This window comes from Labrenzia sp. 011, from assembly GCF_003075075.1.
GTDB lineage: Bacteria > Pseudomonadota > Alphaproteobacteria > Rhizobiales > Stappiaceae > Roseibium.
The window spans coordinates 1-90112 of the sequence record NZ_QCYM01000018.1; the positions used below are offsets into that span (position 1 = coordinate 1).

General features: G+C 57.4%; 90 protein-coding genes and 4 pseudogenes. 25 read left to right on the top strand and 69 right to left on the bottom strand.

Translation table 11 applies throughout. From position 1 onward, the window contains the following. Positions 1 to 822: IS3 family transposase (locus DCO57_RS17160; protein ID WP_116700142.1), on the top strand; the 822-nt coding region annotated here is incomplete at its 5' end. A 240-nt stretch (positions 823 to 1062) separates the two neighbouring features. Here the strand turns inward: DCO57_RS17160 and DCO57_RS17165 are convergent. Then, a complete protein-coding gene (locus tag DCO57_RS17165; RefSeq protein ID WP_116700143.1) occupies positions 1063 to 3057 on the bottom strand; it encodes a methyl-accepting chemotaxis protein in 1995 nt (664 codons plus the stop codon). Between the two features lie 530 nt (positions 3058 to 3587). Next, a pseudogene (locus DCO57_RS17170) lies at positions 3588 to 3721 on the bottom strand (IS3 family transposase); the annotation flags it as partial. A 161-nt stretch (positions 3722 to 3882) separates the two neighbouring features. Between DCO57_RS17170 and DCO57_RS17175 the strand changes: the two are divergent. After that, a complete protein-coding gene (locus DCO57_RS17175; RefSeq protein ID WP_116700144.1) occupies positions 3883 to 6792 on the top strand; it encodes a Tn3 family transposase in 2910 nt (969 codons plus the stop codon). Positions 6793 to 6904: 112 nt separating this feature from the next. Here DCO57_RS17175 and DCO57_RS23720 read toward each other — a convergent pair whose 3' ends face one another. Genes DCO57_RS23720 through DCO57_RS17190 form a run of 3 tightly spaced genes read right to left on the bottom strand, consistent with a single transcriptional unit; the run spans position 6905 to position 9220 of the window. Next, positions 6905 to 7591: a hypothetical protein gene (locus DCO57_RS23720; protein WP_205756195.1), complete on the bottom strand. Its 687-nt coding sequence runs from the start codon at positions 7589 to 7591 to the stop codon at positions 6905 to 6907. A gap of 14 nt (positions 7592 to 7605) precedes the next feature. Continuing rightward, positions 7606 to 8772 (bottom strand): MFS transporter, encoded by a 1167-nt coding sequence (locus DCO57_RS17185; RefSeq protein WP_116700145.1) that lies wholly within the window; start codon positions 8770 to 8772, stop codon positions 7606 to 7608. Between the two features lie 58 nt (positions 8773 to 8830). Beyond that, positions 8831 to 9220, bottom strand: coding sequence for a MerR family transcriptional regulator (locus DCO57_RS17190; protein ID WP_208978009.1), 390 nt, complete (start codon positions 9218 to 9220; stop codon positions 8831 to 8833). A gap of 314 nt (positions 9221 to 9534) precedes the next feature. On the opposite strand from DCO57_RS17190, the gene DCO57_RS17195 reads away from it, so the two are divergent. After that, positions 9535 to 10101, top strand: coding sequence for a recombinase family protein (locus DCO57_RS17195; RefSeq protein ID WP_116700146.1), 567 nt, complete (start codon positions 9535 to 9537; stop codon positions 10099 to 10101). Positions 10102 to 10165: 64 nt separating this feature from the next. Here the strand turns inward: DCO57_RS17195 and DCO57_RS17200 are convergent. The 6 genes and pseudogenes from DCO57_RS17200 to aztA all read right to left on the bottom strand — a co-directional run. Then, a pseudogene (locus tag DCO57_RS17200) lies at positions 10166 to 10381 on the bottom strand (GTP cyclohydrolase I); the annotation flags it as partial. Positions 10382 to 10567: 186 nt separating this feature from the next. Continuing rightward, positions 10568 to 11245, bottom strand: a complete 678-nt coding sequence (locus tag DCO57_RS17205) for a class I SAM-dependent methyltransferase (RefSeq protein ID WP_205756196.1) — start codon at positions 11243 to 11245, stop codon at positions 10568 to 10570. A gap of 119 nt (positions 11246 to 11364) precedes the next feature. Then, positions 11365 to 11949, bottom strand: a pseudogene (locus tag DCO57_RS24150) (metal-binding protein ZinT); the annotation flags it as partial. A 1317-nt stretch (positions 11950 to 13266) separates the two neighbouring features. Continuing rightward, entirely contained in the window at positions 13267 to 14301 is a 1035-nt protein-coding gene (gene aztC / locus DCO57_RS17215; RefSeq protein WP_116700148.1) for a zinc ABC transporter substrate-binding protein AztC, read from the bottom strand. Between the two features lie 18 nt (positions 14302 to 14319). Next, complete coding sequence (aztB, locus tag DCO57_RS17220) at positions 14320 to 15192, bottom strand: zinc ABC transporter permease AztB (protein ID WP_116700149.1); 873 nt, start codon at positions 15190 to 15192, stop codon at positions 14320 to 14322. Further along, positions 15192 to 15968, bottom strand: coding sequence for a zinc ABC transporter ATP-binding protein AztA (gene aztA / locus DCO57_RS17225; protein WP_116700150.1), 777 nt, complete (start codon positions 15966 to 15968; stop codon positions 15192 to 15194). The genes aztB and aztA overlap by 1 nt, the downstream gene beginning before the upstream one ends. A gap of 105 nt (positions 15969 to 16073) precedes the next feature. Between aztA and DCO57_RS17230 the strand changes: the two genes are divergently transcribed. The 4 genes from DCO57_RS17230 (at position 16074) to DCO57_RS17245 (ending at position 18990) form a co-directional block, all read left to right on the top strand. Continuing rightward, positions 16074 to 16493 carry a Fur family transcriptional regulator gene (locus tag DCO57_RS17230; RefSeq protein WP_244287964.1) on the top strand — a complete coding sequence of 140 codons (420 nt, stop codon included), beginning with the start codon at positions 16074 to 16076 and terminating at the stop codon, positions 16491 to 16493. Next, a complete protein-coding gene (locus DCO57_RS17235) occupies positions 16486 to 17673 on the top strand; it encodes a GTP-binding protein (RefSeq protein ID WP_116700151.1) in 1188 nt (395 codons plus the stop codon). The genes DCO57_RS17230 and DCO57_RS17235 overlap by 8 nt, the downstream gene beginning before the upstream one ends. Then, positions 17673 to 18683, top strand: coding sequence for a GTP-binding protein (locus DCO57_RS17240; protein ID WP_116700152.1), 1011 nt, complete (start codon positions 17673 to 17675; stop codon positions 18681 to 18683). The genes DCO57_RS17235 and DCO57_RS17240 overlap by 1 nt, the downstream gene beginning before the upstream one ends. A 67-nt stretch (positions 18684 to 18750) precedes the next feature. Next, positions 18751 to 18990: a nitrate reductase gene (locus DCO57_RS17245; RefSeq protein WP_244287965.1), complete on the top strand. Its 240-nt coding sequence runs from the start codon at positions 18751 to 18753 to the stop codon at positions 18988 to 18990. 222 nt (positions 18991 to 19212) lie between these two features. Here the strand turns inward: DCO57_RS17245 and DCO57_RS17250 are convergent, their stop codons facing one another. From DCO57_RS17250 to DCO57_RS17355, 23 genes are all read right to left on the bottom strand, one after another. Then, positions 19213 to 19713, bottom strand: coding sequence for an RES family NAD+ phosphorylase (locus tag DCO57_RS17250; protein ID WP_116700153.1), 501 nt, complete (start codon positions 19711 to 19713; stop codon positions 19213 to 19215). Positions 19714 to 19715: 2 nt separating this feature from the next. Beyond that, a complete protein-coding gene (locus DCO57_RS17255; RefSeq protein WP_116700154.1) occupies positions 19716 to 20066 on the bottom strand; it encodes an MbcA/ParS/Xre antitoxin family protein in 351 nt (116 codons plus the stop codon). A gap of 123 nt (positions 20067 to 20189) precedes the next feature. Next, a complete protein-coding gene (traI, locus tag DCO57_RS17260; RefSeq protein ID WP_165814776.1) occupies positions 20190 to 21248 on the bottom strand; it encodes a TraI/MobA(P) family conjugative relaxase in 1059 nt (352 codons plus the stop codon). A 17-nt stretch (positions 21249 to 21265) separates the two neighbouring features. Continuing rightward, the gene (locus DCO57_RS17265; protein WP_116700156.1) at positions 21266 to 21598 is read right to left on the bottom strand and encodes a hypothetical protein; all 333 of its coding nucleotides are present in this window, start codon (positions 21596 to 21598) and stop codon (positions 21266 to 21268) included. Next, positions 21595 to 22806 (bottom strand): DUF5710 domain-containing protein, encoded by a 1212-nt coding sequence (locus DCO57_RS17270; RefSeq protein WP_116700157.1) that lies wholly within the window; start codon positions 22804 to 22806, stop codon positions 21595 to 21597. The genes DCO57_RS17265 and DCO57_RS17270 overlap by 4 nt, the downstream gene beginning before the upstream one ends. 53 nt (positions 22807 to 22859) lie before the next feature. Further along, positions 22860 to 23060, bottom strand: a complete 201-nt coding sequence (locus DCO57_RS17275) for a hypothetical protein (RefSeq protein WP_116700158.1) — start codon at positions 23058 to 23060, stop codon at positions 22860 to 22862. Then, complete coding sequence (locus DCO57_RS17280; protein ID WP_116700159.1) at positions 23057 to 24922, bottom strand: type IV secretory system conjugative DNA transfer family protein; 1866 nt, start codon at positions 24920 to 24922, stop codon at positions 23057 to 23059. Before DCO57_RS17280 ends, DCO57_RS17275 begins: the two co-directional genes overlap by 4 nt. Before the next feature lie 6 nt (positions 24923 to 24928). Then, entirely contained in the window at positions 24929 to 25885 is a 957-nt protein-coding gene (locus tag DCO57_RS17285; RefSeq protein WP_116700160.1) for a CpaF/VirB11 family protein, read from the bottom strand. A gap of 80 nt (positions 25886 to 25965) precedes the next feature. Beyond that, positions 25966 to 28368, bottom strand: a complete 2403-nt coding sequence (locus DCO57_RS17290; RefSeq protein ID WP_116700161.1) for a hypothetical protein — start codon at positions 28366 to 28368, stop codon at positions 25966 to 25968. 91 nt (positions 28369 to 28459) lie between these two features. Next, positions 28460 to 29560 (bottom strand): TrbI/VirB10 family protein, encoded by a 1101-nt coding sequence (locus DCO57_RS17295; protein ID WP_116700162.1) that lies wholly within the window; start codon positions 29558 to 29560, stop codon positions 28460 to 28462. A gap of 2 nt (positions 29561 to 29562) precedes the next feature. After that, positions 29563 to 30546 carry a TrbG/VirB9 family P-type conjugative transfer protein gene (locus DCO57_RS17300; RefSeq protein ID WP_116700163.1) on the bottom strand — a complete coding sequence of 328 codons (984 nt, stop codon included), beginning with the start codon at positions 30544 to 30546 and terminating at the stop codon, positions 29563 to 29565. Beyond that, positions 30543 to 31262: a VirB8/TrbF family protein gene (locus DCO57_RS17305; RefSeq protein WP_116700164.1), complete on the bottom strand. Its 720-nt coding sequence runs from the start codon at positions 31260 to 31262 to the stop codon at positions 30543 to 30545. The genes DCO57_RS17300 and DCO57_RS17305 overlap by 4 nt, the downstream gene beginning before the upstream one ends. Then, positions 31262 to 31429, bottom strand: a complete 168-nt coding sequence (locus DCO57_RS23580; RefSeq protein WP_165814777.1) for a hypothetical protein — start codon at positions 31427 to 31429, stop codon at positions 31262 to 31264. The genes DCO57_RS17305 and DCO57_RS23580 overlap by 1 nt, the downstream gene beginning before the upstream one ends. A gap of 44 nt (positions 31430 to 31473) precedes the next feature. Beyond that, complete coding sequence (locus DCO57_RS17310; RefSeq protein ID WP_116700165.1) at positions 31474 to 32490, bottom strand: type IV secretion system protein; 1017 nt, start codon at positions 32488 to 32490, stop codon at positions 31474 to 31476. A 2-nt stretch (positions 32491 to 32492) separates the two neighbouring features. After that, entirely contained in the window at positions 32493 to 33314 is an 822-nt protein-coding gene (locus tag DCO57_RS17315; RefSeq protein WP_116700166.1) for a hypothetical protein, read from the bottom strand. Beyond that, the gene (locus tag DCO57_RS17320) at positions 33296 to 35647 is read right to left on the bottom strand and encodes a VirB4 family type IV secretion system protein (RefSeq protein ID WP_116700167.1); all 2352 of its coding nucleotides are present in this window, start codon (positions 35645 to 35647) and stop codon (positions 33296 to 33298) included. The genes DCO57_RS17315 and DCO57_RS17320 overlap by 19 nt, the downstream gene beginning before the upstream one ends. Further along, positions 35647 to 35970 (bottom strand): hypothetical protein, encoded by a 324-nt coding sequence (locus tag DCO57_RS17325; protein WP_103225583.1) that lies wholly within the window; start codon positions 35968 to 35970, stop codon positions 35647 to 35649. The genes DCO57_RS17320 and DCO57_RS17325 overlap by 1 nt, the downstream gene beginning before the upstream one ends. Positions 35971 to 35984: 14 nt before the next feature. After that, entirely contained in the window at positions 35985 to 36323 is a 339-nt protein-coding gene (locus DCO57_RS17330) for a TrbC/VirB2 family protein (RefSeq protein ID WP_116700169.1), read from the bottom strand. A 13-nt stretch (positions 36324 to 36336) separates the two neighbouring features. Next, the gene (locus DCO57_RS17335; protein WP_116700170.1) at positions 36337 to 36798 is read right to left on the bottom strand and encodes a hypothetical protein; all 462 of its coding nucleotides are present in this window, start codon (positions 36796 to 36798) and stop codon (positions 36337 to 36339) included. Further along, positions 36795 to 37553: a conjugal transfer protein TraL gene (locus DCO57_RS17340; protein ID WP_133192699.1), complete on the bottom strand. Its 759-nt coding sequence runs from the start codon at positions 37551 to 37553 to the stop codon at positions 36795 to 36797. The genes DCO57_RS17335 and DCO57_RS17340 overlap by 4 nt, the downstream gene beginning before the upstream one ends. Beyond that, positions 37547 to 37891 carry a hypothetical protein gene (locus DCO57_RS17345; RefSeq protein ID WP_116700172.1) on the bottom strand — a complete coding sequence of 115 codons (345 nt, stop codon included), beginning with the start codon at positions 37889 to 37891 and terminating at the stop codon, positions 37547 to 37549. Before DCO57_RS17345 ends, DCO57_RS17340 begins: the two co-directional genes overlap by 7 nt. 1578 nt (positions 37892 to 39469) lie before the next feature. Beyond that, positions 39470 to 39976 (bottom strand): type II toxin-antitoxin system VapC family toxin, encoded by a 507-nt coding sequence (locus DCO57_RS17350; RefSeq protein ID WP_116700173.1) that lies wholly within the window; start codon positions 39974 to 39976, stop codon positions 39470 to 39472. Next, positions 39973 to 41052, bottom strand: coding sequence for an XRE family transcriptional regulator (locus DCO57_RS17355; protein ID WP_116700174.1), 1080 nt, complete (start codon positions 41050 to 41052; stop codon positions 39973 to 39975). Before DCO57_RS17355 ends, DCO57_RS17350 begins: the two co-directional genes overlap by 4 nt. Before the next feature lie 107 nt (positions 41053 to 41159). On the opposite strand from DCO57_RS17355, the gene DCO57_RS17360 reads away from it, so the two are divergent. Together DCO57_RS17360 and DCO57_RS17365 are read left to right on the top strand one after the other, a co-directional pair. Next, the gene (locus tag DCO57_RS17360; RefSeq protein WP_116700225.1) at positions 41160 to 41384 is read left to right on the top strand and encodes a DUF2188 domain-containing protein; all 225 of its coding nucleotides are present in this window, start codon (positions 41160 to 41162) and stop codon (positions 41382 to 41384) included. A gap of 17 nt (positions 41385 to 41401) precedes the next feature. Next, positions 41402 to 41611 (top strand): hypothetical protein, encoded by a 210-nt coding sequence (locus DCO57_RS17365; protein ID WP_116700175.1) that lies wholly within the window; start codon positions 41402 to 41404, stop codon positions 41609 to 41611. A gap of 552 nt (positions 41612 to 42163) precedes the next feature. Here the strand turns inward: DCO57_RS17365 and DCO57_RS17370 are convergent. The 6 genes from DCO57_RS17370 to DCO57_RS17395 all read right to left on the bottom strand — a co-directional run bounded on the left by DCO57_RS17370 (position 42164) and on the right by DCO57_RS17395 (position 45173). Continuing rightward, complete coding sequence (locus tag DCO57_RS17370; protein WP_116700176.1) at positions 42164 to 42463, bottom strand: CcdB family protein; 300 nt, start codon at positions 42461 to 42463, stop codon at positions 42164 to 42166. Beyond that, the gene (locus DCO57_RS17375) at positions 42463 to 42696 is read right to left on the bottom strand and encodes a type II toxin-antitoxin system CcdA family antitoxin (protein ID WP_116700177.1); all 234 of its coding nucleotides are present in this window, start codon (positions 42694 to 42696) and stop codon (positions 42463 to 42465) included. The genes DCO57_RS17370 and DCO57_RS17375 overlap by 1 nt, the downstream gene beginning before the upstream one ends. Positions 42697 to 42837: 141 nt before the next feature. Beyond that, positions 42838 to 43263 (bottom strand): hypothetical protein, encoded by a 426-nt coding sequence (locus DCO57_RS17380; protein WP_116700178.1) that lies wholly within the window; start codon positions 43261 to 43263, stop codon positions 42838 to 42840. After that, positions 43256 to 43498: a type II toxin-antitoxin system Phd/YefM family antitoxin gene (locus DCO57_RS17385; RefSeq protein ID WP_116700179.1), complete on the bottom strand. Its 243-nt coding sequence runs from the start codon at positions 43496 to 43498 to the stop codon at positions 43256 to 43258. The genes DCO57_RS17380 and DCO57_RS17385 overlap by 8 nt, the downstream gene beginning before the upstream one ends. 440 nt (positions 43499 to 43938) lie before the next feature. After that, positions 43939 to 44823: an ImmA/IrrE family metallo-endopeptidase gene (locus tag DCO57_RS17390; RefSeq protein ID WP_116700180.1), complete on the bottom strand. Its 885-nt coding sequence runs from the start codon at positions 44821 to 44823 to the stop codon at positions 43939 to 43941. Then, the gene (locus tag DCO57_RS17395; RefSeq protein ID WP_116700181.1) at positions 44820 to 45173 is read right to left on the bottom strand and encodes a helix-turn-helix transcriptional regulator; all 354 of its coding nucleotides are present in this window, start codon (positions 45171 to 45173) and stop codon (positions 44820 to 44822) included. The genes DCO57_RS17390 and DCO57_RS17395 overlap by 4 nt, the downstream gene beginning before the upstream one ends. 132 nt (positions 45174 to 45305) lie before the next feature. Here DCO57_RS17395 and DCO57_RS17400 point away from each other — a divergent pair, with 132 nt between their 5' ends. The 4 genes from DCO57_RS17400 to DCO57_RS17415 all read left to right on the top strand — a co-directional run bounded on the left by DCO57_RS17400 (position 45306) and on the right by DCO57_RS17415 (position 49497). After that, positions 45306 to 46604: a nucleotidyltransferase gene (locus tag DCO57_RS17400; protein ID WP_116700182.1), complete on the top strand. Its 1299-nt coding sequence runs from the start codon at positions 45306 to 45308 to the stop codon at positions 46602 to 46604. After that, positions 46594 to 47088, top strand: coding sequence for a hypothetical protein (locus tag DCO57_RS17405; RefSeq protein WP_116700183.1), 495 nt, complete (start codon positions 46594 to 46596; stop codon positions 47086 to 47088). The genes DCO57_RS17400 and DCO57_RS17405 overlap by 11 nt, the downstream gene beginning before the upstream one ends. Then, positions 47078 to 48127, top strand: coding sequence for a CBASS cGAMP-activated phospholipase (locus tag DCO57_RS17410; protein ID WP_116700184.1), 1050 nt, complete (start codon positions 47078 to 47080; stop codon positions 48125 to 48127). Before DCO57_RS17405 ends, DCO57_RS17410 begins: the two co-directional genes overlap by 11 nt. A 413-nt stretch (positions 48128 to 48540) precedes the next feature. Next, a complete protein-coding gene (locus DCO57_RS17415; RefSeq protein ID WP_116700185.1) occupies positions 48541 to 49497 on the top strand; it encodes a helix-turn-helix transcriptional regulator in 957 nt (318 codons plus the stop codon). Positions 49498 to 49597: 100 nt separating this feature from the next. Here DCO57_RS17415 and DCO57_RS17420 read toward each other — a convergent pair whose 3' ends face one another. Beyond that, the gene (locus DCO57_RS17420; protein WP_116700186.1) at positions 49598 to 50038 is read right to left on the bottom strand and encodes a hypothetical protein; all 441 of its coding nucleotides are present in this window, start codon (positions 50036 to 50038) and stop codon (positions 49598 to 49600) included. A 197-nt stretch (positions 50039 to 50235) separates the two neighbouring features. Continuing rightward, positions 50236 to 51594, bottom strand: a complete 1359-nt coding sequence (gene repC / locus DCO57_RS17425; RefSeq protein WP_133192700.1) for a plasmid replication protein RepC — start codon at positions 51592 to 51594, stop codon at positions 50236 to 50238. Between the two features lie 536 nt (positions 51595 to 52130). On the opposite strand from repC (DCO57_RS17425), the gene DCO57_RS17430 reads away from it, so the two are divergent. Beyond that, on the top strand, positions 52131 to 53006 hold the full coding sequence (locus DCO57_RS17430; RefSeq protein WP_116700188.1) for a M48 family metalloprotease: 876 nt from the start codon (positions 52131 to 52133) through the stop codon (positions 53004 to 53006). 61 nt (positions 53007 to 53067) lie between these two features. Here DCO57_RS17430 and DCO57_RS17435 read toward each other — a convergent pair whose 3' ends face one another. The 6 genes and pseudogenes from DCO57_RS17435 to DCO57_RS17460 all read right to left on the bottom strand — a co-directional run bounded on the left by DCO57_RS17435 (position 53068) and on the right by DCO57_RS17460 (position 57397). Further along, positions 53068 to 53343, bottom strand: a complete 276-nt coding sequence (locus DCO57_RS17435) for a type II toxin-antitoxin system RelE/ParE family toxin (protein ID WP_116700189.1) — start codon at positions 53341 to 53343, stop codon at positions 53068 to 53070. Continuing rightward, the gene (locus DCO57_RS17440) at positions 53336 to 53629 is read right to left on the bottom strand and encodes a type II toxin-antitoxin system RelB/DinJ family antitoxin (protein ID WP_116700190.1); all 294 of its coding nucleotides are present in this window, start codon (positions 53627 to 53629) and stop codon (positions 53336 to 53338) included. The genes DCO57_RS17435 and DCO57_RS17440 overlap by 8 nt, the downstream gene beginning before the upstream one ends. A gap of 247 nt (positions 53630 to 53876) precedes the next feature. Then, a pseudogene (locus DCO57_RS17445) lies at positions 53877 to 54176 on the bottom strand (AAA family ATPase); the annotation flags it as partial. A 25-nt stretch (positions 54177 to 54201) separates the two neighbouring features. Next, positions 54202 to 54615, bottom strand: coding sequence for a response regulator (locus tag DCO57_RS17450; protein WP_116700191.1), 414 nt, complete (start codon positions 54613 to 54615; stop codon positions 54202 to 54204). Positions 54616 to 54782: 167 nt separating this feature from the next. Continuing rightward, positions 54783 to 55406: a response regulator gene (locus DCO57_RS17455; protein ID WP_205756197.1), complete on the bottom strand. Its 624-nt coding sequence runs from the start codon at positions 55404 to 55406 to the stop codon at positions 54783 to 54785. Further along, a complete protein-coding gene (locus DCO57_RS17460) occupies positions 55403 to 57397 on the bottom strand; it encodes an ATP-binding protein (RefSeq protein ID WP_133192701.1) in 1995 nt (664 codons plus the stop codon). The genes DCO57_RS17455 and DCO57_RS17460 overlap by 4 nt, the downstream gene beginning before the upstream one ends. Positions 57398 to 57681: 284 nt before the next feature. Here DCO57_RS17460 and DCO57_RS17465 point away from each other — a divergent pair, with 284 nt between their 5' ends. From DCO57_RS17465 to DCO57_RS17490, 5 genes are all read left to right on the top strand, one after another. After that, positions 57682 to 59247: an arylsulfatase gene (locus DCO57_RS17465; RefSeq protein WP_116700193.1), complete on the top strand. Its 1566-nt coding sequence runs from the start codon at positions 57682 to 57684 to the stop codon at positions 59245 to 59247. Between the two features lie 76 nt (positions 59248 to 59323). Continuing rightward, positions 59324 to 60310, top strand: coding sequence for an HAD family hydrolase (locus DCO57_RS17470; RefSeq protein ID WP_116700194.1), 987 nt, complete (start codon positions 59324 to 59326; stop codon positions 60308 to 60310). A 10-nt stretch (positions 60311 to 60320) separates the two neighbouring features. Beyond that, positions 60321 to 61307, top strand: coding sequence for a formylglycine-generating enzyme family protein (locus DCO57_RS17475; RefSeq protein WP_208978011.1), 987 nt, complete (start codon positions 60321 to 60323; stop codon positions 61305 to 61307). 642 nt (positions 61308 to 61949) lie between these two features. After that, a complete protein-coding gene (locus DCO57_RS17485) occupies positions 61950 to 62330 on the top strand; it encodes a DUF4158 domain-containing protein (protein ID WP_205756198.1) in 381 nt (126 codons plus the stop codon). A 149-nt stretch (positions 62331 to 62479) separates the two neighbouring features. Continuing rightward, on the top strand, positions 62480 to 62896 hold the full coding sequence (locus DCO57_RS17490) for a thermonuclease family protein (protein WP_116700195.1): 417 nt from the start codon (positions 62480 to 62482) through the stop codon (positions 62894 to 62896). A 26-nt stretch (positions 62897 to 62922) separates the two neighbouring features. On the opposite strand, the gene repC (DCO57_RS17495) is transcribed toward DCO57_RS17490, so the two are convergent. From repC (DCO57_RS17495) to DCO57_RS17540, 10 genes are all read right to left on the bottom strand, one after another. Then, positions 62923 to 64194: a plasmid replication protein RepC gene (gene repC / locus DCO57_RS17495; protein WP_208978012.1), complete on the bottom strand. Its 1272-nt coding sequence runs from the start codon at positions 64192 to 64194 to the stop codon at positions 62923 to 62925. Between the two features lie 268 nt (positions 64195 to 64462). Beyond that, complete coding sequence (gene repB / locus DCO57_RS17500; protein WP_116700197.1) at positions 64463 to 65458, bottom strand: plasmid partitioning protein RepB; 996 nt, start codon at positions 65456 to 65458, stop codon at positions 64463 to 64465. Positions 65459 to 65460: 2 nt separating this feature from the next. Then, entirely contained in the window at positions 65461 to 66699 is a 1239-nt protein-coding gene (repA, locus tag DCO57_RS17505) for a plasmid partitioning protein RepA (RefSeq protein WP_116700198.1), read from the bottom strand. 618 nt (positions 66700 to 67317) lie between these two features. Continuing rightward, positions 67318 to 68514: a mandelate racemase/muconate lactonizing enzyme family protein gene (locus DCO57_RS17510; RefSeq protein WP_116700199.1), complete on the bottom strand. Its 1197-nt coding sequence runs from the start codon at positions 68512 to 68514 to the stop codon at positions 67318 to 67320. Continuing rightward, positions 68514 to 69422, bottom strand: coding sequence for a D-2-hydroxyacid dehydrogenase (locus DCO57_RS17515; RefSeq protein WP_116700200.1), 909 nt, complete (start codon positions 69420 to 69422; stop codon positions 68514 to 68516). The genes DCO57_RS17510 and DCO57_RS17515 overlap by 1 nt, the downstream gene beginning before the upstream one ends. Beyond that, positions 69419 to 70915 carry an aldehyde dehydrogenase gene (locus DCO57_RS17520; protein WP_116700201.1) on the bottom strand — a complete coding sequence of 499 codons (1497 nt, stop codon included), beginning with the start codon at positions 70913 to 70915 and terminating at the stop codon, positions 69419 to 69421. The genes DCO57_RS17515 and DCO57_RS17520 overlap by 4 nt, the downstream gene beginning before the upstream one ends. A 22-nt stretch (positions 70916 to 70937) precedes the next feature. After that, positions 70938 to 71738 (bottom strand): ABC transporter permease, encoded by an 801-nt coding sequence (locus DCO57_RS17525; protein WP_116700202.1) that lies wholly within the window; start codon positions 71736 to 71738, stop codon positions 70938 to 70940. Then, positions 71725 to 72492, bottom strand: coding sequence for an ABC transporter ATP-binding protein (locus tag DCO57_RS17530; RefSeq protein ID WP_116700203.1), 768 nt, complete (start codon positions 72490 to 72492; stop codon positions 71725 to 71727). Before DCO57_RS17530 ends, DCO57_RS17525 begins: the two co-directional genes overlap by 14 nt. Before the next feature lie 58 nt (positions 72493 to 72550). Continuing rightward, positions 72551 to 73552, bottom strand: coding sequence for an ABC transporter substrate-binding protein (locus DCO57_RS17535; protein ID WP_116700204.1), 1002 nt, complete (start codon positions 73550 to 73552; stop codon positions 72551 to 72553). A gap of 48 nt (positions 73553 to 73600) precedes the next feature. Further along, positions 73601 to 74659: a dihydrodipicolinate synthase family protein gene (locus tag DCO57_RS17540; protein WP_205756199.1), complete on the bottom strand. Its 1059-nt coding sequence runs from the start codon at positions 74657 to 74659 to the stop codon at positions 73601 to 73603. Between the two features lie 131 nt (positions 74660 to 74790). Between DCO57_RS17540 and DCO57_RS17545 the strand changes: the two genes are divergently transcribed. Further along, the gene (locus DCO57_RS17545; RefSeq protein WP_116700205.1) at positions 74791 to 75810 is read left to right on the top strand and encodes a helix-turn-helix domain-containing protein; all 1020 of its coding nucleotides are present in this window, start codon (positions 74791 to 74793) and stop codon (positions 75808 to 75810) included. A gap of 150 nt (positions 75811 to 75960) precedes the next feature. Beyond that, positions 75961 to 76086: a WGR domain-containing protein gene (locus DCO57_RS23820; RefSeq protein ID WP_279629137.1), complete on the top strand. Its 126-nt coding sequence runs from the start codon at positions 75961 to 75963 to the stop codon at positions 76084 to 76086. A 1132-nt stretch (positions 76087 to 77218) separates the two neighbouring features. Here DCO57_RS23820 and DCO57_RS17555 read toward each other — a convergent pair. The 6 genes from DCO57_RS17555 to DCO57_RS17585 form a co-directional block, all read right to left on the bottom strand. Then, entirely contained in the window at positions 77219 to 77458 is a 240-nt protein-coding gene (locus DCO57_RS17555) for a hypothetical protein (RefSeq protein ID WP_133192702.1), read from the bottom strand. A 252-nt stretch (positions 77459 to 77710) separates the two neighbouring features. Beyond that, positions 77711 to 78577 (bottom strand): DUF932 domain-containing protein, encoded by an 867-nt coding sequence (locus DCO57_RS17560; protein WP_116700207.1) that lies wholly within the window; start codon positions 78575 to 78577, stop codon positions 77711 to 77713. A 791-nt stretch (positions 78578 to 79368) separates the two neighbouring features. Next, complete coding sequence (locus DCO57_RS17570) at positions 79369 to 79722, bottom strand: hypothetical protein (RefSeq protein WP_116700209.1); 354 nt, start codon at positions 79720 to 79722, stop codon at positions 79369 to 79371. A 24-nt stretch (positions 79723 to 79746) separates the two neighbouring features. Further along, on the bottom strand, positions 79747 to 80040 hold the full coding sequence (locus DCO57_RS17575) for a hypothetical protein (protein ID WP_116700210.1): 294 nt from the start codon (positions 80038 to 80040) through the stop codon (positions 79747 to 79749). Between the two features lie 365 nt (positions 80041 to 80405). Then, positions 80406 to 81059 (bottom strand): SOS response-associated peptidase, encoded by a 654-nt coding sequence (locus DCO57_RS17580; protein ID WP_116700211.1) that lies wholly within the window; start codon positions 81057 to 81059, stop codon positions 80406 to 80408. A 282-nt stretch (positions 81060 to 81341) separates the two neighbouring features. After that, a complete protein-coding gene (locus DCO57_RS17585; protein WP_165814778.1) occupies positions 81342 to 83222 on the bottom strand; it encodes a ParB/RepB/Spo0J family partition protein in 1881 nt (626 codons plus the stop codon). A gap of 622 nt (positions 83223 to 83844) precedes the next feature. Between DCO57_RS17585 and DCO57_RS17590 the strand changes: the two genes are divergently transcribed. The 3 genes from DCO57_RS17590 (at position 83845) to DCO57_RS17600 (ending at position 85027) form a co-directional block, all read left to right on the top strand. Further along, positions 83845 to 84294: a MucR family transcriptional regulator gene (locus tag DCO57_RS17590; RefSeq protein ID WP_116700213.1), complete on the top strand. Its 450-nt coding sequence runs from the start codon at positions 83845 to 83847 to the stop codon at positions 84292 to 84294. A 126-nt stretch (positions 84295 to 84420) separates the two neighbouring features. Continuing rightward, positions 84421 to 84696, top strand: coding sequence for a type II toxin-antitoxin system ParD family antitoxin (locus tag DCO57_RS17595; RefSeq protein WP_116700214.1), 276 nt, complete (start codon positions 84421 to 84423; stop codon positions 84694 to 84696). Continuing rightward, positions 84683 to 85027: a type II toxin-antitoxin system RelE/ParE family toxin gene (locus tag DCO57_RS17600; RefSeq protein WP_116700229.1), complete on the top strand. Its 345-nt coding sequence runs from the start codon at positions 84683 to 84685 to the stop codon at positions 85025 to 85027. The genes DCO57_RS17595 and DCO57_RS17600 overlap by 14 nt, the downstream gene beginning before the upstream one ends. A 138-nt stretch (positions 85028 to 85165) precedes the next feature. Here DCO57_RS17600 and DCO57_RS17605 read toward each other — a convergent pair whose 3' ends face one another. The 4 genes from DCO57_RS17605 to DCO57_RS17620 form a co-directional block, all read right to left on the bottom strand. Further along, entirely contained in the window at positions 85166 to 86188 is a 1023-nt protein-coding gene (locus DCO57_RS17605; protein WP_116700215.1) for a GSU2403 family nucleotidyltransferase fold protein, read from the bottom strand. Between the two features lie 113 nt (positions 86189 to 86301). Next, positions 86302 to 87534 (bottom strand): site-specific integrase, encoded by a 1233-nt coding sequence (locus tag DCO57_RS17610; protein WP_116700230.1) that lies wholly within the window; start codon positions 87532 to 87534, stop codon positions 86302 to 86304. 14 nt (positions 87535 to 87548) lie between these two features. Continuing rightward, entirely contained in the window at positions 87549 to 87962 is a 414-nt protein-coding gene (locus DCO57_RS17615; protein ID WP_116700216.1) for a type II toxin-antitoxin system VapC family toxin, read from the bottom strand. Continuing rightward, a complete protein-coding gene (locus DCO57_RS17620) occupies positions 87959 to 88216 on the bottom strand; it encodes a type II toxin-antitoxin system VapB family antitoxin (RefSeq protein WP_116700217.1) in 258 nt (85 codons plus the stop codon). The genes DCO57_RS17615 and DCO57_RS17620 overlap by 4 nt, the downstream gene beginning before the upstream one ends. Positions 88217 to 88557: 341 nt before the next feature. Here DCO57_RS17620 and DCO57_RS17625 point away from each other — a divergent pair, with 341 nt between their 5' ends. Further along, positions 88558 to 89679 carry an RHE_PE00001 family protein gene (locus DCO57_RS17625; RefSeq protein ID WP_208978014.1) on the top strand — a complete coding sequence of 374 codons (1122 nt, stop codon included), beginning with the start codon at positions 88558 to 88560 and terminating at the stop codon, positions 89677 to 89679. A 77-nt stretch (positions 89680 to 89756) separates the two neighbouring features. On the opposite strand, the gene DCO57_RS17630 is transcribed toward DCO57_RS17625, so the two are convergent. After that, on the bottom strand, positions 89757 to 90112 hold a 356-nt coding region (locus DCO57_RS17630; protein WP_347876556.1), incomplete at its 5' end, for a WGR domain-containing protein.

The following is a 90112-nucleotide window of genomic DNA, read 5'->3' on the forward strand; positions in this document are numbered from 1 at the left end:
TCGGTGCGGGCGATGTGCCGCTGTTTGCGCATCCATCCCAGCGGCTTCTACGCTTGGTCGAAGAGCCCGCTGAGCAAGCGGGCCCAGGAAGATATCCGTCAGACGCAATTGATCGAGGAAGCCTGGAAGCAAAGCGGCAAGGTCTATGGCTATCGCAAGCTCCATGATGACCTGTTGGACCAGGGCGAGACCAGCTGCGCAAACCGGGTTGCCCGTTTGGCCAGGCTGGCGGGGATCAGGGCTCAGATCGGCTATCGGCGTCGACCAGGCTCCTATGGCGGCAAACCGTCTGTCGTGATTGATAACACCCTGGCACGGCAGTTTGATGTCGATACGCAGGACACCGCCTGGGTGACCGACATCACCTACATCAAGACCATGGAGGGCTTTGCCTATCTGGCCGTGGTCATCGACCTGTTCTCGCGTCGTATTGTTGGCTGGTCACTGCAAAACCGGCAGACAACCGAGCTTGTCCTTCAGGCTTTGCACATGGCCGTGTGGCGCAGAAAGCCCCGGAACAAGGTGTTGGTCCACTCTGATCAAGGCTCCCAATTCACGAGCATGGATTGGGCGAGCTTCCTTCGGCACCACAATCTGGTTCACTCTATGAGCCGACGCGGCAACTGCCATGACAATGCTGTAGCGGAAAGTTTCTTCAACCTGCTCAAGCGCGAAAGAGTACGACGCCGGACCTATCGAACCCGGGACGAAGCACGTCAGGATGTGTTCGACTACATCGAGATGTTCTACAATCCAACGCGCAAGCACGCCCGGAACGGCATGCTGTCGCCCGTCGAATTCGAGAACAGACACCAATCATGAACTGAAAGGTGTCTACGAAACGCGGGGCTATTCATGCTGGTGCATTGGGCAAAGGCTTTGACGCGGCTCTTCGCAGCCGGATTGAAGTCCTTCGGATCGTTCAGAAAGCGACTGTCTCCAGCGTTGCAAAATCTTGAAAACCAGAAAGGTTTCCTGCGATCTTGCGCCTTGGCGCCAATCATTTTCTGAACGACCTGAAAGCATAATTTATGAGTCCACACCCTAGTGGTGGAAGGCAGCTTACGCTGCGTTCACTTCACCCAGAAACTGTTCAACTACCTGGCGCATGGTTTGTGCCTGGCTTGCGAGAAGCTCGGAGGCCTGAACCACACTCCCGGCCGCCTCTTCGGTTTCGGCAGCTCCCTTTGATACCACCACAATACTCCGGTTGACTTCATCGGTTCCCTGGGCTGCCTGATCCACATTCGAGGCGATCTCACTCGTAGCTGTCGACTGCTCCTCCACAGCAGAGGCAATGGAAGAAGCGACCGTGTTCATTTCCGCTATGATGGACGAAATCGCCTGAATGCCGTCAACCGCCTCACGGGTCTCATTCTGGATGGCGGAAATTTTCGCTGAAATTTCCTCGGTTGCCTTGCCCGTTTGGCTCGCCAGTTCCTTGACTTCCGCTGCGACAACCGCAAAGCCCTTGCCGGCTTCGCCAGCACGCGCCGCTTCGATCGTGGCATTGAGAGCCAGAAGGTTTGTCTGTTCCGCAATGCTGGAGATAAGAGCGATGACTTCTCCGATGTCTTCGGCAACGATTGCAAGACCCGAGATCTGCTCATTGGTCGTTTCCGCCTGTGACGCGGCACTGCTTGCAATATTCGCCGAGTGGGCAACCTGGCTGCTGACCTCGCTGATCGTGGCAGAAAGCTCCTCACTGGCCGCAGCTACGGTCTGAACGTTGGCACTTGCCTGCTCGGATGCACTTGCAACCGTCGTCGACTGCTGAGCCGTATCCTGGGCCGTTGCCGTCATCTGATCTGCAGTAACCTGCAAGTTCGCCGAAGCCTCGGAAATCGAAGTCAGCATACCACCCACTTCACTGTCAAAAGTTCCAACAGCGGCAGAAATCCGGGAATTGCGTTTTTCACGTTCAGATTGTGCCAGCTTGTGTTCAGCTTCCAAACGCTGCTGTTCCTTAACCGTTTCCAGGAAGCCGGAAATCGACTTTGCTACGGCGCCTATTTCATCCTTGCGCCGCGCTTCTTCGAAGGACACGTTTGTGTTACCTCCAGCAAGCTCATCGGCGTCATTGACAAGGCGGCTGATCGGTCTGGTTATCCCCATGGCGATTACATAAGCGAGGATAAGGGACGCAACAAACGATACCGCTGAGACAATCCCTACCTGAACCTCGGTAGAGGTCATCAAGTCGTTCGTCCTCTTGGCGAGCAAGACTGCGTCTTTTCCGGCGCTTTCCTTCATTAGGGTCGCATTTTTGCTGACCTTTACCCCGCTTGCCAACATGACTTCGTCACGAAGATGATTGCGTTCCAGAATGATATCGCGAACCCGAAGTGCGGCCGTTTCATATCTCTCCACCATGGGAATAGTCTCTGCAAGCAGCTTCTTGCGCGCAGGGTTTTCGATGCTTGCGTCCAGCTGCGTCAACCGGGCACTGGCCTGCTCGAACTCCTTGGAGAGACGGTTGATATCCGCCGGATCATTCGAAGCCAGGAATTTCAACATGTAAAGGCGGGCAAGCAGGAAATTCTCTTGAACTTGGCCGGCCAGATTTGCGGTCTCATAATCGCCATCGGCTGTCGCCGTCTCATTGATTTCCGTAAGGTTGATACGGGCGCGCGGGCCGACCTTATCGAGTGTGTTCACAACGAGGTCATCCCGCTCCGAATAGAGAGCGGCAACGTCGGCAAGGGTTGTTTCGAAGATGCCGATTCCGGCTTCGATCTCGTTGCGGAATTCGACGCGGACCGGATTGTTGATCTCGGTTTTGGCCAGTTCCACGCCCTCATTGACCTGTAGAACGAACTTTGTGGCCTCAGCGAGATCTTCCGATGAGCGCGTCAGCAAATACTCATTTGTGTTGAGGAGGACTTTCGCCATGTCCGCATTCAATTCGGAAGCGAGCAATGCGTCTGAACTCATATCTTCCAGCTGGGCCACATCATTTTTGACGTTATTGAAGTTGAAAAGCGACCACATGCCAACAAACGCAACCATTAATGCCACCAGGCCAAAGCCTAAACCAATGCGAAACTTAACGCTCATATGTATGACTCCTTCATTAATAGCTCCTCACACTGCGACGAAACCGAAGCGATGCTCTACTTCCTGATTTGCTCGAATTTTGCTTTAATTTAGTTAAAAAAATAAAAAAACAGGCATTTAAAACTAATAATAGCACAGTACATATATGAATATAAAAGGTTGTGCTGTTGATTTTTCGCTTAAGATTCCCTAAAGTAAGAGTGAGCGCGATAGCCGGTTAACGTCGCAAACGGCATTGCCAAATTGTTGACCGCGCTTGGCTTTGTTAGGGTGTGGACCCATAAAATTATGCTTTCAGGTCGTTCAGAAAATGATTGGCGCCAAGGCGCAAGATCGCAGGAAACCTTTCTGGTTTTCAAGATTTTGCAACGCTGGAGACTGTCGCTTTCTGAACGATCCGAAGGACATCAATCCGGCTGCGAAGAGCCGCGTCAAAGCCTTTGCCCCATGCACCAGCATGGCTCTTCAGGCTTTTCCTTGCTCTTCTTTGTCGGATTGATGCCTGAATGTACAATTTTATGGGTCCACACCCTAGAAAAGTCGAGCGTGACGTTATTTGCATAGGCCCACAGGCAAGATCACGGGAGATGAATTCGCTGCCGTTGTCCACCCGGATCGTCTTCGGATAACCGACGCCGTTGTCGGTCATGACGCGTTCCACGGTGATACCCCTGGCAGCGAACCATCTGGTCGCCCGTACAAGGCCCAGTCGGCCCGAAGCTGCGATTTTGGCCAACTCGCAGAACGTTGTGGGAACACGGCGTGGAGGATTGACCCGAGAAGTGCCCGGTCGTGACATTGCGCTCCAATTTGAGGAGCGCTTTAATGAGTACGGGTATTTCGAGTTCGGACATTGTCGGTCAATGTAGCCTGAGCTTCGCCGACATTGATTTCATCAATTCCAAACCGGCCGCGACGAGGCTCGGCTTGGCCTCGCAGTTGAAGTTTTTCAGCGCACGCGGTTTTTTCGCTGACGATGGCACATTGATCCCGAACGATGCTGCCGAATATCTGGCCGAGCAGATCGGCGTCCCAGCCGACGAACTGTCCAGCTATGATTTCGGCGGGAGAACAGCCCGTCGGCATTGCGCCGAGATTTTGCAGTATCTCGGCTTTGGCCGCATGACGCGACAAGACCGCGAAGCGCTTTCTTATTGGATTATCGGCGAGCTTTGCCCGTCCGGACAATCCGTCAGCGCCATGCTTGAGGCGGTGTTCCTCTGGTGCCGGGATCGCAATATCTATGGTCCGTCTGCCAAAGAGCTTGAACGGCTTGTTCGTTCGCAGCGGCAACAATATCTCGACGGCTGGCTTCATGAGGTGAGTGCCGTGCTTCCGCCTGAGACTGTGTTGGCGATGGAAAGCTCCCTGGCTGACGCGGAAGGGCCGACGGGCTTCAATGCGATGAAGGCCGACGCGGGGCGAGCAACGCTCGACAACATTCTGGAGGTGACCGCTCGGCTTGCGTTCATCCGGAGCCTGAAACTCCCACGGAATATGCTTTCAGCGATCAACCCGGCCTGGATCGAGCATGTTGCCCTCCGGGTTTCCGGCGAAAAGGCGTCGGAGATGCGCCGCCACACGCAGACGCGCCAGCTCGCGCTTTATGCGGTGTATCTGATGGCGCGGGAAACGGCGATGACCGATGCAATGGTCGAGCTGCTCGTGGAGACGGTACACAAGATCGGAACCCGGTCGAAACGGAAGGTGGTGGGTGACATCGCCAAGGATGTCGAACGGGTCTATGGCAAGGAACGGCTGCTCGTCGACATTGCAACCGCATCGATTGACGATCCGGACGGTCGCATCTGCGATGTCATCTTTCCGGTTGTCGGCAAGGAAAAGCTGGCGGCGATCATCAAGGAAAGCAGTGCCAAGGGTGCACTTGACCGCCGAATCTATGCAGTCATGCGCAATTCATGGGCCAATCATTATCGGCGGATGCTACCAAGCCTGCTTTCCGTGCTGGAGTTCCGGTCGAACAATGCGGTTTGGCGACCAGTTTTGTCCGCCCTCGACTGGATCAGGGCAAAGCTGGAGGACGGGTGCCGGTTCGTGCCGCAGAAGGATGTGCCGATAGACGGTGTGATCCCGGCAAAGTGGCGCAGTTCGGTCATCGATGGAAATGGCCGCGTCAACCGCATCAGCTATGAACTCTGCGTCCTGACCCAATTGCGGGAATGCATCCGGTCCAAGGAAATCTGGGTTGTCGGCGCGGACCGTTACCGCAATCCCGATGATGATCTGCCGAAGGATTTTGCGGCTCGGCGCGCCTCTTATTATTCCAAGCTGAACCTGACACAGGACGCATGCGAATTTGTGGCAATGGTTCGCCAGGAGCTGGAACACGAGTTGCTGCTTCTGAACGAAACAATGCCACAAAACGAGAAGGTGAGAATCCTCTGGCGCGGCGAAAACCGGATATCGATCACGCCGTTCAAACCAGCGCCGGAACCGAAAGGGCTGGCAGCCATCAAATCGGAGATTGGTCAGCGCTGGCCGATGACGGGCCTTCTCGATGTGCTGAAGGAAGCAGCCCTCGACACCGGATTTCTTGACGCATTCGAGACCTCGGCCTCCCGTGTCGCCCTGCCAAAGCCTGTTCTGGATCAACGACTGCTTCTTTGCCTCTATGGCCTCGGCACCAATGCCGGTTTGAAGAGGGTTGCCGGAGCCACCACCGATGCCAGCTATGAGGAACTTCTTCATGTGCATCGCCGCTTCATTCACGCGGGCGCTTTGCGGGAAGCCTGCGCTCGGGTTGCCAATGCAACGCTTGCAATTCGCAACGCAGCAGTCTGGGGTGACGCCGGGACGGCCTGCGCATCGGATTCCACGAAGTTCGGGGCCTGGGATCGCAACCTGATGACGGAGTGGCATGCTCGCTATGGCGGGCGCGGCGTCATGATCTACTGGCATGTCGAAAGGCGGGCCACCTGCGTCTATTCCCAGCTCAAGCGGTGCTCGTCGTCGGAAGTTGCATCGATGATCGAAGGTGTTCTTCGCCATTGCACTGATCTGGAAATCCAACGGCAATATGTCGATAGCCACGGCCAGAGCGCCGTTGGTTTTGCCTTCTGCCGCTTGCTCGGCTTTGAACTCGCCCCACGCCTGAAGGCGATTGCCCGGCAGAAGCTGGCGCTACCGGATGCGAACTTCCGGGCAAGATTGCCGAACCTGCTTCCGATCCTTTCCAACCCGATCAATTGGGAGGAAATCGAGCAGCAATATGACGAAATGGTCAAATATGCCGCTGCCATGCAGACGCGCACGGCCGATCCGGAGGCGATCCTGCGCCGCTTCGCGCGGGCGGAAGTGATGCACCCAACCTACAAGGCGTTGAGCGAACTCGGCCGTGCGGTCAAGACGATCTTTCTATGCCGCTATCTGCGGCAGGAAGCCTTCCGCAGGGAAATCCATGAAGGGCTGAACGTTGTCGAAAACTGGAATAGCGCCAACGGTTTCGTCTTCTTCGGTAAAGGTGGTGAAATGGCGACCAACCGCATTGATAAGCAGGAGGTTTCGGCATTGGCGCTACACCTTCTTCAGGCTTCGCTCGTCTATGTAAACACGCACATGCTACAAACGGTGCTTGCAGAACCAGCCTGGCACGGTCGTATGGCTCCGGAAGATTATCGCGGCCTTACCCCGCTGATCTACGCTCACGTCAATCCCTACGGCCGGTTCGATGTCGATCTGTACAGCCGGATAGATTTCGGCAAAATCGCTGCCTGAGCAGCGGCGCGAAAATGCACTTTGCAAAACTTAGGTGCTATTCAAACTTGTGTTCAGAGTTCTGCGGCGCTGCCGGGTGCGACAGCGCCCGCCGGTCCATGAGGAAACGGATTCAGGACGGGCGAACGCTATGTCCCTTCTCTGCAAGCCAGGCGTCGTGCAGCCATTTTTCAGTGCCACGCTTTCCGGGAAAGGTGATCCAGTGAATATCGCGCTCGAACACCATGACCTTACGGTCAGCGCTAACGATGACCCACATCCAAAGCCCGTCAGCAGTGTTGCGCATCTTCACCTTCATGCCCGTTAAGGTGAGGTTTTCCGTGTGCCCATTACGGATGACGCGCAGCGGCTCGTCGTGAGGATCGACCCAACTGATTTTCAGAACCGGCAGGAGATCGGGGGCGGCTTCGCGCAGGAAGCTCATGGCGATAGCCTGCGCTTGCTCACGGGACGGCAGTTCGCCGCCGACCAGATCGAGGTCCATGCGGGCAAAGCCCTTGAGGCGGCCGTTATTCGCAATGACGGTGCTGAAATGCTCGCCGCCGAGCGCAGCATTGCGGCCGTCCGTTCGCTCGTAGCGCACCAGTTCCGCCCCTTCCTTGTCTACGGTGACGGGGCGACGGGCGATTTCACGATATCCGGCCGGCATATAGGTCGCGATGGTGTCAGCAACGGGCTGGGCCAGAGCAGTTGTGGTCATGGGGTTTCCTTTCGGCGTATCAGCGAGCGAGATGGTGGCGGGGCTTCCGGCGATGAGACCGAGCGCGGCGAGTGCAATGGCGGGGCGTAATCGGGGCATGTCGAGGCCTCCTTTCATCGTGGGCTGGAGGGTGAGGGTCGGGAAATGCCGAACGTGAGTCCGAGGGCGGCCAACAGCAGCAGGACGGCCGACAGCAGCCAAAGCGGGGCGGCACCAAGGCCTCCGAGGGCTTGCGCGATGGGCGGCGCGGTGCTCGCGCCGACAAACAGGGCGAAACTGTAGATCGCCAGCGCCCGGCCACGATTAGCGTTCGTCGTCCGGCCAGCGACGGTGGCGATAAGCCCCGGCACGGCAAGGGCCACACCGCCAGAAAGAAGGGCGCTCGCCAGCAGCGCCGCAGATGGTGTGGCAATGGCGGCGATCCCGAGCGCAGCCGCCGCGAGGATCAGGCCGAGGCGCGCCGTGACCGTGGCACCATAGCGGCGCGTCAACGGGGCCGCTGCGAACGTGAAAAGCAGGGGCGGCAGGCCGACAAGCCGCAGGGTTTGAAGGTCAACCCCGATCGTCGCACCAAGGATTTGCGCCCCGCTGTAGAAGGAGACGAACCCGAGCAGCACGGTCACAGCCGCCAGCCACGCCGCGACAATGCCCGGATCGCGCAGCAATCCGGCCGGACGCGCAGCCTGCGCATCGTTTTGCGGGGCAGATGTCGTCCGTTTTGATGATGCGGTGAAAGCCAGACCGAGCGCGCCGACGGCATAGAGCGGCGCGAGCTGGAACATGATGGCGGGTAATTCCCCGTTCGACCCGGCCGCGAACAGTTGCGCCAGCGGGGCCGCACCGAGGAAGGCAAAGCTCATCAATGAGACCCCGAGCGGCCGGTGTTGCGCGGGCAGATCTTCCGTCACGAGCGAGAGGGCGGCCGGAGGGAAGATCGAGGCAGCCAGCCCTTGCACGGCCCGCGCCAATAGCAGAAATCCGAAACCGCTCGCCATTCCGACGAGGGCGGTCGCCAAGGTGGTGCCGGCCAGCCCGAAGAGGATCATGCGCTTGCGGCCGTAACGATCCGACAGGGGGCCGAAGATCAGGAAGCCCGCCGCATAGGCAAGACCGAAGGCTGTCCCGCTCAGGGAGGCTCGTGCGGGATCGACGGCAAAACGGGATGCTATTCCCCGAACGAGCGGGATGGTCACATAGAGCTGGCCGACGACAAGAAATCCGCAGGCCATGAGAAGCGCCAGCAATGCGACATGGCGGGCAGTGAGGCCGGTTCTATTCATTATGTAACCTGACGTTAGCTTGAGATTGTGGGTTCATGTTTTCCTGCCTTGCTTGCCTTCAGCCCCGCTGCGCTTGTGCGATCAGCTCTTCCATACGGGCGATGTTGCCTTCCAGATCCCGTTTGAACGCGGTCAGTTCATGAAGCTGGGTTTCAGCTTTGGCGAGCTGGACTTTCAGAATCTCGACCACCTTTTCCTTGCCCTTGATGCCGGTCGCATCCGCGAAATAGAGAGGGAGGACCGCAGCGATTTCATCGAGATTGAGGCCGAGCCGCTTCAAGGCGGCGATCTTCTCCAAACGCTTGAGCGCGGTATCATCGTAATAGCGGTAGCCTGCACCCTCGCGTTCAGCCGGCTGCACCAGCCCAAGCCGCTCATAATAATGGATCGTGCGGTGGCTGACACCTGCGCGCTCCGACAGCTCACCGATTTGAATAAGGGACGACAATGCAGCAGCTTCCTAAACCTGACGTTGGGTGTAGATTTAGATCACCGAATCTATGATGTCAACAGCGGCGGGCCGCTCGTAAATTCGGGAGCCCCGCATACCGCATGTTGGATGCGACGATATCGTGCCACAAAGGCGATCATAAAAGTGCGGCTAAAGCGGGTGACTTTGCGACAGGATTCCAACCTGTGGCGCATTTGGGTACGCCCTAGAGTGACACTTAAATGTGACGCGCGCAGAGTGTAACAAAAGGGTGGATTTTCGATCAAAGTGACGTTACACAATCGGACCCACCCTAATGTTACAGAATCGCCATGGCCCGCATCGGATACGCTCGCGTCAGCACCACAGATCAGGACCTCGATATTCAGAACGGGCGCCTGAAGGCTGCTGGTTGCGAAATCATTCGCTCAGAGACCGGATCGGGAGCATCCCGGAAGGGGCGATCCGAGCTGGAAACCATAATGCAATTTTTGCATGCGGGCGACGAACTGGTAGTTCTACGCCTTGACAGGCTCGGGCGATCCACCCGCGATGTTCTCAATCTCGTTCATGAGCTTGACGAAAAGGGGGCATCACTCCGTGTTCTCGAACCCGAAGTCACGACGGCCGGAAGCATGGGCCGAATGGTCATCACCATCCTCGGCATGGTCGCCGACATGGAACTTAAGTTCATCAAAGACAGGCAAAGAGCAGGCATTGACGCGGCAAAAGCTGACGGCATCTACACGGGCAGGAAGAAAAATGTCGATGACGCCGAAATCCGTAGGCGGATCGCTGCTGGCGCGACCAAAGCCGCCGTTGCTCGTGACCTGAACATTTCCAGGATGACGGTCTACCGCGCCTTGGAAGGCCAAGGTTCACCGTCAGACTCTATGTGATCACGTGTTCTCTACCTGTTCTTTGAGTTGGCCAAAATCGCAGCTTCGGGCCGACTGGGCCGGCAAGGAGTTCCGCCGGATCGATCTTGTATCCCTCGAAAAACTCCTCCCAGGCGCGCACGACTCGGGCGGGCGTGTCGACAAGCCCTTCACGGTCCGGATCATCTCCGCTCCATTCGAGGAGAACGCGAACGGCTGCTTCCGCATCAGCGCGCGAGGGACGCAGCCCCTGCGCCTTCCTCTCCTCTGCCATGGCCGCAACGGCCGCTGCATAATTCATGGTTCTTTGAACCTCCGTCAAAATCATTCCGGCAGGTGTGAAATGTCGTGACATCTCCGCCTACCCTTGCTTGCGGTGTCCTGCGCTTCCAGGCCCGGACTGTCGCCGGGTTGGTGTCAGCTCGCGGCATCCCGGCATTTCGCGAGGAGATCCGCTGGTTCCGCCAGAGACATTCATCTTCGCTGGTCACCTGGTCGCATACCAACCGCGGATCAGAAAGGCTTGGAGAAAGGCGACCGGCAACTCGAAACCTGCGCGCTTCAGCATGCTTTCGGTCTCGTCCTGGGACACTATGGACAACGTGTTGCGCAGCGTGTCCGGTAGCGATTGCAACGATTGTGGGTTCGCGCCCATCATGGAATGAACACGTTCCCAGTTTTTCAGCAATGACGGGAACTGGACCGCGTCGAGATCGGAACTTATTTCCGTGCTGATAAAACAGCCTCCGGGCTTCAGCCTGTCGTGAACAGCCTGGTAATATGCGCTTCTGTCTTCACGAGCGATGAAATGGGCGACCATGATGCTCAGTGCGGCATCGAATTTCGCCTCGTCCCGCACATCGTCGATGTACCCGTGAACCAGTTCGCATCGGTCGAGAAGGTCTGCTGCCGCCAGTTTGTCCCGACAGACTTTCAGCATGGCTTCGGAGGGATCGACGCCCACGAAGGACCAGCCCGGGAAGTCTTTTGCGAGAGCGAGTATCTCGGCACCGGTTCCGGCTCCTGCACAGAGCACGCGGGCGTTGGATGGCAGGTCCGCGAGAATAAGACGGATGAGCATATGCATATTGGCCGAAAATGCGGAGAGCCGGCTGTTTTTCTCGTCATAGCTTTCAGCCATTTGCTGGTTGAAAAAATCTGGCATTGAAGGTTTTCCTGCAGTCTCGGGCATTGCGTGTCTCATCGGGGCTGTTGGTTTTCCCGCAGTCGTGGCCCGACCGGAGGATACGCCCAGCCTGTCAGGCCGGGCGCCGGCAGGCTCGATCAGTGAGCCTGCATTTCCGCGACGATCTCGTCGGCACTCAGTGAGGACGGATAGTAGGTCGGCCAGTTCGTCACTTCCTCGAGGAGGGCGGTGCGATCATCGCCCCAGTAAAGATGATAGTGATCAGCCTTGGCAGGAGCGATCTTGTGATCGCTGAACTGGATGAACTGCGGTGCGGCCTCATCCCCCTCGACCTTCTTGAAGATGAAGCGAACGCCGCGATTGCCCTTCTTGTAGGTCAGGATCTCGCGGCCGTCGCTCACGTAGCGGGCCTTGAGCGGGACCCCTTCGGAGAAAAAGGTCACGGCATCGCCGTCGATCGTGATGCGTTCGACTTCGGTCCGGTAACCGGTTTCATAATAGGCCTTGTACTCCTCGGCGCTCATGTCTCCATGTTCCGCTTTTCGAGCCATGACTTGGTCGAGCGTCCCGTCCCGCAGATATTGATAGACCGACTGCCAGTCGCCGGCCCAATCCGACAGGGAACGCGCCTTGACCTGAGCGTCCTCGAAATAGCCCTTGTAGACCTGATCGTCTGCGTGGCTGTGAGCATGCTCATGCGCGTCGTTGTGGCTGTGATCGTGACTTTCTTCACCAGTCTTGCCGTGGACCAGGCCACTACCGCCGGCCACCGCGATATTGTAGGGAATTCCGTCCACTTCGATGGCAGCGATCTCTTCCAGGGTCTCCTTGGAAATACGCCGCACAACACCGGCCAGGGGATCGCTCATGATGATTTCGTTTCCGGCCACGGCGAGTCGCGGACGCGGATCGTTCCAATGGCCGTCCTTGGAATAGGACTGTGTTACTTTCGCGCTGTTCGAAAGCCTGGCCGCGAGCACGTCAACCTGATGAAGAGTTCCATCTTCGGTCAGCGCATATCCGAACCGTCCGTTGGCCGGATCCAGGACGAAATCGACACGGCGAAACGGCAGTTCGATATAGCGGAAATTAGGGTCATCGACCGGATCGATGACCACCATGCCGGATGCGCCGTAGTTGCCAAGGAACACCTGGATGCTTTTTGAGCCGAGCAATGTGCCCGTCGTCTGGCCAGCGGGCAGATCGTCCGGATATTCCAGCATTTTCATAACCGGTCCGTCCGGCCCGGCGGTCACAGTGAGAACGCCTTCCGCACACCCAGTCGCAAGGTACGCGCCGGAGAAGGCCTCGCCGTGAATGCCGGTGCAGGTAGCCACGTCGCCCGCAGGTGTTCCGTCCTGATTGATGGCCTGCAGCCCAATCCGCGTGGGCAAGGCGTCGCCTTCAACGGGAGCGTCTGAAGCGACGGTTGTCACCCAGCCACTGCCGATGGGCGCTGCAAAACCATGGTGGGCACGCTCCTGCGGAAGGCGGCTGGTTTCCAGGTCACCATGGGAGAGTTCGTGCGTGTCCACGATCTCCACATAGCCACCTCGGTCAAGGTTGATGGCAACCTTGCCGCCATGATCGATGACGTGAAACGGTCGTGGACCGGTCAGCATGGTCTCCAGAGCGGTCGGCTCGGTGACATCGATGTCGGCATGATCGCCATGCGCGTGCAGCTCAATTCCGCTGTTGATGAAATGAACCGCATCGTCATTGAACTGGACTGCCACGATCGCAGCGCCGTCGTTGACGCTGTAGAGCTTGTTCTGGCCTGTGGTCTCGAAAGTCCAGCGCTTGTCCGGATTGTCCAGATCGAAAGCGGTGATCCTGGGGGCGCTATGGTCACCGACGAAAACACGGTAAAGCGTCACGTCTTCATGGTCGTCAGGCTTATCCTGGGCCACACCGGGGCCCGACAGGATGACGGCCATGCCCATACCGAAAGCGAGTTGCCGCAGCATTTATTTTCTCCGTTGTAATTCTGTTTCGCGAATGGCTGAAGGAATGAGCCGTCAGCCCGGGTAGGGACCAATTCAGTCCGCGCTGATCGCTTTTGTGATGGTGTCCGTGTTGTGCTGCATCATCTCGATGTAGGTCGCGGCGGGACCCGTCCCGTCTGACAGGGCATCCGAGTAAAGCGTGCCGCCGATTTTCAGTCCCGTTTCGCTGGCGATCTGCTCGATCAGCCGTGGATTGGTGATGTTTTCCACGAAGATGGCCGAGGCCTGATCTTCCCTGACCTGCCTGATGAGTGCCGCCACATCAGCCGCCGAGGCTTCCGACTCCGTCGATACGCCTTCGGGGGCGAGGAACTTCAAACCGTATTCGTGTTCGAAATAGCGGAAGGCATCATGGGATGTGATGATCGTACGCTTGTCTTCCGGAATATCCGCGACCGCCGCTTTGATCGTGCCTTCAAGAGCCTCGAGCTCTTCTGCGTAGGCTTCCGCATTGGCCATATAGGTACCGCAGCCCGCAGCGTCGGCTTCACAAAAGGCGTCAGCGATGTTCTTTACATAGACTTCGGCATTGTGCACCGATTGCCATGCATGCGGATCGAACTCGCCGTGATCATGATGGCCGTGTCCGTCGGCGTGGGCATGCTCTGCCTCATGGTCATGTTCGTCGTGGTCATGCTCATCATGACCGTGTTCTTCTTCCTTGTCATGGTCGTGCCCCTCTTCGCCGGCATGACCGTGATCATGATCGTCGTCTGCACTGCGCAGCACTTCGCCGCCCTTAGTCAGTTCGACGATCGGAGCCTTTGTGCCACTTGCTTCCACAAGGCGCTGGAGAAACCCCTCGAACTGCAGGCCGTTGACCAGCACGATGTCGGCACCGGCGACAGCTGCCGCGTCGGCAGGGCGCGGTTCGTAAACATGGGCGTCGCCATTGGGGCCGACGAGGGTTGTGATCTCGACCCTGTCACCACCCACATTCCTGGCAAAGTCGGCGATGATCGAAAAACTGGCAACGACCTTCAGAGTTTCGGCGCTCGCGGTTGCAAGTGTCGCGGGGAACAGTGCGAAGGCACTCACGGCAGTGGCAAGCATCAGCAATCTAGGCATAAGGGTACTCCGTTTCATTCAAGCGGTTCGGTGGGATTTGGACTGCAGGCGCGTGGCGAAAAGACCGCGCGGTCCCGTGAAGATCGATACGATGTAGATTGCACCGGCCGACAGGATGATCGCCGGGCCGGAGGGAAGAGAGGCGTGATAGGACATCAGCAGGCCGGATACGCATGAGGCGATGCCGAAACCAACCGCGAGCAGGCACATCGGCAGGACGCGGATTGTCCAGAAGCGGGCGGCGGCGGCCGGGACCATCATCAGGCCGACAGACAAAAGCGTGCCAAGGGCCTGAAACCCTCCCACGAGGTTGAGCACAACGAGCCCCAGGAAAACGAAATGCACCGGTGGCCCGAGACGGGAAACCGAACGCAGGAAGAGCGGGTCGAGGCATTCCGCGACAAGGGCCCGCCAGAACAATGTCAATGCCGCCAGGGTCGCGAAGGATATCCCGCCGATCAGACCCAGTGCCTCGTCGTTGAGGGCGAGCACACTGCCAAAGAGCACATGCATCAGGTCGACGTTGGAGCCGCGGAGAGATACGATGAGCACCCCGAAAGCGAGCGAAATCAGATAGAAAGCTGCCATGGAGGCATCTTCCTTCTGGATCGTCATGCGCGATACCGCGCCGGCGCAAAGAGCAACGATTATGCCGGCGAACAATCCGCCGAGTGTCATCGGCACGATTTCGAGACCATAAAGCAGGAAGCCAACCGCCGCGCCGGGCAGCAGGGCATGGGCCATCGCATCGCCGGTGAGACTCATGCGGCGAAGCATGAGAAAGACGCCGACGGGACACGCGCTTATCGACAGGAGCGTTGCCCCGAGCAAAGCGCGTTGCATGAATACAAATTCCGTGAAGGGAGCGATGAACCAGTCATACAGGGACATCAGGCAACGCCCTGTCTGTGACCGGCATGATCGTGCCGGTAAACATCTCTGGAGCCGCACCACGGCGCATCCTCGTCCCATGCCTCGTGGAACTGGCGTGCGCGCAGCAGATTTTCCGATGAAAGGGTTTTGCGCGCGTTGCCCCAGGCAACCGGGCCGCGGGCAAGAAGCAGAGCGTGGGGAAAATGTTCACGCACCAGGTCAAGGTCATGTACGACGACGAGAACCGTTCGGTCTTCACCGTGCCAACGCTTGATCAGCTCGACCAGATCCGCAACCGTCTTGGCGTCTATCGCGTTGAACGGTTCATCCAGAAGGATCAGGTTTGCGTTCTGCACCAGAACTCTGGCAAACAGCGCGCGTTGCAACTGGCCGCCGGACAGCGTGTCGATCGCCCGCGTCTCGAAGCCTTCCAGCCCGACCGCGGACAGGGCTTCGGCAACTGCGGCGCGATCTTCCTTCCGGTGGCGGCCGAGCAGGCCCCGGCGCGGCCACAACCCAAGTGAGACCAGGTCGATGACCCGCGCGGGAAAAGTACGGTCAAGCTCGGACTGTTGCGGCAAGTAGGCCACCGTGATGTCCGCGGAAATGGCGCAACGTCCCGACATCGGCTTCAGGATGCCGACTATTCCCTTCATCAAGGTCGATTTTCCGGAACCATTGGCGCCGACGACAGCCGTGAGCGACCCTTTTTGCACCACCCCATTCAAGTGATGCACCGCCGGATGGCTGTTATAGCCCAGGGTCAGATCCTCGAATGTCACGCAGGCCGGCATCGGCAAACTCCTGTGGCTCACCGTCGATCCGGCTTGACGAACCAGTATGTTATGTTATTACATTCGTCAACAATAATGTTATATCATTACTATCGCGGCGCTTCCATGCAACAAACTGCCCGTAAGGAAATGGATGAGCGAAAAGGCGGCCGGAACAGCCAGCTGGTTTTTGAGGTTCTGGCCGGTTCCGACAGGCCGATGACCGCCTATCAGCTTCTTGCCGTGTTGCGCGGACAAGGGTTAAAGGCGCCTCTCCAGGTGTATCGGGCCCTTGACCAGCTCATTGACGAAGGCCTTGTCCATAAAATCGAAAGCCTGAGCGCCTTTGCCTTGTGCACCCACTGCGAAGCCGCCAGTCACGAGGGGGCCGCTTTCACCATATGTGTGAAATGCGGGCGGACGGAGGAGATTCATGACACCGCTCTCGGGAGGCTGTTAGGCAGGCTTGCCTGCAAACAGGGGTTCCGGACAACGTCGACGACGGTCGAGCTGTCGGGTGTGTGCGAGGCCTGTTCAAATGGATAGCACGCCAGTCTTCCTGTTGACCGGTTTCCTCGGGGCGGGCAAGTCGACTCTTCTCAATCGGTTGTTGTCGGATCCGGAATTTGCAGACACCGCTGTCGTCATCAATGAGTTCGGCGACGTTGCGATCGACCACGATCTCGTCCGCGCAGGTAAAACCCAGGTCGTACGTTCGACAACCGGATGCATGTGCTGCACCGCCGGCAGCGACATCCGCACGACCCTTTATGAGCTCCAGACCCTGGCGGAAAAAGGCGAAATCGCCCTCAGGCGTGTCATCGTCGAAACGACGGGACTTGCCGATCCCGCTCCACTGATAAACGACCTCATCCCCGGTGGTTCGCCTGCTGTCGGATTGCGCGATCATGTCGTCGCCCGCAATTTCGCGCTCGCCGGGGTCGTGACGCTTGTCGATATTGAAACGGGGGAAGCCGCAATCGACAACCATTTCGAGGCGATGAAGCAGATCGCTTTCGCTGACCGGCTGCTGATGACCAAGACAGACCTTGTGCGCGATGGGGGCTCGACCGAAGGTGTCGCCCTGTTCAGGACAAAACTCGCCAACGCGAACCCTGCCGCACAGATTTTCGACGGCAAAACGTCCGATTTCAATCCGTCGATGCTCTTCCAGGCACGTGCCTATGTACCCGCATCGCTCGGCGATGACGTCATCGCATGGCTGGCCCTTGAAGAAGCGGTTCGCGCAGAAAAGCCCCGGGCCCATGGACAGACCGGCGCCGGGCAGCAAGCTGTTGACCGGCATGGCGATCGCATCAGGACCTTCACGTTGATCCGGGAGGAGCCGGTCGTGCCCGCAGCGTTCCGGAAATTCATGGGGCTGGTATCGGCCGCCGCAGGACCGCGCCTGCTGCGCGTGAAGGGAATTGTCAGCCTCTCGGACGATCTCACCCATCCGCATGTCGTGCATGCGGTTCAGCATATGGTTCATCCCCCCCGGAAGCTCCACGCCTGGCCGAATGAGGATCACCGCACGCGGCTGGTTTTCATCACCGACGGCATTGATCCCGAACCGGTGCAAAAACTTTTCGTTGCCGCGTTGGACAACCAGCCGTCTCGTGTCTACCGGCGCTTCACCGACCTCGGTTCAGGCCTGAAAAACCTGTTCCACGCCGCAGTTACCCGTCCGAAACGCGACGAGACGCGCAAAATGGAGAACTCTTGATGCCCGCTGAAACCGCCGTGCCTACACCCGTGACCGTTTTGACCGGCTATCTGGGTGCCGGAAAAACCACTCTGCTAAACCGGATTCTTACAGAAAACCACGGCAAACGGTATGCCGTGATCGTCAATGAGTTCGGCGAAGTCGGCATTGACAACGATCTGATTGTCGGGGCCGAGGAAGAAGTGTTCGAAATGAACAACGGCTGCATCTGCTGTACGGTCCGGGGCGACCTGATCCGTATCATAGAAGGCCTGATGCGTCGCACGGGGGCATTCGATGCAATCCTGATCGAGACAACCGGCCTGGCAGATCCTGCTCCGGTGGCGCAGACATTCTTCGTTGACGACGACGTGCGCCGCAAGACCAAACTCGATGCCATCGTTACCGTCGTTGATGCCAGGCACTTGCTTGGAGAAATCGATCAGGCCCATGAGGCGCAGGAACAACTGGCCTTCGCCGATATCGTTATCCTCAACAAGACGGATCTGGTGACGCCAGAGGAACTGGCTTCCGTTGAAAGCCGGATTCGCAAGATCAATCCGACTGCCGCCATCAGGCGGTCTACGCGCTGCGATGTCCCCCTCGATCAGATACTCAATCGCAATGCCTTCGATCTCGATCGTATTCTTGAAGTGGAGCCGGACTTCCTTGACGGCCACCACCATCATCACCACGACGGTCATGTCACCAGCTTTTCCCTGGTCAGTGAAGAGCCCCTCGACCCGCAGAAGATTCTGCCGTGGGTTCAGATGATAACGCAGCAATACGGCATGGACATCCTGCGGATGAAAGGCATTCTTTCGTTCAAGGATGACAATGACCGTTTCGTTGTCCAGGCTGTCCATATGCTTCTGGAGGGAGACCACCAGAGGCCCTGGAAGGACGACGAGCCGCGCGTCAGCCGCCTTGTATTCATTGGCCGTAACCTGCCAAAGGACATTATCGAGGACGGCTTCATGAAATGCCGGGTAGAGCCCGTCCCCATCGCGATTATGAATGCGCAGGCCTGAAGCTGATGGTCGCAAACCGGGGTCTCAGGAACTCAATCAGCCCATCGGGACAAGCATGAAGAAGTTCATGAATCCGTTTGCACCGAGCCGATATCTTCCCGAGAAAGCCTCGCAGATCAAGGAATGGGTGCGTATGCGCCATGGGCTGGGCGACGATGTGGTGGTGGCGGTGAGCGAACTTGCCTGTCGGGACTACGGATGTCCCGACATCGAAACCGTCATCGGCATCATGCGCCCCGGCGAGAAAATCGAAACCATCCGGGTTCACAAGCCGATTGTCGATATCGAGCGTGACGACTTCAAATAGGTGGACGTGTCGCGCGCGAACTTTGTCTTCGGGGACATCGCTCACTCCTCAATTTGGGGCAACAATGTCTCTGAGGCGTTGGTGCAGGGATAAGATTTCAACGTTTTGCGTCTATGCGGCGGGGACCGAAAATGGCTTGATTGGTCCAGCATGCCGCACAAACATAACGCCGTCTGTCGCAGAATCGTCCAATATCCACAATTCAACTTGGGCTTCTGTCGCTCAGGACAACCGATCTTCGTCATCGATCAGTTCCAGCCGCGAAGGGGCATTCGTGCCCCATCTCCAAAGCACCAGATTCATGTCACCCGGGCCAGATCCCTTGACGAAACTTCGCACACGCAGCCCGTTGTAGCCATTTGCAATCAGCTCACGCGCGAACCGCTGCGTCCGCGCCTCGCCCGTCGTCCTCATCTGATCGCGCCAGGTCTGATCGGCCAGAGCAAGCTCATCAAAACCCGCCGTGCGGAGTGCAGTCGTGTCGCTGGTATCGAAGACCATCTCGATTTCGGCGCGATAGCAAACGAGCGTCGTCGGCTGCAAATCGCCAACCTGATTGGCTTCCCGCAAGGCAGTCAGTACCGATATTGATGCATACAGCGCGGGCACACCCTTGGGATTGAACCGGCCGCCATAGAGTGCGGCGCCGCGCCCTGACAGCGGTTCCCGCGCATAGACCGGATTGAGCGCTCGATAGAGTTTTCCGGAATAGGTGTACGTCACGGTCAGGCGTGAACCCCGGCGTCGACGGCATCAATGAAGTCAAGCACCTCTTCGGCCCGTCCATCTCGCACCAGTTGCATGGCTGTCTGCCCGGAAAATCCTGGCAGCGGCTCGGAACGAAACCAGGCATAGGCCATCAGGGCGGAACCGAAGCGCGGTTCGACCTTGTTGACGATCTCCACCATTTCGCGCAGGCGACGCTGTGTCTTGTCGGAACACACCCGATCTTTGCGTTGCACCGCATCCTTGCCAAGACCAACTGTGCGCGCGATTTCCTCGCTTGTCGTACGAAAGGCCCTGGCAATCTTGTTCGGCGCGAACAGTCCATGATCCGAATAGGCTGCGAGATCCATGACATTGCTCCACGTATATGCCGTTATTACTGACGTAATATAGCGTCATTTTGAGCGGCATTCAAGAGCGGTTCAATATTCCCCAATGGTGCATAGTGCGGCCGATGCGGCAAACGACTGCGCTCACCGAGACAGACCTTTCGATTTCCGGGGTCTGATCTGCCGGGTTTTGATCTTCTTCGGATCCTTCCCGGAGATGATTTGCAAATAGGATTTCTGCAGCTCGAGCGCTTCGCGGGCTTCGGCATCGACACCGGCCTGTTGCTCCAGAAACCGGCGCCACGATAGGCGTTTTCCGTTCTGACCGCCTGTCATGCGTTTCCAGGCCGGATGATGTTCAAGGCGTGGATCGAGCGGACGGCGGCGGTATTTTTCCTCAGGCTTCCGGTTGCCGCGGTTCTTGTCGGGTTGGAACGGGCCGTATTTCTCTTCCAGCTTTTTCCGGGAGAGCTCACGGTCAACGCTGCTGGCTTTTTCCATCGTCCCGGTCCTCTTGTCCCGGAAGACAAAACCGTTGCCGCGTTTTCGAAGCTCCACATCATAGAGCGCGAACCCGTCATGCAGCTCCTCCCAGGAATTGGATCGGTGGTGGACCTCCAGCAGGGCGTCGCGGTGTTCCTTGAGGTATCCGGAGAAGGATTGCTCCCAGGAGTTGGCCTCCTTGTCCCGGGCCTTCTGGTTGTCGCGTTCGTTGTGCATACGGTCTTTATCCGGGCCGCGGCCCTGGACCACCTCCAGGCCGTGTTTCTTTTCCAGCTCGGCCGCGGTCTTTTGCAGGATCTGGAAATCGCGGAATGGGGTGTGCATCCGGAAGGTTTCCGGATGCACAAGATTGAACTGGATATGCATGTGGAAGTTTTCGGTGTTGATGTGGGTGCCGACCACGCGCTGATGATCTTCCAGGCCGAGGGCCCTGGCGAACTCCTGTTCGATATCCTTCAGAACATCGATGTCGGGTTTTTCACCTTCGGCAAATGACACCACCAAGTGGTAGTTCGGATCTGACTTGCTGCGAGAATTCAAGCCTTGCGTCGCCCGGATCTCCGCGATGGCCGTGTCCAGGTCATCGATGCCGTCGCCGGCCTTGCAGTTGGAAAGCCAAAACTGATCGAGCTTTTCACCCTTCTCCTTTGCACTGGCGATGTATTTGGCGAGGGACTTGGCACCCAAGGATCGTTTCATCGCAGTTTTCTTGGCGATCATGATTGGAGCTCCGCAATCCGAGCTTTAATCTCGGCCTGCGTATGGCGAATCTCGCCCAGAAGCGTTTGCATCTGACGGCTGACGTGACCGTCAACGGTCTCGTTCAAGCCTTTCAAGAGCAGGTTGCCCAAACGCGCCTGGTCTGCGTTCACGGACAACAGATGCAAAATCATTTGGTCTTTCGACCGGTCCGGGAATTTCCCGGTTTCAAGTATGCGTTCGGCAACCTTGGAAACGGACATGTGTGTCCGTTTCGCATGGCTTGTGATCCGCTCGTGAATCTCAGGATTGAGGTAAGTGATGAGCTGGATACGCCGTGTTTTTTTCACCGTGACCTCTCCAGCTCGCGCCCGAGCCCTTTTTCCTTGCCTAAACCGCGCGCCTGTTCCCGCTGCATTTGCACGAAGGAATCGCGCAGCGCCGTGAGCAGGCCTTTTTCACCGCGGAACTGTTTCAGGTCGTTCCAATCAGTTGCCCCGCGCTCCTTTTCGGCTGGCGTAAAACTCGGAGCCAGCACCTTGCCGCCAACCGCCTCGGCGGCGCGCTGCGCGCACTTCAGGCCCTTGTTGGGCAGGGGCGGATTTCTGTTTGGCAAATGATGATCGTCATCGGCCGCGATCAGAAGATTTGCTTTCGGGAATTTCTCGCGAACAGCCTTCGCGGTGGCCACCAGGTTGTCACCGTCAAAGGCAATAGCGGTCGGCAGGTTTGTCGCCTTATGAACATCCGCGCCGGTGGCGTAGCCCTCGCCGATAACGATGGTCAGTTTGTCGCCTTTGTCTCGGCCGCTTTCCAGATCCTTGCCCGGGTCAATCGTGTGAAAAAGCCCGTCTTTTCGGCCATTTTTCAGGTAGATTTTATCATCGCCAACAAACTGCAGCGACCAGATGCGGCCGTTTTCGTCGCGCAGCGGCACGACCATCCGGCCATCGTCGGCCACTTTCACGCCATAGCCGCGAACAGTCTTCCGGGCGAGGTACGGGCAATTATCAGGAGTGGCCCAGGACTTCAGGTTGGTCCAGATTCCAAAGGCCCGTTTGGCTGTCGTTTCCTGTTCCTTGGCCCGCTCACGCTCGCGGTCCTCCCGGTTCTGAGCGGCTTCGGCGACAAGGCGATGCTTTTCTTGCTGTGTCAGGCCGTCCCCTTTGGAGATCCACTGCAAGGGAACTTCATCGCCCTTGAAGTTCTTGAACTGGCCGTTCGGAACACCATCCAGAAAGCCGCGATAACTGGCGTTGGTTTCCTTGCCATCGCCGGCGAGCGCTATGCGGTGCCACTTCCCGTCCATCTCCGGCAGGCCTTGCAGCTTGGCACCGTTGTCACGCAGGAAGTTAGCAAAGGCTGTGCGCGGATCCTCGCGGGGTTGCTCCTGCTGGTTTTCCGGCAGGAACTGTTTCAGCGTGTCCGGAACCTCCGTGCCTTTGACAAACCAGGCCTTGGCCTTCTTGTCCCAAAGAGCACCGGCTTCATCTGCGATCTGGCGCTGTTCGTAGGGAACGGCCAGGTAAGTTTTTTGAATGGGTTGTTTGTCTGCCATGGCGGAAAACTCCTTGAACGAAAGCGGGGTAGAAACGTGAGCTGCTGTGGCGGTCAGTCGAGGAACACGCCGTCGACCTCGACCGGTCCGGCGTAGGCGCTGGTATCCTTCGGCCAGAGTTCAACGCCATCGGTGTTGATGACCGTGATATGCTGAAGCGGGGAATCGTTGGTGAGGTAGCCGCCGATAATTTCGATATCGCCGTAGAGGCGCTGAACGGCTTCAAGCCGTGCGATTGCTGTGCTGATCTTCATGAGGAAACCCTTGTATTAGACGACGGGAGAGAAGGAATTGAAGTGGGGGAGGCGAGCGGGATTTTGGCCCTGGCCTGAAGGTCTTCGTTCTGGAAATAGAGGACCTGGCGGCCATAGATGGCCGGACGTCCGGCAACAAAAATCAGCATGTCGCCGGCACGGGTAACCTTGCCGCCGCTACCCACCTGGATCCCCGGCAACGACATGCACTCATCGGGGGTCAGAAGCGGCCTGGCCACCTCCATCAAGGTTTCGGAATAGTTGGTGCCGATTTTCCCGGTTGTGTGGCTGGCCGAGGTTTTTTTCTGAACCAAGGTGGTCTTGCCGGCCATGTCCGACAGAACCCGGGCTGTCTCCATCGTGTTCGGCGCGTAGGCAATCCGGACATGACAGTTGGAGACAATCGACTGTTCCCGGCCATAGGCCTTCTGCAGTTGAGTGAGGTCCTGAACGATCACGAATGCCTTCAGCCCATAGCCGGCCATGAAGGCAATCGCCTTTTCGAAAATCTCCAGCTTGCCGACAGACGTGAACTCGTCGAGCATCAACAGCATGCGGTGCTGATAATGCTTGACGGAGCGGCCATCCTTGAAGGCCATGTGAGAGGTGAGGCGGGTCAGGAACTGGTTCAGCAGGATCCGCACCAGGGGTCGCAACCGGGCGATGTCGGAAGGCGGGATGACGATATAAAGGGTTGCCGGCTTGTCGCCGTTCATCAGATCGGTGATGCGGAAATCGGATTGCGATATGTTGCGGGCCACAATCGGGTCGCTGTAAAGCGCAAGCTGAGACGTACCGGTGGAGTGAACGCCAGAACGCTCGTTGCTGGACCGCTTGCGCATACGGGCAGCGCCAAGACGCACTTCGTCATTGACGACTTCCCGGCCGTGCTCATAGCGCTCCATGTCCTTCAGGAGCCGGTCGAAACTGTCGTCTTCCTCACCATCTTTCTGTCCATGCTTCTGGCCGAACGCAGCTTTCGCCGCCGCTGCCACGGCCTGTTCGCTGATGGACTTTGGATCCTCATCATCACCGATCGACATGAACGCGCGCACGTCTGCGAGTGTCGCGGTGCGGTTTTCGGATTTTTTGATCCGGTAAAGAACATGCAAGATTGCGGTGCAGAGCCAGCCGTAGCCTTCCTGCATCCAGAAATCCTTCAGGCCGGTGCCGTCCGGATCGATGATCATGATGGCAATGTTCTGGCAGTCAGCGATTTCGTGGTCGGTTCCAACCCGGACTTCCGCCAAGGGATTGTATTTGACCGATCCACGATCAGCTGCCGGGTCGAACCGGTAGATCCGCTGACCCTGGCCTGCGCGCCAGCCAGCGGTTAAAGCGTAGTTCTCACCCTTGATATCGAGAACGAGCGCGGATTCTTCCCAGGAGAGCAGGGTGGGTAAAACCAGGCCAACACCCTTACCTGAGCGGGTAGGGGCAAAAGCCAATACATGTTCCGGGCCATCATGGCGCAGCATCTTGACGCCTCGCCGCATCGGCCAGCCGCCAACGACAACACCCGTCTCTGACAAAAGGCCGCTTTCCTTCACGTCCTTGAGGACTGCCCAACGAGCCGTGCCGTGGATGTCTTTCTGCTTCCGGCCGCCGAAGATCGTTTTCGACCGGGCGCCAGAAGCGACGATCGCGCCGATCAGCATCAGTATCAGGAAGGCTGCGAAACCAGCGTAGGCCGGCTGAAGAACTTCATTCGGAAATCCGCGGGCCTGCCGCCAGAATTCCAGAAGCCATTGCCACCAGGCGGGCTGAAGGGGATCAAAACCAAGCGTGTAGTACCAGCCGGTCAGCGTCACGCCGACCAGAGCACTAAATGCCAGTACGGCAAACAAGCGCATCAGATGCATGGCGGATCACGCGGCCTCGACGCTCATAGCCTGACGGTCGCGCAGCACGTAACGGTCATTTTTCATCTCGTAGATATCGGAGATAAAACGCTGGCCTCTCGGATCGCGTTTGATGTGCACCACCAGATCGACAAGACGGCGCATAAACCCTTCCGCATCCGGCAAGGTCTGACCGGCAGCATTGATGTTCTCCTGGAACCTGGCGGGAACAAGTTCGGCACTTTCCGCATGCACCGTGCACATCCAGCCCCGGGCGCCGGTATTGAGAACATTGAGCGCTGCAAAGGCGTTCTGGGTCGAGATTTCCCCGAAGAGAATATTGTCCGGAGAGATACGCATCTTGTGATCGTAGAGCTGCTGCCAGGTTCTCAGACCCGCCCCCTGCGCCGTATCGCGAGCTGCCAGCAACGAAACGCCGTTAAAGAACCGGCCAACTTCGAGCTCGGGCGTATCCTCCGCGCTGACCACGCGCCTGTCATCCGGCAGATAGGAAAGCAGATTGTTCAAGAGCGTTGTCTTGCCGGTGTTGGTCGAGCCGGAAATCGCGATGTTGTGCTGCTGATCGAGAGCCGATTTCAGGTAGTCGATCATGTCGGCGGTAAGGCCCATGTCCTCAAGGGTGATCCGGTGCGGATGTTTGCAACGGATCGCCAGCGACAGGCCGGACACAACGGAATTGCCGAGCAGACATTCAAAACGATGACCGCCCGGAAGGACCGTCGAAAGCTGCGGCTTGGCAGACGGGTCGAATTCCAACCCCTTCATGTTCGCCAGCGCCCGGCAGATTGTCTTGACCCGATGAAGGGTCAAAGCCGGCTCATCGACTTCCACGATGCGGTTTTCCAGATCGCGGCGCTCCACGATCAGCTTGCCCGGTTCCCTGGTCCGGATTTCGACAACCTGTGAAGCGGCGTAATGCCGGGACAAGGGCTCGAGAATTTTTTCAAGAAGGACATTGGACATGATGCCACAAACCTCAAAACGATAGGCGAGGGGGAAAAGGCGGGGCCCGCTGCTTGGGACCCCGCCGGGAGATACGGGCCTTAGCTGCCGGTAACGGTGGTGCTCCAGCTGACCGTCGTCCAGGACGAGTAGGTCACCGCACCGGTCGGATAGGTGACCTTGGTCCGCTCATCGTTCTGGTGGTAGAAGATGACCTTGTTGGACGGATGGTTACAGGTGGCTTCCGGGCCGCTCTGGCCCAACACCGAGTAGGGGCCATTTCCGGAGTAGGTTTTCCCTCCGCTGCCGCAGCCGTTGCTGACGGCGAACGTCTTTCCCGAGCCGTCCTTGACGGTGGCTCCGTAGCCCTTCACCGCCAGGTTGATCTTCATGTTGTTCAGCGTGCGGGTCTCGACCGTCCGGGTGCATTTGTCCCCGTTGTTGATGGTCGCTCCGCTTCCCGAAGGCTTTGAATAGCTCGATCCGTCCGGACGGGTGTAGATCTTGCTGCGCTTGGTCGGCACCATTTCGGTGCACCCGTTGTAATATTTCGCCGAATAATCCGGCGTGTCCTGGTTTTCGACGAAGGAATAGCCAACCGCCGACGTGCCCGGCTGCAGGTAGGACGTTGCGATTGCGAAGGTCTTGCCGTTCACATTGATCGAAACGTCCACGAGCTGCTGTGCGCGAAGTTCAGAGTCAATGTATTTCCAGCCGTTCGGACTGACCGAATGGATGAACTTCTGATCGTTCTTCTGGCAGGCGGTCACATAGGTTCTCTCCCGGCCCGGAACGTCATAGTAGTAGCGCTCCAGACCATAGGAAACACCGGCGGCAAGATCGTGATCGAACGATGCGGGATCGTCGCAGCCGTTCACGGTCGAATAGATGCCGAGCATGTTGGCTTCGTCCGGCTGGCAGCCCGCGATGATTTCCGATCTTCCGTCCACGGTGATTTCAGTGCGGTACTGCCGCACGGCCTGGCCGCTCGCCAGATCAACAATCGGAGAACAAACATCGATGCCGTTTTTATCGAACACCCGCTCGTGCGTGTAGACGGTATCCGTGGTGATACAAGGAGACGCCTGGAAGAGCTGTCCCTCGTGCTCATAAGTCCACATCGCCATTTCAGTTGAAACGCCGGCACCAAAATCATGCTGCATGGAACAGCCATTCGGCTCGGCTCTCATCTGGATCGGTTCAATGGTCTCGGACGGCGCGCATTCGCGCACGCTGACTTCAACCCCGTCATCGTTGGTGTAGAGAAGCGAGGTGTTGACGATGGCCCGGCCGTTGTCGAGGTCGAAATCGAACGTGCAGTTCTGCTTTTCCTCGATCTTGAATGCCTGCTCTTCGTCAGGCATGCATTCGCTGACCTTCTGCCGGCTTGCCTTCTCGTCGATGTAGGAAAGCGTGTATTGCGCATGAGCGATGCCCGCTTCCAGATCGACCGCATCCGAACAGGAGCCATATTCCCGCTCCATCTCGAAAACGGTCTGCGAGGGCGCGCACTCGCTGACTGCAACGTTCTTGCCCGTCCGGTCCCGATAGGTCAGACGTGATAAAAGCGTGACACGCTCGTTATCGAGATCGACCTCCGGTTTGCAATCGTCACTGGATTGCGAAATCGCGAACGAGATCGACTGATCCGGCTGACAGGCGGCCAGGTCGTAACGCGCACCCTTGTTGTCATTGTAAAAGCTGGCATATTGCGGCCGGGCGACAAGACCGGCCTCGTCAACCAGATCCTCGCACGTCTCGTAATTGCGCTGGATATTCCAGACAATGCCGTTGGGCGAGCAAGCCTCGGTCTCAGTGACAATACCGTCCTCGAGCGTTTCGGTCTTGGCTGTCTGGCGCACGATACCGTTTGCCAAGTCGATCTGCGGCTCACACCCTTCCGTCGAGACGTTGATCGTCATGTTCGGATCGCGTTCTTCTTCCGGCTCTTCTTCTTCCTGAGCAAGCCGTTCGGGCGTCTCGTAGCCTTCTGCAATCGGGTTCTCACTGCCGCCGGCTTCGTCAACGCTTGTATCGTCCTCGACGGTGTTTTCCTTGTCTTCGAGCTCTTCTTCTGGCTCGGCCTCTTCCTCTGTTGCCGAAAGCTGAGCGACAGCCTGAACAAACTCAGCCTCGTCCCCATCGACGGAAATTGCCGTGGTCGGCAGAAGCCGATTGCTGTCGACGCCAAACTGGCTGGTGAAGTTGTCGGCCTCCAGATCAACAAAATCCGTGTCTTTCTTGAGCCTGGTGACAACCACCTGGGCGATTTCCTCGCCATTGACGCTGACTTTGCGGGTGAAGCCTTCGGCGGTGATGCCGCTGATATCGACCGCCTCTGCCGTATTCGGCTGCGCATTGAACTGCAGCTGGACCGGTACGGCGTTGTCGGACGACAATTCCGTTTCCAACGCCGGCGACACGGTGAAGAGGTTTTCCTTGATCAGGACTTCCCCTTCTCCGGCAACCGATGACGTGGCCGGGACGGTGGATGCTTCCGGCACTGTCTGTGCCTGAGTTAGAGCGGTGGATGACGCCAGGACGAGCGCCAAAAGGCCGCAAGACACTATTTGAGTGTATCGCATTCCAGTCTCCTTAATTTTGGGGAGGGTCGGCGAGGTACCAGTCAAACTTCGGGCGCACCTGTACGCGGGTGCCCTGGGCTATCCGGATGACTGGTTTGAGATCCACTGTGTCCTCCAGGAGGGCAGCAGTGATGGTTCCAATATTCTCGCTCGCCCCGGACAGGCCATTGGCGACAATGTTGGAATTCGAGGAATCGATTTTCTGCGAGCCTGAGACGGCCGCCTCGACAGCGGTGCCGATGCCGGTGGTCAGGATGGCGGAGCCATATTTCTCCCAGAAGCGGGAGTTCACTTCGCCGGACAGGCCAGCATAGCCTTGCGCATCGCCAATATGGGCTTTGAGCTGATAGATTTCCGCGCGGCTTTCGCCGAGCAGGATCCGGCTGCACGAGAAGCCAACACGGGTCTGTCCAACCTTATCGACCGAGGCGTATTCGCAGATCATCCGCGAGCCCTTCGGCACGAGCTTGGTGCGGCCGTGATAGCCATAGACATCCCGGCTGACCTGAACGACAACGGAACCGTTGTCGGCAAGCTGGCTGTTGATGCCGCTTTCCAGGATGCCGGTGATGTAGCGGTCAGCCGTCAGGATCCGCGTATTGTCTACCGCGCCGGTCGAATAACGCGGCGGCGCCGAATAGCGGTCATTCTCGGGATCGATGCCCTCAGGCGGTGGGAACCCGGGCAGATTGGCATTCATCGGAGCGGGGCGGTTACCGGCGTCGGAAAAATCCCCCGTGATATCCGCGCCCGCAAGCTGCGACTGCTGAGCTGCCCGCTCTCTGAGAGCCGTTTGCAGCATCAGCTCGTATTCGGTCGGCTGACGCGGCACCGCCTTCGGCGGCTCGATGTATTGGGTGACCGTCTGTGTCCGGACGACTTCTTTCGTCTCGACAACAGGTTTTTCAACCTCCCGAATGACCTCCTTTTCGATGATCACCGGCGGCATGGTGACCACCTTCGCCTGAACTGGCGGTTTCGGCGGCTCGGGCTTTTCGTAAGAGAAGACGGCCGGATCACTGGCGGGCAAACCGCGCGGATGAACAGGCTCCGGCCCACAAGCACCGCCGAAGGTCAGGCCGAGCGCTGCCAAGATCTCGCAGACGGACATGATCACTGGCCTCCCGTGTACTGGATGCACATGAAGGACTGGCCGGACTTGAGGGTGATCAGGCGGTGGGTGCTTTCGACAATGAAGGTGGTGCCCTGGACGCGGGTGTTGACCAGCTCATCAATGCCGTCGACCACGACATAGGCGGTCGGCAATTCCAGATCGTTCCATTTTTCGCCGAACTGGATGTAGGTGAAATGATCATCCCGGAAGACTTGTTCCGGACGCAGCTTCTTGTCGCCCCAGAGCTTGTAGTTGTTCCAGCCCCGCAAGGCGGCCGGATCGAATTTTTCTGTCTTCAGGAAATCCGTAGATCCATGGGTCGCAACGGCGGCGTTACCATTCGGCAAGGGGTTGCCCCTGGCGTCGAACTCCACAAAGGACATGCCTGCGCTCTGCGGGCCAATGATCCGGAAAGAGACATCCGGAACGGACTTGGAGTTGATGCCTTCGGCGCGCAGGTAGAAGGAATAGACATCGCTGTCTTCGGTGTAGACCAGCATCGAGCTGTCGACACCGGCCCCGGTCGGTTTCACCGCCAGAGTATTGTCCGAGCGCTTCTTGACTTCGAAACGGGAACTGTCGCCGAGGTCTGCCGACTTGATCTTGACGCCCTTCGGCAACTGAATGGCGCTGACCATGTATTGCCGCAGGCGGACCTTGTAGACGCAATCACCGCAATAGTTCTGGACGTGGATCCCCTGCTTTTTGCCCGGGCGCGACCAGGCTTCCTGAATCTGGCCGCCGATGCTGTCAGGACGGGCGAGGGGGCCGAAGTTGCCGGCGGCCTGGGCCTGGGCCTGCGGCACGGAGCCAACCGGAAGTGTGGAATTGACAACGGAGTTGGCGGCGGCAACCCGCTGCGTCGGGGTTGTGGGCATGGTGGCGCTGCTGGGCGTTGCCGGGCCTTGTCCGAGCGGCGTTTGTGCGAGGGCCGCGCTGGTGATGGCAACGGCGGCGAAAAGAACAGAAAACCGGAAAATCATTTGGAAGCTTGCTCCTTGATGGACATGCCGAGCACGCGAATGCCAAGCGGGTTCTCGAACCGCTCGGCCGCGGTCACGTCATGGGGGCGGGGGGTCATTTCCAGGAAGGCACGCAGATGCCGGCGCTTGGGCTGTTCGCGGCCGATCCTGTCTGTCTGAAGAAACTCGACGACATAGAGATAGACGCCGTCATAGGCATCGACCTGATAGGCGCCCTTGATCGTGATAGAGCGGTTGAGGCCGTCCTCGATCGCCTGTTCGATGACGGTCTTGTTGGTGGACAGATAGTCGTTGAAGAAACCGGCGTCGGAATAGGTCCGGACTTCCGCAAACCTTGTGTCCTGGGTAGTGGCATGGATGGTGAGGATCTGGCGCACATAGCGGCGGGCCAGCTTTTCAAGCATCAGCTCGAAGCCATCGACTTCCATGGAAATCGGTTCGACACGGTAGATCCGGTCATCGCTCGGATCGGCACGCAGAAGCGCGATTTCGGTTTCTTTAAGCGGTACCAGCGACACAAGGGCCTGGATGCTTGCCACCACACAGATTGCCAGCGCGACATTCGTTCCAACCGACAGGCGCAACAGCCAGGCCATGCGCCGGTGAGCGGTTTTGTAGGCAAACGGATCCGCTTGCAGGATGTTGGCGTGCTTTGGCTCCGGCTTGACCTCCGGAACCGTCGCCGAACTCGACCTGGAAAGAGACATGAAAGCCATCAGGCGGCCTCCACCCACTCGAAGGAACCAGGTTCGAATTCGATTTCCGCACAGGCACAAGGCGACTTGCGCATCTTGTCGATACCATCCGGTTCAATCGGCATTTCCACCTGCGCGCAGCCGGAAACCAGCCAACCAAGGCACAGGGCGAGTCTGAGGTGTTTCATGAAAGAAGACCCTTTGAGAGAGGAAGGAAGGGGGAGCTTGGCGATTACGAACCGCTGGAATCGATGATCCCGCCTGGAGCCGAACGCGAGGATTCCCAGGTTTTTCTGTGCATGAAGTCGCCGAGATTACCGGCAGCCCCCGCCGCTGTTCGACCGGCCGAGGCACCAATGGCGGCCCCGCGAATGGCACCGGCAGACATGATGCCCGCGGACACCGTTCCAAGAACCGAGCTCGACACCTGTCCGGCAATATTGACGGCCTCGGAAATCAGTGCAGCCCCAAGCCAGCCCATGATCATGGCGAGCAGGAATTTGCCGCTGGTCAGGTCGATGTAAGTCTCTGGGTCCACCTCCGCGTCAGCGGTAACGCCAAGACCTTTGACACTGGCGATGACCAGCGAAAAAACCATCGTGACGCAGAGCATGGTGACGATCGAACCGATGATCGTCCGCACGCCGGCACCAATCAGGTTACGACCGAACGGGAAGGCAGCCATGCCAATGAGAAAGGGCGAGACGCCCAGGATGAGTGTGAGCCGGAAGAGTGAGACCGACGTGTGCGCAAGAAACAGAACCAGCAGAATGACGTAGGGCAGCAGAAGCGCCACACCGTAGAAGGTGTTTACGATTTGCGTGCCCCAGCTTCCCGATCCCATGATCGTGGTGGCAATGTTGAAGACACCGCCTATGCCGGTCTCGACGGCCAACAGCAGTGCATCGAGTCCGCTGAGACCGGCTCCACCGCCATCCATCATGGTGCTGGAAAGTCCGCCCATGACATTGACGCACGCGTCGAACACATCACTGATCAAGCCACCATCGACACCTTTGTAGACCCCAAAACCGAGCACCATGAAGATGGCTTGTTTGAGCGCGCCCGCGAAGTCGAGCGTCCCCAGAAAGACCTGCATGCCAGCCCAGAGAATCCATCCACCAACAAGGCTCAAGATGATCGCCTGAAACGGACCATGGACGGCATTTACGAGGGATCCGAGGGTGGTATCGGCATGGGCCTGATACGCGGAGAAAATCTCGCAGATATTGCAGGAGGAAGCTGCCATGGCTATTCGGCTCCCTCTTCGTTGTATTTGCGCTCTTCGGCGATCTCGCTCATCACGGGAACACCGTTGTTGAGAGCATCGGATGCCTGGATCTTCAGCATCTGAGCGAGGATCTGATTGGTTTGTGCCGTGGCAACCAGCTGCGCGACTTCAAGCTCGATCAAGACCTGCAGGCGGGCATTGACCGTCTGCGCACCTTCCCCAGCGCTCTTGTATTCCTGGGCAGTCTCAAGAGTTTTGACGGCCGTCTCATGAGCCTCGTCGGACTGCGCCAGCCCTTTGACGGTAGCATCCGTAATCGTCGCAATCCGGTTCTCATGAACCGATTTCTGAACGTTGGCCTTTTCTTCCCAAGTTCCCGCAGTGAGCGATTGCGGAGTGGCGACCAGGCCGGACTTGTAGGCGTTGCCGCGCTCGCAGATCGAGCCGAAGTCCACCTCGTCAAATTTGATGGACGGCATGAGCCTATGATAGTCAGGAATGAGACAGGCCATGTCCCCGGAGACACTGGACGCCAGCGACTGGAAGTTCAGGGACGGAATGGAAAGATTGCCGAGCTCGCCTATGGACGACAGGGTTTCGTCGGCAATGCCCTTTACATCCTGCACCACCTTCAACTGGTCGGTAACGACAGACAGGCTTTCCTTGGCCGTATCCAGCTGGCTTTTCAAAGTGCCCAGCTGTTCCTTCATGTTGGCGAGTTGCTTCTGCATCTCGCCAATGCCCTTGACGTCGATGACGGCCATGGCCGCGTGCGCCGGCTCAACGATGGAAGAGGCCAGCAGAAGCCCGGCCAGAGCGGAAATCAGAGTTTTGCGAGCCATTGGTCACCCCATTGCTGCTTGGTTTGTTCCAGTTCCTTGACCGCGGAAGGCCCTGACCGGTAGAAGCGCAACGCTTCGCCCAGACCCGACAGGTCCACGTCCAAAATCGTGCTTTCGTTGAAATTCGCCGCCTCGAAGCGCTTCACCACGAGCACCTGACGCCCGCCCTTCATGTCGCCTTCGCCTTTGATGAAGGCGATTTGCTCATTCGACAGATTGAAGGGCTGAAGGTTCTCGGGCCTCGCTTGAGAGTTCGGCAAAAAGAACAAGGTCTGCGCGTTTTCGATCATGGCCGATGCGCCGTCGAACTCCAGCAGCGCACCCGGCTCCTGAAAGGCCAGACCGACAAGCCCGTTGAGCTTGCGGTATTCCTGATACATTTCTCGGACGACAGAGCGGAAACCGTTGTTGCGTAAAAGGTTCGCCGCCTCATCGATGAAGATGGAAAAACCGCCGTCGCCCTGTTTCGCGGCTGCGGAAATCGCAGCGGAGATATGCGCGACCACTGGCGGACCCAGAACCGGGTCCATCAGGGCTTCGTTCATGTTGATGCCAACAAGAAACGACTTTTGCAGAAACCCGGTGATCTGATCGCGCGGGGCGTTGAAGACGTGGGAGAACTGGCCTTCGGCTCCGTCCTCGCCGCTCACCCACTTGGCAAAGGCGCGGCGGATCTCCGAGCGAACCGGGAAGGCCGCACCATAAATGTTATCCAGCGTGCGCAAGCCCGGTTCCAGCTCGGCGGCCATGTCGAGCGCGGCATGAAGATAGTCGTCCATGTCGTCATCGAACGCTTCGCCAAGCATGGCTTGCAGGATCAACCGCACCCGGTGCCGGGCAGACTTGTCGTCCAGATCGATATCGAGAGGATTGAGAGCTAAGTCCTGATAGCCCTGATAGATCCCGCCGAACGCCTCAATCATGAAGCGCGCACCGTCCTTGGAATCGAAGACGTAGTTCCGCACGCCCTGGAACTTCGCGAGACCGCCAAGCAAATGAAGGATCAAGGTCGACTTTCCGCCGCCAGTCGGGGCGAACATCAGATAGTTGCCCGGCGATTGCGGTTTGTCAGAAACATGGAACTGGAAGGCGTAGTTCTGGCCCGTGGGGGTTTTGAACAGACGCACCGGGCGGTCGCCGAACGGGCTCGACCACAGACCGATCGGAGAGAACTGGAACGGCCACAGGGCCGCGACATTGCTCTCGGTGATCTTGAGAGGGCGCAGCAGCTTGTCCCGGCCGGGCATTCGATTGAACCAGGCGATAGCCGCACCGACTGTCTCGCAGCAATAGCGGATCCGCGCATTATCGAGGATGGACGTAACCTGATCGATGAGAGAGGCCAGCTCGGACTCATTGCGGGCCCGCACCGTGATCTGGAATTGCGTTTCCTGAAGCTGCCGGGAATTGTTGAGCAGATCTTCGTTGACCGCTTCCAGCTCCGCCAGGACAGCTCCGGTCCCGAAATAGTTGTGCTTCTGCTCGGTGATCTGGCGGGTAAAAAGCGCGATCTGTTTCGTGTTATCGAGTGGCCTGACAATCTGGCACACCTCGATCTCGCCGCTGAGGGCCAGAAGACGGGAAACTAACATGCCGGAAACCGTTTCCGGCCAACCACGCACGGCAATCACGCGATTGAACGTCTTGTGCGGTGTGAAGGTATCGATCGCGCCATCTGTCGAAACGTGAATGTCGGAGGCCGGAAGGTTGGCGCTGATCCCGGCGCTGAGACGCGCGATCTCAGGCTTCAGCTCGCCGCAGACCAGATAATTCAGAACACGTGTCAGCTCGCACGGTTGATTATGCTCCTGGGCGGCAGGCACCGGCCGGATGTTATAATCCGTGAACCCGCTCAACAGGCCACGAGACGTTTTTTCAAGTTCCGCGGAGGTTTTCGTTGTCAGAACCAGATACCAGACAAGCGAATAGGCGTTCTGGTAAAGCCGCTGTTCTGCCTCTCCTACCTCTTTCAAGGTCACGGACGGCCAGTCAGCCTGAAAGCTCACATCGCGGCTGCGCTTGATCCCAAAAACACGCAGCGAGGACCCGGCACCCAAGAACTGATGGAACGTGCTGGCGCGGCCCCTTGCAAGCGCTTCCTGCTCGCTGATGTTGCGTGTCTCATAGGAGAGACCGGACACAGAAAAGACGCGCACGAAAGACCCGTCTTTGAGAGAGACGGTCTGGTTGTCAGCAAGCAACTGGTCAAATTCCAGTTCGTTCGCAAGCCAGTCCTGCTCGACTTCGCCAAGCAGGTACTTGCGGCCTCTGGAACTCACCAGAGCGGCAGCGCCAACGGCGGCGGCGCCTGTCAAAAAGGTGCCAAGCAGCATTATTGAGCGGCCTTCTTTTTGGAGATTTTGAGCGGGTAGCCAGCGATCAGGCGGCGGACTTTCTTCGCCTGGAAGAACGTGGCCGGATGCAGCAGCAGGGACTCGCAATGCGGCTCTCGCCGGCGAAGCAGAATGATCCACGCGATGGCTGGCGGCGTCGTCAGGACGACAAGCGCAAAGCCCGCCGCATTCCCGGCCAGAAACCCGCCAGTGGCAGCACACAGAAGTTCACCGATCATCACCAAGGCAGCATGGAGCGGGGGCATGCCCAGGATCTTCATCGGCTCCTGAATGTGGAGTGCGATAGGGCTTTGCGCTTTCATGGCTTCGCCCCTCCTCAAGCTGCCGAGAGAAGGGCGCGAAGCGCGGTCGGGCCGAAGATCACGAGCGCGCCGGCGCCGACGAGCTGAGCAAGCCGCATGATGTCGATGCGGCCGGTGACCATGGCCCAGATGCCGTAGATGATGACGCCGACACCGATGACGGGCGCGGCAACACTGACCAAACCGCTTTCCAGGGATTGCAGCATGCTGGTCGCCGGCGCGGACCAGTCCTGTGCCATCGCCTGCGCCGGAAACAGCATCGAGGCGGATGCAATTGCTCTGATTGCAGCTTTATCAAAATCTACCTTAACGGGAGATCGTGGACAGAGTCCGAGTCTCTTCAGGATGTTCATTTTCAAAAACCCCTTATTTCAGGATGAGATAGAAGGTGGCGACTGCCAGCCAGTTGAAGGTGGCCAGCGCAGCGCAGGCCATGAAGTTCCAGCGGATCGAGCGGCGTATCTTGTCGCTCTCCACGGCGTGTTGTGCGACGGCGGAAATCACCGTCTGGATGCTGTCGTTGCCGAGAGAACCGGCAAGTTTCTGGATGGTCGAGGCAACGTCATCGACCTTGTGGTCGATAGCTTCATTCACCCCGGACACGTCGTTCTTGAATTGGAGAGAAACACGCTGGCGCTCGTCCTCGAGCAGGCTCTTGAGGCGGTCCCCGAAGGCGTTCAGGATCGCGACCACTGCCATTACCGGATCGTCCTTCTGGTAGGAAATCCCGGTTTCCCGATGGGCAACCTCAATTGCTTCATCGATCGTCATCTGTCTCCACTCTTCAGTGGAAACAGCATCGACCTTCTGAGCCGCGGCGGCGCTCATTCGGCGGCCTCTTGCGTGGCTGTTTCAAGGAAAGCGGCACCGTCCAGGCGCTCAATCGCCTTGGTCCAGTAGATCTTGAGCCGCTGGCGGGCCATCACATTGAAGTCATTCGACTGGATGGCTTCTTCGAAGGTCAGCTTCGCGCCCATCATGGCCCGGATGTCTTCGCCAAAGGTTCCAGGCTGGACTTTCGGATGGCACATCACTGCTGCAATGCGCCCGGCGTTTTCCTGATAGAGTTTGCTGTCTTCAAAGCTTCGCCCATCGCTGGCAACCGGCCCGAAAAACTCGTTTAGCCAGACGACTACCGGCACGTCCGGGAAATGGCCGAGAATGGCAAGCAGGCTATTAAATGTGTCATCGAGGGCCGCGCCACCACAAATCGGGCAATGGATGAAGACCCGGACATCAAACCCTTGCAGCAACTCAAACGCATTATTTTCAGCCAGGTATGAACAGGTGGCAATGAAAGAAGACGTGCCGGTGTCGATGACAGTGTGCGTTTCCCCTTCGCTTTCGAAAATCCGCGTCATCAAGTGATCGAAAAGGCGCGGGTTGATGTCGTCACCGTCCATGATCGGGATCGGCACTGCTTTTAGCCCCTTGATGGCAGAAAGCGTCGGCGTAGTCGGATCGAGGTCGATTGCCTGGACGGTGTGATCTGCGTAACGCAGATATTGCACGAGCATCGAAGACGTGAGGCTCTTGCCTGCGCCGCCCTTGCCCTGCATGACAATATGAACGGTCTTCACCACTGTTCCCTCACTGCATCAGAACCGGTCGGAACGGTAAACTTGCTGATTTCCGGGAGCGGTTTGCGGGTCTTACCCTGAGGCTTTGCAGGCTCTGGCAATGCCTTGTCATCCGGCTTACGAGCTGACCGCATGGTCGCGGTTTCCTCGGGAAAAGCCTCACGATAGACATTGCAGAAGGTGGAATAGCCGATGGTGACGACACCTTCCTTATTGAGCCGCGTCCACAACTGCAAAAGGTTCGGGCATTCCTTCGCGGTTTCGGCGATTTTTTCTTTGTTGGATCTGAACTCAAGGCGCGATTGGCCCCTTGGCGCCCGTCGTGGTTTCACAGACGACATGCGATTACTACGCCCCGCGAAGCAGAGCGCCCTTCTCATATTGACTATTGAATGTGGATAAGATGCTGTATTGGTCGCACTGCAAACCGCGATTCACGTACGGCTACGCCGCATACGCGACGCAAGAAATGCGACCAATACGAACAGGATGGTGAGTGTTGGTACCCCCTATGCGAGCATCAAAGGACTGTTTTGGTGTTCGCTAGGCTCGGACGATCTGATCGCCAAAAAAGATCGTCCGAGCCGCTAACAGGTCCATTTCTACAGCCTGCGATTCGCCTTGTATATACTTTTAAATACTTCTCACCGCGATTTTTCCACACTCATATTTTTGCGGTTAGCAAACCCTTAATGCCGCTGCGTATCAGCGGAAACGTTGAGCACCTGTGCGAATAAGCCCGAGATTCAAATGAGTTCCGAAGGATCGACATGCGAAGCTCTCATTTAGAAAGTGCCTCACTTTCTCTATCTTGCCCTCATTCTCTTAGGTTCGTTAATCCGCATAAACATGCAACAAAAGGCGTGATTGGTCTCTACTGTATTTAGTTGGCAATTGAAAGTCGGTACGAGAAAGTAATAGACTTTAAGAGAAACAATCCCTCAAGGTGACAAAAAAACACCCTTAAATGTGTGTGAGCGAGAAACTAGAAATCTTTATGTATCTGTTTTTATTATATTTTTAGAATTTATCAGCCGTTAAAAGGCTGCAAAAGGGGATAACAGTAGAAAAAGTGCATAAATACTAGAAACGAGAACGCTCAAGACACCCGGTGTTAGGATATTGACAAACGCACGAATCTTGAATCGTGAACTTGGCGCGAGCTCAGCAAGGGGCATCGCGCCGCAATTCGAAAAACCGGACATGAACCCTTGGTTGAATCGACGGCGGGGAAAGGGAGGGTTTCGGAGCGCCACTTTTAGTCTGGCCAACGACGATAGTCAGCGATCACTGCCAGGTGTCCGGTGATTGTTCATCGTGTCACGGTCGAGCGACAAACTTTCAAGTTGTTTGCTGTGGCACCGGGAGCATCGGAAATAGGCCGCTGCAAGGCTGACCGGCAGATCCGCAATCAACTTGGTTGGAAAACATGCCGGCGGAAATTGTATCGAGCGTCCGCAAGAACGGCACTGCACAACGAGCCAGCGTCCGCTTTGTTTTATGTCTGCGATGGTTTCCATATTGATAGGGGCCATTGTGCGGCGGGACTTTCGTTCTTGTTATGTTCTAGACCTAAAAGCCGTTTCTGAAAACCGTCCGTGAACGCCCGCGCTATTAATTCGCTGCTCCTGCGTGCACGGATCTTTGAAACGCCACAACTTCAGGCGACTCGGTTCCGGGTTGAGCAGCCGGTCGGTCAGGCCCGCGCAGTCAGGCATTCGACAAACTGAGACCATGTCCCAAAAGCCGACATTCATTCGAAATGCAGCAAATTCAACGGATGGCGGACAGCGGTCTTTCGCTGCGGTCGCAATAGATTCTTCGACCACCGCAAAAACGGACCTTGGAGATGTTCGACCTTTGACAGACAAGGGCTAATGCGCCCGTCCGAGCAGGCCAAGGCGGGTGAACAGATTGTGTCACTCTGTTAAGCGGCGCAGCCGCTTGTCGATCTCAGCAGGGGGCAGGAATACCGCATCATCCGCCCGCCAGACTTGCAGGGCGGAGATGAGAAGTTCGACCTCGCAGACTTCGGCGGCGTGCAGCTCGTCAATGATCCAGAGAACGCCATGAACGCGCACGGCCCGCGCCGTGGCCACCTTCCGCAAGAGATTGTCACCCGTGAGGAGGATTCCGTTCTCCTGGCAGGTTGTCGTGACAAGGGCGAAGCAGTCATTGGCCGACAGGCGGCTATGCTCGCGCTTCAGCGCAAATACCTGACTGACTTCTTCACTTGGCAGGTCATAGGTGACGAGGCCGCTGTCTTCGAGCATTCGCCACTCCTGCGCCGTGAAGTCGAGGAGTTCCTCCTCGCGGATCGGTAGGGGAACGATGAACCGATAGGGCAGCCGCAACAGGACATGCAGCAACTCCCCCTTCTTCAGGTCGATCAGGCAGGAGGCATCATTGACGACAACACAGGTCACTGGACACGCGGCCCCCTGATGTCGCGCTCGATAACGCTCAAAGGGAGGCCGAGCATCTGTGCCGCCCGCACAGGCGAAATCATCTCTTCGCCCAGAGCGCGCCAAACGAGGCGTTCGAAGCGCTGCGGCTTCTCGAAAGCCGCGAACCCCTCGCCGGGACCGATAGGCTGCGGTTCCTCGCGCCGCCAGCCGCGCGCATAGGTCTTGAAAGCATATTCCACGGCGCTTTTCGACAGGATGCCCACCTGGCCGAGGCGCACGAGCATCGCGGCGGCGGAGACGCCATAGGTGCGCTTGAGCCGCATGATCTCGATCCAGGTCATGCCGTGGCGGTTCTTACCCGCTTCCGCTTCGAGGTGTTCGCGCGGAATCAGGAACGCCCCCGCAAAGCGGTGCATGGAGGGTTCCTTCTTCAGCGCGGCATTGCCGGTTTCGATGATGATGCGGTGCGCGAGCTCATGAGCGAGGTTGAAGCGCTTGCGCTCGACATTGGTGTGCCGCGAGACGACGATCACTTCAGTCGGCGCGCCTTCCGCCCGTTCGACATGACAAGCCAGCCCGTTGATCCGTTCGGGAAGGTCGGCTTCGATGACCTTGAGTCCCTTGTCTTCGAGCAGGGCGGTCATACTCGGGATCGGGTCGATCCCAAGCTTCCACTCCCGCCGCACTTCCCGCGCCTTGGCGTCGATGGCCTCCTCATCGGCGACCTGATCCACGCGCAGCGCGGCAAAGGGGTCTTCGGCGGCGTGCAGATCGAGGATGTCCTCGATGGCGAGATAATCTTCGAGTTTCTCGATCACGATGGCTTCGGCCATCGCCCGATCCTGCGCCGAGGCGGTCGAGTTCTTCCGCCACTCGACGCTTTCCAGGGCCTCGACCTGTCCGCCGAGCAGGAAGTCGAGCGACACGCCGAGCGCTTTGCCGAGGCCGACCAGCACCGATGAGGACGGCATCATCTTGTCCGCCTCGTATTTGCTGATGGCCTGCGCTGACACGCTTGGGGTTACGCGCTCCGCGAGCGCTTGCATGGATAGACCCGCCCGCTTGCGGGCAAGTCGCAGTCTTTGTCCGAACATGGTCCTCTCCCGGCGATTACTGTTTGGTTGATAAGCGCCATTATTTACTGTATATATAAACACAAGGTTGGCGAATCGTCAACCGAAATCGACATATGAGGTTTGAAATGTCTAAGAAAAATCAGCATGTTGTGCCGCATGAGAACGGTTGGGCAGTGAAAGGGGCGGGCAACGAGCGCGCGTCTTCCGTCCATGGCACACAGCGCGAGGCCATCGCGGCCGCGCGGGAATCCGCTATTCGCCAGGGCAGCGAGATGCTGATCCACGGCGAGAACGGTCGCATCCGCGAGCGTAACACCTACGGCAACGATCCCTTCCCTCCGAAGGGCTGACACGAAAGGAAAAGCCAATGGTTGGCATCGAAATGCGGTTCAATGGCCGCAAGATCACGTCCGCATCGCAGCTTCAGCGAGAGCTGACGTGCAGCATGGAGAAGCAGCTCGAAGACAACCTGAAAAAGGCTGCCGGTCCCGGCGTGCGGATGAAGAAGACCCGCGATGGATACACCTTCGAGGGCTCGCCCGATCAGATTGAGCGCATGAAGAAGCGGCTGCGTTGACGTGGCCGCTGAAGCCGCACATAACGTCTTCGCCTCCCCAACTGGATCGCCCCTCAGGGTGGTGATCATCAACTCCAGTCGCTGAACCGCCGCTCGTAGCGGGAGACAGGAGTTCTTTGTTTGCAGCCATTAACAGTATTGGTAATTCTGTTTACTCTCGGCACCGCCACACACCGACGATCGCGAAGTTGGAGCATTGAATTCCCATCGCGAGCAGAACCTATGCCGGAGAAAGTTCTCACTACCGAACCTGATCCATCCGCTGGACTCGTCAAATGCCATGAACGTCCGCTAAACGGGCTGCTACTGTAGCGTCGCGCACCAAAGGCGAGTGGCAGGATTGGGCCGGAAGCGTCGACGCATTCAGGGCTGATGAATGTCAGCTAACCTCAAACGGAGCACGCTAGGCGCCAGTCCGGTCCCAGCCCATTCGAGCCGTTTCATGACAGAGCGCTGCGCAGTCAGGCGGAACTGGCGGCCAGCCACTTTTCCTGCGCGGTCCGGGTGCGGCCGCTGCTGACAACGGGATAGTGGGATGGCCGCTCCGTGGAATCAGAACCCCTGCAAAAGCGTATCGAGCGCGCGGGTGATCTCCGGAAAGCATTCGGCCAAATCACCAACGGGCTCGCTCAGTTGCTTTGCTGAAACCGCTGCCAGGAACTGCGTCACCATCACATAGGCCTCGCCGTCGATTGTGAAGACCGGGTTCAAAAATCTCGCCGGTGTCGGCGCGTCGGACTTCGGCAAAAGCGGCACGACGACCCTGGTGTTCAGGGTGTCGAGAATGTCCGCCTGCACGTCCAGAACCAGCACATTGCCCGGTTCAAGCCGATAAAGATGGTTGCGCGCCATCAGAACAAGCGGTTCCTGGCAAGCGGCAATCCGTGGTTTTCGACAAAGTCGTTTGAGCTTTTCAGCGACGCCTGGTTTTCCTGCTTCCACTGATCCGCCATCGTTTTGGAAACCGCCGAACGGATCCCGTCCTCGGCCGCCTGGGAGATGTTGATCCCGAGATCCTTGGCGGACCGAACGAGCACCGCGTCTATCGTCAGGTTCGTTGACTTGCGGGCAGATGATTGAGCCATAGCGCCAACTCCGATGATGTGGAAACCGATTTAAGATTAAGCTCTGAAGCGCGCGCGGTCAATGCGCGCATTTCATGCGCATAATGTTTATTATGGAATATTTTTTGACCAACTGGTTAAATTTGCTTTTGCAATGACAGCCTATCTCCGAAGAATGCGGACCGACTTGCGGGCCTTGATCGCTCTCACGAGCTCTGCTTGGACCTGCTTGGTAAACCTGATGCTGAATGCGCCGATCCGGCCGCCCGGCTCAAAATAATATGAGCGCTCAGGCATGTCGGAATTAAACTCGTCGCAGATCACCCAAAGCCTCAATTGTTCATCGAGCCCGGCGCGCTTTTTCTCGATTTGCGGCACTTCAACAAAGTGAGATCCGGTAACCGGTTCCTTGGTTGTGACCGGCACCAGGATCACTTCCGTCAGATTGTCTTGCTTGCGGTTGACGAGCGCCAGAGCACAGGGCCTGGCCTTCCGGCCTTCGGTTTCACCGTGGTCGGCTTGCCAGGCCCAAAGATAGGGATATTCCCAAATGTCTCCGACATTTGGACTGCCTTGCCGATCAGTCATTCTTTATGCTGTCTTCCAAAGCGGAAAGCAGATCAGCAGCATCGGCATCGGACAACTCCGACACATGCACCGCCTTTCGGGTATCCTTCTTCTGCTGCAGGCGTTCGAATTCCTCAGCTGAAAGCATCACGAAGCGAGATTTTCCGTGCCGTTGAATAGCGACGGGCTCCTGCGCGGCGGCGGCAAGAACATCGCCGGTCTTGTTGGCCAGTTCGGTTGAGCTGAAGGCACGCATGGCAGACTCCCATTGAGTTTAGACAAAATCACTATATTAGCTATTTTGGGTAAAATCAACATTTCCAGAGCCAAATAGGTGCCTTTCCAACCAAATCCTGCGGTTAAAGAAATGGGCCGAATGGCGCGGACAACGGACTGGCGGGTTTCTTGCTCAGCTTGGGCTTAGCCGACATTCGCCGGCCCAGGATGCGTTGGCAATTCCGGCCCTAAGCTGCCGTCAAGCGATGCCTGGATGAGTGGCCGCTATGCGCCCTCATCTCGGACGTTCGAGGCTTTGCGACGCCTGCCCGAAACCAGACAATATCAAAGCGCAGCAGATCGGCGCTTATCGGCGACGTGAGAATTTGCTCCTTGTCCGCAGGCACCAGACTTCTGCTTCGGCAGAAGGGAACCGACGTGCTAATTACCCTGCCGATTGTACCTAGCGTGACTAATTCGTTATCGCCGGAAACGAGGCGTCCAACTCTCGACGAGGCTGTCTTCATCGTCCTCGCCGACCTCGTCATCGTCATACTGGCCGATGCTGTTCGAAGACAGGACTGTCAGGACCTTTCCGTAGCGCCCCAAGCCGACGGATTCCTCTGATATTGCGGCGCGGGTCGTACCGCCGAGCCAGTCCCGCACATCGGTTTCGTCGCTCAGTCGATCTCCGGTGGCAATGCGATCGGGGTCCGCTGCGAGCGTTGCCGTCGCGGTGCCCGTCGGCAGCGGTGTACCTTTGCGAATCCAGTCCAGTTTCGGCAGCGCCTTCATGGCATCCGACATGAAGCAGTAATCGATGATGCCGTCGGTGCTGACAATGATGGCAACGGCGGCGTCGGACAGCTCAGCGAACCGAATGGCCGTCGCCGTGCGCGAGGTTACGCACAACTCGGCCATCTGGTCGATCGCATCCAGGCCGGGGTCGAACCGGTCCATCGCCTTGCGAAAGGGCGTTTCCGGCATCAGCAGTCCGGCAGCGAAGTGATCAGCCTCCAGCTCATAGGGGTCGTTGGTCACGAACCCGGCGCGCGAGACATGCACGCCGTCCTTAATGACCTGGTCGATATGGCCCGGCAGGAAATAATGGCCGAGTTCATGGCTGACGCTGAAGCGTTGAAAGCCGGGGCTAGGAATATGAGTGGCAAAGACGATGCCGAAATCATTGCCGTGCCGCAGCAGCATCCCGGATACGCCCTCATGTTCCGCGGGCTTGCCCTGGACCACGATGTCACGGCTCTCCGCGATCGCGAAAGGATCGACCGGCAGCGTCGAAATGCCTTCATCCCGGAGGAACGCTTCCGCGGTCTGCCGGGCGAGTTTCAGGCTGAATATCCGGCTCATGGGTCCTTGTCCTTCTTCGCGTTGCGCTTGGCGAGCATCTCCAGAAAGCCCTTCGCGATCTCGCGGTCGCTCCCGGTCAGCTTGCCGATGTCGCGGAAAAGAGGATCCCCCGCCTGCGCCAGTTCCGGGCTGTCCACGCGTCCCAGCAGATAGTCCGTGGTAATCTCCAGCGCATTGGCGAGCCGCCGCAGCGAATCAAAGGACGGCTTACGGCCGGTCTCGAAATGGGCGATGGAGCTGGCCGGCATGCCGGCGCGCGCGCCAAGCTGCTCCTGGCTGTAACCCCTTAATTCACGTGCACTTTTCAACCTTTCGCGGAAGATATCGCTGGGGCTTTCACTATCGGTCATGTCTTCTCCGTCATGATAAACTTGACGCCTGTTTATCGGCGCCCTATTTTTATAGACATGTATCTCATGTCTTTTCCGACATGAGCAAGCTAAATCCCAGCGGCTCCGTCACTCCAGAAGGAACTTAAAGATATGTCCGGACCGGACCCTTTTCATAAAACTGACGCCCTCGATGAAGTGCTTCTCGATGTGGCAGCGCTGATCGAACTCAGCTCGCACGACCGCAAGGTCGCCGAAAACCGCTACCGCCGCCTCAAGACCCATCTTGAGCGTCGCGGCAGCTCCCTCGCGCCGTATCTGATCGACGGTGTCAGCCTGATCTACGCGCAGGGCTCGATCGCCACGAGCACGACCATCCTCAGCGGGACGGATGACGACCGCTTCGACGTTGACGCCATCGTCGAGATCGACGTGCCCGCCGACTGGGACAACAGCCGGGCGCTCGACATCCTGGAAGAGTCGTTGCAGGGATTTCCGGGCATCAACAAGATCGTGCGCTGCACCCGCTGCGTACAGCTCCAGTTTCGGTTCATGCACATGGACGTCACGATTCTCGACCGGCGGCAGCGCATCGCCGTGGAGAGGGCCGGCGAAATCTTCCATGCGCCCGACACCGGTCCGGCGTTGCGGGTGCCGTCCAACCCGTGGGGGTTCACCAACTGGTTCCGGGGTCAGGTCGGCGTCGGTCAGGAACTCTTCGCGGAAGCTCTGCGGCGCCACCGCGGCGCGGTTTCCAAAAATCGCCTGCACTATCTCGACGAGCAGGAGCGGCTGGTCGCCGCCAAGGCCGAGCAGCACGAGTTGCCGCCCATCATCCCCAGCGCGATCGATGCGCAAGAGGCCGTCGCGCTCAAGCTGCTGAAGCGGTACCTCAACCTTCACTACGAGGATTTGCCCCTGTCGCGGCCGCCTTCGATCTACCTGACCAAGCGCGCCGGCTGCGTGGGGTACATCCCGCTCGGCCTCAACGCGCAGCTCTATGCCCTGGCCGACAGTACGGCGAAGATCATGCGTCAGCATCTTGCGGACGACACCCGCCCGCGCGAAGAAAACCCCTCCTATCCGCTGGACCGTATCAATGACCGCTGGCCGCGGCCAGATGCCACCGGCGTTGCCGACATGAAGGCGCTGGCCGAAGCGCTGGAGCACCTTGCGGCACGGCTGGAATTCATGGCGAGGGCATCGCTGACCGATATCGCCAACACGATCGACGAGTTGTTCGGCGAGCGGATCGGCAGGGAACAGCGCGCCATCCTGATGGAGCGCTACGACCGCCGGGACCGGGCGGCACCGGTGCTTTCCGCGCCGCGCACCGGCGGCATCTATGCCCCGGCCGTCGTTGCCGCGCCGGAGCATTTGCGTGAGGTGCCGCGGCACAATTTCCATCCCTTCATTCTCGGCGCGCCGGCGGACGGCCCGGATGAAGACTGACGGCGCGCGCTCGCCCGACGCCCAGCTCAAGGCGATGGCCGCCCAGTGGCCGGACTTCCAGGGCCGGAGACTGGGGGACGGCACATTGGCATGGCGGGGGCCGCTGCGGCCCAAAGCCCGGCTGTATGAAGTGTTCCTCTTCTGGAAGCCGGGCGCGATGACGCTGCCCTATGTCATGGTCATCGATCCGCCGCTGGAACCGAGGCCGGGCAGCACCTTCGCCGAAATCCCGCACCTGATCTACGACGCGAACGATCCCTCCAGCTCCGGCCTGTGCTTGTTCGACCCCGAGGGCGGCGAGTGGTCCGCTGCGCGCCTGATCGCGGAGACGACTATCCACTGGACCGCCGAATGGCTCGCCTATTACGAGCTGTGGCACCTGACGGGCGAATGGCTCGCGCCCGGCGTCGGCTACGAAAGTGTGGCGCGCATGCACGCGGCGGATGCGCAGATCATCCGGGAGGTGAAGGCCGATGTTCACTGACCGCCGTGCCAACAGCCTGCCGACGCGCCGCGCGCGCCAGCCCTGGCCGTCGGACAGGCCATTCAAAATCCTCTCGCTAGACGGCGGCGGGATCAGGGGCATCTACACCGCCGAAATCCTGCGGCGTTGCGAAGAGAATTTCTGCGGCGGCGCGCCGCTGGCGCAGTATTTCGACATGATCGCCGGCACATCGACCGGCGGCATCATCGCCCTTGGCCTCGGGCTGGGCATTCCCACCCCCGAGATCACAGGCTTCTATCGCGAGGATGGACGTAAGATATTTCCGCCGCTGCCGGATGGATGGATCGGCCGAATCCGCCGGTTCCTGCGATCCCTCAACGGGCCGAAGCTGGTTCACGAAGAGCTGGAAGAGGCCCTGAAGCGCCGATTCACCGACCACCTTCTCGGCGACTCAATGACCCGGCTGGTCATTCCGGCCTTCATGATGCCGAAGACGGAAATCGCCGTTTTCAAGACCGACCATCACAAGGACTTCAGGAACGATCACGCGACCCCTATGTGGAAGGTGGCGCGGGCGACCTCGGCAGCGCCGACCTATCTCAAGGGGCTTGAGCACGAAAAAAGCGGCCGGATTTTCATCGACGGCGGCGTATGGGCCAACAATCCGGTCATGGTCGCGCTCGTGGATGCCGTCACCGCCTACGATATCGGTTTCGACCAGGTGGAGATTATCAGTATCGGCACAGGCAATGCGCCCTTCGCCCTGCGCAAACCCGACGTGTTCCGGGGGCTGATCGCGTGGCGGGAGGCGATCAAGGCGGCGATGTTCCTGACCACCGACAACGCGACCGCCCAGGCGAAGTTGTTGCTCGGGCCTGACCGTTGCCTGCGTATCGAGCCCGACAAAGCCGATTCGGCGATCGAGATGGACGACTATGACGAAGCGTTTACGCGCCTGCCGGACCGAGCAGCGGAGCATTTTGAGAGCAGGCGCACGGAGATTGCCTCGTTCTTCGGGGAAAAGGTGTTGCCGCGGGAAAGGCATTTTTTCCGAAGTAGCTTGTCCGGGCTAAAGTGAAAAACGCATATGAACTGGTGCAGCGCCTCGCCGATCGTGTTCAGCAAAACGCTGATTGGAGAAGGCCTTCCTGATTGATCTGAAGAGGGGCAACGAACGCCATACTCGCGACGGAAGCGGGAGTCCGGGTGTCCGGTTCGCGCAGCCCAATCTCCAAGTGCCGACTGTCTGGAGTCGGCCCCAGTCCGGTCGTTCGTTCCGACCGCTGCGAAAACCCGAAATCCGCCCTCTATAGACCTTCACTCACCGCGCAACGAACGGCTGATTCCATGATCATGTCCAAGAACATATTGTTGCGTCCGAGTTCGTAGCCGCGGGTCGTCGCGACAGGCGCAACAACAGAACCGCGTAACCAAAACACACATATTGCGTATGTCCAAAAAACACGCTAATCGTGTCACAGCACACATTAAATGCGTGAGACTGACATGAAGATAAAAGAACTGCGTGAAAAGATGAACTGGAGCCAAGGCGACTTGGCGAAACTGCTCAGCAAGACACAACAGACCGTGTCCAGGTGGGAGAGTGGAGCGACAGAACCCGGCATAGATGCGCTACGTGACATGGCAATGATTTTCGGGTGCAGCGTTGACGACATTCTAGGGCTCGAACGGGTAAGCCCGAGCAACAAGCTCACCGTTTCAATTCCACATGCGGATGCGCTGGCTGAAGAGTTCGACGGTTGTTGGGGGAACCTCGGTCTGAAAATGAGGGACCGAAAACACACCAAATGGTATCCGATTTCTGCCTCACAGCGCGAAAAGATCAGAGGCGCCCTGAACGGCGAAGTCCTTCAAACGCAAGTGAAGTGGTTCACTGTCACAACGCTCAACAATCGCGCACTGATCGTGAACCCGAAAGCAATGCGCCGGATCTGGCTGCTTGCGGAAGAAAACGACGAACCGGAGAACGGCGATTTTGTCGATGTCGGCGATGCTATCACGGGGTGGCCTCTCGAACTGTACCGCGGCCTTAGGGAATGGGCTTCTTGCGACGACGAGAAGGCCTGGCACACGGGCACTTCCGAAAAGTACCGGTCTGCCATCGCTGCCTTTGTCTCTGAAAAAGATCTGGACCAAGAGAGTGCGCTAGACCTTGTTCATAGCACCCGCATCTTCGACATCGACGGCAACGAAACCACCTATTGGGTGGACGAGCAAAATGCCTACGATGCGATAGACGCGATTGACGAGCACACAGGAGAGCCCCCGGCCGCATTTGAACTGTCCCATCAATTTGGCGAGTTTGAATCGTTCTTCCCCGCCAGCAATATCGCGCTGATTGACTTGCCGCTGCTCGACATCATCGACGTGCACAAGAGCATGTTGGAAGAATACGAAAACGACGCGCAAAAACGGGAAAATCACTAGGCGGTTGAACAAAATGAAACCCCGCCAGCGTCCGTAGGCGCTGGCGAGGATGTTGGTCCAGGATTCCCAAAGCAAATTTTGGGTTTGCAGCGCCTGGCGCTCACCGCAACTCGTTGAGCTTGTTTTGCAAGCGGGCCCCGTCCGGTGTCGCGAGCAAATTGAAAACGTCCTTGTTTGCCTCCTTCGGGTTCAGCACAAGCCAGTAGTCGCCCGTCACCCGGGTTTTGCCGCCCTCGGCCTGGAACGTGAGTTCAAGGAAGGAAACCGGCGCCCCCTTGGTCCGGTCCTTCAGCGGGTTGTTGTCGTTGACGTTGGCCGGGAGCGTCTTGTCGAAGAGCAACCTGCTGTCCGTTTCACGGGCAAGCTTGAAGCCAAGCGTTGGCCGCGTGAAAATGGCCTTTGAAGCGGCTTTGGCGGCCGCCACGTTCTTGGATGTTACGACGGTGGGCTTGTTTGCCTGGGAGAAGGTGGTTCCGCCATCGGTGGTCTGACATGCCGCCAGGAAGGCAGCCGCGCAGGATGCGATCAGGAATTTTCTCATAAGTTCATGGTCCTCGTGTTGGGGAGCTGGATTTCATTTGTTCCGTCGCCGGAACGGGGGAACGCTCTGTCAAGGTCGGCCGGGAACCCGGCCGCCGGCACCGGGGAGCCTTGACAGAGCGTGGGGGCGAGCCCCCTGCCCTTGGAATTTGTCTGGCGGACCACCAGTCCGCCGCGCGCCGCGTATCAGCCTGACCATCAGGTCAGTCCGCTTTCCGGCCGGGGCTGTTTCAAGAGCCCGAAGACGGATTTGTGAAGGTGGAGCTGTCCCCTGCCCGCCTTGGCGAGCATGCCGCGCAGATAGCCGCCGGGACTGGAGATGGGATTGTCGGGGTCGGTCATGCGCCGTTCGACGAGAACGATTGAGACGGCGGCCGCGGCCGAGCCGATCTCCCCTCGCAACTTCGCCCACAGGCTCGGGCTGACGCCGATCCAGGCAGCGGCGGTGGCGGCGGCCCTGTCCAGGGAGGACCAATTTCCCCTCCCCTGCCCGGCCTCTCCCGCAATCAGCTCGCGCATGAGTGAGCTGGCAACATCGGTCACCTGATCGAAGCGTATATGCTCGATCCCGGTCGCGCCGCCGGACCTTTCGGTATCCTGCCTGTCCTGCGCAGCTTTGGGAACATCGGGGCCTTGTGCCCGCTCCCTACTGCCCTTTTCCATGCCGCCCGCGTTAGCGGGCTCCGTTTGCCCGATAACTTCACCGCCGCCCGGCGATGTCCGTTCGCCACTACAAGTCCCTACAGGATTTTGCCTTGTATCTTCCGTATATTGGTGCCGGAAACCCTGTTCCGCCTGGGCGGAAATTTCTTGATCGAGAACGCAGGCCAAAGCTTGTTTCAGGCGCGCAATTTGGTCCTCCAACTCCAAACGAAGAGAACACACTGCAATCGTCGGCCAGGCCTTCTTGCTGAAACTCCGGCCAGGGATCCTTTGTAAGAGCTTTTCTGCCGCGCAGATTAAATCCGGGCCGAGGTCATGGGCATGCGCCTGGTGCGCCAGATAGCTCAGCACACGGCGCAAGGATCTGATGCGACCGATTTCGGAGCTGCGCAATTGAAGGTCAGCCGCATCCGCCTCGCCCATTTTTTCGATTTCCGCAAAACGTTCGATTAGAGGCGTGAGCACGATGCCGTAAGCATCGACGAGTTTTCCGGTCTCGTCGCGCTTGGCATATCGCCGGTGGTTTCCGGAATCGTTCCAGAGGATCAGGCCTTTCCGGGCAAGACTGGATTCGTAGTTTCGGATCGTGCGTTCCTCGACATCGAAGTGCGCCGCAAGGGTCTTGACCTGGGAGAAGGCAACCGGTGTTGCCCCCTGCTTCCAGTCCTCGGCCTGTGTCATGCAAATCTGAAATTCCAGATAAGCGAGAACCGCCGGCTTCAGGTCGAGCGCGCGACGCGCCCGTTTGAGGGCTTTGATCACGTCGATTTTCGTCTTGCCTTTTGGCAGACCGATCGCCGGGATGAGGATCCCCGATGAAAACGCGCGACGGTGTTTTGCAGCTTCTGCAGCGTCAATCCAATCCGGATGCGACGGGTATTCCAAGTTGCTCAAGTCCAACTCCGCCCCCCTACCCTGTGGTTGTGGATACACAATAGAAATCCGCCCGCAGAAATTGCGGCCGGGCTTGTCAAATTGTCCGGGGAGAGCTACAAAACCAGCGTTCTAGACTTACTTTGGTAAGGCTCTCCCCTGGATCCGACTCGTCGGGTCTGGGGGTTTCCATTTTTAGCCCCTGAACAGGGCCTTTAGTGTCCAATTCCATTCAAAATCACCAAATTGACGCGCTGCATTGCAACGAATCAGTTCAGCAACCTTGCGTTCTTAGGAGTGGCAATATTCGGGACGTGTTTCAATTTTGTTTGAGTAAGCGGCAGCTTTTTTTGCAACTTTTCTGTGAAACAATCTTAAATTCTACTAGCTACTATTAACTTACGATAATCCGTATACGATTGACAAAATTTTACTTATTTACCTTTCGCAATGTTTTTCTACTATATCTCATCACATCGATGAACGAAGAACAACAATTACTTGTTAGCCGTTGCAATCATTGATAGAATCTCTCTAGTCAAAAGGAGAGCCAAAAGATGACCCCCGCATTCAGGGTTGCAGTTATTGAGGTGACGCGTCTAATCGCCCTTGCAGCAGGGGCCGCATCAGCCTTTCTACTCACCGCATTTTCCATATCTTTGCTGAACGTGCCTTATTCACTTGTCTACGGCCCTCTGCCGTTCGAGGACTGGCAAATATTCACGTTCGCGTTCGCGGTCGCCGTGGCACCGGCCGTTTTCGTTGCCTACGTTCCGTCTTTTGCCGCCGGCGCCTTCGACATTCGTTTTTCAACGCGCAGACTGTCTCAGCGCGAAAAAGAACTCGTCGCCAAGGTCGAAGCCGTTCTGGAAGACTGTGCAAAAAAGAGCGGGATCAAACTGCCCCAGATCGTTTGGCGGGTTCAGGACATTGGTGAAATCAACGCCATGGCCTACGCGCATAACCGGGTGTGCTTCACCAAGGGCATCCTGCACAAGTATGGCGACACCCAGGCAGGCATCGAGCGCCTGGCCGGCGTTGCGGCCCATGAGATCGGCCACCTGCGAAATTGGGATACCAGGATCAACATGCTCCTGCACTACCTGACCTTGCCGGTGAATCTTGGCATTGGCCTCGCCAACACCACCATCAACCGCATTCCGATCATTGGCCTGATCTTCACACTGGCGACGGTCGTCTTCAGGCTTCCGTGCGACATCGCGCATTTCCTGAACGGATCCACGTCGCAGCTTCGGGAGTACCAGGCCGACAGGTTTGCGGGAAAGCTGATGAACGGCGTCGGGATATCGGAGTTTCTGGATGACATTTCGAACGTAAACCAACTGCCGGGCGACACGTTCTCCGACTGGGTCATGCGCACCCATCCGCCGACCGAGCTCCGACACGACGAACTGACGAAGGCGTCAAGCTGAGATCAGCCAGTTGGTGCTCAATTCGGCATGGCGTTATCAGCACCAAGCGCTCTAAAACCTGTCAGGGCCACATCCGGGCGACGTGAAGTACGCGCAGCACAGTGACCGCCGCTACGGTTTCGGCATAGACCACGACGTAGTTAGGCCGAACAACCAGCTCGCGTGTGCCCTCAATCCTGCCAGGGCGCCAGCGTTTGGGATGAGCCGGCAATTTGGCCACTTTGCTCTCGATTTCCTCAACCAATGCAAGAGCCGCATTCGGGTTGTCGTCCGAGATGTAATCGGCAATCGCCATTAGGTCCGCGATTGCCGACGCCTTCCATTCCCGTTCAGGCACGCTGCTTGCCGTCGATCATGGCGCGTACCTCCTGCATCACCTGGTTGTGCGGTGTAACTGGGCGCTGGTCGGCCAGAGCCTCCTGCACTTTGCTACGGAACCAGGCGTCATAAACATCCGGATCTGCGGTCAGCCCGGCGGGCAGTCCGCCTTCAGCAGCAACGCGCGTCAGCAGGATGCGCACTGCGTCTGACAGCGTCAGACCAACACCGGCAAGAGCATCGGTCGCTTGCGCCTTTAGCTGGTCATCCACGCGGACGTGTAGCATTGAGGTTTTGACAGGCATGGCAGAACTCCCCTTTCCAAGGAGAGTTTGTCTCTCATTTGAGATACAGTCAACCCGTTATCATGGCCCAAGAACTCTGTCTCCGCCCTCGCGTGGGTCACACGAGGCCATGGAATGTGAACAAGCCTAGGGTCCTGCGGCTGATCGGCATCGCAAGTTATTGAATTTGCTTATGCCGATAGGGTTACTCCGTGGAGCCGCTTCACAGAACAAGCAGTGTGCTCCTGTTTCGGGTGAGCTCCCCCCCAAAAATCGGACCCTTTTCGAACCTGAATTCCGATTTCCCGTTCGCCTGATAGAGAACTTTCGTTCCATTCACGTCGGCCGGCAGCAGGTCCGGCGTGAACTGTATGCGACTGAAGTCTGCCTCAAGGTTCTTTGCAAGCGCCTTGATAGCCCGTGTCTTGGCAAGACCAGGCAGGCCTTCGACAAGAAGATTTCCATTTGCCAGGAGACCGATAAGGAGACGATCAATCACGTCTCGCTGGCCAACAATGGCCGTTCCCATGCGTTCGCGCAGTTCGACGATCTGATCCCTGGCGCTCATCCCGTTTCTACCCCTTGCCGAATGGCTATCCTTTTCTGCCGAGAACGCTGCGCGGACCCGCCAGGTGCTTCTGATCAAGAATGGCGCGGAGGGTTTCGGCTATGACGTCCCGCTCGAACGGTTTGACGAGATAAGCAGTGGCACCGGCACCCATGCATCGGTCGCGTTTGCCAGGCTCGTCGAACCCGGTCATGATGATGACGGGCGGGCTTACATCTCTTCGCTTGATTTCCAAGAGCACATCCAGCCCGGTCATGCCGTACATGTGGTAGTCGGCAATCACGCAGTCGCCGGAATTCGAACTCTGTTCCGCCAGAAATTTCTCACCTGAATCAAACTCGAGTGTGCGGTAGCCGAAGGACTTGATGAGCCGTCCAAGTGCACGGCGAACAGCATTGTCGTCTTCAACGATTGCCACAATGGGAGCTGCGTCATCCATTGGAATCTTCTATATTAGATTGCAGTTGAAGTGTATTGGACCAGGGTCCAACCCCTTAGCTGCCCTTAATCGACAGACATCCAGCCAAGTGAGATAATACCTAAACAAGTCGATTGATCCGAAACCTTCCGAAGGTCTTGTCCTTGCCTGCATGAAGGAAAGCTTCGTCAGCCTGCGCTGAACAGCGTCCAGTCCCTCACTAGATCAGCGACGCTGTTCGCCTGCATCTTGTGCATTGCCCTGCCGCGATGAACCTTGATCGTCTTCAACGTCACACCGAGGTCTGCGGCAATCTGCTTGTTCATCTTGCCTTCCATCACGTGCAAGAGGACTTGGCATTCCCTGGTCGTCAGCTTTTCCAGGCGCATCTGAAAGGACGACCTGAATTTGGTGTCCTTCCTCGATAGTCGGTCTCGCTCAAGGGCGACCTGTACAGTATCCAGCAACTGATCCGCTGCGACGGGTTTGGTCAGAAAGTCGACCGCTCCGGACTTGATCGCGCTTACACTCAACGGGATGGTCCCATGTCCTGTGAGAAAGATCACCTGCCGCTTCATGTCCCCTTCAAGAAGGGCTTGATGAACGTCACAGCCATTCATCCCCGGCATCTCAACATCAAGGATCACGCAACCTGGTGCGCCTGCACTGTGGAATTTGAGAAAACTTTCAGCATCGGCGTAGCATTCGACACGGTATGCTTCGGCTTCCAGCAACCGGGTGAGTGCTATGCGGATAAGAGCATCATCATCGACGACGTAAACCGTTTCCGCTGCAAACTCCTGGCCCATCATTCACCTTTCATTTCCGGAAGGGTCAGGACGATCCGGACCCCGATTTCTCTTGTGCGATCAAATTCGAGCGTGCCGCCGTGAGCCTGGGCAATCGATCGGCAAATTGGCAGGCCGAGGCCCATGCCGTCGCTGCGTTGACTGACGAATGGCTCGAATGCGGTCTCCTGCATTTCCCTTGTCATGCCCGCACCGCAATCCGAAACCGCCAGAAAAGACTGCCCGTCGGGAGTATGTCCGGTCCTGATGTCGATACGCCGCCGGGACGGAGGCAGGTGTGACACGGCTTCTGAAGCGTTCAAAACCAGATTAAGAGTAATCTGTTGCAGTTGCGAAAAATTGGCGCGAACGGTTAATTTGTTCGCCGTGCTTGAAAAACTAGCGCTCGTTTGCCGGGCTGCAAGCTCGCTCTTTGCAAGTTTGAGTGTTTCTGTCACTGCAGCATTCAGGTTTACCGGCTTGCAGGAGACGTCCTTGTTCAAGAAGAGCTGGCGAAGTCCTTTCACGGATTCAGTCGCATGTTTGTCCGCGCTGGCAATGTCCTCGAGGATGCCCCTGATATCCTCCGGTTTCGCAGCTTTCCGATCCAGCATGCGCAGTCCCGCTTCGACATTCGTGAGGATCGAGGTCAAAGGCTGATTGAGTTCGTGCGCAATCGAGCCGGACAACTGACCGAGTTGAGAGACCCTGGACATATGAGCAAGCTGCAGACGTTCGAGAGAAAGTTCCTTTGACGTGCGTCTGCGCCATCTCTCCAGAAGTACCAGAGCAAGAATGGTTGCCGATTGCAGCAGGATGATCGCGAGGCCAATCACAATCTGCCAGCGGTATCTTTCCCAGAGCGAAGGTTCATAGTTCTCAAGGAGAGCATCGTCCGGGAGCAGTGCCTGGTCTATGTTCCAGCGTTCGACCTGCCGCCAGTCGAGTACAGGTTTGGCGCTTGAAAGCTTCAGATGTTCCGAAGGGCGTTGCCCCTGGATCAGCCCTTCGACCAGTTTGCCGACGTCCTTGCCGATGCCGACAAACGTTTCCATCTGGCCCCCCACTATCCCCGTCCCGACAAACGAGTCGTAGACGCCATAGGTGGGAACAGAAGCTAGAGGGATGATTTCCGCCGCAGCGTCGCGTGGAACAAATTTCCGGCCATCCGCATCGGTGAAGACTGTCAAAACAAGCAAAAGGCTGTCGTTCGGGAGCTCCGAAACGGCAACCTTGAAATCTTCGAGGGAAAGGTCCGACAGGTGGCTAACCGTCATGCCGGCATAGGTGGCTCCCAGTTTCGACTTGGCCGTGTCGCGCCAGCGATGATCGAATTCCGAAGATCCTGTGAGAACCACCAGACGTTTCGCTTCCGGGTGCAGCCGGGCCGCCAGATCAACGGTTTCCTGGACATCGAAACTATTCAAAATCCCATAGATCCGAGAGGTGTTCTGGATGTCATCGAAAGTGACTTGTGATACCGCCCCGGCAACGATTGGGATCCGGTCCGGGATCCATTCAAGCCTTCCAAGGGCAAACAACAGTGCACCAGGTCCAATTGCCACGATCGCATCAAACTGCATGTTCTCGTACTTGGCCGCCAGAAACGTCGCGATCCTGTCTTCGTGACCGGTGTCCTGGAACCTGACCATGTCCAGATATTCGCTATAAAGCTCGATTGCCGTCGAGTTTCCCTGATTGATCTGCTGCTGCAACCCCAGCGCGATTTCCCTGGCCGCGAACAAGGTGCTTTCGCTTTCGTAGAGTATCAGGACCCGCCGGACCTCCGCAGCGCTTGCCGGAGATACCAGAACCAGGTTCGCAATAGGGAAAGTTCCCAGAGAAATCACGGCCAGCAGCCGCATCACCGGCAGTAAATGTCTTGTTGCCCCAAGGTCCAACTTACTTGGCCTCGCAAGATTGCAGATACTTCTGGAGAAAGCAGATTGGAAAAAGAGCGGCACCAGACGGCTCCCAATTCCAGATCGATGATAACGCACCGGCGACCGTTTCATGACCCGGACCTTCAAAAGGGAGAAAATGAATTCAGTTCAGTCAGGCTTCAGAGCAACCATAAAGCGCATCACGTTGCGTCATGTTAATGTGTGTTTCAAGACCCTTAGATCAAATAGATGCACGCGGAATATTTGCTGCAGCGATAGCGCTACTCTCATGAAGATGATGATTGTCCGACAAATCCGGCCATTGGAATGGCCCCATCGATCAGTCGAACGGCAGATGGTTTAACCGAATTTTCGGACCCGTGAACCCTCGAGTGTTTGTTTGAAGGAGACAGGTAATGTGGAAATGGAAATTGGCGCAGGTCGCGCTGATCTGCGGCGCGGCGCTGGCGACGGCCAGTGGTGCCCAGGCCCAGGATCAGGCGAAGCCGAACATCCTGGTAATCTGGGGTGATGACATCGGCCAAACAAACATCTCCAGCTACAGCTTTGGGCTGATGGGCTATGAAACGCCCAACATCGACCGGATTGCCGCCGATGGTGCAAAGTTTACCGACTACTACGCCGAGCAGAGCTGCACGGCGGGTCGGTCGACATTCATCACGGGGCAGTCGACGCTGAGGACGGGGCTCTCGAAAGTCGGCCTGCCCGGCGCTGATGTCGGTTTGCAAGCCGACGATGTGACCATAGCCTCGGCTCTGAAGGACCTTGGATATGCCACCGGCCAGTTCGGCAAGAACCATCTCGGTGACAAGGACGAGTTTCTTCCCACCGCCCACGGTTTCGACGAGTTTTTCGGCAATCTTTATCATCTCAACGCTGAGGAAGAACCAGAGAACTTCAACTATCCGCAGGATCCGAACTTCCGCGAGCAATATGGCCCGCGCGGTGTGATCCGCTCTTCTGCCGACGGAAACATCGAAGACACCGGACCGCTGACAAAAAAGCGGATGGAAACGGTTGATGAAGAAACTTCCGCTGCCGCCATCGACTTCATGAACCGCCAGGTGGAGCAGGGCAAGCCATTCTTCATCTGGATGAACACAACCCGGATGCACTTCCGCACTCACGTGAAGGCGGAAAACCGGAGCGCACCCGGCCTGACCGCCTTAACCGAATATGCCGACGGCATGATCGAACATGATGCGATTGTCGGTCAGATCCTCGATGCTCTCGACCAGACAGGTATCGCGGACAACACGATCGTCATATACTCGACCGACAACGGTCCTCACCAGAACTCCTGGCCGGATGCCGGGACCACACCGTTCCGGTCCGAGAAAAACACCAACTGGGAAGGCGCATTCCGGGTCCCCGCAATGATCCGCTGGCCTGGGCACATTGAACCCGGAACTGTCAAGAACGGCATGTTCTCCGGTCTCGACTGGTTCCCGACGCTGTTGGCTGCTGCCGGCGATGCCGACATAAAGGACCGCCTCCTGGAAGGGACAACCATCGACGGGAGTGACTACAAGGTCCATCTCGATGGCTACAACCAGCTTCCCTACCTGACGGGGGAAACCGATGAGACTGCACGAAAAGAGTTCTTTTATTTCAACGACGATGGCGCGGTTGTCGCGTTGCGGTACGAGAACTGGAAAGTTGTCTTCCAGGAGCAACGGGCAAAAGGCACTTTGAACATCTGGGCGGAGCCTTTCACAGCGCTGCGGGTTCCCAAGCTTTTTGACCTGCGTTCCGATCCTTATGAACGGGCCGACCGGACCTCAAACACATATTACGACTGGCTGATGGACCATGTGTTCCTGTTGACGCCGGCACAGGTTGAAGTCGCGAAGTTCTTTGGAACGTTCGAAGAGTATCCGCCCTCTCAGCGAGCTGCGAGCTTCTCTGTGGACCAGATCCAGGATCAGCTCGAAAAGACACTGAGCGGCATGACCCGATAAGCGCTCGGCAAGCAGCCCGCGGGGAGCAAAACGCTCCTCGCGGGCCTGTCCGTCTCCTCCAAGCGTGAGAATTGTCATGCGCAGTATCATTGTTGCGGCCGTCTTCGCCATTTTGCCTTCTTTGTCGTTTGCCGACCCTTTGCCTTCGTGGAACAACACGGAAACAAAGCAGGCGATCCTGGAATTCGTCGAGGCAACGACAACGCCCGGAAGCGAGCGTTACCTCGATCCGGCGGCGCGGATTGCGACATTCGACAATGACGGCAACCTCTGGGCGGAACAGCCTGTCTATTTTCAGCTGATCTATGCTCTCGACAAGGCCAAGGCCATGGTCGCAGCGGATCCGTCCCTGGAAGAAAAGAGCCCCGGCATGAAGGCAGCGGCGGACGGGGACATGCAGGCCTTGCTCGCGGACGGGCACAAGGGGCTGCTTGAAGTCATGGCAATGTCCCATTCCGGCATGACGACGGAAGAATTCAAGGATGAGGTCGACAAATGGCTGGAGACCACGAAACATCCTGTAACCGGTCGACGCTATGACGAGATGATCTACCAGCCCATGCTGGAACTGCTCACCTATCTCAGGGACAAGGGTTACAAGACCTACATTGTTTCCGGCGGCGGGATCGATTTCATCCGCGTCTTCTCTGAAAGAGCCTACGGCATTCCATCGGAACAGGTTGTGGGCTCAAGCATCAAGGCGACTTTCGTCGTCTCGGAGGGCGATGCGGATACCGTGAAGAGCCCGGAACTCTTTTTCATTGATGACAAGGAAGGCAAACCGGTTGCCATCAACCATCACATCGGCCGTCGCCCTGTCATTGCCTCGGGTAACTCCGATGGCGACCTTCAGATGATGCAATACGCCACCCGTGGCGGCCGCAACGCTCTTGCTATCTTGCTGCACCACACGGACGCGGACCGGGAATGGGCCTATGACAAGGGCTCCAAGGTCGGAGGGCTGGACAAGGCGCTGGAGGAGGCCAACCAACGAGGCTGGGTCGTCATCGACATGAAGGCCGACTGGCGGACAGTGTTTCCGTGGGAACTGCAAAACAGGTAAGGAAGATTTCGTGCCTTCGTTGAAACAACTCGGGGTCTTGGGATCTGTTGGCTTGATCATATCGGGAAGCCAGGCAGCGACTGCCAACGGCGGTTTCGTCCGGATTGAGGGCGGCACCTTCACGATGGGCTCCAACGAGCATTACCGGGAAGAAGCGACAGAGCGTAAGGTCACTGTTGGTACGTTCCTTCTGAGTAAAGCCGAGGTGACCAACGCGAAGTTTGCCGCGTTCGTCGAGGCGACCGGCTATGTAACGACTGCGGAAAAAGACCTAGACGCCCAGCAGAACCCAAACCTGCCACAGGATCTCCTGAAAGCCGGGTCAATGGTCTTTGCCCAGCCGGATACCCAGGTCGACATCAGCGACTTCCACAATTGGTGGCGATACGTCAACGGGGCGAACTGGCGCCATCCTGCTGGCCCGCAATCTTCGATAGAAGGACTAGACGATCATCCGGTCGTGCAGGTATCCCCTGAGGATGCGGCTGCCTATGCTGAATGGGCCGGTGGTCGGCTGCCGACGGAAGCCGAGTGGGAATATGCGGCCCGCGGCGGCCTTGAGGGCGCTGAGTATACCTGGGGAGAGGATTACGATCCCACTGAGGGCTGGAAAGCCAACACATGGCAGGGGCTCTTTCCGAGCGTCGACACCAAGGAAGACGGACATCACGGCACGTCTCCAGCCGGCTCCTTTCCCCCGAATGGATATGGTCTTTACGACATGGCTGGAAACGTATGGGAACACACTTCGGACTGGTGGGTGCCTGGGCATCCAGATAAATCAGAAACAGATCCTGCAGGCCCTCCGAAAACCCTTGCCGCCAACTTCGCTCATCCGGCCGTCGGACCGATGAATGTGGTCAAGGGCGGTTCCTGGCTCTGTGCACCGTCATACTGCCTGCGATATCGCCCTTCTGCGCGTCAGCACGCGGAACGAAGCCTGGGTGCCAATCACATCGGTTTTCGAATAGCTAAAGACGTGACTGGCGAGCACTAGACTTTCTCATGATGAAACCACGTCGAAAGTGTCTGCTTTCAGGAAGCCCTGCGCATGCTATAAACCTACGCAATAAAAACTCAATTCGGGCATTTTTCGGTAACGCTTGTGACCCTCTCGCCGAACTAACAATTCTCCGCAACTTTCTATCGGTATCTGCCGCCAAGCCAGACGATCCGAGAAAGCGTCGCTAACGCACATCTTAGTTGCCAGTGCTGTTGGCATGGCCGGGCGGACACTTTACCCGCGTTTGGTCGCTGAGCTGCGACCAGCAATTACATGCAGAGGACATCGTCAATACGCTCATCCCGCATTAGGCGTAGGACAGTTCACCTCTAGATCCGGAATGCAATACCGGTCTTCTTTTCCGCCAGCTTGTCGAAATGCAGTTTCAGAACCTTGTGGTCGTCTTCAGCCGATGTCTGATAGCTGCGGTGGTCGGTATCCTTGACTATCAGGAAAGCTGCCGCCCAGATCCCGATCAGAAACCCCGTTTCGTCCCGTAGTTCAAGCCTATGTGGCCCAGTCGTCCCGAAGCTGCGATTTTGGCCAACTCGCAGAACGTTGTGGGAACATGGCTTGCAGCATTGACCCGAGAAGCGCCCGGTCGTGACATTTCGCTCCAATTTGAGGAGCGTTTTAATGAGTACGAGTATTTCTAGTTCTGATTTCATCGGCCAGTGGAGCCTGAGCTTCGCCGACATTGATTTCATCAATTCCAAACCCGCCGCTACGAGGCTCGGCTTGGCCGCGCAGTTGAAGTTTTTCAGTGCTCGCGGTTTCTTCGCTGAGGATGGCATATTGGTCTCGCACGATGCTGGCGAATATCTGGCTGAGCAGATCGGCGTTCCAGCCGACGAGCTGTCCAGCTATGATTTCGGCGGGAGAACAGCCCGTCGGCATTGCGCCGAGATTTTACAGTATCTCGGCTTTGGCCGCATGACGCGACGAGACCGGGAAGCGCTTTCCTGCTGGATTATCGGCGAGCTTTGCCCGTCTGGACAATCCGTCGGCGCAAGCTAGAGGCGGTATTTCTTTGGTGCCGGGCTCTCGGTACCGCGGCGCGGGCACTGGCTTAAAAAGAGGCTAACGGTTTAAAAACTTCCGGCACCGTGGTCGCGTCGATCTGCGCGGCCTTCGAGCCAAACTCCCCGAACAGAAAATCGAATCCGATGATCCGCATTCTAACTGCCCTCGCCCTTTGCCTCACTGTCGTTCCCGCCAGCGCGGACGAATGGACCAGCGCGGTTTCGCGCGTAATCGATGGCGATACGTTCCAGCTTTCGCGGCCGCTGGTGCGGATCCGCCTGTGCGGCGTCGATACGCCGGAGCGTGGGCAGCGTGGTTACCGCGAAGCGGCGCAGTACGTTCAAACACTTGTTTCCGGTAGAAAAGTGCAGTGTCGAACAGTTGGCGAAGGCACCCCTTGCGACGGCCGATCGCGCAAGAAATCGTATGACCGCTTCGTAGCTCAATGCTTCGTTGACGGGCAGGACATTGCGCTGAAGCTTGTTGAAACCGGACACGCCTGCGCCTGGCCGCGGTACTCCGGCAAGCATTATGTGCGGCAAGCGCGCTGCGTTCGCTAGCCCACTCCAGGCCAAAAATGCGCGCCTCACAACACCAGCCCATGGAGTGACTTGTGCAGGTGGAGTTTACCGTCCCCTGCCCTGTCGATCATTGCGCGGAAATAGCCTCCCGGGGATGTAATTTGCTCGGGATCACGGAGGGCTTTTTCTGCGACGACGGCCAGACATGCGGCGGCGAGATACCTGCCTTGCCGCTCGACAGCATTCTGGTATCCAGCTGGACTTAGCCCGATCAGCATCCGCAACTGATCAGCCGCGATGCAGAGCATTGCCCAATTTGAGAATGACAGACCCAGTTCATCCTGGACGTTGGAGCATGCAGATTTGATGAGGCCTATTGAAACACCGTCGAGGTTTGTTTCTCCGGATTTGCCTCCTGCAGCCTTTGCCGATTGGCGATTTGGCTGTTGTTTTCGAATGGCGGCTCCGCCAGGCTCCTTTTCAAGAGCCTCTTCAGCGGCTTTGCCGCTGTCAGGTTTGTTTTTGATTTCTTGCTCGTTAGAGCAAGGCCGCTTTTGCTTACGTTCAAATGAGTCTGTTGGGGTTGTAATAGATATAGGGCTGACATCAATGTCACCCGCGGATGACATTTCATTCACATTTTCTGATTCAGTTTCAGCTGCTTGTGCCTCAAAGGTTGCTACGGCTTCGTGATACAGAGCCTCCACCCGCTTTGCCTTTTCCAAGGGTTCCAGGTTTTCCAAGTCAAGGATGACATTCAACCGGGTGATATAAGTCTCATAGTCACTGCCAAGAGCGTCGACCAGATCGACAATCGCGCGGGCAAAGCGCGTGACCGCCCGCTTTGCTTCCTGCAGCGCCTTGATCCGCTGCTGAAATGACGTCGCTTGATCCTTGAACGCCTGGAGGTTGAAACAGGCAGGTGTAAAATCAAGACCGTAGGCTTGCTCCTGAGAACCGCCAGCGTTCCGGTAAACATAGCGGCGGCCGGTCGGGCTGTCGCGATACGCCAGGATCCCCACCTCGACGAGTTTCTTCAGACAACGCGTGACGGTCCGTGGTGTGCGGCGGGTGTACTCCGCAAGACGCTGGTTTGAAATGGCCACAACGGGACGGCGCCCGACGTTGAAATCTTCGGCCTGGACGAGCCCCAGCAGGATATCCAGGACATGATAGGCGGTTCCATCGATCCCTAACGCCGGCGCGACACGTTTGAGAACCAGGGACAGATCCCTTTTGGCAACTTGGGGTCGGTCTCCTTGGGACGCTAGATTCGCGCTCGCAAGAATTCCCGGCGTCACCTTCCGAAAGGAAGAGACGTTCGAAACAGCAGGCATAACAACCTCCATTCACCAACGCAGATCAACGCGCGGCGCTATTTTTCTCGGGAGGTTCAACATCAAGGAATCGGCAGAAATCCACCGTCCACACAAGATGGATCTTGCGCGTGATTCGGAATTCGCCTAAAACAGGAGGGTGTTGAGGTTCCTGTTTGGACTTTCCAAGTTGAACCCTGATTAAAGGGACTGAACGGTTGCCGCCGTTCGGTCTCTTTTCATTTTCGCAATTTGATCTTTGTCACTTCCTCCAGTTTTCAGTTTCCACTTAGTTTTTTGATTTCGCATTTCGGAGCTGAAATTCTCGGTAAACCTCGGACAGGTGTTCTCCGAGCCATTGCGCGAACTCGACCTCAGATTTCGGTATAGTGAAAGTCGTCACAGACGATGTCCGCGTCATTTTTGCGAGCACTGCGCCGTTCGTAGTGATTTCTTCGCTGAATCTACCGGCCGTTGATGATTTTTTCCTCTTACCTCTCGCGGCAAGCAGCGCCATTGTCATTCTATCCTGACCATTGGCAGTTTTGAATTCAGCTGTATCAACGATTGTCCGAACACGTTTCTCTGCACCTGGATCATCAAATAGCTTTGCTAGCTCCATCCAAGCAGGTCGACCAACGTTCTTTGCCCTACCGATTGCTCGGATTATATCGAACGGTATGCTGTCGGCGATCTTCAACATGTTCGAAATAACAGTTTGGACTTGGCCTAGAACCGGCTGCATTTCGCGTTGCTTCAGACCCGCCTCGCGCAATTGAGCTGCCCACAATGCCATTTCGGCAAATGTCAGATTTTCTCTGACGCCATTTTCGAGTGACTGTTCCTTGATCAGCTCCGAGTCGCTTAGCTTGCGAACGTAGGCCTTAATCTTGATGGTTTCCGGCCTCGCAGACTCCGCCATCAGCGCTCGGATAGCCAGCAATCGCCGATGTCCATACGCCAACTGATAGCGGTCTTGTTGGGCAGGGTTGGGGCGCACAAGGACTGGTATTTTCTGGCCCTCATTTTGAATGGAGAGCTTAAGCTCTTCGAGTGCCTCCCTTGCCTCCTCGTCCGTTTCAAACCGGTCAGAAAACGGGCTCCCATCGATCTTCGACGGATCCAGGGAAACAATGCTGTCCTCGCGCAGATGGGACAAGGCGCGCCCCATGGAATTCACGACTGGAGCTGTCACCTTCTGGGTCGTAGCGGTCTCAGAGGGCTCGTGTTTGTCAGCGGCGGCTGCAGTCGCGTCAGCCATCATTTTGACGATCGACTTCTTCATGCTCAAACCTCCCTGCCCCACACATCATTGATCAAGTCGAGGATTTCGGAGTTTACGCGATCAGCACTTTCTAGCGCACGTTTCAGCGTCTCACGGCCAACTTCCCCAGGCTCGATTTCGTAAAGCGTTTTCTTGGCTACGCCAGCAGATGCGATAGCCGTCGACTCGATCGCCTCGGCGACGAGAACATCGGTGCCGAACAGATCACGCATGGTGCCGGACATGATTTTTTGCGGACCGTCGTTCGGGTTGACACGGGTCAGCAAAAACTTCGTGAAGTCATGCTCGAAGACCGCCCCACCCTCAGAAAGAGTGTGGGTTACGTCAGAGATCATTTTCAGGAACTGTGAACAGGAAGATACATCTAACATCGCCGGATGCACAGTGACGATCAGTCCGGTAGCAGCATAGAGAGCCGCCATTGTAGTGTATCCGAGCGATGGCGGTGTATCGAGAACGACTATGTCATAAAATTCCTCAACCGATTGTATCACTGCATCAAGGCGCTGGAAGAACAGCCCCAATTCATCGGTCCTTCTCTCGGCGAGAGCAGTCGGTGTATCGTATTCGAAGTCCATCAGTCGTAGATTTCCGCAGGCAAGATGAATGCCCGGAAAATATGTTTCCCGAATAACCTCAGAGAACGGAATTCGGTAATTGTCGTATCTCAACGCATCATAAGTTGTTTCAGTACGCTCGTCCTCACCCTCACCTGACCTCAGGTCCCGGTCCGGCTGAATACCAAATGTGGTTGTCATCGAGGCCTGAGGGTCTAGATCGACGCACAGAACCCGATATCCCTGCAAAGCGAGATAGTGTGCGAGGTGAACGGATGTCGTGGTCTTGGAGCTCCCACCTTTGAAGTTTGCTGCCGCGATCACCTGCAATTTCTCACCCGGACGACGATGCGGCATGAAGCGCAATGCATCGTCGGGCCGAAGCTTGGCAAGAAATGCTCTAAGCTCCCAGACTTGTTGGATCGTGTAGATACGGCGGTTATTGTCGGCCCGATGCGGTTGAGGCCCCTTTCCTTCAAGTGTCAGGGTTCTCAGCGTGCTCTCAGGTACACCTAGCAGCCGAACCAAGTCGGTCGTGGAAAAGGTTCGGCCAAACATCTTCCGCGCTTCCGGCGGATAGGTCATTTCACGCATGGTCTGCAAACGGTCAGACAGCTTCTGCGTGAAACTTTCTATTTTCGCGGTAGTATCGCGTCCGCTGGCAATTTGTTCGGTTGCGACCATAAATTCTCTCTGACGGTTTTTTTGCCGTTTCCAGCATCATTCCGTCATGAATGCCGGATTCCGACCAGCCTTGCAAGAAGTTTTAAGTTAATAAAGTCCTAACGCCAAACGGCGGTGGCCAGGGCAACCGGAATTCTGGCAAAGTCCCTCCGCCAAAGACAGTCAACTCCTTTTTCCGCTTCGATGCCTGGCCTCGCAAAGCCTTGTTCTGGTTGCGTTTTACGAGATTGTTTGTCAATGCCTCTGACCATAGCCGCTCTAATAACGGCTTGTCGCAAACTTTCCCCGGTTAACTCGGCGCTGAGACTTTGTCGCTGAGAAGGTGCCAGATTTGTCGGAGCCGCAGACCATGATTCTCAAAGCCAAGTTTGAAAGCTGAAATGCCAATCGAAAGGAGATTTCAGAGGGCAGCAGCTCAGGAAGCTGTCTGGCTGACAGAAACCAACGGACGCACGATTGCCCAGGTTGCCGAAGATTCAGGCTTCCGACGCTTACCCGGCAGAAGCGGCGTTACACGAAGACGAGGGACAGTTGTCATGGCGACTCGGTCGCCGCGAATCATCTTGACTAGGGTTTTGCTTGTGACGGTTCTGAACTGATGTGGTGGATGCCCCAACTTCACCCCCAACTACTATCAGGAGGCGGTCCGAAGTCGATGAGGGCGCAGGAATAGACAGCCGCCTCATCAAAGGGATACCGGGCTTCCATTTCAGCAGTCAATGTAAGTCCCAGACCTGGTGCGGTTGGCCTCAGCAATTGTCCATCAACAATCACCCCTTGACCGGATATCATCTCCGCACCGAGCGGGAAATCCAGCATGGGATATTCCACTAGCTTGCCCCCAGCCGCAAAAGCGGCATGATAGCTCGCCATAATCGCGGCCGCGCCTCCCCAGGCATGAACGACCACATCAGTCCCCTTTGCCTTGCCCGCCTCAAAAACATCCATCACGGCAGAAATCCCTCCCATCACAGATGCGTCCGGCTGTACGAAATCATAGACCTCGCCGTTGATCCGTTCGATCATCTCTTTCGGGGTGGTTACTATTTCTCCGCCACAAACGGGCACGTTGATCTTGCCGCGCAACTCGCGGAACTCCTCCGGGCAATCGGGGCCAAGCGCCTCCTCGACGAAAATCATCCGACGATCGGTCTTCGAGTGAACAGCCTCGACGAACTGAACAACATCGTGAACGGCTTGAGGAGGGTCGGCGAGATTCTGGCACATGTCGACGCCGACTTGGATACCACGCTTTCCGGCCTCCTCGAGTACCCAGGCCGTACGCAGGATGTCGCTCTTGACCGACCGGATCTTGTATCGGGTGATGCCCAGTTTCTGCAGCTGTTCCAACTCGCGGATGAACTGCTCCTTGGCGTCACAACATCCCCCGGAGCCATAGATAGGAACGCGATCCATCTTTGCACCACCGAGAAGGTCGTACACGGGAACCCCAAGCGATTTCCCTTTTGCATCCTGAAGTGCAATTTCGAACGCAGCGATGACGTGACGCGCCGCGCCCTGCAGGGACCAGTAGTCACACAGACTGCGCAGATCGCGCACGCGATTGGCGATCTCAAATCCGTCCTTGCTCATCACCTGCGGCGTACAGAGATCCACGATTGACTTGAAAACCAACGGGGCGAATACGGCGAGATATCCCTCACCCAGACCTGTCACTCCGTTGTCCAGAGTTATCTCGACCATCCCGATGGTACGCTTCGGCCCGTTCGGAAAGCACTCCTTGATCTCCGGATCGTCCGCATCCGCATAAGGCGAGCTCAGCAGGATGCAGCGTACATTTGCGATTGCAGGCATCAGTAACCTCTTGTCATCTTTACAATGCCCTGGAGCGGCTGCCCGGTTCGATAGCGAGCGAGATTTTCCAAGAAAACATCAATCTTGCGATCCAATTCATCCGTGGTGCCACCGCCAGAGTGCTGCGTCAGGATTGTATTGGGACAAGTCCAGAATGGATGATCCGGGGGCAGCGGCTCATCGACTGTCACATCCAGAACCGCGCCGCCAATGCGGCCGGTATTCAACATCTCGGCCAAAGCGTCTTCATCGACGATCGAGCCCCGCCCAAGATTGGCGAAAATGGCATGCGCCGGGATGAGGGCAAGCCGCTCGCGGCCAAACAGGCCACGCGTTGCGACTGTGTCCGGTGCCGTACAGACCACGATGTCAGCGCCGGTCAACGCGTCGTCGAGCTCCTGTACCGGCGTCGTGCTGTGAATGGCCATCACCTCGCAATCGAATGGCAGCAGTATCTGGGCAAGGCGTCTGTTTATCGCGCCAAAGCCGACCATCACGACCCGGGCATTCCGGATTGATCGCAGGCAAGTCCTCAGAGTATCCCCCATCCACGACTTCGCCGACTTGAGCTGAACCACACGATCAATGCCGCGGGTCAGCCCCAGAATTCCCGCAAGGGCCGTCTCGGCAACGGGATCGGAGAAAAAACCGGCCAGATTCGTAAGCGACAACCGGTTCTCCAGCCGCGACCAATCGAGGCCCATGTATTCGCCAAATCCTACCGATTCCAGCTGAACCCAACGCAGGGTTTCGACGGCTTCCAACCGGTCTGCTTCAGGGTTTCCGAAGGCAATTTCACAGCCTTCGAGTTCTCCGTCTGCCTCCAGCGTATAGTTGCCGACACCGTCCTGCAGACGTACCCATTGGTCCTCCGACAGATCCAGACAGACTGCGATACGAGCGCTCATGCACCCCCGCCAGTGCTGATCCAAATCGTCTTGGTCTGGAGATACTGGTCCAGCGCCTCTGTACCATTATCCCGGGCAAGGGAGCCGGAGCGCTTGTAACCACCGAACGGCGTCTTGATATCGCCTTCGGAGAATCCGTTGACCGATACGGTTCCACACGGCAATCTGCGTGCCATATACAGTGCGCGGTCGATATCCCGGGTGAAGACGGTCGCATGAAGACCGTAGTCCGTATCCATGGCGAGCTTCAGCGCCTGGTCCATTCCATCAACAGCCAGAACGCCCAACACCGGACCGAAAATCTCTTCACGGGAAATGGTCATTTCGGGCGTCAGGCCTGCAAAGACCACCGGATCTATAAAATATCCCGATCCTTCACGGGCTCCGCCGACCAGCATCTTCCCGCCTTCGGCACAGCCTTTGGCAATGTAACCCGTAACGCGCTCCATATGCTCCTGCGTTACCATGGCGCCGATATCTGTCGACGGGTCGAGAGGATCTCCAACGACATACTCCGCAGCGCGCGCTGTCACCTTTTCAATAAAGCTGTCTGCGATCCGCTTATCGACGATTTGGCGCATGTTCGCCGAACAGTTCTGTCCGCCGTTCCAGAATGCGGAATTGACGGCGTGGTCTATCAAATCATCCGAGAGGTCGGCATCATCGAGCACGATGAACGGACTTTTTCCTCCCATCTCAAGGCCGACAACCTTCAGGTTGCTCTCGCCAGCATAGCGAAGAAAATAGCCCCCGACCTCTGTCGAGCCCGTAAAGGAAACGATGTCGATATCAGCATGACGTCCGATCGCCTGGCCGGTTGTTTCCCCCAGGCCAGGGAGGACATTCAAGACTCCGTCAGGCAGCCCTGCCTCTTTCGCAAGTTCAGCAAGGCGCAGTGCGGTCAGAGGCGTTTGTTCGGCCGGTTTGACCAGGCAGGAACAACCTGCTGCAAGTGCCGGTGCAACCTTCCACGCCGCCATCAACAGCGGAAAGTTCCAGGGCAAAACCAACCCGACGACACCGGCGGGCTCCCTGACAACCAGCGCCAGTGCGTCCTCGCCAGTGGGAGCGACCTTGCCGAAGGTTTTGTCGATCAACTCGCCATACCACTGAAAGAAGTTCGCAACCTCGGTCCCGATTTCATGGAGGCAATCCGTGATCGTCTTGCCGCTGTCAAGACTCTCCATGACGGCGAGTTCTTGGGCGTTCTCACGGATCAGCTCCGCAAGCTTGAGCAAGACCTCCTTGCGCGCTTCAGGAGCGCTTCTTGACCAGACGCCATCAGCAAAGCTGCGTCTTGCGGCCACAACTGCGCGGTCCACGTCAGCGCCCGTACAATGGGCCACCGCTGCTATTGCTTCACCGGTGGCAGGATTGATTGTCGTAAATCTGTTGCCATCAGATGCCTCGGCAAAGGCGCCATCGATGAAGGCAAGATTTGGAATCGTCAGAGAAGTCGCAATTCCCTGTGCTTTTTCTTTCGTTATTTCCATTGTCTCTCTCCGATCAAAATTATCACCCGCGCCGCACCGAGATATGCCAGGGGATCATCAGCCGCTCGGCAATTGTCACGATGCCGAACAAGCAGAGGCCGATAAGGGTCAGGAAGAAGATCCCGGCGAAAGCGAGATCCGGGCGCATGTTGCCGGTCACGATCTGGATGTAGAAACCAAGTCCTTCGTCGGATCCGATGAATTCAGCAATGGCCGCCCCAACGGTTGCGTTGATGGCGGCGTATTTGAACCCCACAAAACACTGCGGCAGTGCCGCCGGCAGCCGAATCTTCAGGAACGTGCGCCAGGCACCGCCACCTGTGGAGCGGCTGAACAGCGTCAATTCCTCGCTCAGCGAGTTGAATGCGAGGATTGCATTCAAAACGATCGGGAAGAAGCAGACGAGGAAGACGATGATCACCTTGGGCAGCAAACCGAAGCCGAGCCAGGAGATAAACAGCGGGGCGAACGCAATCTTCGGAACCATCTCGATGCAGACCAGAAACGGGTAGAGCGTACGTTTCAAAACGCTCGAGAAGGCGATCGCGAGACCCAGCGGCAGGGCGAAGACAATCGCGATTACAAATCCCAACAGCGTCTCAAAGCCGGTCACATAGGTGTAGTAAAGAAGTCGCTCCAGATCTGCAGCGCCCTTCTCAACGATCAGGGACGGCGGCGTCAGAATATAGCGCGGTATATCGAACCACTGGATTGAATACTCCCAGAACAGGAAGAACCCGACAAAGAAGACAACGAACATCCAGGAGTTTTTCAGATGTACCTTGAGAGCTGCGAAGTACGGTTTTTTATCAAATGACGCCATAGCTTCGAAAGATCTCCTGTGCTTCTCGGACATGGGCGCTAAATTCCGGGGAACTCTTGACCTCGAAATCTCGGGGAAACGGCAGGTCGACATCGATAATGCGTTCGATACATCCGGGCCGAGGGGTGATAACCGCGACTTTGGTTGAAAGCTGAAATGCTTCCTCGATCGAATGGGTCACGAAGATGACCGTCGGGCGTTGCTGCATCCACAAGGTCTGCAAATCCGATCTGATCCTCTCCCGGGTCATGGCATCAAGTTTGCCCAGCGGTTCATCAAGCAGCATCGTTCCCGGTGTATGAACCATCGCCTGGCAGAAGGCAGCTCTCTGCTGCATTCCACCTGACAATTCATAGGGGTGCCTGTCAGAGAATTCTTCCATATGAACCGCCGCAAGCATCTGGTCGACGCGCTCACTGTATTCGGCGGTCGACAACCCGCGCATTTCCAGTTGAAGTTCGATGTTCCCACGCACTGTCCGCCACGGAACCAGTGTGTTGTCCTGAAACATGATGCCAACGTCCGTTTGCGGACCGTTGACAGGCTTGCCACCAATCACCACCTGGCCTTCAGTCGGCTCCAAAAGCCCCGACGTCATCAGCATCAAGGTGGATTTGCCGCAGCCAGAGGGACCGAGAAGCGAAACAAATTCGCCCTGGTGAATCGTCAGGTCCACCGGACCGAATGCATGAACTGCGTCAGCCCCCTCGCCAAACACCTTCTTCACGCCATGAAATTCTATCTGATGACTCATTGGGATGCCTCTGTTCCGCCGGAGACCGCAAGGGTTCCGGCGGAAGACCTTTGCAGGATCAATCGACGAACTGATTTGTGTAGAAGGATGCCGGATCAGCATTCGGATCCAGATCATTGTACTCTTTCATCAGATTGATCATGCTTTGCCAATCGGACGGGACGTTCAGGCCAAGCTTCTTGTCCGTGTTCGCGGCAGAATAGAGAAGACCCAGAGTGACATCGAGCACCGCTCGCGCCTGGGCCTTGCCTTCGTCTTCGGCCATGGAGCCACCGACGATATCCGCGATTGACGCCACTGCCGCATCCGGATCGGCTTCTGCCTGCTTGTAGGAACTGATCGTTGCATCGACAAACCGATCGACAAGATCCGGGTTTTCCTCGATCAGTGCCTTGCGGGTGGAGATGCAGTAGCCGACCTGATCGACACCATAGTTGGAATAAGGCAGCAGAACAGGATCTTCACCGCCATTTGCCTTGATTTCTGCAGGCTTGTCATCCAGACCACCCAGCATGCCGACTGCACCACCTGCGCCTTGCAGATACGAAGATACTAGCGCTCCGTCCGGAACATTTGTGATCGTGACGTCATCTGGTGTCAGGCCGGCATCGGCAAGCACGATTGGGAAGAACGTATTCACACCCGCATTTGCTGTTGTAAGGATCTTCTTCCCTTTCAGGTCCGCGATCGATTCGACGCCGGAATCCGGCCGAATAATCACGGCTTCGGAGCCCATCGCATCAATGACTGCGACCGAAATGATCTCGGCGCCCTGACTGGCCAAATTGATCAATGCCGCGCAAGAGCCATAGGCAAAATCACTGTCTCCATTGGCGACAAGCCTGTGGGCCGAACTCGATCCATTACCGGAACGGATATCCAGATCAATGTCTGCCTCCTCATAGACTCCCTTGTCCTTGCCAAGTGCGAACCCGGCATGCGAACCGTAGTACATCCAGTTCAAACGCAGACGGGCATCATCCTCTGCACTCGCGCCGGATGTCAGGCCGATACAGGCGACGACCGCGAGCATCGCTGTTCTCAATGCTGTCTTCTTCATTTCAAAGCTCCTTTGGTAAGGTGAAGGTCGGCTGTTCTGCGCAGCCTTTTAGTTTTGTCGGATCAAGCGCGGCACGCCGATTGACTGCATCATGGCGTGAGTGGCGTCTCGGTACGCAGCCCGGATATCGCGCGTCGGAGGACGACAGCGGCTGGAAGGCAAGCCGATCAGCTCCATGCAGAGCTTGTCGAGATAACCGTCGCCAGAAGTGAATTCGTTTTCAATACTTACCCACAGCTTGTAGAAAGGCATACCTTCCTCTACGAGCATTCGTGTCAATTCCGAATAATTCTTGGACCGGGCCTCATCAATGAGTTTGATCCCCCATTCAGGCCAGAAATTGCAGTGATGCACCTCGAATGCGCGCGCCCCGAGAGACGGCATTGCGCTCATGCCGAAGAACAGATTGTTATCGATGATCGTGAAACGCTTCGAAAAGTGAGAGCAGACGTCTTCGAACTCCATCGCATCGGTGCGAGGCGCCGCCCATTTCAATCCCACGATATTCGGAATCTCGGCGAGACGTTCGACCATCGAGAAGCTGAGATTCTGGCTGGTCCAGAACGTATTGTAGATAATTATGCCGAGTTCAGGTTCGGCGGCCGCTGCGGCGCGCACATATTCTTCAAAATCGCCCTGCGTGTGGCTGAAATAATAGGGGCAAGAGACCTGGATAAAGTTTGCGCCGATACGTTTTGCAGCGTGAGCCAACTCGACAAGTTCCAGAGTGCTCGTTGACTGCGCGCCCATTGCTATTGGGACCACACCGGCAGCTTCATCAACCACGACTTCGGCAACACGAACCCTTTCATCGAAGCTCATGGTCGAGAAATCGCCGGCAGCACCTCCTGCCAGCAAGGTTGCGTAATCGCGATCCAGACCCGCATCAATCAGAAACCGAACGTAGGTGCGGAGTGCCTCCTCATTCACTTCCATTTTGGGAGTGTCCTGAAAGGGAGTGGGGATCGTCACATAGCATCCCTCCAGCATTTTCCTCAGTTGTTCCACGCCAATTTCGCTCCGTTTTGGCGCAAGTGATCCCGTTCCGCGACAGCCTATCTGCCGCGACCTCATTAGATCTGCGCTCTCAATTTTTGTTGTTTCCACCGCCTTCTCCTGAGTGCCTCAGGTGCGGTGTGACTTCATAGTCAGTCCGAATTTTGGGAAGTCGTTGACCAAAATGGCATTTAATTTTATTTTTCTTGCCAGATTTTTGTCAAATTCGAGATATTCTTCCGATGTCACATAACAAGCCTTGCCAATTCGCCATCATTCTGCAGCCGGAGTTTTCCCTGACGACACTCACGTTGGCGATTGAAGCCTTGCGCATCGCCAACCAAAATTCCGCGCAAAATCTTTTTGAGTGGGAACTGCTGTCTGAGGACGGAGAGGAAGTGCGTGCAAGCAACGGTATGTGGTTCGCGGCCAAATGCGATTTCGCGACGGCAGCACAGCCAGATGTCTGCCTGCTCCTGCAGGGAAATCTTCCGACACAGAATCTTTCCAAAAAACTTTTGGGTTATCTTCGGCGCTCTTCCAGGTTTGGCGCGATTGTCGGAGGGGCAGATAGTGCCTCATACGCCCTGGCGGAAGCAGGACTAATTGCAACCGAGAAAGCTCCGGAAACCATCCTGCATTGGGAAGCAGTCCCCTCCTTTCGAGAACTTTATCCCGATGCGAAGCCCCAAAACCAGATTTTCAGCCTGTCGGAAAACCGGGCCCAATGTGCCGGTGGCGTTGCAACCCTTGACCTGATGCTTGAGCTGATATCGCGATTTGTTGATGAAGCCATGGCCAACGAAGTTGCAAATGCCCTGATTCACATGCGGCGGCCTGGCACGACCCCGCAACGCGGTGACCAGAGTTTTGACGGTGAAGACGTGGGCCGGTCCGCCCGCATCGTAAATGCGATGAAGGAGAACATGGACTTTCCACTGACGCTTGAACAATTATCCAGAGAACTCGGCATTCCAGCTCGCACGATCTCCAGAATTTGCAAGGAGGCATATAATATGTCGCCGATGAGGCTTTACCTGCGCATACGGCTGCAGGCAGCCCGCAATTTTCTCTTTTATGAGGAAATGTCTATCGGCGAAGTCGCGGCTGCAACTGGCTTTGCAAATCCATCGACTTTCTCGCGTTGCTTTTCAAGTCAGTTCGGAAACCCGCCGTCAACGTTCCGGGCGAGCCTGAGAGAAAAGCAGAAGCTCAAGGAAAACCCGGAAATCCATCGTTTAATCCAGAAGAACGACATTTGAGAAACCCTAATGTTTGTAGACGCTTCCAATCCATCACCAAATTGAATCATTCCGGGGACTTAAATCCAAGTTTATCATTGGACGGAGCAGCCTGCTCAATCATGAAATGAGGGCATGTAACCTCGTGCCACGCAACCTCTTCTCAAGTGTCTGGATTCCACTCGGAACATGGAACGGTTCTATGGGCTGTTGATCGAGCCAACCTTATTCGGTGGATTTGCCGTGCTCCGAACGTGGGAACGGATCGGGACTTGGGGCAGGACTCGCCTCGACTAATTTTCCGACGTGGCTGCCGCCAAAAGCCATCAACAGAAACTGGCGATCCAGAAGCCCAAGCTAGGGCATGTACTGGATTGAGACTATTCACGACCCGTCCTTCACCTGTTTACCTCCAACTTGGGGAGATCGCTTTTTCTCTGCCTCATATCGGATTATGTGGCCATCCTGCTTTGCCAGAATTCCCAGAACCCCCAAGCGCCATAGTGGTAGCAGCCGGTAAGCTTCCGAAGGAGCGCCGGATCACACTGACTGGCCATCGGAATCGTCACAACGGAGCGGGTCAGGAACACCCGGCGAGCTCCGGCAGCCCAGACGTCTTGCAGCTCATGTCACCAGATCGCGGGGCAGTGTGGTGACTGCTCCTGGGCAGTCCCGGTGAATGCAGCGCGCGAAACCCTTTCAAAACCGGCTCGCCCATTTGAGAATGACGCCCCGGCGGACCAAACACCATGCCCCGCCCGGATGGCTTCAACATCTGCCGCACTCGACGCAAAGCAATGACACGCCCAAACCGCCTAGAAAATGTTCCACATGGGAAAGCGAGACCACTAGAGGCGCGGAGAGACTGAGCCCTAAAACATCACAACGACTTACCTAAGCACAGCGAGGTCGACAAGTTGGCAGCGTTCCATCACTTATAGCAACTGCTATAACTCCGATTACCCGCACAGGTCATTTTGTGGGCTGTCCGTATTCCAAATTTTATAGCAATTGCTATGCGCGCCTTTTTCCTACCCAAGGGACTTACTCTAAAGTCAACCGGTTCGATAGATACTGCATTTTTCTAAGCTCTGCGCTCTTTCATTCGCTCCCGAAACGCCAAAACGTGTCCGCGTGCGACATTTCAAGCGTTTCTGCATTCTCATGATCAAACGAAACCGGAAACAGGGCAACAAACCAGGAAGGCTCGTCGTAACTCGCACCGTTGAGAAGAGGGAACGCCGCTTTGATATGTTAGTGGGCCTGAAAGAACAGCCGATTTATGAGTGTGCGTGGAACCAAAGTCCTGCCTTTGGCTGCTTATGCATATTCCAAAACAGGTCGGAATAATTGGATCCAGGCGATTAAGTCTGGCACGCATGTTTGTGGCAGCGCTCTACAGCACAAATTTCGTTCGAGCTGTGATCACTCAAAATAAATGCAGAAACCAGTGTGCCCGTGTTTGGCGCCAGAACAGCGCAGGCCCTGCAAGATCCAGATATTCAACCATCCATCGAGCGCCGGCAAAGAGCGAAATAAGGCATTCGCCGAATTCGTCGATGACAAGCGGCTTACTGATTTTCGGCGCCTTGGGAATCGGCCTGTTGTCGCGTAGATGTATGGTAGTGAACATTGCCTTTTGGCGGCGAGAGTAGATAGGCGTTTTCATGACGGGTCGCCCTGAGTTGTATTTCTGAGGCGGACTAATGGGCAAGCCCCCTCACCTGTTATCCGGCATATGCGGCCAGGTACTGCTCCATGAAACCTACCAGCGTCGGATGCTCCTTGGCGTTCGACAGAAACACATCAACCCACGGGCTCGAAAAGTAAGGTCCGTCGGGACTGAATAGAGGCAGATCTTGAACCGGAAGCCCCCGCAACGCACTGGCGGCAGAGATTCCTGCCGCCAGTGCGTTGCGCGTTAGGCTGCGGCTTTCAAGCCTTTCAGTTCCGCCATCTTTTCAGAAAGCGTCCAAAGGGCCTTGTTCAGTTTCACGTCCTGATCGATCCCCTTGATCGCTCGTGAGCACGTGCGCCGGATGCGTCCGTTCTCGTCCCTGAATGCGGCTCTCAGACCTCCCCGCATGGCGTTTTCCTGAACGACGTTGAAAGTGGTCCAAAGGTCATTTTCCCGGTCGCCCGTGCGGCGGGCGTTCAAAAGCTGGCTCGGCTGAATGCGGGTTGTGGTTTCCCCTTCGCTGTCTCCGAAGCGGGCAATGTGCGCAGCCTCCGCAAACGCCTGCTTTTCGTCGCGGTCGAGGATAAGCCCGCTCCAATCGGCTGGCGCTGCAAGGGCTTTTTCCGCTTCCTTCATCACGCGGAACGTGCCGTCAATCACCTTGTGTCGCACGTCTCCACTGTGGCGAACCTTCACGCTTTCGAGGGTGGGGGTCTGGGCGACAAGGGAATTCAGGCATCGGATGCGGAACAATCCGGCCATGATGTCGAAAGCGGCCGTGCCGTCATTTGCGTTCTTGAGCAGGATTTCGCAAACGGTATCACCAACACAAAACTTGGCATCGTGGTCGAGACGGCGAAGCCGGATCAAGTGCTTGGTGAAGTCCTTCTTGCTGGCATCTCGGGTCCGGCCTTGCTTCACACCAACCGGCATGAACCCTTCGTCCATCAGGGCACGCAGTACCTCGATGGTCGGGATCGGCTGGAACCGTTCGGAACGGCTCTCATGGGCTGAGGCTGCAAAGATAGACGGAGCACTCCGGCGCATTTCGTCTTCGCTGAGGGCACGGGCGGAATCAAAGCGTGCGGTGCGGGCATATACTGAGTTCATTGGTTTGCTCCTGTTTCCTGAACTTGGCCGGGTTGGCTCGTTTCATTTTCCGCGTCGTCGGAAACGGGGGCGGTGGGTCAAGGACCGGATGCGGGGAGGGGGATCACCCGCGCGCACAAGGCGAGAGCCGCGGAGCGTGGGGACACCCCGCAGAAGGCCGCGCAGCGGTCTATCCTTGATCTGCCGGGGGGCGGAGCCCCTTCTTTCAAGAGAAAAGCCCGGCTCAAAGCCGGACGAATTTTCATGGGGTAGGCGCGCGGGTCAGGTTCGCAGAAGGAGCGCGATCGGGCCGGTGTGCCGGCGCGATCCTGTTGCTTTGGAGAACCTGGACCGCGCGCCGTAGGGGCAACGCCCCTGCTGAGGATCAGCCCGGTCCGTCAGGGCTGGTCCGGTCCAGCAACCGACCGGTCAGCCCTTGTCGTCGCGCTCAAAGAGCTCCAATTGAGACATGGCTGAACCCTGCTCTTAGATAGCTTTGTTGATTTTTGGGCAGAAAGTGCTACATTTGGGACCGGAGAGAGACGACAGGTTTCCCCGCCGCCTCCTTTCCTAGATCACGAATTGAACTCGGAGTTTCACTGTCCAGGTGGTCCGAGTTCTTTTCATTTCTAGGGTAACGCTAATGGGTATGAACCACATCGCATTACCTCCGGTTTGAGGGCAAGGCCGTTGCCTCGGCCGGGCTGGCCGATCCTGCCCGGTCGCGCCCCTGGACTGGCGCTGCTGCTTCCGCCCTCAAAACTGATTGGCTCACCGACAGCACATCTGGCGGTCAATAGGTTAACGAGACGTTAACCCATACTGTCGCCGTAAAGAGACGCATGCGCGTCTTGAACCGCTTCGTATGCCTCTGCCTTGACGACTTGCTCGCAAGTGCGGAGTTCGGGCAATCCGAAGGTTTCAGAGGCCATCTTCCGAAATTCCAGATAGTCGTCAGAGTCAAGGATTTGGCACTGGATCGCTACAGAGCGAACCATACTGGACACATCATCGACCCACCTTTCATAGATCGCACTAATTTGAATACTGTCAAAGCGCTCGTCAGCGAGCCGCAAGGCGTTGTTGAGTTTTGCTTTCCGGCGCACTGACGGCCAATAGTCGGCGGCGTTTGCATCGACGCTCGGGATTGTTTTCGGTTTCGGCATATCAAAATCTCCTGTCGATGGGGATTAGCGGAAGGCGAAGCCGGGTTGATCGGCTTGTCCGAAAACTGAGATTTCGAGCTGAACAGCCTCTTCCAGTTCCAGCCGGTACTTACGAGCGCTCCGCAGTAGCCCACGGCGCGACGAATATCGCTCAAGCATCCGGCAAGAGCCGAACAGGGAGAACAGGACGGCCCGGCCAGTAACCGGATTCACACCCGTTTTTCCGACATAGTACTTCCGCCCGTTGGCGTTGACGGCCTCCGGTTCCTCGCTTGCCCTGATTTGCCGATAGAGTTTCTTCCAGTCGGTGCGGTTCATTTTGCGCTCCTCGTTCGCGGCGTATCGCCTTTCACTTTCCGCGTCGTCGGAAACGGGGGAGCCGGGTCAAGGACCATGGCAGGGAGGGGGATCACCCGCGCGCACAAGGCGCAGCCGCGGAGCGTGGGGATACCCCTGTCGTGGCCGCGCAGCGGTTTATCCTTGACCTGGCGGGGGCGGAGCCCCTTTTCGGCAAGCAATGTTCCGGCCCTGGCCGGTCATTATCCTGGGGGTAGGGGAACGGGTCAGGTTTGGAAAAGGAACGGCGGTCGAGCCGGTGTGCCGGCGCGATCATGTTGCATTGGAGGATCTGGGCCGCTCACCGTAGGGGCAATGCCCTGCCGGGGATCAGCCCGGCCCGCGTGTCAGTCGTTGCCATCCTGACGCGAGCCACGCGCAACAATATCGAGCGTACCATCCGCAAGAGGTCGCTGAAGCTCTTTCGCTTCATCCCAGGGCCCGGACAGCCAGGTTTCAATTTCATCCTGTTCCGTCAAAATAACAGGCATGGCTTTCGGGTGGATCGCGCCGACTTCCTTGTTTGGCTCGCACGTCAAAAACGCGAACAGGTCGGCGGTCACTTCGCCTTCCTTCACCTTTCGAACGCTGGTCCAGTTCGTCCAGATACCGGCAAAGACAGCAAGAGGGCGGTCTTCGTTGAAGGCGAACCAGACCGGTTCACGCGCTTTTGAATCAAACTCGGAAAAGGAATTGAACGGGACAACACAACGGTGGTCGATGCTGAGCCAGCGGCGCCAGTGCGGGCTTTTGGTGTTGCGAACGTTCGTCACGCCCTTGTCGGCCGACTTGCCTTTCAGTGCAAACGCCGGTGAAGGCATCCCCCAACGTGCCAAAGTCAATTCCCGATCATCACCGACATTGCGGACGATGGGAGCGGAGTAATCCGGATAGATACCCGGCTGCGGTGCCATGTTGCCGATAGTGTCGGCAACTTTCATCGCTCGAGTAAAATCCAGTACCGCTTGCCGCGCCGAGGTGTGGGAGTAGAGGTTGCACATCAGACCACATTTCAACAGACAGCAAAAAATAACAAGGGATCAGCCCGGCCCGTCAGGGCCGGTCCGCTTCCGTGACGACCTGGCCCGGTCAAGTGGGACATATACTTGACCGGGCCAGGGTGAAGCCCCTTATCAAACTTCAACCGGTTCCTTTAGAGGGGTCCGCCACCGGCCTCTGTTTGATCGGAAGGCAAGGGGCTCCGTATTCAATGGTAGGGTTGCCCCGGAGGGGAAAGGCTGCCCTGCGGGAGCTTTCGCAGGACAGCCTTTCAATGGGCAGCGCTACGCTGCCTCTTGAACGACTTCCTCGGACGCAGGAGCTTCGTCTGCGAACGTCATGATGTTCGGCACCCAACGCGTCCCGGCGACTTTTTCGGCTGCATAGGCTGCGGCTTCCTTTTTCTTCATCTTGAGAACGGGCGCGGCAGCTTCCTCGCCGCAGGCCTGCACAAGACTGTCATGGATGACATCGAGCTTGACGCGCGCAAAGTAGGTTTCGGCAGTCGGCTGGAAGTGATCGGCCATGTCGAGGTCCAGGGCAGCACCGATCCTGTTGCCATGATCCACGCCCGCGCCGTTGAAGCCGTCGCCATGGCTGATAGCGTTGATTGCCTGGGCCACAAGAAAGGCCTGCAATCGAAGCAATTCATCCTGCGAAACACCCATGCACCAGTCCCAAAGGTCAGCCGGATCAACCGGCAGAACCGATTTCCAGCTTTCGCGGATGCGTTCAATTGCATCGAGGTCAGCGCACTGGCCCGCGTCCTTGATGTGCGTTTCAAGGCAAGCGCTGTCGAGCGAGACCTCAACCGCCCCATGGGTCCATGCCGCCCGGTGCTCGTACAGCGTCTTGATCGCCATGGAATGAACGCCAACAACAAGGGCAAGGTTCGGGTTCTGGGCAAGCTCAAGGCGGAGCGCAGCGGTCTTGCGAGCCGTCAGCTCGGCGACCAGTGCTTTGGAGTGATCGGAACCGGCCTTTTCGTCTGACTCTGTGTCAGAGCAGGCCTGTGCTGCCACCTTCACATCCTTCGGATCGATCAAGCCGTGTTCAATGCGCAGATCGCCATGATAGCCAAGCGACAGGATCGCCCCGGCCTGTGCCTTCTGCTCGTCGCTGTACTCCGGTTTCCACGCGGCGCGGAAGTCCTCAAGAGCGTTTTCCGCTGCTTCGAAGGCGAGCCGGTCATCTTCGGCTCCCGATTGGTCGTAGACTTCGCCGGTGGTCTCGACCGCGTTTTCCAGAGTTTCAAGGTAGTTCTGTTCCTCGTCGGACAGATCGCGCGCCATGGGATAGACCCGGCCGTATTTCTGCATTTCCATATAGTCGATTTCTGGCTGGTAGCGGCACCACTTCCAGCCTTCGCCAGCAACGTCCAGGGTGAGCGCGTCGATCTTCTCGGCCACGAGTTTATCAATCAACGCCGCGTCTTCAGCATACCCACCATCTGTATTAAAGAGGTCACAGATCACCGTGCCGCCCGCCTCGCGGACAGCATCAAGGCCGCCGAGGAACTTGATGCGTTTGTCGGACTCAGGGATTTTTCCATCGGTCAACGCCTGACGAATATCGCGGCTATTGCGATAATACGGCGAAAGACTATCCCAAGCCCGTTCCTGAGCTTCATGGTCATCGCTGACGGTGAACGCCTGCAGCTGCGCTAGTTCCATTTCCCCCTTTTCGAACATCTCGAACAAGCGAGGGGAGACGCGGGCGAGCTTGAGGCGCTTCGTCACGACAAGTTCGCTTGCGCCAAAACGGGTTGCGATTTCGCTGACCGTCTTGCCATCGTCGGCCATCTGTTTGAAAGCGCGGAACTCGTCTGCCGGGGACATGCCTTCGCGCATGATGTTTTCGGCAAGGCTGATTTCGGTTGCGTCAGCCTCGTCGCTGAGAACGCACGTTACCTTGACGGATGCGGGCATTCTCTTGTTGGAAATCAGGTGCTCAATTGCCCGGAACCGACGCCCGCCTGCGGTCACAAGGTAGGTTCCCTTTTTCTCGCCTTCGCGAACGACAAGGTTCTGCAGGACACCAACTGAGGCGATGCTTTCAGCAAGCTCAACGATGCCTGCCTGCGTGTAGGTCTTGCGGACGTTCTTCGGATCCAGCGCCAGCTTCGAGAAAGAAATTTCAAGGTGGTTCGTGTTGGACTTGGTCATTTGGTTTGCTCCTGTTTCCATGAAACTTGGCCGGGCTGGCTCGTTTCATTTTCCGCGTCGTCGGAAACGGGGGAGGGCGGTCAAGGACCGGAAAGGCGGAGGGGTATCCCCGTGCGCACAAGGCGAGAGCCGCGGAGCATGGGGAGACCGCCGTTCCGGCCGCGCAGCGGTTCATCCTTGACCGGCCGGGGGCGGAGCCCCTTCAACAAACCAATGACTGGCAAAGCCAGCCAAATATCTGCAAAGCAGATCCAGCGCGAACGATCGTTCCCCGAATGGGCCGAGACAAAGATGGTTTCGGCCGCTGGACTATCTCGCCGGCGGAAGGCTCCTTGAGACTTCTGCCGGCTTTAGACAAGTCCCGGCAGAAATCGTGTTTGGCTCGGTGGAGGCCGTCCAGCGGCCGGAGGAGAGCGTGGTCCGGCAGGACGTGCCCTGCACCGCATCAAGATTTTGAGACTTGAAGCTCACACGACCCATTTGGGTAATAAAATCGAACGATAATCTCTATTTTTGTCACATTGCACAAATAATAGATTGGCTGTAAGGCGTCTCAGCATATTCCTTCCAGAATAACTATTGCTGCCCTTTCTCAAGAGACACCCCGCCCAAAAGGAAGACCATGACCGATACAGCAGAGCACGACATCGCTGAGGATGTAGCCTTCATCGAACTCACAAGCGATATCGTTTCGGCCTATGTGGCCAACAACACGGTTGCCGCTCCCGACTTGGCGGGCCTGATCGCGTCCGTGCACACGGCGCTGACCTCATCCGCACACAAGGCCCAGGAGCCCGAAGTTGTCGAGCTCGTACCAGCCGTGCCGATCAAGAAATCCGTCGGAACCGATTTCATCATCTGCCTGGAAGACGGCAAGAAGTTCAAGTCACTGAAGCGGCATCTTCGTACCCACTACAACCTGACCCCTGAAGACTACCGGGCAAAGTGGAACCTGCCAGCTGACTACCCGATGGTCGCGCCGAATTATGCGGCAGCCCGTTCAGAGCTGGCCAAGAAAATGGGACTGGGTCAGCAAAGATCTCAAAAAGCCCGGAAACCGGCTAAAAAGTAACTCTTAAAGACAAGGCTGCGAACCGAAGCGCCTGAACTCGATGCAGGTCCGGTCAAACAATGCATGTGTCGAGGATCTTGACATTAATGCTACTGGGTAGCACCTTCTTGTTGAAGGAGACCACCCGTGAGCATTAAATCCTCGATTTCGTTGACCGAACAGCAGGATGCCTTTGCGCGCGCTCTTGTGGAATCTGGCCAATATTCAAGCCTGAGTTCGGTTCTGCAACAGGGTCTGGAACTTTTGCGTCAGAAAACCGAGCTGGAGTCTCTCGAAACGCAGGCACTTCGCGAGCTCATTGGGCAGAGAATGAGTGGTCCTGCTGTGTCTGCGGCAGAAATGGGAACGCGCGTGGACGCCATGATCGAGCGAAAGCGGCGTGGCCTGCGTGTGGATCCTTGAGTATTCGACCGCCGCTGAGCGCGACTTTGAGCTGATCTTCGATCACCTGCTTGCAACCTATTGCGATCTCGGGGAAGACCGGGCGGTGGCCTTCGAACGCGCGGCCGAGCGCGTCAGATCCATCCGGTCCGCCATCGATCAACTCACGGAAACTCCGTTCATAGGCACGCTTCAGCCGGACATCCTGCCGGGCCTGCGTTTCGTGCGCCGCGATCAGGCCGCAGTGTGGTTTCTTGCCGAACCATCCGACACCAGGATCTTTATTGCCGCCATTTTCTTCGGTGCTCAGGACCATGTCAGGAAAATGCTGACCCGCCTGCTGTCTGACTGACCGCCAATCTTGTGCCGGTCAGCGCCGGTCACCCGAGCATTCAGACGGACCAACGTCTGCTCCAACCCACAACATTGTAACAGCTGGAGGCCGGGGCGAGGGAGCGGAGCAGGACGCCATCCACCTGATCAAGCCCACTTAGAGCACTGCCTGAAGCAATTCGGCTGTGGCCGGCATACGCTTCAGACTTGCCAGGATCCTCGTTCGCCACGCTGGACCGGTTTCGATCGCCAACTGGTAAGCTTCGTTCAGATCGTCGGGTCTGGTTTCGCTCAAGGCTTCGATCAGAAATGCCGCTTGTGCACGGTCCTTGTGGGCTTTGAGTGCATCCGGTCCGCCCTGTCTTCTGTCGGCGACAATCAGCTTGTGGATCGCGAAACGTTCAGGTCGCGGGACCTGCACCAACACTCCTGATCTATACAGAAAGGGAACACGAATTGGCTCGGCAATCAGGTAATTGAGGAAATGCAAGCTCTGTGCATTGACCCCAAGCGCAGGAAGATCGCGGATTCCCTCATCCTCTTCAAAGGAAGGCGTCAGGAATTCCACCAGCGTCTGGCGATTTGACTGCCGCCAACGCCAGGTTTTGTCGCTCTCAAGTGTTGGTAGCGGATCAAATTGAAGTTCGGAAAAAACCTCTGCCAACGGAGGTTCGACCGTATCCGCGAGAGCGAGGGACAAGCGCTCGAAACTCGCAATGTCGACATCGTCTGTCGTTGCCGATTGATCGAAACCGATCCGAACGCCAAGCTCACCTTCATAACTGCGAAAGGCGTGCGTGCCGACGATCGTTCCCCCAAGACGAAAGACACCGGCCTTCGCCATTGCCGAGACGACCTGACCGGACCCGACATCCGCAAACAGATACCCCTCGGCCCGCAGCACGCGCATCAATCTGGCGCGCTCGCGATCCGCCTGCTTGGCTGCATGCGCGATTTCAGATTGCCTGTTCAACCGACTGCGCAGTTCCGGAGTGTCTTCACCGATGTATCGGTCGACAGTTTTATTGCCGATGCGGAAGTGGTCATACCAGTAGGTTTTTGCGCCAGCCGTTTTGGATCTCGGTACGCCCCGGAGGTCCGAAACGGCACCGTCAATCAATGAGCGTCGCAGATCCGTCCAGGCTGCGATACCGATTGGGCTATGGTAGCTCACCGACATTCTTACCCCACATACTTTTTTTCGTGGGGTAATCATAACATAGATAATACCCCACAAACTAATTATTGTGGGGTATACCTAAACTCCGATCTAAAACGACGGGTTTAACAACCTCACCCGAGCATTCTGGCAGACCGGCGCCTACTCCGTCCCGCATCATTGTAATAGCTGGAGGCCTGGGCGAGGGAGCGGTGGCGGGACTGCTGCATGGCATCCTGAATGGGAATATCGCGGTTCGCGGCCTCGGTCAGGAAGCCGGCGCGCAAGCCATGGGCACTGAAGTCATCAGGGTCGAGCCCGGCGCGGATACAGCGGGCCTTGACGATCGCATTGACCGACTGGGGCGTCAGGCTTCTGGTCTTGACGTTGCCCCAGCGATCGATGGCCCTGAACACGGGTCCTTCGGAAATTCCCGCCGCCTCCAGCCAGGTTTCAAGGGCCTCGACGGGCCGGCCGATCAAAAGCACCGCGTTGTCATCGCAAGCATCCTCCGTCTTGGTACGACCGAGCCGCAGGCTGACCGCTGGCAGCAGGTCGCTGCCCGGATCGCTGGGATCCGCAAGCAGGGGATCTTGCCGGGTTACCTGAGCAAGCCGCAAGCCGGACAATTCCGAGCGCCGCCGGCCGCCGGAGGCAAAGCCGACGAGCAGCAGCGCCTTGTCGCGCAGGTCAACGAGGCAGGGCGCGGCATGGTCCGTGCCGTTGCAGGTCGCCAGAAGGCGTTCCAGGAGATCGGCCGTCAGCGCCTTTCGGCTTTTTCTGGCTTTGGGCCGATCGGCAACGCGGATGGCAAGGCGCAAGGCCGAGCGCACGTCGGGCGCGGAGAACTCTCCTTGAACCCCGCGCCAGCGATGCAGCGTCGACCAGGAGGCCAGACGCCGCTGCACCGTTGAAACCGCATGCGGGGGTCGGAGACCCGTCGCGGTTTTTGCCTTTCTGAGAAGTCTTTGGTCTTCCAGCGTGCCGGCAACGTCCTCGGGCATGCCGTGAGACGGGTCAGACCTTTTTTTGTCGGGGTCCCACAGGTGATGGGCAATGAACTTCAGGATCAGCGGCACCGGGGCAGGCCAGGGGAGGTGCTCGCCGGTTGCCGCCGCGCACCAGCCTTCCAGGTAGGAACAATCGGAGGTGAGGGCCCTGAGGGAATTTTCGCCGATGCCTTCCTGGGCCAGATGGCGCAGGGTCGAGATATCGTCCTGGGTCAGAAGCGCAGCCAGCTGGTCGCTGCGCTCCGGTCCGGCGAGCGCCGGCAGGATGGCGGAGAGCGCGTCGAGATTTTCTACGCGTTGTTCCAGCGTTTCAGCCTCTCCCGCGAGGGAAAGGTTGCGAGCAAAAGCTTGCGGCATGGCCGTATCCTTCATCAGGCCGGATCCGTCCCTGGCGACGCCGGATGGCATTTCAGGTCCGTTTTCGAGAAGTCGTTACCTTTGAAGAGAAGGGGCGCCTTGCTGATCGCGGCCACCGCATAAGCAAAACAATCGCCCATGTTGAGTGCGGCGGGATGCCGGCCCTTTCCAAAGATTTCATAGGCAGCCTGGGCGGACTGATAATGCTTTCCGTCGAAGGCAACCGGTGTGACATTTGGCGCTTCGCAGAGCCGCGCGACAATGATCTCGGCTTTCGAGAACCCCTTTGCGGTCAGGACAATTCGCGTCTCGAACAAGGTTGGCCAGCCTATCACCAGGTCATTGTGGCGCATAACGTCCTTGAACCGCTCTTCTTCCGGCTCACCCAGTGCGATGGCTAAAATGGCTGACGTATCCACGGCGATCATCTGGGCAGACCGGCCTCATCATACAGCTCGCCATGATCGCTGGTGGCGCCTGCCTTGACACCCTGCCGGTCCTCGCAAGCCAGATCCCAGACCGCATCGATCGGATGGCCATGCTTTTTCTGCCGCAGCTCCCTGTCATAATGCTCCAACGCCTGTTCAACGAGATGGCTCATGGTTTGGCCGGTGCGGCGCGCCAGTGCATGAGCAAGTTGGCGAGCCTTGGCGGAGCGGATGGAAAGTTGCGGTTCTGGCATGGGCCGGGAATTCCTGTGTTTTGACTGCCTGACCCTATCACGCATTCGAGAAAGCCGGCAAGTTTCGTGCATATGCTGGCTGACCAACGATAACTAATAATCCGTCTGCTGGCGCGCACTTGAGAACGCTCTGCAACGTCTCTCGTGACGTGTGTCATGGCCCGCATTTTAGCATGCGGTGCCTGAAACGTCTAACCATCGATAATAGCTAATTATCAATATTCATATTGTGTCTCTGACAGACATCCATGTAGTGATACTTTTTTGCTTGTTTATTTTCGTTACGTGACTATCCTCTCCCAATGTCAATGGCTTACGATCTCCACAGGTCTCTGAACTCCTTGGACTGGGCCTCTCTGGCCGACCCGCTTGATCGTGTCAGCCGTGCGCTGACACGCGTGGACGAGCGGCTGCGGCGCACAGGCGACCTTGCCGACGGCGTGCGCAGCCGCGCGCATCTGTTCGACACCTGTGCGTCCATGGCCCTCGACGGCGACCTGGTGCATCTGGAGGACCTGGTCCTGCATGACGCCGGCACCGACAGGCGCGCCCCGACCCACGAACTGACCCGGGCCGCCAGGCTCCTGGCCCTGCGCCGGCGGATCGACCGGCTGCCCCCTGAAACCGTCCTCAGCCGCAACGGCCTTCTGACCCTGATCGGCCGGCAGGCGGACAGTTTGGAGGAGGGGACTGCGAGGGGCAGCCGTGCGGGGGAGGAGAGGGGAGCTTCACCATCGATCTCGACACATGCGCAAGACGACGCGGAAAAAGAAGAAAACCTTCTGGCCGAGATCGACGCCGTTCTGCAACGCTCCCGGCAGCTTGCTGAAGGATCCGTCCCGGTCGCACGGACATCGTCCCATCGGATGGCAACGGCTCAAATGCAATCCGATCCAGGAACACCCGATCGGCGCGACCGCCTGGACGCCTGGCTGGCCGTCTTGAACGCGGCCAGGCCACTGAACCTGCCTCCCGTTCTGACGGCGGTCATTTTGCTCGATGCCTGGCAGCTGCTGCAGCCGCTGGACAGCTGGCCGGAGCTCGGCCGTCTGGTGTCGGCCGCCTTCCTGAAATCGCAGGTGACGACCTGCCATCTGCCGACCCTGTCCGCAGCCTTGCGAAAATCGCCGTTCCGCTGGCGCCGCAAGGACCCGTTCCAGACACGCATCTCCGGTCTCCTGACCGGCTTTGAAACCGCCGCCCGGGACACCATGGATCAGCTCGACCGGCTGTCGATCGCCCAGGAGCAGCTGGACCGCCATTGCCGGTCCTGCCGAAGCCATTCCAGGCTGCCCGACTTTGCTCAGATGTTCCTGTCCCGGCCGCTGGTGACCATTCCCATGGCCCGCCAGGAGCTCGGCGTCACCGCCGCCGCCGTCGACCACATGATCCGCCAGCTCGGCCCGGCGCTGCCGCGCGAGCTCACCGGCCGCGGCAGATACAGGGCCTGGGGAATTCTGTGAAGGCCGTCACAACGCTCACCGCAGAACCGCGCAAGATCAAGGCAGAGGACGGGGCCACTGGCGGCCGAATTCTCATGTCAGCCTTCGACATACCCGCGCTTGCATTTGCTGCGCACCAATTGTGCCTTGCGGGCGTGTGCGGAAACCAGGTCAGGAAAGAGATCCGACCGTAACCGCCCCAAGGTGCCAAGGCGCCCCCACCTCCGTTGAACGGCATAATCGCCAAACAGGGTCGGCTCGATCGACAACACATAGAACCGGGCCATGTTCCGGTGCGGATCAATGCGCGTCAGAAAGACAGGGTATTGAATAGATGGAGTGGTTGCCGCTCTACCCACCTGACGCATTCTATTGGAGGATCGTCGGGTTAAGTCCAATGGGTGGAGAGGAAGGCGAGCATGACCAAAGAGACGATGATCGGGATCGATCTGGC

Coding starts and splice junctions, on each gene's coding strand:
- DCO57_RS17460 (WP_133192701.1), bottom strand. CDS start 57,397: ATGAAACGGTCGCCGGTGCGTTATCATCGATCTGGAATTGGGAGCCGT.
- DCO57_RS17610 (WP_116700230.1), bottom strand. CDS start 87,534: ATGCCGCAAGCTTTTGCTCGCAACCTTTCCCTCGCGGGAGAGGCTGAA.
- DCO57_RS17185 (WP_116700145.1), bottom strand. CDS start 8,772: ATGAATAGAACCGGCCTCACTGCCCGCCATGTCGCATTGCTGGCGCTT.
- repC (WP_208978012.1), bottom strand. CDS start 64,194: ATGCCTGCTGTTTCGAACGTCTCTTCCTTTCGGAAGGTGACGCCGGGA.
- DCO57_RS17360 (WP_116700225.1), top strand. CDS start 41,160: ATGTCTAAGAAAAATCAGCATGTTGTGCCGCATGAGAACGGTTGGGCA.
- DCO57_RS17235 (WP_116700151.1), top strand. CDS start 16,486: ATGGATAGCACGCCAGTCTTCCTGTTGACCGGTTTCCTCGGGGCGGGC.
- DCO57_RS17575 (WP_116700210.1), bottom strand. CDS start 80,040: ATGAACCGCACCGACTGGAAGAAACTCTATCGGCAAATCAGGGCAAGC.
- aztC (WP_116700148.1), bottom strand. CDS start 14,301: ATGCCTAGATTGCTGATGCTTGCCACTGCCGTGAGTGCCTTCGCACTG.
- DCO57_RS17560 (WP_116700207.1), bottom strand. CDS start 78,577: ATGAACTCAGTATATGCCCGCACCGCACGCTTTGATTCCGCCCGTGCC.
- DCO57_RS17490 (WP_116700195.1), top strand. CDS start 62,480: ATGATCCGCATTCTAACTGCCCTCGCCCTTTGCCTCACTGTCGTTCCC.
- DCO57_RS17330 (WP_116700169.1), bottom strand. CDS start 36,323: ATGAACATCCTGAAGAGACTCGGACTCTGTCCACGATCTCCCGTTAAG.
- DCO57_RS17375 (WP_116700177.1), bottom strand. CDS start 42,696: ATGGCTCAATCATCTGCCCGCAAGTCAACGAACCTGACGATAGACGCG.
- DCO57_RS17395 (WP_116700181.1), bottom strand. CDS start 45,173: ATGACCGATAGTGAAAGCCCCAGCGATATCTTCCGCGAAAGGTTGAAA.
- DCO57_RS23720 (WP_205756195.1), bottom strand. CDS start 7,591: ATGCCCCGATTACGCCCCGCCATTGCACTCGCCGCGCTCGGTCTCATC.
- DCO57_RS17580 (WP_116700211.1), bottom strand. CDS start 81,059: ATGTGCAACCTCTACTCCCACACCTCGGCGCGGCAAGCGGTACTGGAT.
- DCO57_RS17585 (WP_165814778.1), bottom strand. CDS start 83,222: ATGACCAAGTCCAACACGAACCACCTTGAAATTTCTTTCTCGAAGCTG.
- DCO57_RS17605 (WP_116700215.1), bottom strand. CDS start 86,188: ATGTCGGTGAGCTACCATAGCCCAATCGGTATCGCAGCCTGGACGGAT.
- DCO57_RS17450 (WP_116700191.1), bottom strand. CDS start 54,615: ATGGATGACGCAGCTCCCATTGTGGCAATCGTTGAAGACGACAATGCT.
- traI (WP_165814776.1), bottom strand. CDS start 21,248: ATGAAACGATCCTTGGGTGCCAAGTCCCTCGCCAAATACATCGCCAGT.
- DCO57_RS17255 (WP_116700154.1), bottom strand. CDS start 20,066: ATGGATCTCGCAGCCTATTCGGATCATGGACTGTTCGCGCCGAACAAG.
- DCO57_RS17300 (WP_116700163.1), bottom strand. CDS start 30,546: ATGATTTTCCGGTTTTCTGTTCTTTTCGCCGCCGTTGCCATCACCAGC.
- DCO57_RS17615 (WP_116700216.1), bottom strand. CDS start 87,962: ATGATCGCCGTGGATACGTCAGCCATTTTAGCCATCGCACTGGGTGAG.
- DCO57_RS17455 (WP_205756197.1), bottom strand. CDS start 55,406: ATGATGGGCCAGGAGTTTGCAGCGGAAACGGTTTACGTCGTCGATGAT.
- DCO57_RS17245 (WP_244287965.1), top strand. CDS start 18,751: ATGAATCCGTTTGCACCGAGCCGATATCTTCCCGAGAAAGCCTCGCAG.
- DCO57_RS17405 (WP_116700183.1), top strand. CDS start 46,594: ATGAAGACTGACGGCGCGCGCTCGCCCGACGCCCAGCTCAAGGCGATG.
- DCO57_RS17420 (WP_116700186.1), bottom strand. CDS start 50,038: ATGAGAAAATTCCTGATCGCATCCTGCGCGGCTGCCTTCCTGGCGGCA.
- DCO57_RS17530 (WP_116700203.1), bottom strand. CDS start 72,492: ATGAGTCATCAGATAGAATTTCATGGCGTGAAGAAGGTGTTTGGCGAG.
- DCO57_RS17325 (WP_103225583.1), bottom strand. CDS start 35,970: ATGAAAGCGCAAAGCCCTATCGCACTCCACATTCAGGAGCCGATGAAG.
- DCO57_RS17415 (WP_116700185.1), top strand. CDS start 48,541: ATGCGTGAGACTGACATGAAGATAAAAGAACTGCGTGAAAAGATGAAC.
- DCO57_RS17320 (WP_116700167.1), bottom strand. CDS start 35,647: ATGCTGCTTGGCACCTTTTTGACAGGCGCCGCCGCCGTTGGCGCTGCC.
- DCO57_RS17175 (WP_116700144.1), top strand. CDS start 3,883: ATGAGTACGGGTATTTCGAGTTCGGACATTGTCGGTCAATGTAGCCTG.
- DCO57_RS17380 (WP_116700178.1), bottom strand. CDS start 43,263: ATGACTGATCGGCAAGGCAGTCCAAATGTCGGAGACATTTGGGAATAT.
- repA (WP_116700198.1), bottom strand. CDS start 66,699: ATGGTCGCAACCGAACAAATTGCCAGCGGACGCGATACTACCGCGAAA.
- DCO57_RS17515 (WP_116700200.1), bottom strand. CDS start 69,422: ATGAGCGCTCGTATCGCAGTCTGTCTGGATCTGTCGGAGGACCAATGG.
- DCO57_RS17430 (WP_116700188.1), top strand. CDS start 52,131: ATGACCCCCGCATTCAGGGTTGCAGTTATTGAGGTGACGCGTCTAATC.
- DCO57_RS17370 (WP_116700176.1), bottom strand. CDS start 42,463: ATGGCGCGCAACCATCTTTATCGGCTTGAACCGGGCAATGTGCTGGTT.
- DCO57_RS17205 (WP_205756196.1), bottom strand. CDS start 11,245: ATGCCAGATTTTTTCAACCAGCAAATGGCTGAAAGCTATGACGAGAAA.
- DCO57_RS17365 (WP_116700175.1), top strand. CDS start 41,402: ATGGTTGGCATCGAAATGCGGTTCAATGGCCGCAAGATCACGTCCGCA.
- DCO57_RS17275 (WP_116700158.1), bottom strand. CDS start 23,060: ATGAAGATCAGCACAGCAATCGCACGGCTTGAAGCCGTTCAGCGCCTC.
- aztB (WP_116700149.1), bottom strand. CDS start 15,192: ATGTCCCTGTATGACTGGTTCATCGCTCCCTTCACGGAATTTGTATTC.
- DCO57_RS17240 (WP_116700152.1), top strand. CDS start 17,673: ATGCCCGCTGAAACCGCCGTGCCTACACCCGTGACCGTTTTGACCGGC.
- DCO57_RS17485 (WP_205756198.1), top strand. CDS start 61,950: ATGAGTACGAGTATTTCTAGTTCTGATTTCATCGGCCAGTGGAGCCTG.
- DCO57_RS17195 (WP_116700146.1), top strand. CDS start 9,535: ATGGCCCGCATCGGATACGCTCGCGTCAGCACCACAGATCAGGACCTC.
- DCO57_RS17280 (WP_116700159.1), bottom strand. CDS start 24,922: ATGCATCTGATGCGCTTGTTTGCCGTACTGGCATTTAGTGCTCTGGTC.
- DCO57_RS17345 (WP_116700172.1), bottom strand. CDS start 37,891: ATGTCGTCTGTGAAACCACGACGGGCGCCAAGGGGCCAATCGCGCCTT.
- DCO57_RS17400 (WP_116700182.1), top strand. CDS start 45,306: ATGTCCGGACCGGACCCTTTTCATAAAACTGACGCCCTCGATGAAGTG.
- DCO57_RS17440 (WP_116700190.1), bottom strand. CDS start 53,629: ATGCCTGTCAAAACCTCAATGCTACACGTCCGCGTGGATGACCAGCTA.
- repB (WP_116700197.1), bottom strand. CDS start 65,458: ATGAAGAAGTCGATCGTCAAAATGATGGCTGACGCGACTGCAGCCGCC.
- DCO57_RS17390 (WP_116700180.1), bottom strand. CDS start 44,823: ATGAGCCGGATATTCAGCCTGAAACTCGCCCGGCAGACCGCGGAAGCG.
- DCO57_RS17545 (WP_116700205.1), top strand. CDS start 74,791: ATGTCACATAACAAGCCTTGCCAATTCGCCATCATTCTGCAGCCGGAG.
- DCO57_RS17510 (WP_116700199.1), bottom strand. CDS start 68,514: ATGCCTGCAATCGCAAATGTACGCTGCATCCTGCTGAGCTCGCCTTAT.
- DCO57_RS17270 (WP_116700157.1), bottom strand. CDS start 22,806: ATGGCAGACAAACAACCCATTCAAAAAACTTACCTGGCCGTTCCCTAC.
- DCO57_RS17590 (WP_116700213.1), top strand. CDS start 83,845: ATGACCGATACAGCAGAGCACGACATCGCTGAGGATGTAGCCTTCATC.
- DCO57_RS17620 (WP_116700217.1), bottom strand. CDS start 88,216: ATGCCAGAACCGCAACTTTCCATCCGCTCCGCCAAGGCTCGCCAACTT.
- aztA (WP_116700150.1), bottom strand. CDS start 15,968: ATGCCGGCCTGCGTGACATTCGAGGATCTGACCCTGGGCTATAACAGC.
- DCO57_RS17535 (WP_116700204.1), bottom strand. CDS start 73,552: ATGAAGAAGACAGCATTGAGAACAGCGATGCTCGCGGTCGTCGCCTGT.
- DCO57_RS17385 (WP_116700179.1), bottom strand. CDS start 43,498: ATGCGTGCCTTCAGCTCAACCGAACTGGCCAACAAGACCGGCGATGTT.
- DCO57_RS17355 (WP_116700174.1), bottom strand. CDS start 41,052: ATGTTCGGACAAAGACTGCGACTTGCCCGCAAGCGGGCGGGTCTATCC.
- DCO57_RS17285 (WP_116700160.1), bottom strand. CDS start 25,885: ATGTCCAATGTCCTTCTTGAAAAAATTCTCGAGCCCTTGTCCCGGCAT.
- DCO57_RS17310 (WP_116700165.1), bottom strand. CDS start 32,490: ATGGCAGCTTCCTCCTGCAATATCTGCGAGATTTTCTCCGCGTATCAG.
- DCO57_RS23580 (WP_165814777.1), bottom strand. CDS start 31,429: ATGAAACACCTCAGACTCGCCCTGTGCCTTGGTTGGCTGGTTTCCGGC.
- DCO57_RS17410 (WP_116700184.1), top strand. CDS start 47,078: ATGTTCACTGACCGCCGTGCCAACAGCCTGCCGACGCGCCGCGCGCGC.
- DCO57_RS17525 (WP_116700202.1), bottom strand. CDS start 71,738: ATGGCGTCATTTGATAAAAAACCGTACTTCGCAGCTCTCAAGGTACAT.
- DCO57_RS17465 (WP_116700193.1), top strand. CDS start 57,682: ATGTGGAAATGGAAATTGGCGCAGGTCGCGCTGATCTGCGGCGCGGCG.
- DCO57_RS17305 (WP_116700164.1), bottom strand. CDS start 31,262: ATGGCTTTCATGTCTCTTTCCAGGTCGAGTTCGGCGACGGTTCCGGAG.
- DCO57_RS17295 (WP_116700162.1), bottom strand. CDS start 29,560: ATGTCCGTCTGCGAGATCTTGGCAGCGCTCGGCCTGACCTTCGGCGGT.
- DCO57_RS17335 (WP_116700170.1), bottom strand. CDS start 36,798: ATGAGCGCCGCCGCGGCTCAGAAGGTCGATGCTGTTTCCACTGAAGAG.
- DCO57_RS17470 (WP_116700194.1), top strand. CDS start 59,324: ATGCGCAGTATCATTGTTGCGGCCGTCTTCGCCATTTTGCCTTCTTTG.
- DCO57_RS17555 (WP_133192702.1), bottom strand. CDS start 77,458: ATGAAAACGCCTATCTACTCTCGCCGCCAAAAGGCAATGTTCACTACC.
- DCO57_RS17165 (WP_116700143.1), bottom strand. CDS start 3,057: ATGAGCGTTAAGTTTCGCATTGGTTTAGGCTTTGGCCTGGTGGCATTA.
- DCO57_RS17315 (WP_116700166.1), bottom strand. CDS start 33,314: ATGGCTCGCAAAACTCTGATTTCCGCTCTGGCCGGGCTTCTGCTGGCC.
- DCO57_RS17230 (WP_244287964.1), top strand. CDS start 16,074: ATGCAACAAACTGCCCGTAAGGAAATGGATGAGCGAAAAGGCGGCCGG.
- DCO57_RS17570 (WP_116700209.1), bottom strand. CDS start 79,722: ATGCCGAAACCGAAAACAATCCCGAGCGTCGATGCAAACGCCGCCGAC.
- DCO57_RS17520 (WP_116700201.1), bottom strand. CDS start 70,915: ATGGAAATAACGAAAGAAAAAGCACAGGGAATTGCGACTTCTCTGACG.